This is a genomic window from Hymenobacter sp. GOD-10R (genome assembly GCF_035609205.1).
In the GTDB taxonomy this organism is placed as follows: Bacteria; Bacteroidota; Bacteroidia; order Cytophagales; family Hymenobacteraceae; genus Hymenobacter.
Window position 1 is genome coordinate 1,439,225 of the sequence record NZ_CP141184.1, and the last position, 115,343, is coordinate 1,554,567.

The window sequence follows — 115,343 nt, forward strand, 5'->3', positions numbered from 1 at the left end:
GTTTATCCGGGCGGCCGTGTACTTCGAGCTAGTGCGGCTTTTCGGCAAAGACTGGAACGACGGTACGCCCGCTACGAACCTAGCCGTACCGTTAATCTTGGTGCCGACGGATGTAGTTGGTAGCTCGTCGCTCGTCGCACGCAATACGGTAGCGGAGGTATACGCCCAGGTCATTCAGGACCTAACAGATGCCGAAGCCAAAACGCCCGCTTCCAATGGGGTGTATGCTAACAAGGTGGCGGCACAAGGCATGCTCTCCCGCGTGTACTTGCAGCAAAACCGCTACACTGACGCCGCCGCAGCCGCTAACCGTGCCATTAGCGCCAACCTTTATGCCTTGGTTCCCAACTTCGCGGGTGAGTTTGACAATCCCGCTAACACAACCGAGGATATTTTCGCTATTCAAATAAGTGCCCAGGATGGTACGAACAGCCTGAACACGTACTACGCCAATAACCGTCGTGCCGACGTGGAGATTCAGGTCAAGCACCGTAACCTCTACGAAGCAGCTGACGACCGCGGCAAGTACTTCACAGGTATTTACACCAAGAAGTATGGCTACACGGGCGTAGCGGGCGCACAGTATCGCAATGTGAAGGTGATGCGCCTAGCGGAGCTGTACCTTACGCGGGCAGAAGCCAACTTCCGGGCAGGCACGAGCGTAGGTGCTGCGCCCCTGGCTGATGTTAACCGGGTACGGGCACGGGCGCTGCTTGCGCCCCTAACCACGCTCACGCTTGATGCGATTCTGAAAGAGCGGCACTTGGAGCTAGCTTTCGAGGGCTTCCAGCTGAATGACTTAAAGCGTAATAAGCTTCCGGTTGGGGCGCTACCTTACAACTCACCAAAGCTCGTTTTTCCAATTCCGCAGCGCGAACTGGATGTGAACCCGAACTTGGTGCAGAACGAAGGATACTTGTAATCAGTAACCGCTACTAAGTAAAAAGGCCGCTACAGCATTGTAGCGGCCTTTTTTATGGTCGGCAACCTAGGTTTGCTTATTCTTCGTCGTCCTCATCTGAAGCGTCAAAGTCTAGCTCGGAGGCTAGATCTAGGGCTTCGGCAATCACCTCGTCCATCAGCGGTTGGTTATCAGCATCTAGGGTGCGCTCGAAGAGGTTGAGCAGCTGCTCGCCTTCTTCGTTCACGTAGAGGTTGGTGTAAAGGCGCTCAAACAGCTTGGCGTCGCGGGTGATAGTGGCGTCGATGTCGGCAACGGAGCGGGCGCGCAAGGCTTTGTGCAATACTTCCATCACGCGGCGGCTTTCCTCGTGGTCACCTAGGTCGGCCAGCAGCTTTAGCAGCGACATCGCTACGCCCAAGCGCACGCGCTCGAAGCGAAAGGCTAGATCCGCTTTCGAGGCTTGCTCGAAGGCAGCGTAAGCCGTGCGCGTAGGTTCGGTGATATACGTAGTCACGTCAGCTTCAGCCCGGAAAGCAGTGCGCAGGAGCTGTTCGTAAGGATAGATTTGCATAGTAAAACAATGAAGCAGAAAGAGAGGGTAGAGGCTGTAGCGCCTGAAAGCACACAATTACATACCCAAGTGCTGTAACCCAAGGCCACAAAGGTACGATTGAATAAGTAGGCAGTAAGTGCTTAAAACGAAGTACTGCTTAAGGCTGCACATTACTCATCAAAACCTTTGACCGATGACGCACAAAGAGAAATGGCTGATTTTTGCCCCTAGTGGGCTGCTAACGATAGGGTTCGGTACTTGCTTGGTACAATGGGCAAGCTCCCTGATGCAGAAGAAAGCACCTACCCGCGACTGGGTATTGGCGGGCACTGGCGCCTTGGTGGTGCTCAACGCCGGGGTTAGCTTGTTTGGCCGTGGTGTAGCAGAAAGCGTGTTGTACCAGATTCGGGAGCAAGGTCCTTCCGCCGTGTCGGTCGACAGCATTCCTACCGAAAGCGCTGCTGTCTCTTCGGAAGAAGCTTCAGCGCTCGATTAACTACAAACTACTTTACAGGATCAAAAAGCCCGCTGGATCGTACTGGCGGGCTTTTTCGTGTAAGTCAAAAAGGGAGACCTAGGTACTACTCGTCTAGCTCAGCGGCCGCGGGCACTGTGGGCTGGCCTGCTGCCCGACGACGGCGCTCTTGGTCGTCTTCTATTGCATTAAGCTCAATGTTCAACGCATCCACTGAAATCTGAATCTCCCAGAGCGCTAGGCCTAGCGATGCTAGCAGCGCGAGCAAGCTCGCGCCAAACACAATTTCTCCGGCTAGCGTGTAGCCTGCAAAAAGCAAAAACATGCAAAGTACGCAGCCAAACATGCTGGCTGTTCCCACCGCTTGCATGTTGCGAATCAATACCAACCGCTGCCGCAGGTTCTGAATCTGCCCGAGCAGATGTGTGCTGTTTGTCGTGACATACTGAGTATTGAGCGCCCGCACCCGATTCGCTAGCGCCAGAAAGCGGTTGGTATGCGCTAGCAAGAGCAGCGATAAAGCCGGAAAAAGCAGGGCTGGCGTCGTAAGCGTGATGGTCATAAGCTGGAATGTCGGGCGCTGTAGGAGCAAGCTAGCTGCAAATTTTCTGCTAAGAGAGCCTTTTACCGTTGGCCTAGCTTATTGGAAAATGAAATAAAAAGGCATAAAAGGCAAAAGAATATCACCAAAGTAATAGAGATTCGCTGTTGTGGACCAACGTGCTTGGTTGCGTCCCGCGCAGCGTCGGTGCAGCGCCGACGCCTTGTTGCGGTCTTTTACTCCGTCTTCCTCTATTTCTCACTTCTTTTTCCGGTTTTGGTGATTAAAACTCGTACCCTCGCGACCTTTTTATTACTCTTGTTATCGTGGCAAACACGGTATAGCGTCGCCCAAAATACGCCCGCTGCGGATGCAGGTCCCTTGCTGACGCCAGCTCAGTTCTTAGGTTACCAGCTAGGTAGCCAGTTCACCCCCCACGCGCAGCTCTTGCGCTACGTCGATCATATTGTGCAGCACTCGCCCACTACCATGAAGCTGGTGCGCTACGGCGAAACGTACGAGCACAGGCCCCTGGAAGTGGTGCAGATTGCTGCCGCTAACAACTTCACGCGGCTTGAAGATATTCGGCACAACAATCTGCGCTTGGCAGGCGTGGAAAGCGGTACTCCGAGCCGTCAGATGCCGGGTGTAGTGTGGCTTAGTTACAACGTGCACGGCAACGAATCTGTATCGTCGGAAGCCGTGATGGAGGTGCTTTATGATCTAGCTAACCCGAAAGACCAGGAAGTGCAGCAATGGCTTCAAAACACGGTAGTGCTAGTCGACCCATGCGTGAACCCCGATGGCCGCGACCGGTATTCTTCCTGGTATAATCGGGTGCGCAATCAGTCGCCAAATGCCTCGCCGTATTCCTGGGAGCACCACGAGCCTTGGCCCGGCGGACGCTATAACCACTACTATTTCGACCTGAACCGCGACTGGGCTTGGCAAACGCAGCAAGAAAGCCGCCAGCGCATTGTGCTCTATAACCAATGGCTCCCGGAAGTACACGCCGACTTCCACGAAATGGGCCCTAACAACTCCTACTACTTCTCGCCGGCCGCTAAGCCCTTCCACGCTGATATTACGCCCTTCCAGCGGCAGTTTCAGAATATCATTGGCGAGTACAACGAAAAGGTCTTCGACAAGAACGGCTGGCTGTATTTCACCCGCGAAACGTATGACCTGTTTGCGCCCACCTATGGCGACACGTGGCCTACCTTCAACGGTGCTATTGGTATGACCTACGAGCAAGGTGGCGGCGGCCCCGCTGGTGTCGCTTTCGCCCGCAACGACGGCGACACGCTGACCCTAGCCCAACGGATTGCGCACCACGTGGCGGCGAGTCGTGCCACCATTCAGGCCACTGCCGAGCGCCACGACGACCTGCTGCGTGAGTTTCAGAAGTACTACGACGATGCGCGCACGAAGCCGAAGGGTGATTACAAGTCTTACGTGCTAGCGGGTACCAGCGACCCAGGTCAGCTCCGCGCTTTCACGCAGTACCTCGACCGCCAGCAGATCAAGTATGGCTATGCCCCAAAGAAAATGAAGACGCGCGGCTTCAACTACACTTCTGGTAAGGTAGAAAGTGTTGAGATTGAGCAACGTGATTTGGTAGTGAGTATGTACCAGCCCAAATCGACGCTGGTCAAGGTGCTGTTTGATCCGCAGCCGCAACTCGAAGATTCGCTTACCTATGACATTACCGCCTGGGCCTTGCCGTATTCGTTTGGGTTGAAAGCTTATGCCTTGCGCGAGAAGCTGGAGGGCACAGGAGCAGCACCATCTCAAGCAACGGTGAAAGGCAGTGGTGCTACTGCTGAGCGGCCCTATGCCTACCTAGCTCGTTGGAACAGCTTGCAGGACGTTCGCTTTCTGAGCCGCTTGTTGCAGCAAAACGTGAAAGTGCGCGTGGCAGAAGAACCATTTGAAGCCGAAGGGCAGAAATACCAGCAAGGTACGCTCGTGATTACGCGCACCGGCAACGAAAACCTAGGTTCCAAATTTGACCAGCTCGTGCGTGCTCAGGCTGATTCGTCAGGGGTGGTGGTACAAGCCGTGAAGTCAGGCTTTTCCACAACAGGTGGCGACCTAGGTTCAGGCTCCGTGCATTTTGTGAAGAAACCGAACATTGCGATAGTAGCCGGACCGGGCGTCGATCCAACCGCCTTCGGGGAAGTATGGCACTTCTTCGAGCAACAGATTGGTTACCCAGTCACAGTTCTTGGCACTGATTATCTAAGCACCGTTCCGCTTGCTAAGTTCGACGTGCTCATTTTACCCGATGGCAACTACACCGACATTTACCCCGAGCGCAACCTGGAAAACTTGAAGCAGTGGGTGCGTGGTGGCGGTAAGCTCATTGCTCTGGAAGGTGCGTCTCGCTTTCTAGCTAACAAGCGTGACTTCCTCCTAAAAACTAAACCTGCCTCTGACTCGACGGCGCAAAAGAAAACCAACCCTTATCGGCTGCTGAAACCCTACGGTAATGCCCGCCGGGAGGGCATCGAAGACCGCGTGCAGGGTAGCATCTACCGTGTACAGCTCGATAACACGCACCCGTTAGCGTTCGGCTACGGCGATACCTACTTCGCGCTTATCCGCGAACCGCTGGGCTACCGCTTTCTGGGCGAAGGCGGCTGGAACGTGGGTGTAATTAAGAAGGGTAGCTATGCCGCTGGCTTCACGGGCTCGCGGGCACGGCAGCAGCTTACTGATACGTTCGTGCTAGGTGAGCAGGAGCTAGGCCGCGGCCAAATCGTGTACCTAGGTGACAACCCACTTTTCCGGGCGTTCTGGCAAAGTGGCAAGTTACTCTTCGGCAACGCCCTCTTCTTCGTCGGACAATAAGAGCAGCTAGCTTCCGACAAACAAAAAGCCCCGCCAACTTATTGGCGGGGCTTTTATTTAAGCAACGGCGCAGATTAATTTACTACGTCTTCTGCTTTGTTTTTCACGGCTTTAGCGCCTTTTTTTACCGCGTGGCCAGTTTTCTGAGCGCCCGATTTTACGGCGTGTCCAGCTTTGTGGCCTGCTACTTTGGCGTCTTCTTTCGTGTTATGGATCTTCTGACCAGCTTCGGTGCGGCCCGTACGGCTTTCTACTTTCATAGTGCCGTTGTCACGGACAGTCGTCGTGGTTTTGGCACCGGTAGCTTCGTTTTGAACAGTAGTGCTCTGCGCGAAGGCAGCGGTCGAAAAGGCTACTGCAGCGAGTAGCAAAAGTGACTTTTTCATAAGAAATTTTAGGCTAAGGGAGAGAACCTTTAGGGCTTTATACGCACGCCACAGAAATGGTTGTGTTTGTCTAGGCCCGAGATGCAAGCGGCCATTACATCGATGATTTTACCTCTTTTTTCATTTTCTCGTGGGTGCCCTTGCCGCCTTTGTGCTCTGCCTTCATCTTAGCAGTGCCATCAGCTTTTACTTCGGTTTTCTTCTCCATTTTAGCGCCATGCGCTCCTTTCGCTTCCATTTTGGTTTCGCTCTGGGCGAACACACTGACGGAGCATACGGCCATTGCGAGGAACAAGCTTGCTTTTTTCATGGGGGCTTAACGTTTTAGTGGAACATTCAACTTACTGAGTTGAATGTTCCACTTTGCTCATGAAGAAGCTGTGAGTAATAGTATTTACTCAAGTATTTATTTGGCTCTTCGCGGATAAAGCTGAGCTAGGGCAGTAACAACGAACTATCACCGTAGCTCAGAAAGCGGTAGTTGTGCAGAAGAGCATGGTCGTATACGCGGCGCCACTCCGGACCTAGCAACGCCGACACGAGTAGTAGCAGGGTGCTTTCTGGCTGATGAAAGTTGGTAATGAGGCCTTGCACTACCCGGAATGTGTAGCCGGGCGCAATGAGTAGCTGAGTAGTGGCTTGCACGCTGTCTAGCTCCTGCGCCTCTAGGTAGCTAAGAATCGCTTGTAGCGCCTCGGCAGTAGTCGGGTGCGGCATATCTTCGTACGGCTGCCACTGTCCTACGTGCAGATTAGCCAGAACAGTAGCTGAATTTTGCGCCAAGAATGCGCCTAACCAGTATAGACTTTCTAACGTCCGTAGACTAGTAGTGCCTACGGCAATGATGGGCCCTGTGGTATGGGATAGTAACTGCCTCAGTAAGCTAGCTTCCACGGTAATAGGTTCGCCGTGCATCGCGTGGCCTACCATTTGATCAGCTTTCACCGGCTGAAATGTGCCAGCACCCACGTGCAACGTTACGCGGCCAGTCGCAATGCCGAGAGAAGCTAGGTCGGCAAACACTGCGTCTGAGAAGTGCAAGCCAGCTGTAGGCGCAGCTACCGCGCCCTCATGCGCAGCATACACCGTCTGATAACGTATGGCATCCACATCGGTGTCAGCGCGGTGCAGGTAAGGTGGAAGCGGCAAATGCCCTGCGGCCCGCAGCACCTCCGCAAAGGGTAGCGTTTCCGGTGTCCAAGAAAACTGAATTAACGCGTAGCCATCACCGGTTTCCAATCGTTCGGCCGTAAGAACAGCGTCTTGCCCATCTGCACTGAAAGCTAGGGTAACTGGGCCGCTTTTCCAGCGTTTGCCGTTGCCCACCAAGCACTTCCAAACGCAACTTCCTGTCTGTTGCATCGCAGGCTCAATGGCACGATGCGGCGCGACGGGTTCCAAGCAGAACAGCTCGACCAAACCGCCCGTCGGCTTCTGGCAAAATAGCCGGGCGCGCACCACTTTGGTATCATTAAAGATAAGCAACGAACCAGCCGGTAGCTCGGTCGGAAGGTCGTAAAAGTGCCGGTCCGTAATCTGACCATTGCGCCATACCAACAAACGCGAATGGTCGCGGTCGGGGAGAGGCTCGGCGGCAATGCGCTCGGGCGGCAGTTGATAGGTAAAATCGTGGATAGAAAGCTGGCGCGGATCGATAGAAGCAGACATACCACAAAGGTACGAGCAAGGCTGCACGTCGGCACAATTAGCAAGAACTGCTAGGATAGCCTAGGAACTCTTACAGCTTCGTCTGATCTGCTTTCCGGAAAAACAGCAAATGCTGTTGAGGCAGTACCTCCACATTCTTGTCGAATTCCAAACCAATCGAATCCATTTCTTTGCGGGCCTGTTCGATGCTCATCTTATGGATGCGCTTGATAGGGACATCGGGGTCTTCGGCCCGGTATTCGGCCAGTACCACCCGTCCAGTTGGCGTAAGGGAGTTCTTGATAGCGCGCATCATCTCACGTGGATGATCAAACTCGTGGTACGCATCCACAATAAGCACTACATCGACGGTACCCGCCGGCAAGTTGGGGTCTTTCGTGGTGCCTAGCACTGGCTCCACATTTTTGGCCTTATTGCGCGCTTTATTTTCCTGCAAAGCACTGATCATCTCAGGCTGAATATCTACGGCCAATACTTTACCCTTCGGCACTAGCGGGCTGATCCGGAAGGAAAAATAGCCAGTACCCGCGCCGATGTCAGCTACCACGTCCGTTGGCTTGAGGTCAAGCTCGTGTAATAGCGCCGCAGTTCCTTCTTCCTCACCACGATCAGAGCGCTCAAGCCAGCCAGCTCCTTCGTGGCCCATCACATGCGCAATCTGACGACCATGGTAGTACTTGCTGATGCCATTTGGGTCAGTAGCCGGTCGCAGTTCATAGCCGGTAGAATCGGCCAGCACTTCAATGCGTGGCGAATCATTCGCAAAAGCAGCGCTGCTCTCAGTAGGCGGCGGTGTGCAGGCAACCTGCAACAACAACATACTGGGAACTAACAGAAGCCTCAAAAACGGGGAAGAGCAATGCATAGGGAGGTATTCACTACAAGCCTTCAAACCAAACATCACTTGTCTGAGAAGGGTTCGGCTGTGGCCTTGCCTTCCTCATTACAACGCACCGAAGCTAGCTTTACTTGTACTTGCAAGCTAAAAAAGCAAAATGATAGCGCAAGCTTCTATTGATGAGCCAGAGGGTAATGTAAGAGAAGCTAGCTCAACAAGTAAGTATTCTGAGTAACAGCTAGGTAATATAAATTCTTGCATTTTTAATACCGTCAACTGCGGCCAACCTGTACTTTTACGCGTATAGGCCACTGTTCAATCTCTTTTTTCACCTCCAAACTCTTCCTTATGATGACAAAAGTCCACACCAAATGCCTTGGTTACGTGACGTCGGCAGTTCTATTTGCCGCATCGCTCACTAGCTGTAATCGTGCTGAGTACGCCATGCTGCCCAAGACGTCGTCGTACCACGGCACTGCTAGCACGCGCGCTGTAGCAACGGCACCTGTAGCCCCTGAAGCAGTCGCTCCCGCTACGGTAGAAGCAACTCCTGTGGCAGCACCTGCTACAGAGGTTAGCGCTCCGCAAACTGCAGCCGTAGTGGCTGCACAGCCAGTAGCAACTCAGGCCGCAGTTGTAGCTTCTACTGCTCCCGCTGCAAAAGCCGAAGTTGCTAAGCCTGCAAAAGCTCCCAAGTTAAACTTCATGCAGAAAGCTGTGGTGCAGAAGGTGATGAAGAAGGCGGATAAACTCGCTAACAAAGCGCAGTTCAAGAAACATACTGAAACAGCTGATACCAAGCGCATATCCGGAAAACTTCGCACAGGTCTTCTTCTGATACTGGCAGGTTTGATTCTGGAATTGCTAGGTGGCATTTCTGGTCTGTTCTACGTGCTAGGTAGCATCTTGGTAATCGTTGGTATCGTTGTTCTGATCCTCTGGTTACTTGATGAGTTGTAAGCCATTATAGACAACACACAAAAAAGCCCGACTACCAAGTGGATAGTTGGGCTTTTTTGTGTGTTGTACCTAGCTATTTACATCGGATCTACGTCGGCGACCAAGCGGGCTTGTTTGAATTCCTTCTGATCTTTCACCACGTTCATGGCTTCGCAAATCTGAATCTTAGCCTGCTTGAGCACCGTGTGTTCGCGGTCAAGCTTGATGGTGATTTCCTGCAGGTAGAAGTTGCGGATTCGGAAAATATAGGGTGCCTCCGGACCTAGCACTGCCTCCCGACCTAGCCTCTCGACTAGCTCCTGCGTGAGCAGAATAGCAGCCTGTTCACCCACGCCTTGGTCCATGTGCTTCACCGTAAGTCGGATGACGCGCATGAAAGGCGGAAAGCCGTACTCACGCCGCTGCGTGATTTCGTACTCGTAGAATTCCAGGTAGTCATTGCGGATTACCTTGTCAAAAATTACCTGCTGCGGATCACCGGTCTGGATGATGACTTTGCCCTTCTTGCCCTTACGGCCAGCGCGGCCGCTTACCTGCACAAACATCTGAAAGGCGCGCTCGTGCGCTCGGAAGTCAGGGTAATGAATGATGCTGTCGGCATTGATGATGCCTACTAAGCTCACATTGGCAAAGTCCAGCCCCTTCGTGACCATCTGAGTACCGACTAGCACGTTCGTGGTCTGGTTCTCAAAATCGCTGATGATCTGCTGATACGAGTTTTTGGCGCGGGTCGTATCTAGGTCCATGCGCTGCACATTGGCGGCAGGTAGCATGATCTTAAGGTCATCCTCGATTTTTTCGGTGCCAAAGCCTACCGTCTTCAAGTTGCGCGAGCCGCACGCCGGGCACTCCACCGGCATTCGATCGGAGTAGCCGCAGTAATGGCAGCGCAGTTCATGGCTATGCTTGTGGTAGCTTAGGCTAACGGCGCAATTCTTACACTTCGGAATCCATCCGCAATCAAGGCAGTTGATAAAAGGAGAATAGCCACGACGATTCTGGAACAAGATAACTTGCTCTTTTAAGCTGAGCTTCGTTTCAATCTCCGTCAGCAACTCGGGCGTGAAGTGATTGTACATCTTCTTCGCTTCCCGCGTTTTGCGCGTATCTACCAGCTCAATTTCAGGTAAGCCGGCTTCCCCAAAGCGCTTGGTGAGCGACACAAGACCGTAGCGCCCGGCGCGGGTTTGATAATACGTTTCCACCGAAGGTGTTGCCGACCCTAGCAGGGTTTTAGCGCCTTGGTAGTTAGCCATCATCAAGGCTACTTCGCGGGCATTGTAGCGCGGAGCCGGGTCGTACTGCTTATAGCTCGATTCGTGCTCTTCATCCACAATGATCAGAGCTAGGTTGTCGAACGGAAGGAACACGGCCGAGCGCACGCCCACCACTACCTGAAAGCGGCCCGACAGCACACCGTTCCACACCTCTACCCGTTCGTTGTCGGAGAACTTGGAGTGGTACACACCCAGCCGCGAACCAAACACGCGCATCAGGCGCGTGACAATCTGCGCAGTAAGGGCAATTTCAGGCAGCAAATACAGCACCTGGCCGCCGCCATCCAGTGCTTTACGGATGAGGTCGATGTAGATTTCGGTTTTGCCAGCACCCGTTACCCCGTGTAACAGCACAATATCTTTCTCCCCAAAGAAGGTAAGCACTTGGTCGCGGGCGGCCGTTTGGGCTTCGCTGAGGGTGAAGTGCAGCTTGGCCTCCGGCTCATCATCCAGTGGAAAACGGGACACAATCACATCGAACTGCTCTAGCACGCCATTCTTGATAAGCGTATTGACGGCGGAAGGGGAAAGGTGAGGGCTGCTCGTGAGGTATGCCTTCTCTAACCCACGATGGTTGGCATGCAGGTTTTGGTAAACCGGCACGCGTTGCAGATAGCGCATCAGTACGTCGAGCTGCTTAGGCTTAGAGGCTAGCTTCTGAAACAGCTCTTCCAGCGCATTTTCCTCAATGAAGTGATGTGCCAGCCGTATCTTCTTCACAACTTTCGGCGTGTACTTATCAGCTAGGTGCTCAAACAAGAAGATGGCATCCTTCTGCATCAAGCTCTTAATGACCTTGTGAAAGCTGCTAATGCCGAGTAATTCGCCTACCTCCGTAAAGGTTAGGGACTTACCTTCCTCTGAGGACAAAATGCTGATAATACGCTCTTCTTGCTCCGACAACGGATACGGGTTTTCTTCCGCCACAAACGCCGGGTGCAGTTGAATGCGCGATTCCGAGCTAAGCTTCAGCGCCGATGGTAACGCAGCGTTGATTACTTCACCTAGCGTACACATGTAGTAATCCGCCATCCAGCGGAATAGCTTTAGCTGCGGCTGCGTAACAACAGGTGCATCATCGATGAACTCCAGAATGTACTTGGCCTGGTACTGCGCCGGCGGGGCTTCGTGCACAGCCGCCACAATACAACTGAGCGTTCTTTTGGCTCCAAACTGCACAATTACGCGTCCTCCAATCACGACTTCGTCGTTCATTTCGTAGGGCACGCGGTAGGTGTAAAGCTTGGGAAGCGGCAACGGCAGGATTACATCAACGAAAAGCGTGATGCGATCTGTCGCCGTGGTTTCCGGCAAAGCAAAGTCAAAAGAGAGGCTCAAGGGAGAAAAAACTGTCGGGCGAACCGTAAAGATAACACGAAGGAGCGGGTAACTAGAACAGCATTGCTCCAGTTCAGTTCTGCCTTATAGCTGCGCTAGGGCTTCAGCAACTGTGTGCACCGGCTGTTGGCAAGCACGGTTGAAGCAAACATAAATCGTGGTCTGATCGTTCTGGCTCGTCCGTTGTTGCAGTAGGGGCAAGGTGCTACTAGTCGTAGTGCCCGCTACCACAGCGTTAGGCAGAAAGTACTGTTGTAGCTCACTGCGCATGACTTCTGCACCGGGTCCGACAATAGCAATTTCGGCAGTAGGCTTCAGCATTGCGGCATACAACGAAGCCCAATTAGTAAGGTGCTGAAGCTCTTTTACCACTAGCTCCTGTACTTGATGAAGCATTGTAGTAGCTAGCTCGCTGTACCGGGTATTTTCCAAGTGCAAGCCTAGCCGATGTAGGTTGTGCGCCATCACCGAGTTGGAGCTAGGTATTACATTGTCAAATAATTCCTTCTTGCGCGCAATCAGTGCCTCACCTGTTGCATCTGTATAGAAAAATTGGTTTTCCTGCGGATCGAAAAAATTAGCCAGTACGTATTCCGTCAAGGCTTCTGCTTCACGCAACCATGGCTCCTCAAATGTAACTTCGTAAAGCTGCGTGAAAGCCTGAATCACCAAGGCATAATCTTCCAGAAAGCCCGCAATCGTTGCTCGGCCGTTCTTGTAGTTGCGCCATAAGCCAGCGCCGTTGCGCAGCTTCTGCTGAATAAACTCCGCATTGCGCCGAGCTAGCTTCAGAAAAGCAGCATCTTCAAAAGCTCGGTAAGCGTCTAGTAGCCCTGTAAGCATCAGCGCATTCCAGCCGGTCAGGATCTTGTCATCAAGACCTGGGCGTATGCGTGCAGCACGTGCTGTCATAAGCTTTTGCTTCCAGTCACGCACAAGTTGAGCTACTACTTCAGGAGCTAGCTCGTGCTCTTCAGCAAATTCTGCATCAGTCTGCCGACGATGAAGAATGTTGCGGCCATGCTCCCAGTTACCTAGGCTAGTGCAGTTATAATAAGCAGAAAATAGCGCCTCTTCGTCGCCGAGTAGCGTGTGCAGTTCCTCTTTTGTAAACACGTAGAACTTGCCTTCTTCCCCTTCACTATCCGCGTCAAGGGACGAATAAAACCCACCTTCTGGGCTAGTCAGCTCTCGCTCTACAAAACCGATCGTATCATATACTATTTCTCTAAGTAGCTCAAGCTTCGTTGCTTGGTAAGCTTCGGCGTATAGGCTCACCAACTGCCCATTGTCATAGAGCATCTTCTCAAAGTGCGGCACTAACCACCCTCCATCAACGGAATAGCGAGCGAAGCCTCCGCCTGCTTGGTCATATAAACCGCCCCAGGCCATTGCTCGAAGTGTCAGCTCCACTTGGCTGAACACCGCTTGACTGCTGGTAAGCGCGTGGCAGCGAAGCAAAAAGCGCCAAATACTTGGCATAGGAAACTTTGGCGCCCGGTTCATGCCACCTAGGTCCCGGTCGAACTTCGCTTCTAGGTTGCTGACTAAAAGTTGGAACTGGTATTCCGATAATTGCGCATTCGCGTTATTGGTGCGATACTTCTCCAAATCGCTCGCCCGCAAAACCTTTGTAAACTGTTCCGCTGACTCATCTAGCTCGGCACGGTGCTCACCTTGGTAAGCCTCACCAATACTTGTTAGTAGCTGCACCCAGCTGCGCGGCGGAAAATAAGTGCCTCCGTAAAAAGGCTTCGCGTCGGGCGTCAAGAACACATTCAAAGGCCAGCCACCTTGCACACCCATAGCTTGCACCGCATCCATATATACTTGGTCGACATCTGGTCTTTCCTCCCGGTCAACTTTGATGCAGACAAAATGCTGGTTCATCACCGCTGCAATTCGCGCGTTTTCGAATGATTCGCGTTCCATCACATGGCACCAATGACAAGCCGCGTAGCCAATGCTTACCAGAATAGGCTTTTGTTCTGCTTTCGCACGATCTAAAGCTTCTTCGCCCCACGGATACCACATCACGGGGTTATGCGCGTGCTGGAGCAAGTAAGGGCTGGTTTGATCGACTAAACGGTTTGAGAAAGCAGGCTCGGACGTAGACATGGCGAAGGGTTGGCTAGAAAAACAAAACCCGGCAAAGGCTGCCGGGTTTCGATTTATGTATTCGGAGTTGTTTTGTCAGTCTTAGTAGGTTGCTTACGAGGCGGCCTGCCACGCCGCTTGGTGGCGGCTACTGGCGCATTAGTCACTTCTACTGGCTGGGGTTCAGGCGCCGACTCAGGTGAGAGAGCAGGAGCAGGGGTCTCAACTGCAGGCGCTGCTTCAACAGAGGGCTTACGGCGAGAGGTGCGTGTTGAGCTAGGTCTCGCTACTTTAGCTGTCGTATTAGCAGCAGCCTTTGCTGATTTGCGGCCACTTTTCGCTTTCAAAATCTGACCGGCCGTACGCCCTTTTCGAGCTTTTGGTGGTGCTGGCGTACTTTCAATAGGTTCCGGTACCGTTGGCTCTTCTAGGTTATTATCCCCCGACGCTAGTGGTAGCTCACTCTCTTCTGAGGAGGTAACAGACTCATTGTCCAACTCAGCGGAATCTGGCTCGGGGGGAGAAATTGGTAGATCTTCTGTTGAATGTTGCTGATCTGGTGCGGAAATCTCAACTGGTTCTGGAGTAAGATCTAGTGCGTTTGCTTCAGCCGTAAGGTCTTCCGTTGATGGAAGTTCTAGCTCGGTGGCAGCTAATGCAGCCAACTGCGCAGCCTTTTTGCGAGCAGTACGTTTGGCGCCGCCCCGCGAACGACGCTTCTTTTTCGCGGGTAACGATGCAACTTCTTCTTCCGAATCCTGCACTTCTTCTGGTGCTTCTTTGTCGATGGTTGTCGTTTCTACATCGTCAAGGGCGGTAATTATATCAACCTCTTCCGAGATTGTTACATGAGCTAGCGATTCTGATTGTGGTTGCCCAATGTCGATGCGCTCTTCATTGTCGTCTTCCGGCTCAGGAACTACTGTAGGCTTCGGGACAGGGAGGGCTCTTAACCGCTGCTCTATTTCGCGTATCTCTGCTCGTAGATCAGCCTGCGTTGACAAGCGCTGCAAGCGAGTAAGCGTATTCTCCAAGAACTGCCGGTGCTCTGGTGCTGCTGGGTGCAACGGTCGGTGGGCAAGCGCTTGCTGAACCGATGACCATTCCTTTTGGAAGCGACCGAAATCAACGTCGAAGTAAGTGCGAGTAAACCGCTCCCAAATATAATTCTCCGCTACTTCCGACGGATGAAGCATATCAGCTGCGTAAAAGCGATAATCACGCAGGTCATCTAATAGTAACTCGTAAGCTGGGAAATAAGCTACATCCATCAGTAGCTCACTTAAGTAGTGGCAAGCTACACGCAACACAGATTTGCTCACTGCATTGAGCGGCAGTGTGTCTTTCAAATGGCGAACTGGGCTCACGGTCAAGATAAACCGCAGCTTAGGATTCTGTAGTCGCAAAAAAGCGTGCGTCTCGGCTACTGCATTGATGATCTCATCTGGCGTTAGTAGCTCTTTTTCGAAGCGCTCAGCTGGGATTTTATGGCAGTTGCTTACCAGTTCTTGCGTTTCTAAAAGCCGGTAAACAAAAGCTGATCCTAGGGTGAGCACAACTACATCTGCCGTGCGCAAGAAATCGCCCGTCTGCTGCACTAATGTTTGAATATGCTGCAACAAATCTACCGGTGAGTCGGCACCAATAGAAGCATGTAGATCGTAGCTCTGCCAACGGCCGCGTGCTTCTACTACGTGTTGTTGCCAATCTACTTCTTCACCAGCCGCCGCCCGAAGCAGTTTACAAGCTGACAAAGGATTGAATACTGTCCCAAAAGGGTTAACCAAGGTTTGCACTTTCGCATCTGCGAGGCGTCCTCCAATAGTATCAGAGAAGCAGGACCCCACAGTGAGGATGCGTGCCGAGGCAGGTAGTGGATGCGGGTGTGCAGTAAAAGGAATCTCGGTGCGAAACATTCTAATGAAATACGGCCGCGGCTAAATAAGAACAAGCAACCTACTGAACTCCGCGCGTTTGACCAAAAGTCAACATGAGGCCTTTTCTATTCAATTGCTTTGCTGATGATAGAGTAATTATCTAGGTCAACAGCGAGTTGACTAAAAGAAGTTACAATTTCAATAAAAAAGCCCAACCACTCGTGTGGTCGGGCTTTTTTATTGATACATACTAAGTTACTCAGCTACAACATCGAAACGCACCTGGTGTTTCACTTCCTTGTGCAAGTTGATGGTTGCTGTGTATTCACCAGCTGTAGAAGGCTCTTGATCAAAAGAGATACGCTTACGATCAACTTCCACTCCTTTAGCCTTTAGCGCTTCAGCAAGCTGTAGGGTAGTTACGCGGCCGAAAATCTTGCCGGTTTCACCAACCTTAGCTGGAATTTCTAGTACTGCGTCACCAATTTGGTTAGCAATAGCTTGCGCGTCGCTCTTTACCTTTTCGGCTTTGTGAGCAGCTTGGCGCACATTTTCAGCTACAATCTTCTTGTTGGCTTTGTCAGCCAGAACGGCTAGACCTTGCGGCAACAAGTAATTACGGCCATAACCCGGCTTTACCGTCACGATGTCGTTCTTGTAGCCTAGGTTCTTTACGTCGTCTTTCAGAATTACTTCCATGTCTTTATATAGTATTGAGTAGAGAGTAGCAAGTATCGAGTAAAACAGAAGAGAGGATTGATGTCATCTCGCTGTATAATACCGACTGCCCAATACCAATCTTTCTATTTCAGCGAATCAGTTACATAAGGCATCAACGCCAAGTGGCGAGCTTTCGCTACCGCTTGGGCTACTTTGCGCTGAAACTTCAGGCTAGTGCCAGTAATGCGACGGGGTAATACGCGACCTTGTTCGTTCACAAACTTCAGCAGGAAGTTTGGGTCCTTGTAATCAACGTACTTAATGCCGTTCTTCTTGAAGCGGCAGTATTTCTTGCGAGTATCCTGCTTGTGGATCTTTTCGTTGGCTAGGCTCATCTTCTTACTGGGCTACGGCTTCCGATTGTTTCTGGGCTTTTTGCTGGTTCATTTCCCCATTGCGACGACGCTGGTTGTAAGACACCGCATGCTTATCAAGCACAGTAGTCAAGAACCGGATAATACGTTCGTCACGGCGGAAAGCCACTTCAAGCTGGTCAACGATGTTGCCAGAACCGGTGAACTCGATTAGGTGATAGTACCCAGTCGATTTTTTCTGAATGGGGTAAGCCAATTTCTTGAGGCCCCAATTTTCAGTGTTGATGATTTCGGCGCCATTTTCCTTAAGCACCTGCGAGAACTTCTCGATCGTCTCTTGCACCTGAGCCTCGTTCAGCACGGGAGTCAGAATGAAGACCGTCTCGTAATTTCTTACTTCCATTAGACGGGATGAAATAAATAAAAGTGAAAACTAAATGAGGCGGCAAAGATACCACTTTCGTTGTTCATGACAAACAACGTGGCTTAAATAGTTCACAATCAACTCTGATCAATATTGAGGCAACATGCAAAACGATCTACTCATTATTGAGGTTATAAGCTTAGTGAGCCGTGCAGGTGGGTCTAGCTTTTTACCGTCCATTCCACTAGATACTAATATAATAAGCACACCTTGCTCTATTCACTTACCTGAATAAACAACTATTTGGGATGCATTTTAGAATGTTTCTAAGCAAGATTCAATGCATGAAAATTACCTGAACTAGGTTTGTGGTCTGCGATTCGCGACCTACATTTGTGGCCTTGGAGCACCTGTGCGTTTCTTTTCTTCAGTCTTTTTGTGCTATGGATAGCATCCGACTACGTTCTCTTTCTCATCTCTTTCTCGCGTTGTTTCTAACGTTTGCTGGCCTAGGTAATGCCGTGGCTCAACAGCAAAGTTCTGGTACAGCACCAGTAGGTTCTGCTCCTGGTGTTAGCAAGGATGGAGTCACACCCGGCGCTACCGCCGGAGCAAACCCAGCCACTGGTGGTGGTGACGCTGCTGCTATTTCTGCTGGCGACGCTTTGTTCAAAAATAACTGCGCCCAGTGCCACGCTGTAAACGACGTGGTTGTTGGCCCTGCTTTGAAGGACATCTCTAAGCGCCGCCCAATCTCCTGGATCATCCCGTGGGTGAAGAACTCAAGCAAAGTAGTGGCAAGCGGCGATGAATATGCTGTGAAGCTATTCAACCAGTATCAGAAGCAGCAGATGCCTAGCTTCCAGCTGTCAGATACTGAAATCACCTCAATTGTCGCCTATATCGATTCTGAGAGTGGTAAAGGAGCAATGGCTGCAACGGGTGGTGTAACACAAGGCAACGCTGCTCAGGCTGATGGCCAAGAAGGTGCTGCTGCAAGCGATGCTTCAGGTGCTGGTCAGTATGTCAACGTACTACTTATCGTATTGGTAGTCGTGCTAATTGTGTTGGTGGTGACACTTGTCATCATTGCCAACATCATGAAAGATGTACTCCGAGGTCGCAAAGACCTAGATGGCCGTGATGTAGAGCTTCTTGACCAGCGCTACGATTACTCAAAAATTTACAAGTCGAATGCTGTGCGTGGCTTAGCCTTAACGGTATTCGTGCTGGCTATCTTGTACGAATCAGTGCAAGCTGCCATGGGAGTAGGTCTTACTCAAGGGTATCAGCCAACGCAACCTATTGCCTTCTCGCACAAATTGCACGCTGGCACCAACCAAATTAACTGTGCATACTGCCACACCAGTGTGTACAAGAGCAAGAGTGCTAACATTCCTTCGGCTAACATCTGTATGAACTGCCACTCACAGATCAAGACAGAGTCGCCAGAGATTCGCAAGATCTATCGTGCTATCGAGAAGAAGCAGCCTATTCAATGGGTTCGTATTCACAACCTACCTGATCTAGCTTACTTCAACCACTCACAGCATACTCAAGTTGGTGGTATCGAATGCCAGACCTGCCACGGTCCTATCCAAAATATGGAGGTTGTGTACCAGTATTCTGCATTGACGATGGGCTGGTGCATTAACTGCCACCGCGAGACGCCATTGAACACGAAAGGCAATGGTTATTACAACAACTTGGTAAAGTTGCACGACAAAGCAAATAGTGCAGCCCCCTTCACCGTGTCGTCTAACGGTGGTACTGAGTGCTCGAAATGCCACTACTAGGCTAATATGAAAGCGAAGGGGCTAATCAGCTCCTTCGCTTTATGATCCTAGCCTCTTAAACAGTTTTAGATCCTACAATAAGCCTTAACTTGGCGATACCCCTAAGTTCCGATTACAGAACATAGTCGCCAAGCTCCTAAGTCCAAAAACAAATGCAAGAGTCGCCTAAGTACTGGAAGGGAATTGAGGAACTGGAAAACTCGCCGGAGTTTGTAAAAAACGCACTCACTGAGTTTGCGGATTTTTTACCGGTGAAGGAAACCTATGGCTCTTCCGACGCATCGGTAGCACCACGTCGCGACTTCCTCAAACTAATGGGCTTCGGCATTGCCGCTGCCACACTGGCTAGTTGCCAGACGCCTATCAAAAAGGCTATTCCTTACCTGAACAAACCAGAAGAGGTTGATCCAGGTATTGCTAACTTCTATGCTTCGTCGTACTTCAACGGTACAGATTACAATAGCATCCTAGTAAAAACGCGTGAGGGGCGCCCTATCAAACTAGAAGGTAATCCTGGCTCGCCCGTCACTAGAGGTGGACTTTCGGCGCGCGCGCAGGCCTCTGTGCTAAGCTTGTACGATGGTGGACGTTTACAGCATTTCACCATTAAAGGCCAAAAGGCTGAGACAGCTCGAGTAGACCAAGAAATCCGTTCCAAATTAGCTAGTGCTACCGGTCGGATTGCTATTGTGTCTCCTACCATTATTAGCCCTACTACGAAAAAGGTTATTGCTGAATTCGCTGCTCGGTATCCCAACACAGAGCACGTGATGTACGATGCTAACTCTAGCTCTGCTTTGCTGCGAGCTAATGGTGGCGTTTTACCAGCTTACGACTTCAGCAAGGCAGATGTAATTGTTAGTTTAGGAGCTGATTTCTTAGGTACGTGGCTGTCACCTGTAGAGTATGCTCGCCAGTACATCACTAACCGTAAGGTTTCCAGTGATAAGCGTACAATGTCGCGGCACTTCCAGTTCGAGCCGACTATGTCGCTTACGGGAGCAAACGCTGACGTACGTGTTGCTGTGAAGCCGTCAGAGATGGGTGCAGTAGCTGCAGCACTGTACAACGGCATTGTTGGCGGAGGCAGCTCTTCGTTCAAGAACGAACAGCTAAACAAAGCTGTAGCTGAACTTCAGGCTCATCGTGGTCGCAGCTTAGTAGTGTCTAGCTCTAACGATGTTGCTGTTCAAACCTTAGTTGTTGCTATCAACCAAACGCTTGGCAACGTTGGAACAACAGTGGACACTGCTAATCCTTCCTATGTTCGCCAAGGTGACGATGCCCGTCTCTTGCGTTTAGTGAATGATATGAATGCAGGCACAGTTGGCGCTGTCATTTTTTATCACGCTAACCCTGCTTACAATCATCCTTTAGCAGATAAGGTCCGGTCAGGTATTGCCAAAGTTCCTGTAAGCATTTCCCTTAATGACCGTTTAGACGAAACAGGCTCTCTTTGCTATTACGCTTGTCCTGATCATAACTTCTTAGAATCGTGGAATGATTATGAGCCTAAGCGTGGCTTTTTGAGCTTGGCGCAACCTGCTATTTCGCCATTGTTCGCTACACGTCAGGCTCAGGATAGCTTGTTAACTTGGGCTGGAAACCGTCAGAGTTATTACAACTACCTACGTGCTAACTGGAGAGGGGTATTAGGCGCTAATTTCCAAAGCAATTGGGATAAAGCGGTGCACGATGGTATTGCAGTTGGTTCGCTTACACCGGCCATCCAGCCTCAGCTAGGGGGCTCTATGACTGCTGATCAAGCACTGAGCACAATTGCTGGAGCACAGAAGCCGTCTGGTATCGAACTCGCCCTCTATGAGAAAGTAGGGGTAGGACCTGGTTATGGCGCAGACGCTAACAACCCTTGGTTACAAGAATTGCCTGATCCTGTTTCAAAAGCTACTTGGGGTAACTACTTAGCGGTACCACGTACCATGGCAATTGCCGACGAGAATAAGTGGGAACAAGGCGACATAGTGCGTATTACCACTGCTAACGGTCAGTCGGTTGAGTTGCCCATTCTCATCCAACCTGGTCAAGCCCAAGGCACTGTAAGTGTCGCAATTGGTTATGGTCGTGAGAAGGCTGGTCGAGTAGGGGATAAGTTGGGAGCTAATGTTTACCCATTGGTTGCAGTTGTAAACAACTCTCTTGGCTATGCTACTACAGTTACAAAAATAGAGAAGACAGGAGCCAAATCGCAGATTGCACAAACGCAGACGCACCATACAATTATGGATCGCAAGCCTGTAGTGCAAGAAGCTACCTTAGCTGAGTATATCAAGAATCCTAAGGAAGTAACAGAGTACGACAAAGTAGCAACTCCTGAAGGTTTAGAGGCACCTCGTAAGGTTTCTCTATGGCAAGATTACGAATACAAGAACCACCACTGGGGTATGGTCATTGACCTGAACTCTTGTATCGGTTGTGGCTCTTGCGTACTAGGATGCCAGATTGAGAACAACGTGGCTGTTGTTGGTAAGCAGGAAGTAATCAACCGTCGCGAAATGCATTGGTTGCGTATTGATCGTTACTACAGCTCTGATCACCACAAAGATGAGTTTGAGTCAAAAGGTAAGCTAGCTACTTACCGTGCGATGGAGGATCCTTCGGATAACCCATCTGTGATCTTCCAACCAATGCTCTGCCAGCATTGTAACCACGCACCTTGTGAGACAGTATGCCCAGTATTGGCAACTACTCACAGCTCGGAAGGTCTAAACCAAATGACTTACAACCGTTGCGTAGGTACTCGCTACTGTGCAAACAACTGCCCTTATAAAGTGCGTCGTTTCAACTGGTTCTCTTATTACTCTAACGAGAAGTTTGAGACAGTCAACGGACACATGTTTACCGACCTAGGTCGGATGGTGTTGAATCCTGACGTCACTGTTCGGGCTCGTGGTGTGATGGAAAAGTGCAGCTTCTGCGTACAGCGTATTCAGCTTGCTAAACTAGAAGCTAAGAAACAAAAGCGTCGTCCAAAAGACGGTGAAGTAGTAACTGCTTGTGCCCAATCATGCCCAACACAAGCAATCGTCTTCGGTGACCTACTCGATCCAGAGTCACAAGTTCACAAAATCACACGTCGTGAACATGGAGAGCGTGGGTTCTATGTACTTGACTCGATCAACACGCAGTCAAATATCACGTACCTCACTAAAATCCGTAACACGGAAGAGAGTCGGAACGCTTAACTTTTGTGTACTATAGGAGAGTTACTTGAGAAAGCAGTTCTTCCTTCCACTCCTTTAAGTTTAAGATTATGCAGCACGTATCAGCCGTAAGGGAGCCTCTCGTAACAGGAGGAAAGACCTATCACGACGTTACGCAGGACGTGTGCCGCCAAGTTGAAGCTAAGCCGAATGTACGGTGGATGGCAGCTTTGAGCGTAGCTCTGTTTCTGTTCGGCGTCTTCCTCTATTCCGTATACCGTACACTATGGTACGGCATTGGTGAATGGGGATTGAATAAAACAGTAGGATGGGCTTGGGACATCACCAACTTCGTATGGTGGGTGGGTATTGGCCACGCTGGTACACTAATCTCCGCTGTATTGTTGCTATTCCGTCAAAAGTGGCGGACTTCAATTAACCGAGCAGCAGAAGCCATGACCATATTTGCGGTAATATGTGCCGCTATGTTCCCCGTGCTTCACATGGGTCGTCCTTGGCTCGCTTTCTGGGTACTTCCATTTCAAAATACGTTTGGTTCTCTGTGGGTGAACTTCAACTCACCACTGCTGTGGGACGTATTCGCCATTTCTACTTACTTCTCGGTATCTCTAGTATTCTGGTATACAGGACTAATACCTGACTTCGCTACCATCCGCGATAGAGCAAAAGGGCCGATTGCACGCCGAGCTTATGCTCTATTAAGCTTCGGTTGGACGGGTTCAGCTAAACATTGGTCACGTTACGAAACTGTGTCCTTGATTTTAGCTGGTGTATCTACACCACTAGTACTTTCGGTGCACACAATTGTGTCAATGGACTTTGCTACATCTGTAGTACCAGGTTGGCACACTACGATTTTCCCGCCTTACTTTGTGGCTGGTGCTATCTTCTCCGGTTTCGCAATGGTACTCACGCTAATGCTTATCACGCGTGTAGTATTCAAACTTGAAGATTATATCACATTAGAGCACATCGCCTTGATGAACAAGATTATGATGATCACCGGTTCGATTGTGGGCGTAGCCTACATCACCGAATTCTTCATCGCTTGGTACTCACAGGTAGAGTTTGAACAATACGCCTTTATCAACCGGGCAACCGGACCATATTGGTGGGCATATTGGTCAATGATGACTTGTAACGTAATTACCCCACAGCTGGTGTGGATTCGTAAAGTACGCTACAGTATCCCTCTGACCTTCTTGCTCTCTATTATCGTGAACATCGGTATGTGGTTTGAGCGCTTCGTAATCATTGTTACTTCATTACACCGAGATTACCTGCCCTCAAGCTGGGCTATGTTCTCGCCTACACGTATTGACGTTGGCATTTATCTAGGTACAATAGGGCTGTTCTTCACTCTATTCTTACTGTTTGCCAAGTTCTTCCCTGTTATCAACATGGCCGAAGTAAAATCCGTCCTCAAGTACGGCGTAGATAACGGTCCAACTTATGTCGCTGGCCATGATCACCATGCTCCTGCTCAGCATTCCGTTACGCCTGGTGTTCCAGCTTCAGCTCCCGTAAACTATAATAAGCATGACTAAGCGCTTCGCCCTCGGCATCTTCGATGACGAAGACGTGCTGCTGCACGCCATTGATAACATCCGCGCTGCTGGTGTTAAGATTCATGATGTATTCACACCGTTCCCAGTCCACGGCATCGATGACGCTCTAGGCATTGAGCGTTCTAGACTGCCAATCGCTGCTTTCTTCTTTGGTTTGTGCGGTACTTCGTTTGCTCTCTGGATGCAAATCTATATGTTGGGCTTTGACTGGCCGATGATCATCGGTGGTAAGCCACATATTGCTCTACCTGCATTCATTCCTGTAACCTTCGAGCTCACAGTACTATTCTGCGCATGGGGAATGATGATTACTTTCTTTACCGTTTGTGGTCTATACCCACGGTGGAAAGTCCCAGTGTTGGATGTTCGCTCAACGGATGACAAGTTTGTGATGGCTATTGACTTGAATAATGGAGCCGTTGACATGAATCACCTACGACAACTATTGCGTGATAATGGTGCTTCGGAGGTGAACGAAAAAGAAATGACTCAGAAATAATGACGCATACGCTGAAATTAGGTCTGCAAGCGTCGGCTATATTGTTTGGAGCAGTTTGCACTGTTGCCTGCAACGAAGCCGGTAGCCCCGGCGTGGAATATGCTCCGCAGATGTACGAATCTATTCCCTACGAGCCCCTTAAGCAGGAGAATGTTAACATCGTTAACCCGATGGGGCTTAACATGCGTACTCCGGTAGTAGGAACTGTGCCATCTGGTAAGCTGAACTACTACGATCATATCCCGAAGGATAGTGTTCGTATAGCAGAGCGTACTTTACGTAATCCATACACTTATACAAAGGCTAACCTAGAAGAAGGTAAGATTTTGTATACCCGTATTTGCTCACATTGCCATGGCGAGCAAGGTGATGGCCAAGGTCCTGTAGGACAAAAGTTCAAAGGGGTACCTAATTACTCTACTGGTAACTACAAGACGATGAATGATGGTCACATCTATCACGTCATCCAATGGGGGCGTAATCGCATGATGCCACATGGTTCTATCGTAAATCCTGAGGAACGATGGAAAATCGCCATGTATGTGCGTGTACTGCAACAAGGAAAAGGTCCAGATGGCTTGGCTGATCTAGTACAAGCAAAAGGTGATGATTCACCTGAGATAATCGATCAGTCACAAACGACAGATCGTTCCGAACAAGGACCAGTAGAAGAAGCGCAAGCCGGTAAAGGCTCAGCAACACCTGGACAAGGTGGTACACCAGCACGTAACGGCAAGACGAACTAAGCAACTATGTCTACTTTGACGCATCATGAAAGCGCCACGGCTGAGCACCTGGAGCTTTCTGCGAAGACCCGCAGAACATTTGTTACGATTATTGTCGCTGGAGTAATTCTGCTAGTAATCGGATTGATCTTAGCTGCTACAGGTTTTGGGGCTGAGCATCATATTGCTGAACACGGTACTGGTATGGGTGCTTCAGCTCATCATGAAGAGGGAAGCCCAATTTGGCTTAAGCGAGTGTTCACTAGTCTCTGGTTGAACAACGTCTACTTTATTGGTATCTCAGTTATTGGTACCTTTTTCGTTGCTCTACAGTATGTCGCCTACGCTGGGTGGTCAGTACTTATTAAAAGAGTAAATGAAGCGCTAAGTGCTTGGTTATTGCCTGGAGGTGTTATAATGCTGTTAGTCTTCCTAATAGGTAAGCATGACATTTTTCATTGGACGCACGAAGGGCTTATGGATCCTAAATCGCCCAACTATGACGCTATCATAGCTGGTAAAAGTGGTTTTCTAAACCAGCCTTTTTATCTCATTAGGATGGTGGTTTATGTCGCTATCTGGTGGTTCTTCTCGGAAAAGCTACGTAAGCTTTCTCTAGAAGAGGATCTGAATGGTGGTACTGCTTACTTCCATAAGAGCATCAATGTAGCTGCTGTATTCTTGGTGCTATTTGCTGTGTCTTCATCAATGTCCGCCTGGGATTGGGTGATGTCAATTGATACACACTGGTTCAGCACCATGTTCGGCTGGTATGTATTTGCTAGCTGGTGGGTTTCTGGAATTGCAGCCACTACACTCATCGTGATTTTCCTAAAACAAGCTGGCTACATGCGCTTTGTAAATGCTAGCCACTTGCATGACTTAGGTAAATTTATGTTCGGCTTCAGCATCTTTTGGACCTACGTGTGGTTTGCTCAATTCATGCTGATATGGTATGCTAACTTGCCAGAGGAAGCAGTTTACTACAATCAACGGTTAGGCGGTTTTAACGACCGTTACACGTGGATCTTCTTCTTCAACCTGTTGATCAACTTCGCATTTCCGTTTTTAGTACTAATGACACGCGACGCTAAGCGTCAAATGATCATGCTGAAGATTGTGTGTATTGCAATTCTGATCGGTCACTGGTTTGATTTTTATTTGATGATCATGCCGGCAACTTTAAAGGCCGACAATGGGTTTGTAATAGAGATTGGTGTGGCTATGGTATTCCTCGGTAGTTTCTTACTATTGGTAACAAAGCGTCTTTCTCAAGCTTCATTGGTGCCAGTACATCACCCGTTCTTGGACGAGAGTGTACACCATACCACATAATTTAAACTTGAGTATCGCTAAGTGAGAAGGTAATTCGGTGATGTCCTCTCACTCCAAGCATCCCAGTTTCTCACTTCTGTAGTTCAACATATTCTCATGATTGCTCTCAGTATTCTTCTGGTTTTGGTGTTGCTGCTAGTCGTATTCGGCTTGCTGTTTCGCCTCCAGATATTAACCTCAATTTTCTCAGGCAGCTTTACCCGTGATATTGGGTTTAGCAACCGTGCTAACGCTATCCTCATGATTGTCTTCATGGTGGTAGGAGGAGGAGCATTTGCGTGGTCTTTCGCAGATAACTTCGATAAGATGAACCCGCCAATTGCCTCAATTCATGGGCATGCTTTAGAGCGGATGTTCTGGACCACAATGATTATTCTGGGTATTGCTTTTGCTATTACCCAAGTCATGTTGTTTGTGTTCTCTTACAAATACCAGCATAAGGATAATCGTCGTGCTTTCTTCTTTTCGCACAACAACAAGATTGAGGTTATCTGGACACTTATTCCTGCCATTGTTATGGCAAGCTTAGTGTTCGCTGGTTGGAAACAGTGGACTAAGATTACTGGTCCAGCCCCAAAAGACTCTGTGGTGCTTGAGGTGATGGGTAAGCAATTTAACTGGCTTGTTCGTTACCCTGGACGTGACCAAAAGCTAGGAGTTGTTAATTACCGTTTGATCGATGCTACTAATGAGTTTGGTTTCGATTTAAACGATAAAAATGGTCTAGATGACTTTGTCGCTGGTGAAATCCACGTTCCTAAAGGTCATCCTGTTCTGTTACGTATCCGCTCTAGGGATGTATTACACGCTGTGTACATGCCTCACTTCCGAGTGCAGATGTATGCAGTACCTGGCATGCCGACAAAGTTTTGGTTTACCCCTACTAAAACGACTGATGAGATGCGCGCTCAACTTGGAAATCCCAAGTTCAACTATGAGCTAGCTTGCAACCAGATATGTGGTCGTGGTCACTTCGCAATGAAACTAAACATCGTTGTTGATGAGCCTGATGATTATGTAGCTTGGTACGCACAACAGAAGTCGTTTGCTGAGCAAAATCCTGATGTATTAGCTAGCTTCAAAGAGAAGTCTGATAAGCTAGTAACTCAAGAAGCTGCTGCCGTTCTAACGTCTGCTCCAAAAGCTTCTCTTTAATTTAAGTAAACTAATCGCACGCTATGGCTGCTAATCTTCCTGTTCACTCACAAGTGCAAGGTGATATCGGTGCCACTGAGCCCCGCACCGAGCACGATGAGCATTTGCACCATGATGAGCATCATGAGCAAAGTTTTCTTTCCAAATACATCTTTAGCACTGACCACAAAGTTATTGCCAAGCAATTCCTGATTACCGGGATATTTTGGGCAATAATGGGAGGTGCATTATCTAGCTTGTTTCGTATCCAACTTGGTTGGCCTGAAGCAACTATGGATTGGCTTCAGCCAATTCTAGGTAAGTGGGTAGAAGGTGGCAAACTCAATCCCGAGTTTTATCTAGCATTAGTAACGATGCACGGCACTATCATGGTGTTCTTCGTACTAACGGCTGGACTGAGCGGCACCTTCTCGAATTTCTTGATACCATTACAAGTAGGAGCTCGTGACATGGCCTCAGGCTTCATGAACATGCTTTCTTACTGGTTCTTCTTTGTGTCAGGATTGATCATGTTCCTCTCGCTGTTCCTTGAGACAGGGCCTGCTGCTGCAGGATGGACTATCTACCCACCTCTGAGTGCTTTGCCACAAGCAATCCCAGGTTCAGGTGCAGGTATGACGATGTGGTTGGTAAGCATGGCTTTGTTTATTATCTCGCAACTGTTGGGTGGTGTAAACTACATTACGACTGTTATCAACCTGCGTACCCGTGGCATGAGCATGAGCAAACTGCCATTGACTATCTGGGCATTTTTCCTCACTGCAGTACTTGGTTTGCTATCGTTCCCCGTACTGTTTTCAGCTGCTCTGCTTCTAATCTTCGACCGTAGTTTCGGTACAAGCTTCTTCTTGTCTGACATCTACATAGCAGGACAAGCGCTCAACAACACGGGTGGTTCGCCAATCCTGTTTCAACACTTGTTCTGGTTCTTAGGTCACCCAGAAGTATATATTGTAATCATGCCAGCTATGGGCATGGTGTCTGAGATCCTGGCTACTAATGCACGCAAGCCTATCTTCGGTTACCGTGCCATGATTGGTTCATTGTTAGGCATATCGGTTCTTGCATTCGTAGTGTGGGCACACCATATGTTTGTGACGGGAATGAACCCTTTCTTGGGTTCTGTATTCATGTTCTTGACCCTAATTATCGCTGTACCATCAGGTGTAAAAGTGTTTAACTGGCTGGCTACTTTGTGGCGCGGTAATATTCGCTTTACATCGGCTATGTTGTTCTCGATAGGCTTTGTATCGCTATTCATCGCAGGTGGCTTAACTGGTATTGTACTAGGTAACGCCGCTCTAGATATCCAGATGCACAATACTTATTTCGTGGTAGCTCACTTCCACTTAGTAATGGGTAGCTCAGCCTTCTTTGGTCTGTTTGCCGGCGTGTATCACTGGTTTCCAAAGATGTTTGGCCGTATGATGGATGAGAAGCTAGGCTACATTCACTTCTGGTTGACATTTATTGGGGTATACCTAGTATTTATGCCAATGCACTATGTTGGTATAGCCGGTTTTCCTCGTCGTTACTATGCTTGGACTGGTTTTGATTCATTCTCACAGTTCGCAGATCTGAACAAGTTTATATCAGCTGCTGCCATCTTCGCATTTGTCGGCCAGTTTGTCTTTATCTTCAACTTCTTTTATAGCATTTTCCGAGGCCGTCGCGCCACTGAGAACCCTTGGCGCTCGAGCACACTAGAGTGGACAACGCCAGTCGTTCCCGGTCATGGTAACTGGCCTGGTGCTATCCCTGCTGTTTATCGCTGGCCCTATGATTATAGCAAGCCAGGTGCAACAGACGACTTTATTCCGCAGAACGTTCCGTTCTCGGAAACCAGATCTTCTAACATGCCTAATGAGCGTGAGCAGGATTAAAATTACTTCAATGAAATATTAGAAACGGGCTCCTGTAAAAACGGGAGCCCGTTTCTTTTGTCTAGTCAGCTTCAAAAGTCTATAACTTGATATAACTGTTAGAAATTTTGAGCAAAACCTCGACTGATTATGTTGCTAAATAAACAAGTGATCAAAGCATGAATGTCGTAGTTCCAGCTTTTGTAAGACGGTTCCGGTTGATGGGACTACTTACCGTTGTCGCAGTTTACTTACTAATTTTAGTGGGTGGAGTAGTACGTAGCACTGGCTCTGGAATGGGTTGTCCTGATTGGCCAAAATGCTTCGGAATGTGGGTTCCACCAACTGACGTACACCAACTACCAAGTGATTACAAGGAGATATATACTTCACAGCGTGTTGCGAAGAACAAGAAGCTAGCTTTGTTGCTAGAGCGCTTGGGTTTCAAGCAAGTTGCCGGAAATATCTTCGCTCATCCTACTCAGTATATTGAGACGGATTTTAACGCTACCAAAACATGGATTGAATACGTCAACCGGTTGCTAGGGGCGTTGATAGGGATTTTTGTATTTCTTACGGTTGTTTTCTCAGCGTCCTACTGGAAGAAAGATCGTACTGTCTTTTGGCTAGCTTTCTGGTCTTGGATTTTGACTGGTGTCCAAGGATGGTTAGGATCGTTAGTTGTGTCAACGAACCTGCTCCCTATCATGGTAACTATCCATATGGGCTTAGCTTTGGTGATAGTGGCAATGCTCATCTACGCTGTAGATCGTTCACAAAAGGGGTTTAGGGAAGTAGTTGCAGTAGCTGCATCACCGAGTTTGATTTTCTGGTTATGGCTAGCTATTTTCCTTACGTTCGTTCAAATAATAATTGGAACACAAGTGAGAGAGCAGGTGGATTCAGTTGCATTCACCGTAGGATATAGCAACCGGGAGAGATGGATTGAACAGTTGGGTTCTATATTCTACTTCCATCGGACTTTCTCTATTCTGCTATTGGTGGTGAACGTGTATGTCGTATATCGGCTACTACAGCTTCGGTCAAAGCAATTACAGCGTTTAGCTGTTGGTATATTAGCTTTGGTGGGCACAGAGATAATGGCTGGTGTAACTTTAGCTTCGTTCGCAGTGCCTGCTACAGTGCAGCCTATCCACCTGACAATTGCTACAGTGTTGTTTGGTATTCAGTTTCTAACCGCTGTATTACAGCGACGCGCGACGAAAGTGATACCACAAGCCACTTATCCGAGGGTTGTTGCGTAAATTTGCACCCCTATTTACCCTCTAACTCGAGGGTTTTGCAACTTAATTGATGACAAAAGCCAAGGCTTATTTTCAGCTACTGAAGTTTCGGCTAGCTCTAACGGTAGCATTTTCTAGTGCTATTGGCTATTTACTAGGGGCGAAGGAGTTGAATTGGGGGTTAGCATTGCTAGTACTGCTCGGCGGTTTGGCCGTAACAGGTTCGGCTAATACTATTAACCAGATACATGAGGTAGACCTGGATAAGTTGATGAAGCGCACGGCTAAACGCCCTTTGCCCAAAGGTGTGCTAAGCTTGACTGAAGCCTGGGTATTTGCCATTGTAGTAGGCTGCTTCGGCCTTTTCATCTTAGGCTACTTCTTCAATCCACTTACTGCTGCTCTCTCGTTATTGTCTTTAATTCTATATGGCTTCATTTATACGCCATTAAAGACAATCTCTCCGGTATGTGTTGCTGTGGGAGCTATACCCGGCGGCATGCCTCCTTTGCTAGGTTGGGTAGCCGCCACGGGTGTTCTCGGAGTAGAGGCTTGGGTACTTTTTGGGATTCAATTTATGTGGCAATTTCCGCACTTTTGGGCTATTGCTTGGGTTTTAGATGAAGACTATAAGAAAGCAGGCTTTAAAATGCTGCCAACACCAGGCGGCAAAGATTTACGGACAGCGTTTCAGATAATGACCTACACGCTGCTTTTGATTCCTTTGAGTCTGCTACCCTTAGAGCTAGGTATGACAGGAAAAACTTCGGCGCTTATTGCGGTTGTATGCGGCGTTCTTTTTCTGACACAGACCTTTTACTTGATGCGGACCTGCTCTAAAAAGGCAGCAATGAACATCATGTTTGGTTCATTCCTTTACCTTCCAATTGTTCAGATTGCGCTGGTATTCGATAAATTGTAACAACACGTTGCTTTATGTATCCTTCTGAAACACTTACCGACAAAGAACCAGGTACAGGCGTGCATCCTCTGCGCATGCTGTTAATCCTGATCATTGTAAGCATCATCATGATGTTTGCTGCATTTACCAGTGGTTATATTGTGCGTCGCGAAGAGGGCAACTGGCTTGAATTTGATTTGCCTAGCGGCCTCTTGGTTAATACCTTGGTAATAGCTCTAAGCTCTGTTACCATGCAATGGGCTTGGTTTTCTGCACGAAAAGATAATGTGCGTCAAGTACAAATTGGCATGCTAAGCACGTTTGCCTTGGGCGTGTTTTTTCTGCTAGGGCAGTGGAATGTGTGGGGAGACTTAGTAGCCCACAAAGTGTATTTTGGAGGTACGGATTCAAATCCTTCAGGATCCTTCACATATGTGCTAATGGGTGTCCATGCCTTCCATTTGGTTACTGGGCTTGTCTTTCTCTTGATAACCCTTGGACGTAGCTTACAGTACAAAGTACATTCGCGGCAGATGCTGACGATATCCAACTGCACAATCTACTGGCACTTCTTAGGTGGGCTTTGGTTGTACTTGTATTTGTTCCTACTTTTGAACCACTGATTTCGTATTTACCCGCACGCTATGTCTACCACTTCCTCGACGCAGACTCTATCTCCGTCCGCCACTCTTGAAAAGCCGCGTACCGGTACTTGGGATGGGGGCAACGAACCATTCAAAGCAAGCTATGGCAAGCTGATGATGTGGTTCTTTCTGCTGTCCGATGCTTTCACGTTCGCAGCTTTCCTGACCGCTTATGGTTTGATACGCCACCGGCACCTAGCTTATGTCGGTAACGCGAAAGAATTCGTTTTCTCTACAGCTTATTGGCCCATTCCGGAAAAAGTATTTAACGCTTTTCCAGGCTTTCATGGTGTAGATCTGCCGTTGGCCTTCGTGGCTTTGATGACGATGATTCTCATCTTCAGCTCAGTAACCATGGTATTAGCTGTGGAAGCTGGCCAGCGAATGGATAAGGCTGATGTTCAGAAGTGGCTGTTATGGACTATTTTGTTTGGCGCTACCTTCGTAAGCTGCCAAGCACTGGAATGGTCTCACTTTATTGAAGGTACTGAGGCTGGGACTAAAATGGCTGATGGTTCCATTTTCCATGGTGCGAACCTAGCTATGAACCAATATGGTCCGCCCTTGTTCGGTGACCTGTTTTTCTTCATTACTGGTTTCCACGGTACACACGTGTTCAGCGGTTTGTGCTTGCTAACGTGGTCTTTCATTGCGACCACTAACGGTACATTTGAAAAGCGTGGGCACTACGAAATGGTTGAAAAGATTGGCTTGTACTGGCACTTTGTAGACCTCGTTTGGGTATTCGTATTTACCTTCTTCTACTTGGTTTAAAGGGTTCTTCAAGCAGAACAACTCAGTTGAGCTAACGCTCAAGATTGAACATTGTAAACTTAGAATTTCATGGCTCACCACGCAGCAAATAGTCCGGTTCAAGTTGGCGAGATTCCTAAGCCTAATACTGGCTGGATCTGGAAAACCTTCTTTATCCTAGTAGGTATTACCGCTGTTGAGTTCCTTTTGGCTTTCACAATGCCAGCTGGAACATTCCGTAACAGCATCTTCATCGTGATGACCATTCTAAAAGCCTTCTTCATCGTGGCAGAGTTCATGCACTTGAAGCATGAGACCAAAGCACTAATCTGGACTATCCTGGTTCCAATGGCATTGTTGGTGTGGCTACTGGTCGCTTTGGTATCAGAAGGATCTTCTATTGGGGAATCTGTCTTCAACGCTTTTAAATAAAGAATGAGGCCCAAGCAAACTCTATTTTTGGGCCTCCTCTTATTAGTGCCAGTACTAGGTTTTTTATTCCTAGCTACGTTTGGGACAAACCGTTACGCGCTGCCAACTTATCTTCCTAACCATGTTGACTCAATACTGGTAAAGGGAAAGTGGCAGCGCGATACTGTTTATCACCAATTAGGTGATTTTCATCTTGTCTCACAATCTGGCAGGGTCGTTAGCCAGAAGGACTTAACGGGTAATGTATATGTGGCTAGTTTCTTCTATACCACTTGTGTAGGAGCATGCCCACAAATAAGCAGTCAGTTAACGCGAGTGCAAGAGCAGTTCCGGCGCGAACCAAGAGTAAAGCTCGTTTCCTACAGTGTCGATGCTGAACATGATTCGGTAGCAGCATTAGCCAATTATGCTGAGCGTTACGGAGCAATTGCCGGGAAATGGTTTTTTCTCACGGGCGACAAACCACAAGTATATAAGCTAATTACGCAGGATTACCGTCTGCCCGAACCAACTGGTGTAGCTCCTGGTTTAGAACATAGCCAGCAGTTGTTTCTAGTGGATCGTGATAAGCGGATACGAGGAATCTACGATGGCACGAAACAGAAGGAAGTAGATCGTCTTATCACTGAAATAGGCGTCTTATTGTATACCTATGACCACGACGACACAGCCCGCCATTGAACCAGGCAGCTACACGAAATACAAGATCATCTTAGGTGCATTAGCGGCTATTGTGCCACTTCTGGTAGCTGTTCTCTACTATTTCCCCGAAACTTTTCGCATACCAGGTGCGCAGGTAAAGTTCTTACCAGCATTGAATGCTCTACTCAATTCACTGACGGCTATTTGTCTCATAGTTGGATATTACTTCATCCGGAATAAGCAGGTAGTGCAGCATCGATTGATGATGAGCAGTGCTTTCTTATTAGGCGCGCTATTTTTGGTCTCTTATGTTATCTACCACTCGCAAGTAGCTTCCACGCATTTTGGAGGGGTAGGAGCAGTGCGGTACATCTACTTTTTTCTGCTGCTCACGCATATTTCATTGGCTGTCGTGACAGTGGGCTTGGTGTTGTTTACTCTATATTTTGCGTTGACGCAACAATTCGGCAAGCATCGCAAAATTGCTCGTTGGACCTTTCCTGTATGGTTATATGTATCCGTTACAGGGGTCATCGTTTATTTCATGATTTCTCCGTACTACACCTAGGTGAAGCACGTAATCAAAAGACACTACTTAGAAGCTGAAAACCACATGAAAAAGTCATTCTTTGCTGGATTAGTAGTAATGCTGCTAGGTTCTTTGTTGAGCCTAATGCCAATCACAACTTACGCGCAATGTTCTTTGTGTAGCAGCCAAGTAGAGTCGGCGCGCACGGAAAAAGATGCTCAGGATTTCTCTGGTCTTAATACAGGGATTTTGTACCTGATGACTATTCCATATTTATTAGTTGGGGCTGTTGGTTTCTTCTGGTACAGGTATTCGCATCAGCGTAAGTAATTGGTATACTTAAGCTTTTCTATATACTTGTCTCGGTTATCAGTCTAACAACTGCTTCCAACATGAGCACTAGGAAATGCCGCCAAATGGCGGCATTTTTGTTGTTGCTCGTTTTGTAACAAGCAACGTTGCCTCTATCATTAACTTATTTTAGCTCGGTTGATATACTCACGCTCTTCTCCCTTAGTGTTGTTATTAGTTGCGGCGTTCTGTTTCCTAGGAGCGTATTTAAGCAATCATTACGGGCAAGGAACGGGTGTGTTACTTCGCACAGATGCTGCCCGGCTTCAGACATTAGTCACAGAAGCTGAACTTACTGCTGACCGTGATGCTAATGAGGTAGCTGACCACTTGCAAAAAGGGAAGCTGGATTTTAGCTGGTTTGTCGGTCGTACAACGTACCACTGTTTTGTATTCCGTGGCGAGCGGTTGTTGTATTGGTCAGACCATACTACTAAGCCTGAGCCCGAAATTGCTAATCAGAACTTTCGTGAGAAGCTAATCGATACTAGGTTTGGCCATTTTCTAGCCTTGCGTCGGGTCGTAGGTGCGTACACTATCCTGACCTACGTGCCTTTGGAGCGGCACTACGGTATCAGTAACCGGTACTTACGTGAAGGTGCCGAGCGGGCGCTGTTTCGTGGGCTAAACGTTCAACTAGTCTCTAACACCAGCAAGAGGAATTTGCCACGCTTGTATTCTTCCACAGGCGCTTACTTATTCTCCTTAGAAAGCTTACAGCCTAATCCAGTTACAGGCAAGTACCTACCATTAGCTTTGCTTCTGCTTGGGTTCGGCTTGTACTTGAATGGTTGGGTGCGGCTCTCCCAACAGCAGTTCATTCAGGGACGAACATTGTTGGGTGCTGTAACGGTAGTGTTACCATTGGCTGCATTTAGAGCTGCTTTGCTTTATTTTGGGCTGCCCTTCTCCTTCATTGAAGTCCGCATCTTCGACCCGAAGGTATATGCAGCTTCTTGGTTGTCCCCCTCACTAGGAGACTTGTTAATCAACGCGCTGCTTTTTTTGCTGGTAGCTTACTACGCATTTTTCCTTTTTCGACATTACGGCTTAGCCTCTCGGATTCAGCGCATCAACAAAACTGCATCACGAATTACGGTAGCGTCTTGCGCCGTCCTGTTATTCTTCGGCTTGCTAGAGTTGTTGTTTGATTTTTACGCTAATAGCTTCAACAACTCACAACTGGTATTGGATGTCACGCAAAACATTCAGGTGTCTGGCTTCAAGCTGTTGCTGTGTTTAGCTATTGTACTGCATACTACTGGTTATCTCATAGGCTTTTATCTATTATCCCAAGTATTCTTGGCGGCAGTCCGGCCAATCACTCGAATGCTGGGTCTGTTTCTATTGGCGGTTTGTGCGCTATGCTTTTTGCCACTCGGGTTAGTGCTATCCAAAGTTCATTTTATTCTGATAGGGCTTACGTTGGTGTTCTTCTGGGTAGTACGGTTCACCGGCTTAAAGCGAGTAGGAACGATAGTGCCATACCAGATCTATCTTTTTACTTTTTTGATGCTCAGTGTTAGCTCTATTGTGGGCTCATTGGCCCTATACGAGCGTTTCGACCACCAACTCGTATCAAGTAAGAAGAAAATAGCAGGTAACTTGCTTGTCGACAATGACTTACTAGGGGAGTATCTGCTAGGGCAACGTACACGCGAAATTGCTACAGATCCGCTGATCAGTTCTATGATGGCCAGCATCTTCACGAATCCGGAGTTGGTGCGTCAACGAATTGTCAAGTACTACCTGCGTGACTACTTCGACAAGTACGAGATTATAGTTACGCTGTTTGATGCCGCTGGTCGACCAATTAGAGGAGAGGAAAATACAGTTACCCTTGCGCAGCTTCGGAAACGGTTACTACGCGCTGCTGATAGTACTGACCAAGAAAACTTGTATTTGATACGTGGGGCTAATTCATTCAGCACCAGAAGGTATGTGGCGTTCGTACCTGTACGAACACCAGCTGGAGCTACCAGTACTATCCTGTTAGAACTGTCTTTGAAAAAGCTAACAGCTTATAGTGTAGTACCCGAGTTACTAGTAGATCAAAAGTTCTTTCAGCCAGGCCTAGGTCCTGACTTGAGCTATGCCGGTTATGAAAACGGCCATTTGGTGTACAACGAGGGAGATTTCGACTATACCAACCATCTTGACCTTCAGCAACTACGGAATCCTCGCTTGTATGACCCCGGACTCTCTATACGTGGTTTTCACCATCTAGCAGTACGTGGCCCGCAGGATCGAACGGTAGTAGTTACGACAGCCACTTACTCCTTTGGTGATTGGTTGGCGAATTTTTCCTTTCTGTTTCTCCTGCATTCATTCTTTTTCCTGTTCTGCACCGGCTTTTACATGGTTGTAGAAGGGCGCTACATCGATGTGTTTCGCGCCAATTTCAGCACCAAAATTCAGCTGTTCCTGAACCTAGGTATTGTCGTACCCTTGCTGATTGTAAGTATTGCCACGGCCAGCCAAGTCACCAATTCTTACAAGCGAGATTTACGCCGCACGTATGAACGGCGCGGCAAGACGGTGCAAGAGAACCTCTTGAAGAATCGAGCATTACTCGCTGATTCTGCTAGTCGTACCGCGTTGATCGAGCTAGCGGATAACGTTTCGAACCTCACAGAAACTGACCTCAACCTATACGATGCCCACGGGCAGTTACAAGTCAGCAGCCAGCCGTTAATTTTTGAATCTGGCGTACTGAGTCAGCTGATGAACCCACAGGCAATAGCGGCCCTAGCAGAACAAGGCCAGCCGCGGGTATTGCTAACAGAACGAGCAGGTTCCTTGTCGTTCAACTCCTTATATCTGCCTCTACGCGCTACTGCCCAAGCAGGTCACCCTGGTACCGTAATTGGCTATGTCGGTATTCCTTTCTTTGATTCGGAAAAAGATCTGGATAACAAGCTCATAGAGCTGATTAGCACCATTCTAAACATCTTCACTGTGATGTTTATCTTGTTCCTAGTGCTCACCTTCTTAGCCTCTCGTTTACTGACTGAGCCGCTCAAACTACTCACGGAGAAGCTGAAGCAAACGACTCTGACAGGGCAGAATGAAATGCTCGCCTACGAAGCATCAGATGAGATTGGCCTGCTAGTTCGCGAATACAACCAGATGCTGTTGAAGTTGGAAGACAGCAAACAAGAGCTAGCAACGCAAGAGAAAGAAGCTGCTTGGCGTGAGATGGCCCGCCAGGTCGCGCATGAAATCAAGAATCCGCTTACGCCAATGAAGCTTTCTTTGCAGTTCCTGCAAAAAGCCATAGCGGAGCGGAGACCGAATACGGAGGAGCTGATTAGTAAGATTTCACAGACGCTCATTACGCAAGTGGATGTGCTCAGCGACATTGCAACTTCATTTTCAACGTTCACTAACCTGCCAGCCATGCGGCCCGAGCGGTTGGATGTAGCGCCTATTTTGCGACGTTGCGTAGGCTTGCACCAAGGCGGTGCAGGTACAGGTGGCATCCAGCTACGGTTGCCAGCCGATGCTGATGAAGGACGCTACGTGGTTTTCGCTGATGAGAACCTGTTAGTACGTACCTTCAACAACCTGCTTATCAACGCCCTGCAAGCAGTACCTGCGGGCCGCAAGCCAGTTATTGAGGCGAGCTTGGAGCGGGTAGAAGCTAGCCGTGTGAAGATCTGTATCAAAGACAACGGTATGGGCATCCCAGAGGCGGTACGGGATAAAGTATTTGTGCCGAATTTTACAACGAAAGTTTCAGGCTCAGGTATTGGCTTGGCGGTAGCTCGGCGAGGTATTGAAAGTGCGGGAGGAAGCATCTGGTTTGAGACGCAGGAGGGAGTTGGTACGCTGTTTTATATTGAGCTGCCCCTAGCCCCGGAATAATAATTGTGAGAAGACAATTAGGTGGTATATAGTGGGTTAGCGATAAAATATGTCTTGTGGTGAGAACAAGCTGTTAAACCTAGCTTTGTACTACACCAGCCTCTAGAAACGTGTTACGCTGAGGAAATAAGCCGAGCGTGGCAACGTTTACTAGCAACTTCGTCAACATCTATTTCTGCAGCATTTGATGACAGCTTCTACGCGGCGCATTTTTCCGATAGGGTGCTGTTTGTTGCTGCTATTGTTGCTAGCTAGCGGAACTATGGCACAGCAGCTACCAGGGCTTTCGTCACGGCGAAGTCGTTGGATAGAGGTGCCTGAGGGGCGAGATACTGTCACGTTTTCGTTAACCGATACTCTGACCATAGTGCCGTCTTCTGTCTCTGTAGCTGGTCGTACGCTGCGCTATGATGCGCGGACAGAGAAGTACCTCCTTACGCGAGAAGCTAGCTCTATGGCGACGCCAATTGACAGTTTGGCTCCTAAACTCAGGGCTGATTCGGTATTGGTTAGTTACCGGGTGTTGCCCATGCGTCTTACTGCCTCGCATTACCGCCGGCCACGCAGCCTGATTGATACCTTAGGTTTCCCGAGGCGGTTTGTCAGCTACGAAGATTTTGCGGTGAAAGAGCAGATTCTGAGTACGCCTGGTATCAATAAATCTGGCAATCTGTCGCGGGGCATTTCGTTTGGAAATGCCCAAAACGTGTTTGTGAATTCTTCTCTGAATCTGCAGCTGGAGGGGAAGCTTACGGATCAGATCAGCTTAACGGCGGCTATTTCTGACCAGAATGTCCCATTTCAGCCGGAAGGCAATACGCAACAGCTCCAGGAGTTTGACCGCATCTACGTTACCTTGACGCACCCACGCTGGAATCTGACAGCTGGCGATGTTGTGCTGCGCAACAAGCCCGACTACTTTCTGCGCTTCTACAAGAACGTACAAGGTGCAGCCATCGAAACGAATTTCACGCAAGGCCCAGGGCGACGTAGCACTACCACTGTGGCTGGAGGCGTGGCCAAAGGCAAGTTTGCGTCGATTGACCTAACCCCTATCGAAAACGTGCAAGGACCCTACCGTTTGCGCGGCCCTAATGGGGAGCAATTTATTGTGGTGCTGGCCAACTCTGAGCGGGTATACCTCGACGGGCAACTAATGACGCGTGGGTTCGACTTTGATTACACAATTGACTACAATCAGGCAGAAATAACGTTTACGCCAAAGCACCTGATTACGCGCAACTCACGCCTCAAAGTAGATTTTGAGTACTCTGATTTCAACTACTCTCGCTCACTCGTTCATTTGAACCATTATCAGCAGCTAGGTCGGTTGAGTGTGCACGCAAACTATTACCGCGAGGCTGACAACCCCGACAACTCGCCTAACCTGACTTTAACTCCTGACGAGAAACAGTTGCTGCGCAATGCTGGCGACCAGGTTAGCCAAGCGGCCGATACTAGTGTGACCGCCGTCATCTTCAATCGGCAGCAGGTGCAGTATCATCGTGAATCTCGATTGGTAGCCGGAAAACGTGTGCCTGTGTACGTCTTCGCGAAAGACTCTTTACAGGCAGTTTATAATGTTCGCTTCACGGAAGTAGGACAAGGGCAGGGGGACTACCGCCTCAGTACGCAAAACGCGGGAGCTAACGGCCGCGTGTTCGAGTATGTGGAGCCTGTTGGTAGCGTAGCACAGGGTAACTACCAAGCCGTACGACTAATTCCTACTCCGCTGCTGAAGCAGATGGTGAGCGTGGGCACCACCTATCAGCTTGATTCGACAGCCAGCGTATTTGTTGACCTAGCTTCTTCGGAAATAGACCGGAACCGGTTTTCGGCTGCTTCAACGCCTGGACGCGCTTTTCGGGTTGGATATGCCGTGCAAGACCGAAAGCTGCATCTGCCCATCCTGAAGCAATATAAGTTTCGTAGCACCCTAGACTACGAGTACACCAGCCGGCAGTTTGCTCCCATCGACCGGTATCGGGATATTGAGTTTGACCGCAATTGGAGCACAACCAGCACCGTACAAGGCAATGGCTCTAATCGACCGCCGCGCGAGGACAACATCTTTAACTTCTCGGCCGGAATCGTAAAAGACCCTACTAATACGTTTTCGTACCGCCTCAGTCGGCGTTATCGTGCAGGGGAGGTAAGCGGTATTCAGCATTGGCTCGATGCTGCCCAACAGTTCGGTAATGCACAGCTGCGCGGAACATTATTCGTGCTTAATTCGCAGGCAGGGAACCGGCGTTCGACCTGGGCGCGGGGAGAAGCCTCCGGACGTTACGTAGGCGGGCCTATAGTGCCGGGCTATGCATATCGTTTCGATAAAAATCGGGTAGCGCTGCCAGGCGGTGATTCGCTTACTTCTGCTAATTATTTTGATGAACATGCCCTGTTCATTCAAAGCCGTGACAGCGCCAAGACCCGGTTTCGGCTTGACTATACATACCGGCGCGACCAAGCCCCCAATACGGAGCAAACGTCCTTATACCTGCGGGGCCGAGCCCAAACCTGGCAAGGAACGTTCGCAAGTCGCCTGGGGCGCAACCAAGATGTGAACTTGCTCTTTACCTACCGCGACCTAGCTGCCCGTGACAGTGCCCGCCAGCGGACGGTGCTCAGCAAGCTGGACTGGAACGCGAATTTCTTTAATAATGTACTGCGCTCCGAACTTAGCTACAGTGTCGCTACTGGCCGCGAGTTGAAGCGTGATTATTCTTTTTTGCCGGTGCCAGCTGGCCAAGGCACGCATTATTGGCAGGATACGAACGGTGATAAGCAGCAGCAGAAAGACGAGTTCTTTGAGGCGCAAACAACAGACGCGCAGTACCGCACTTATATTAAAGTATACTTGCCGACTGACAATTATATCGTGGCCTTCACAAATCGTTTCAGCTATCGGCTCACGAGTAGTGCCCCCCGGGGTTGGCGCGATCAACCAGGCTTACGTGGTTTCGGGGCACGCTTTTCGACCATCACCAGCGTGACGCTCGACCGCCGTACTATCGACCAAGACCTAGCTTCGCGGCTGAACCCTTTTGCTCTACAAACAGATGACACGTTGCTGCTTTCGCTGAATAAGCTCATCCGTAATACCCTGTACTTCAACCGCTCTAATCCAATTTTTGGAGCTGAATTTACGCTGCAGCAGAACCAGCAAAAGACTTTGCTAACGAATGGCAATGAGGTGCGCAACCTAGCTAGTCAGAGTATGTTGGTACGCCGCACGCTAGCGCAATCGTTCACGGGGCGTCTTACAACTACCCGCAGTGTGCGTGGGAATAGAGCTGATTACTCATCAACCAGCTTCCAGTCAGCTCGTAATTTTCGGCTGTTGATCTACGAAGTACAGCCCGAAATCAGCTATCAGCCCACGTCTACGCTACGCTTCACAGGAACGTACTTGCGCACTTCCAAGCAGAATACATTTGAAAGCGACCAAGAGACCCAAGGCACTTTCGATGAGCTAGGTATTGAAACGAGGGTGAGCCAAGTGAGCAAACGGACGATTTCGGCGACCACACGCTACGTGCGCGTGGGCTTTCGCGGTGACCAAGCCTCTCTAGTAGGCTTAGAAATTCTGAATGCCCTCCGCCCCGGCAACAACATGACGTGGAATCTAAACTTGGAGCAGCGGCTAAGCAATGGGCTAAATGTCTCGGTAGCGTATGATGGTCGTAAAGCTAACGGAGCAGCCGTTGTGCATACCGGACGGATGCAGGTTTCAGTTTTATTTTAAATAAAGTAAAGTAGACGTATCCAAAATGCTTTGCTTGCGTATTAGGCCTGAACTGTCAAAAGTATATTATTATATATATTCTTGCTTTTAACGGCTTTATACCTTAACCTTGTAATCTTAATACTTGATCTGAGTAAAGTTTAAATGGTATATGTCAAACAAACGATTTACATTTGCTCATGTGCGTGTGCTCGGAGATAGTCTGTAGGGCCTGCTTACTAAACACTTTCTACTATGAATCTTGAAGCTCCAGTATACATCGCTGGCCATCGCGGTATGGTTGGCTCGGCCATCTTGCGGCGGATGCAAAAGGCTGGTCACAAGAATTTTATCCTGCGCAGCTCCTCGGAGCTCGACTTGCGTGATCAAGCCGCAGTAGCAGCTTTCTTTGCGGAAGAGAAGCCCGTTTATGTTGTGTTAGCTGCCGCTAAAGTAGGGGGTATCCTAGCAAACAATACATACCGGGCGGACTTCATCTACGACAATTTGATGATCGAAAGCAACGTGATTCATCAGAGCCATGTGCACGGTGTAGAGAAACTTTTGTTCTTAGGTTCCTCTTGCATTTACCCGAAGCTAGCTCCTCAGCCGCTACAAGAAGATTCGCTGCTGACGGGCTTGTTGGAGGAAACCAATGAGCCATATGCTGTTGCCAAAATTGCCGGCATCAAGATGTGCGACGCTTATCGTAGTCAGTACGGTGCTAACTTCATCTCGGCCATGCCTACCAATTTGTATGGCCCCAATGATAACTATGACCTAAAAGGCTCCCACGTGCTGCCTGCTTTGCTCCGGAAGTTTCACGAAGCCAAGATCAATGGCACTCCTGCCGTTGAAGTTTGGGGCACGGGCACGCCACGCCGCGAATTTCTGTACGCCGATGACCTAGCAGATGCTTGCTACTTCTTACTGCAAAACTTCAACGAGTCTGGCTTTGTCAACGTGGGTACGGGCGAAGACGTGACCATTGCGGAGCTAGCTCAACTTGTTAAGTCTATTGTGGGCTACGAAGGAGAGCTACGTTTCAACGCAGAGTACCCAGACGGCACGCCTCGCAAGCTCATGGATGTAAGCAAACTGACCAGCCTAGGTTGGTCATATAGCACCAAGCTCGAAGAAGGCGTACGCAAAGCCTACGCTGAGTTTTTAGCCACAGCGCCTGAAGTTGCTCAGTAATAGCTGGTTATTTCCTACATTGTTTGTGGTTTCCAACCACCATACTCCGACGAATTGCTAACTAAGTAGGCGCCGCTTGCTTAGTAACAGCACTAAAATATAATCATCCAAGTCAAACAACTTTCCTCATGAAGGTCGCTCTAATCACAGGTATCACAGGACAAGATGGGTCCTATCTAGCAGAGCTGCTGCTCAGCAAAGGCTATGAAGTGCACGGGGTAAAACGTCGCACCTCCCTATTCAACACCGACCGCGTTGACCACCTTTACGAAGGCAACTCAGCCGGCGCTAAGTTCAAGCTGCATTTCGGTGACTTGTCGGATACCACCAACATGATTCGCCTGATTCAGGAGATTCAGCCCGACGAAATCTACAACCTAGGTGCCATGTCGCACGTGAAGGTGTCGTTCGACGAGCCTGAGTACGTAGCCAACGTTGACGGCATCGGTACGCTGCGCATTCTAGAGGCCATTCGTATCCTGGACCTAACCAAGAAAACGCGTGTTTACCAGGCTTCTACGTCGGAGCTCTACGGCTTGGTACAAGAAGTGCCACAGTCAGAAAGAACGCCTTTCTATCCTCGCTCGCCCTATGCAGTTGCCAAACTCTACGGCTACTGGATTACGGTAAACTACCGCGAGGCTTACGGCATGTACGCCGTAAACGGTATCCTGTTCAACCACGAGTCGCCGATGCGCGGTGAGACGTTCGTAACGCGTAAGATCACCCGCGGTGTAGCTCAGATCGTAACCGAGCTGGAAGAGTGCATCGAGCTAGGTAACCTGGATGCTCGCCGTGACTGGGGCCACGCCAAAGACTACGTAGAAGCCATGTGGCGCATTCTGCAGCAAGACGAGCCGGAGGACTTCGTTATTGCTACTGGCGTAACCACAACGGTTCGTGAGTTTGTGCGTCTGGCATTTGCTGAAGTAGGCGTAGAAGTAACGTTCACCGGCGAAGGTGTTAACGAAATTGGTACCGTTACCGCTTGCAACGACCCAGAGTATCAGCTGCCGATCGGCCAGGTAGTAGTGAAAGTAAACCCCGCTTATTTCCGTCCTACGGAAGTAGAACTGCTCATCGGTGATCCTACCAAGTGCAAAGAGAAGCTAGGCTGGGAGCCTAAGTATGACCTCGCTGCCTTGGTAAGCGAAATGGTAAGCGCCGACGTAAGCCTGTTCAAGCGCGACAAGTACCTGCTGAAGGGCGGTCACAAAGTGTATAGCTACAAAGAGTAGTTGCACCTTATTGGTAAACAAAAAGGCCGAGCTCATAAAGCTCGGCCTTTTTGTTTATACTGATTTGGGTTTGGCAAGTGAGTCAGCGGTAAACTTAGTTAGAGTGTTGCTAGCTTCCGCATGCTCTCGACTATAGCTAGCTCCGCTTGCCCGGCAGGGGCCTTGGCTGCTTCAAGCTGCCGCACGGCAGCAGCTTGCCAAGCGGGAGTAGGTTTCTCGCCCTTCTCCAGCAAGCGTAAGCGCTCTAGGCCGAGGCCCGCTAGCGTGGCAAGTTGCACCGACAGGGGTGCATATTCCCGCAGCGAGGGTTCAGTGGTCAGTAGCGGTTGTAAGAGCGCGTCATTTTTCTGCCAAGTTGAGAGCGTAGTGCGTAGCGCATTGAACGTCGTGAGCGTCTGGGCATCCTTTGGAAGCTTGCTGTTTGTGGCGGTTGCCATTGACTGAAGCAAAGCACTGATATCAACTCCAAACTGGCGGGCAGCTTCCGCTTCGGGTAGAGCAGCATCTACGAGCCGGTTCAGGGGAGTTTGGGTGGTGTAGGTAAAGCCCTGACGGTGGCGCTTATACTCCTTCACCGGCTCTATAACACCAGCCAAAACGCCTAGCGGTGCTACGTATTGCTTACCTGCGAGGCGGAGTAGAAGCTGCTCCGGCACCCGTCGATGCTGCAAACCTAAGCCGTCAAGCTGGCGCGATGCAATAGCAAGCCGGCGGTACATATCAGGTACGTCGCGTACGGTGCTAAGAGACCAGAAGCGCTCAGCAATGGCAGCCGCGCGGGGCCAGATGCGGCTATCGAGGATAGTAGAGTCTGCAAATTCGGCCCACATGGCGGTTTCGCCGCCCAATACACGCTGTTGTTGCTCCGGCGTCAAGCCGTTGTCGGCCAGGAGTGGATCGTTCAAGTAATGAGACCCAGCGCTATAATTTAGATCGATGTAGTAGCCATTGGAGAGAAGGGCGGGGTGGCCAGCTTTTACGGCTTCATACAGGGCTTTGCGGCCGCGCCAACTTTGAATGACAATTTCGGCTGGTAGATCAGGCGCCAAAATTTCGTCCCAGCCAACCATGATCTTGCCGCCTTTGGTAACGATAGGCAGCATACGGCGCATAAAGGCTGTTTGCAATGCGTGAGTATCAAACTTGCCATTCTCCTTCATCATGTTGTTGGCGCGCATGTACTCCGCAATGCGCGGGTTGCGTCGCCACTGCTGCCCGTTGTTTTCATCCCCTCCAATGTGAAAGTAAGCGTCGGGGAAAAGGCTCATCATCTCTGTGAGCAATGTGTCGAGCAGTTGATAGGTGCTTTCCTTGGTTGGGTCGATGGCAATGTTGAGCACCCCCCAACGCTGAGCCGGGGCATAAACGGAGTCATTGCTGGCTAGCACTGGGTAGGCTGAAATAAGTGCTGTCGTGTGACCCGGTAGGTCAAATTCTGGCACCACTCGAATACCACGAGCTGCCGCATAGCGAACCACGTCGTGCACTTGTGCTTGGGTGTAGTATTGTCCGGAGGCAGCGACTTGTTGAAGCTTAGGTAATAGCTTGCTTTCAACCCGGAAGCCTTGGTCGTCGGACAGGTGCCAATGCAGCACGTTGAGCTTCACCGCTGCCATCGCATCGAGGTTGCGCTTCATCACCGCAACCGGCATGAAATGGCGCGCAGCATCTATTAAAAGACCACGCCAAGCAAAGCGAGGTTGGTCGGTAATATCAACTTCAGGAAAATAGTAGCTCTTCTTTTCCTGGGTTAACAGTTGCTCCAGCGTAGCGAGCCCCCGTAGCGCACCTAGGCTGGTAGCAGAAGTAAGCGCAATACCTACTGGCGTAACGCGTAAGCTATACGACTCGTCTTCCCCGAGTTTTACCCCGCCAACGCGACCATAGCGGATAGTCAAGGCAGGTTTAGGCTGCGCGAAACCAGTTTTCTTGTTGAGCCGGGTAGCGAACCGGTTAGCTGCCGCTCGCACCGCCGGATCGGTGTCAGTCTCAAAACGGATACCTAGCTTTCCTTTGAGCGCAAAGCGACCAGCACCCCACGTAAGCTGCGCTGGCACCGGCATGAGCTGGCGAGTATCAGTAGGTTGTGCCCGCGCAATGAATGAACAAAGGAGAAAGCAGCTACAGAGCAGTAGGCGCGCTGCGCGAAGAGAAACAAGCATGTAGAAACCTCAGGTTGGAAAGCCGAAGGTATCAAAACCATTTAATAGCCTAAATCAATCCCCGCGACTTGAACTCTAGGTATTTGTTGATCGTGTTGATCGTGAGGTTTTCTGGTGCGGTGAGTAGAGCATGGATGCCGTAGCGCTTTAGCTCCCGCACAATCTGCCGTTTTTCCTGAGAGAATTTCTCGGCAATAGTTTGGTTGTAAACGTCCTCGGTCGTGTCGGCGGGAGAGTTCAGATAAGCATCTAGCTCTGTATTCTCAAAAAACACAACCAGCAGTAAGTGGTCCTTGGCCAACCGCCGTAGGTAGGGCAGTTGCCGTTGCAAGCCACTCAGTGTTTCGAAATTGGTAAATAGGATCAGCAAGCTGCGCTGGCGGATTTTAGCTTTGATATTTGTGTAAAGCAGCTCAAAATCGGTTTCCAGATATTTGGTACGCTGCCGATAAAGCACTTCCAGCAGCTTGAGCATGTGCCCACTGCGACGGTCGGCGGGCACGATGGCGCTGAGCTGGTTTGAAAATGTAACAAGACCTGCTTTATCGTGCTTGATGAGTGCGATGTTGCTGACGACTAGCGTAGCGTTAATGGCATAATCTAGCAGACTGAGGCCAGCAAAGGGCATGCGCATCACCCGACCCTTGTCGATGAGGCAATATACCTGCTGGGCACGCTCATCCTGAAAGTGGTTGACAACTAAGGTATCAGAGCTGGCACTGGCGCGGCGGGCAGAAGCTTTCCAGTTGATGGTGCGCGGGTCGTCGCCGGCTACGTAAGGCCGAATTTGCTCAAACTCCATGCTGTGACCCACGCGGCGGATTCGTTTCACCCCCACTTCCGTCAGGCGGTTGCTGATGGCCAGCAACTCGTATTGGCGCATCTGCAAAAACGACGGATACACGGGCACCACCTGATCTTGGTCGTAGCGAAAACGACGGCGCACCAACCCGATGGGAGAGGCTACAAATACATTGACGGCACCGAATTGGTACTCGCCGCGCTTCGTGGGCCGTAGCTGGTAGCGGATAATGGCCGTGTCGCCTGCTGGCAAAGCAGCCCGAAACAACACGTCGCGGCGCTGGAACTGCACGGGTATCTCGTCGATAGTTTGCGTGCTGACGGGAAAACGGTAGTGGTTCTCCAGGTAAATAGCAATGTCGTTTTCGCTCCCATTAGCGAGCTTATCGCCTAACACGCGGCGCCCAAAGACGTGCCCTGCTCCGTTTTGGCCTGGCGTGTAGAGTAGCAGCACATCTAGCAGCGTAAGTACTGCTAGCAGCGTTAACGCTATTTGGAAGGGCGCAAGCAGCACCGGCAAGAAAAAAGCCACTACCAGCCCAATTACTACAACCGCTAAAGCTAGAAAGAAGCGTGGGGTGAGAAACATGTCAAGTAGCAGTTACCATTTGCCCTGTTCAATCAGATAAGAATTGAGCAGGCGCTTAGTAGGAGATGATAGATTTTAGCTGATAAATGGTAACTGATTAAGCGAAATTACCTAGGTACTTCTAGCTGCTGAATAATCTGCTTTACCACATCGTCGGGCGAGACGCCTTCCATTTCGCGCTCTGGCGTAAGCAGAATACGGTGGCGTAGTACGGCCGGCGCCAGGAACTGCACATCCTCGGGTGTCACGAAGTCGCGGCCGCGTAGCGCTGATAGGGCTTTGGCGCCATTGAGCAGAGCTAGGGATGCCCGAGGCGAGGCACCTAGGTAGAGAGCCTTGTGCGCCCGTGTGCTGCCAACAAGCTGGGCAATGTATTCCAGCAGTTTCGGCTCGACGTGCTGCTGGCGAACTTGCTGACGCAGCTCCTGTATATCAGCGGCGCTTAGAACTGCATTTACCGCTTCGAGCGGCGTACCACCAAAACCTGCATGGTGTCCTTGCAGGATAGCTACCTCTTCGGCTGTCGTTGGGTAGCCGACGTTGATCTTGAACAAGAAGCGGTCGAGCTGGGCCTCCGGCAGGCGGTACGTTCCTTCTTGCTCAATGGGGTTTTGCGTTGCCAGTACCAGGAAGGGCTCCTGCATGGGGTACGTAGTGCCATCCTGCGTGATGTGGCGCTCTTCCATTACCTCAAACAAGGCGGACTGAGTCTTGGCCGGGGCCCGGTTGATTTCGTCGATCAGGACGACGCTCGCGAAAATGGGACCGGGCCGGAATTCAAATTCTGCTTTGTTGGGCCGAAAAACTGAGGTGCCAAGCACATCCGACGGCATTAGGTCGGGAGTGAACTGCACACGACTAAACGGAATAGCTAGGGTGCGTGCCAGGAGTTTAGCCGTCAGGGTTTTTGCTACGCCGGGTACACCTTCCAACAACACGTGACCATCAGCCAAAATAGCTGTGAGCAACAAATCCAGCAGCGTCTGTTGGCCCACAATAACCTTCCCTAGCTCCCGACGGATGGCGTCGGCGCTAGCTTGTAGCTTGCCAAGATCGGCTCGCGGCGCAAACCCCGCGGGTACGCTGGGCAATGATTCACCCAGGGGCATCTGCGGAGAATCGAGCGAAAGAGAAGGAGATTCGTTTTCCATTAGATGGATAGCTTTTGCAGGATAGATAAAGGGAAATTATTAGCAGAAACGAGGTCAACGCGCATCGCGCCGAAAATCACTGATGCGTCTACTTAGTACAAGTAGCTCCTGATCGGAGACGCGGGGCGCTGTGCGGGCAAAATTGATCAGGCGCACTAGCTCATCGATGCGCGTTCGGGGAAGGCCCGTTTTGTGCGCGAGTCGTTCGCGGAATTGCTCATCAGCTAGGTTCTGCGTGTCCTCCTGAAACTGCGTACGGATATATTCCAGGAACAAGCTGATCTTCTTCTCGGCAATGAGCTGGTGATTGTTGCCCTGCTGATACAGCGACGCAATGGTGCGCGTGAAAAGCATCGTAGTGTTCGGCAGGGGCTTCACCACCGGAATAATGCGCTGCCGCCGCTTCGCTTCAAACGCCATGAACAGTACCACGCCAAGCAAGCTAGCATAGAAAGCGGTGCGCAGCGCTGGGTAGCGAAGCACCACACGCAGCAACGATTGTTGCCCGACGCGGCCCTGCTTCTGGTACTCATCCCACCAGATGGTACGTGGGGCTGGCAAGTAGGAGAGACCTGCAAAGGCAAAGTCGCTGGTTTGCGGCCGGAGCACATACAAGTTGGTGAAGGCAATCGGAACGGAACATAGGTAGAAATTGCCGCGGCCGTGCGGAATGTGTAAAAGCACCGGATGGTTTCGAGTGTCCGCCGCCAGCACCCTAGGTTGGGTGGTGGCGCTATCAAGTAGGAAGTGAGCCGCTGCTACTTGCCTAGGGTAGCGAAAACGGCGCTGCGAAGTTGGTCCTCCTGGCGTGAAGCGCAGCGTTACTGAGTCAGTGCGCAGCACGCCCATGCCGTTGCGCAGCGTGCGCACGCGGGCATACGTATCGGTGTCGAAATGCAGCGTATCGCTTAGTTTGGCGTCAAACTCCTCAGCGGCGATGAATACATTATTGCCACTGGCGACGAAGCGGAGCAGGACGTTGCAATCGAGTGAATCCAGCTTGAAAATACTGTTGACGAAGCAGTAGTTCACATTGGGAGTGAACGTCTGGCTACTGTCAATGCTAGGATTATCGGGGCTGGCACCAGGGTACAGCTGATTGAAGATCGGCTCGCGCACCGTTTGCACGGGGCGCTTGAACAGGTCGGGTAGCAGATCGAACAGCGCGTAGGTGCCGTACGGAATCTTGTCGTGGTTGATGAACGTAGGCGTACGATCAACCGGCTTCGGCTGGTTGTACTCCGCCACCACATAGGCTCCGAACAAAACCAGTAGTCCTAGCAGATACAGTTGAAACCGACGGTTTTTCATCAGGCGGCGCGGGTCGTAAGAAGCTGCAACAAAGCCTCTCGAGCTTCGCGGGCGAGCGTGTAGTGCGACGCCGTAAGGGGCAACTCGCCGTACCAGGCGTATTCAAATTGCCGGGCTACTTCGCGGAATGCCACCGGCAAAGGTCCGGCGGGCAACTCGGCTAGGTAGTCGGCATTCGTTTTCTCCGGTCGCCAAGTAAGCAGGCTGCGGTCGGTGAGTTGCTTCAGAACACTCAAAAAACCGAGTCGCACAGCCAAGCGGTAATCGCCTGCTGCTTCCGCCTCTGCGATACGGACGGGGAAATCAACGGCGTGAATGTCTTCCCCTTCGGTGGTGTAGGCAAGCGGCATGCGCTGCGGATTGCGGCCAAAGGCGCTTGTGAGATCAACTTTAAGCAAGCGCAACACAATGAAGATGAAGGCAACGAGGAAGGCGCCGTACACGACGTAGCGGCCGCCATGCTGGTACACAGGGCCGTTGAGCGTGCGACCCAGCCAGCGTCGCAAACGGTGCAAAAACAAATCCCAGGCGCTAGCTTGGGGCGCTACCTCCGTTTCGTATTGCAACTCGCGCTGGCTGCGCAGGTTTTCCAGATGAGCCGCCTTAGGACGGCGCAACGATACGGGTGGCGCAGCGTTGGTCGGCACAGAAGACGTTACCTGCGCAGCTAGGGGAGCCGCCGAGAGCAGCGCGCCTAGCTGTATAAGCAGCAGTAAGGCGAAGCCAATGCGCCGCGTATGGGCAGAAGCTAGCTTAAAAGCAGGTAAGAAGAGGCGAAAAGGCAAAATGCTCGAGGGGAAGCGGGTGGCGACTAGGTGATTTTAGGAAAGTTACACGAAACGCCAAGCTTAATAGTCTCCTTCTTCCTCGGGCCGGTAATGGTCGGTGGGGTGAAGTGGCACAGGCTGGGCCGGTTGACCAATACGGTCGACCAAGGAATGCAGGCCTTCGCCGTCTTTCCGCTCAACCAGGTTGAAGTATTGAAAAGCTAGCCCAATAAAGATTAGTGGGTAGATGAAAAGCATGACAAACGTGCTGAGCGCATTAGCCGCCACGGTGAGGATTGGGCTAAGCGGCGTTTCGTGCGTCGAAAAGATGGACCAGGCATTCAGTAGACTCACCGGAACTACTATCACGGAAGCTAGAATACCTAGTATGATGCTCAGCACGAAAATCAGCCCGAACGTAGACCACCACTTCCCCCAAATCAAGTAGAAGCAACGGCGTAGCGTAGCAAGAAAACCGCGCTCTTCCCGTACCCAGATGATAAAGAACAAGCTGAGCGCCACCACAACGTATAGAATAGCAATGTTGAGGAAGGGCGTCAGTAAGCCCAGAAAGCCCAGCGCGGTGAACTGCTGCTGCGCGGCCAGCACTACAAACAAAAAGAATGGAGAAGCGAGCAGCCCAATGAATAGCGCTAAGCCCACCATGGCGCCGATAGTCCCGAGCAGCCGACTACGCACCAGCGCCCACACCTCCGGTACCGTCACTTCCGTCGTGGGGTCTTCGTTGCGCAGCCGCAGCACCATGTAGCCGTACACGGTCAGGATCATGAAGCTGATCGTGACGAAGCCCGTTAGCGCCAGCACTATATAGAGCGGAGAAGACAGCATCGTGCTAACTAAGGACCAAGATGACTTATAGCCGTCGCCGTTGGCCGTAGAATAGCGTTGCAGGAAAGAGCTACCTAGGTAATATTGGAACAAGCCGTTGGCGAGGCCGCTCAGCAGTGCCATCGGCAGCACAATATAGAGCAAGCACTTACCCAAAGGCCTAAAATGCGCCCGCACGAAGTCGAACGTAGCTTCGAGCTTCTGGCCGAAATCGCGCTCTTTTAGAAAGTCGGCAGGTTGGGTAAAGGCAAGACGCGGCATAAGGATCTAGGATCGTGAGTTGGCGGCAAGGCGCTGTACTCGAATGGGATAAAGAATAAAATACCAGACAATAAAGCAGAAGGAACTGCCAATAATAAGCAAGCTTACGCCCAGCGGCATCTCGGTGTGGCGCGTCACGAAGCCCTCCAGAAACCCGGCCACCACGAAAATGGGCACTAGGCCGATAGCTAGCTTCAGGCCGTCGCGCGCCCCGCGCCGAAATGACTCGGTACGGGAGAAGGTACCCGGAAACAAGATGCTGTTGCCCATCACAAAGCCCGCGCCACCGGCCAGCACAATGGCCGAAATTTCGAGTGTGCCGTGGATCCAGATAGTAAGGGCGGACTGAATACCTAGCCCTTTGGCAACGAAGAAATACTGGAAGGCACCGAGCATCAGGCCGTTGGTGAATAAAGCGTAAGCCGTACCGAACGAAAGAAGCGCCCCCATGGCGAACGTGCGGAGCGCCACAAAAATGTTGTTGGCGGTGATGTACAGAAACATCGACGTTTTACCAGCGCTTTTGTACACGGCCATTGGGTCGCCGCGCTCAATGTTGTGCAGCGTTTGGTTTACGTACTGATCCCCGAGGATCACGCGCACAAAGGTGTCGTCGTAGGCGGCTGAGAGCGTGCCGATACCAGTAGCAATAAGAAAGAAGACCAGAGCCCAAGCCAACTGCCGGTGCGAACGGGCAACTAACAGTGGCAGCTCGCGGCGCCAAAACTGGCCAAAGCGACCCGTCCGCTCCTTTTTGTTTTTGTAAATGGCTTGGTGTAGCTTGCCTGTAAGCTCGTTGAGGTATTGCGTCGTGGGCGACTCAGGATAAAAGGTGCGAGCAAACGACAGATCATCGGTAAGTTCGATAAATCGCGCAGCCAGTTCATCCGGATCTTTGGCGGGTTCTGCTTCGTAGAGGCGCCACTTGTCGGCATTTTGCCGCAGAAATACAGCTTCGCGCATAAATATTGAACACAAGAATAAAGAGGCAACTCTTGGCGAAAGCCGGAAAAAGCTACTTAGACAAATATATTCATAATCTCCTACGCCTCACAAGGCTCAGGCATTTACTTCGCTATGGCTACTATTCGCATTCAGACAACTCAGAATGTTACAATTGAATACGAAGTGGCCAGTATCGGCGACCGAATCATTTCTACTATTCTCGACTACTTAGTGCTATTCGTGTGGGCGGTGGTGGTGATTGGGCTAGGCTCTTGGCTCAGCCGGACTACACTGCCGTGGGTGGCTATTGCGCTGGTAGGCGTTCCTTACGTGTTTTACCACCTTATCTGTGAAGTGTTCTTCAACGGGCAAAGCCTAGGTAAGCGCGCCCGCGACCTAAAAGTAGTACGCCTCGACGGCGGCCGACCTAGCCTTGGCGACTACCTGCTGCGGTGGCTGCTACGCCTAATCGACCTAGGTATTTTCTCCGGGGCAGTGGCAGTCGTTACTATTCTTCTCAACGGCCGGGGCCAACGTTTGGGCGACCTGGCAGCGGGTACTACCGTCGTGCGGTTGCGGCCCGCCGCTGGAAATAAACTAGGTACTAATCTCGGCCCGCCCGACCCCAACTACCAAGTGGTCTTTCCACAAGCCGCCAACTTAGCTGACCACGATGTGGCACTCATTCGGCAGCTGCTTGCGCAAGGGCTAGAGCGCCAAAATTATCTGCTGCTTAATGAAGTAGCTAATAAGGTGAAAGGACTCACCGGCATCTATACTACGCTGTCGGATGAGGCCTTTCTACGTACGCTCCTCCGCGACCACGCCCACCTAGCTAGCGAAGGCTACTACGGCTAAGCACCAGGTGCTATCCAAACAAAAAAGCCGCCCGAGTATGCTCGGGCGGCTTTTTACTTGCTAGCTAGGTAGCTAGGTTAGTTCAAGATCAGGCTACGTTGCACACCGGCCGGCTGACCGTCCAGCGTTAGGCGTACGAAATACAAGCCTTTGGTACGGGCCGCAGGGCTCCACCGAACCGTTTGATTGCCGGCCGATAATACGCCGGAGTGCAGGATATCTACCTGACGACCTAGGGCATCGAACACCGCTATTTCTACCTGGGTAGGTTGAGTCAGCTTGAAGGAAACCGTCGCGTCGCTGCCGGCTGTGGGGTTAGGGTAGAGGCTTAGGCCCGCTGCTAGCGCCCGCGCCGATGTATTGGCAGTTACGCCGCCTTGCCCGGCAATGGCAATGTCGCGGGCGGCAACACCGTTGCCGATAGCACCAACAGCTGTCGCAGCGCCGGTGGCTACGTTCAGGGTGTAGAGCGTCGTGTTGGCGCCAGTACCCGTGTTAGCTACCAAGTAGGCTAGGTTTGTGGAAGTAGCCGCGTTGTAGAAGATGTCCATATCCACGCTGGGGGCAGTGGCATTTACCGTGAGGCCTGTCGTGCCAACTGTGTTGAGCGTACCGGCATTTGGCGGATCTTGACGCGCAATAACGTTCAGGTTTAGATCATAATCATAGAGGACCGTAGCCGTCGCGCCCACCATGCTATTGGTGTAGGCTACTGCCCCGATGTTCGGCGTAGCACCTGCGTTTGCGTCGCCAGTGGCATAGGTTAAGGGAGTATCCGTGCCGGCTAGGGCTCCATCTGCGGGGTTGAGACGGAAGCTATTCCCGTTGCGACCAACCACCCGGATCCGGTCGGCCATGGGGTTGAAGTCGAAGCTTACTTTGCCGGTGCCCAGCGCTAGGGCAAGCGGTGTGGCATTCACGGCCCGCGCTACGCCAGTCACGTCGTTGATGGTGTAAAGCTGGGCCGTTTGAGCCGCGGCATCGTACCCTAGGGCGTAGAGCGACATGTTGGTAGGACGGATGTCAAGTCCCACCAGCGTTTGTGTAGTGCCAATGCCGGTGATGCCGACGGAAGTGCGGATCAGGCCAGGTGCCGATGTATCGAACGTGATAAGGTTGGTACCTGCCAACGCATACGCTAGCTGGCCCGTGAGGGCAGGCAGTGAAGCTGGGCGGCTGATAGCAAAGCTGATGTCGGTAACGGCTGCGGTGGTGGTAGAGCCAATGTTGCCAACCGCGGTGGCCGTTCCCGCTGTAAGGTCAACGGTATAGAGAATAGAGGAAAGAGAAGTAGGGCTTGAGGCAACAGCAGTGGTCATGTAGGCCACGTTGGTTCTCGTCGTTGGGTTGAAGTAGATATCCAGATCCGATGCTTGCAACGGGCCATTGGTCGGCACACCTAGCCCACTCGTACCTACTGTATTAAGCTTGCCATCGTTTGGTGGAATTTGCGTAACGAGCCGACTATTCGCCTCATCTAGGTTGTAAAGCGTTGTGCTCGTGGAGCCGATGTAGCTATTGGTGTAAGCTGATGAGCCGACACCTGGCGTTTGGCTAGCATTAGCGTCACCGGCCGTGTAGGCCAGCGTACCATCCGTTGTGACGGTTGTACTGTTATTGGGGTTGAGACGGAAGTTAGCTCCATTACCGGCCGTTACCCGAATGCGGTCAACCGTAGGGTTGAAGTCGAAGCCGATACGGTTGATGTCCGTACCTAGGTTCATGGTCAGAACAGAGCCTACTGCCGTTGTTGCGCCCGTCGTTGGGTTCAGAATGTATAGCTGCGCCTGCTGCGTCGTGCTGTTGTAACCGAGGGCAAACAGCTCACCCGTGTTAGGCCGCACATCAATGCCTACAATCGCCCCAACCGTAGTACCCGTAATCGGTACGTTTGAGCTAAACACGGCTGGCGTTGCAGCATCGAAGGTCACTACGCTCTGGGTCGGGGAAGGAAGCGGCGTTGCTAGCAAACCATACACCGTTTGGGCCTGCGCTTGCATAGCGCCCACCGAAAGCCCTAGGGTAGCTAGCCCTAGCAATGTGCGGCGGAGGAAAGGCGTACGAGTAGAAGTTGTCATACTTAACTAGGAATAAGAATGAATAAGGTTGGAATACAAAGCCCAACGGTAGGCTAGAGCAGTGCATACGGAGTGTAGTTAATTATAGATTCTTTTTAATATATTTTTAATGTGCTGTAAATGAGATTTTTATGTACTTTGTGAAGGCGCTTATGTGTAATAATGTGCTGCTGAGCTTATTACTAAAAAAGGTGACCTTCTACAGAAAGTCACCTTTGATAAAGAGCGGAAAAGACCACCTAGCTTACCACGGCACGGGCTGTCCTTGCCACGTCAGAAAGCTGCCATTTTCCTCGATGTGTAACTGATCAGCAATGCGGATAATACCGCGGGCTGAGTCGGAGGGAGGAAGCGTAGCGCCACTACCACCCATGCCCGTGCGTACCCAACCCGGATCGACCAGCACGGAGATAATACCATAGTGACCTACCTCGGCCGCCAAAGAGCGCATGTACATGTTCAGCGCCGCTTTGCTGGCGCTGTAGTGATACGGGTCGCCGGAACTCTTCCACGTGAGAGAGCCTAGGCCCGATGACAAGCTCAGGATGCGCGCTTTCACACCGTTCTGAAGCAAGTCGAGGAATTGCTGCGCTACCAAAATAGGTCCGAGCGCATTGGTCTGCATCACGTGCATGGCACCTTGAACGGTGAGCTGCCCGAGGCGCTGATTGGTTGGCTCATCAGCGCTGGCGCCTGGATAGATGCCCGCATTGTTGATGAGAATTTCGAGCCCATCAGTTTTAGCCCGAACGGCCGCGTGAGCAGCGGTAAGAGAAGCGTCGTCCGTTACGTCGAGCGTGATGGGGAACAGATGATCCGGATACTGCGCTTGCAGCTGTTGCAGTTCAGTCGCGGCATCGGGCTGGCGGCTAGCGGCGAAAACTTGGTCGCCGCGCTCAAGGTATTGACGGGTAAGCTCAAGGCCTAGCCCCCGGTTAGCGCCCGTGATGAGAATACGTTTCATGGGTGAGAAATGGTAAATGGTAACAAGGACTCGAATATAGGACCATTAGCCTGTTCTCCACGTCATCATGCGGAATGGAAACCTATGGAAACGCAAAAGACCGGTGAATAATGGATTCACCGGTCTTTCTTCTATCGCTAGCATCACGGGCATCGGACACCCGCGGGTAACTCGTGCTACTCAGCTAGGTTCGTAGCAACATGGTGCACCGTCTTGCGCTTGGTTGTGCGCGGCGCCCGCTCCTCGCCCTGCGCTAGCAACTCATCGTCGCGTTCGGTCTTCTTCACCCAACCTACCGAATACAAGTCCTTCCGACGGTCGCGCAGGTTGCGCACGGCGCCACTGGTATTCAGATCCTTAAGCAAATCAAGGTCGAGGTCGGCAATAAGCGTCATCTCCGTGTTTGGGGTCGCCTCGGCCACGATGGCGTCGTGGGGGAAGGCAAAGTCCGAGGGGCTGAATACGGCGCTCTGCGAGTACTGGATGTCCATGTTTTCTACCCGCGGCAAGTTGCCCACCGAACCGGTAATGGCCACGTAGCACTCGTTCTCGATGGCACGGGCCTGGGCGCAGATTCGCACGCGCTGATACGCATTCTTAGTATCGGTCCAGAAAGGCACAAACAAAATTTTCATGCCCTCGTCGGATAGCATACGAGCTAGCTCCGGAAACTCTGCATCGTAGCAAATCAGGATGCCGATTTTGCCAAAGTCCGTATCGAAGCACTTCAGTTTGTCGCCACCGCGCATGCCCCAGTAACTCGCCTCATCGGGCGTTACGTGCAGCTTGTACTGCTCGTCCACGGTGCCGTCGCGGCGGCACAAGTAGCTTACGTTGTAGAGCTTGCCATCCTCGTAGACTGGCATCGAGCCCGCAATAACGTTGATGTTGTGGCTCACCGCCAACTCCATCATTCGGGTTTTGATGGGTTCGGTGAAAGCTGCCATGCCCCGAATAGCGGCCGACGCCGACTCCTCATTGGTGAGGGCCATCATAGGAGCATTAAAGAACTCCGGGAACAGCACGCAGTCGGCCTTGTAGCCGCTTACGGTGTCCACGAAAAACTCAATCTGCTGATAAAAGTCCTCCAAACTGTTGGTAGCGCGCATTTGCCACTGCACAATACCAATGCGCACGTTCGACTTCTGGTTACCAATCAGCTTGTCAAAATCCTCATCGTAGTACACGTTAATCCACTCTAGCAGCGTGGCGTAAGCCTTTGACTCGGAATCGTAGGGCAAGTAGCCGCGGATGATCTTGCGAACGTAGAACTCGTTGGAAAGCTGGAAGGTCAGGATGGGGTCGACCAGTTCCTTGTTGCGTACCATCTCCACGTACTTCGCTGGCGTCATCTCGTTGGCGTAAGCCGCGTAGCCCGGAATGCGGCCGCCCGCTACCATTGCCCGCAGGTTGAGGTTTTCGCACAGCTCCTTACGGGCATCGTACAAGCGACGACCTAGGCGCAGCGAGCGATACTCGGGGTCCACGAACACATCTACGCCGTAGAGCGTGTCCCCATCGGGGTTGTGGGTGTTGAACTTGCCGTTGCCGGTGATTTTGGCGTAGGTGTGCTTGTCGCCGAAGTCGCTGTACTGCACGATGATAGCTAGTGCCGCGGCCACTATCACGCCATTGTCCTCAATACAAATCTGACCTTCGGGAAATTTGCGCAACAAGGCAGCATACTCGTCAGCGGCCCAAGCGCCCTCCATATTGGAGTATACCTTGTCCATGATGGCCTTCACGGCCTTAAAGTCACCTTTGGTGAGGGTCCGGAGTACCAGTTTGTGGGCTGGGACGGCCGTAGGAGTGAGTAGCTCGCCCGTATTGGGCATGCCTGGCAATGTCTGCTTTTTGGCGTGGCTGCCGCCTGTTTTACTGCTGGAATTAGTTGCCATATAGGAAAGGAGAATTTTCGAAACAAAATCAAAGATACCTGCCTAGTGTTGAGCAGCTAGGTTCATCTTACGGCTAGGCAACAACTTTAGTGGCAAAAAGGCTCACTGCGCTGTTGTGGTAATAAAAACAGCCGACTCCATAGGAGTCGGCTGGCAAACGTTCTTAGTGCATTGCTGAGCAATTACTCGCGCACCACACGCCGCACGGCTACTCCTGCTGCTGTCTGCACGCGTAGTAGCGCCACGCCGCTAAAGCTCCCGAAAGCAGCGGCTGGTACCACCGTTTCTTTTGTCGCCGATGCTAGTGTTTGGCGGAACAGCAGACGGCCAGCTAGGTCAGTAGCCGTAAGCGTAGCCGGGCCAGCTTCGGGGAGTAGCAAGCGTAAGTCGGCGGTGGCAGGCAAGGGGTTAGGATAGGCAGCCACAGTTTTTTCCGCCAAGGCGTTGTTCGCAGCGAGTACACCACCCGTGCGGCGGTAAATGTCACGGTACACGACGCTGGTCACAACCTCGTTGCCAGCCACGAGTTGCGTAGTTACTTGCAACAGTGGAATGCCCTGGTTTTTCCCTAGCCATTTGTACTCCCGGCTCACGGGGCGCGTCACTATTACGCCGGGAGCACCAGATACCGACACACTATCGCGCGTGTAGAGGGTACTTACTACCCGCAACGTCGCAAAAGTGCCGAAAGGTGTGATAAGAGTTCCCCAAGCATCTGCTCGGTTTACGCGCTTCTGTTGGTCGCGCAGGTACGCTGTGCCGGGTAAGTCGATGGCAAACTCTGACTCACTGGAGTCAGTTTTCTCGTAGGTAACCGGGAAACGGTACACCACGTCCTGCGACTGCTGGTTGCGGTACGTAACGGGGGCATCGATGGTGGTTGTTCCCGTGGGCACCGGCACGCCAAAGCCGACCTGCCGATAGTCGTTGGCTGATTCATTGAAAAACCCATACACGTTGCCCACCGGCAGACCTAGGTCTTGTAGCGTCGTTAGGTCGTAGCGGTTCGCGATGGTAGCACGATTCGAGCCGCTCAGCAGGCTGCCGAAAGTTAATTGCAGCAGAGTCGGGGTGCTGGCCACGCTCTGATAGTTGGCCATGCGCTGGGTAAGTGGCCGCAGGCTGGCATAGTTCCAGGTTTGGTTGGCGCCCCGTGTGTTCAGCGACGGCCCTGAAAGCTGGACAGTCTGACTCACGCGCAACGTGTCGCCAACATTAGGCATGTCGTCGCGGGTGATACTAATGGGCGTTTGGGCTTGCGCCGCAAGCGACGAAGCCGTTAGAAAAGCCGAAAAAAGGAAAGAGTAGGAGTGGCGCATGCAGTCAGGATTAGGAGTAGATAGAGGGGCGCAAGGAGCAGACCTCACCCCAGCAGTAAGCCGCTGAACGTAGGTGAGCTTCGCAAGTTGCAGAGGAAAAGGGAGGTAATTAGTAGCGGGTTAAGCTCCTAAATATAACAGCCCTCGTTAATATAATCCTACCTATTTTAAGTGGTATTCTCCCAACCGCAGGTACTGTAGCGCTTATAAGCGAACAACTAATGCACCGCCGCAACTAGCTCCATTAGCCTTGTATCTCAGGAATATCGCCCGGCGGTACCACCAACCGACCTGCCGTCGCCGCAACGATTTGCTCGACAGACACGCCTGGAGCCCGCTCTCGTAGCACGAAGCCATCGGGTGTGATATCCAGCACTGCTAGGTCGGTCACTACCTTTTTCACGCAGTGCAGCCCCGTAATAGGCAACGTGCAGGCCGACAAGAGCTTAGAAGAACCATCGCGAGCGGTGTGCTGCATGGCCACAATAATGTTGCGCGCCGAGGCGACCAGGTCCATCGCGCCGCCCATGCCTTTCACCATTTTGCCCGGAATTTTCCAGTTGGCAATGTCGCCCTGATCTGAAACTTCCATGGCACCTAGGATGGTCAGGTCAATGTGCTCGCCGCGAATCATCGCAAAGCTATCGGCCGAGCTGAAGAGGCTGGAGCCCGGAAGCGTAGTTACGGTTTGTTTGCCGGCGTTGATGAGGTCGGGGTCCACTTCGGCTTCGGTAGGAAACGGGCCCATGCCGAGTAGCCCATTTTCCGACTGGAGTTCGACGCTGATACCCGGCGGGATGTAGTTGGCCACCAGCGTCGGAATACCGATACCTAGGTTTACGTAGTAGCCGTCTTTCACTTCTTGCGCAATGCGCTTGGCAATGCCGTGTTTATCAAGCATGGCGAATGGGGTTTGGTCATCCTGCGCAACGCAGATACGCTTATCGCGTCAAGATAATAGCTTAGGAGTGTCTGACCGTGCGCTGCTCAATGCGCTTTTCGTAGTTTTTGCCTTCGAAGATGCGCTGCACGAAAACACCTGGCGTATGGATCTGGTTGGGATCCAGCTCGCCGGCGGGCACCAGCTCTTCCACTTCGGCCACCGTGATTTTGCCTGCCGTCGCCATCATGGGGTTGAAGTTGCGGGCGGTGCCTTTGTAGATGAGGTTGCCCGCCGTGTCGCCTTTCCACGCTTTTACAAAGGCAAAGTCGGCGTGCAATGCGGTTTCCAGCAGGTACATTTTGCCATTAAACTCCCGGCTTTCCTTGCCTTCGCCTACTTCGGTGCCGTAGCCGGCGGGCGTGTAGAACGCCGGGATGCCGGCGCCGCCAGCCCGGCAGCGCTCCGCCAACGTGCCCTGCGGAATCAGTTCTACTTCTAGCTCGCCGGAGAGCAGCTGCCGCTCAAACTCCGCGTTTTCGCCGACATAGCTCGAAATCATCTTCTTTACCTGCCGTTGTTGCAACAGCAGCCCAATGCCGAAGTCGTCGACGCCGGCATTGTTGGAAATGCAGGTAAGACGCTTCACGCCAAGGCGTAGGAGCTCCTGAATGCTATTCTCGGGAATACCACAGAGGCCGAAGCCTCCTAACATCAGCGTCATGCCGTCGCGGATGCCTTGCAGTGCCGCCTGGGCGTCGGCTACTACTTTGTTAATCATAGCTGTGCGGGTGGGTGGAGACAGCAAGATAACAGTTGTTAGTTATCAGTTGCTAGCACCCACCCGCACAGCTATAGTTGTCAATTGCTCAGCTAGGCATTAATTACTGCCACCCGTGCTGCCGCCGCCTTTCGAGTCGTCGTTGCGAATGGAGCGACGCTGGCGCATGCTGTTGTTATCGAGCTTGCCAAAACGATAGTTGAACGACAAGTTGAACGACCGTTGGTACTGATAGCTAATGCTGGAGCTGACAAACTGGTCGGTAGTAGTAGACGACCGAAACCGACGGCCAGGTTGCAGAAAGTTGTTCGCGTTCAGCGTCAGATCGGCCTTCTCCTTCAGCAGCGTCCGCTTCAGCCCCATCGAGTAGTACATATAGCCAGAGTAGCGCGACTGTAGCATGACGCCGCCCGTGCCGCCCCCGCCGAACGCTTGGATCGTGTAGAGCTTCCCTAGCTTCAAGGACGAATTTAGGCTCATGTTCAGGTTGAAGCGGCTGTTCGTACGGTTTAGGGCGGCGCTGTACAGGCGCATGTAGCTGGGGTTCAGGTTGCTGCTGATGTTCCAGGCCGGTATGGGCTTCAGGGAGCCATATAAGCTAAGGCCGTAGGAAGAGTTGGTGGCTAGGTTGCCATAGGTAGATTCCGTGCGTGCCAGGGCCTCGTTATAGATATTATAGCGCTCAATGGAGTTGCCGGTTCGCCGCACATAGACCGAGGCGTTGAGCGAAGCCTTGTCGTTGAAGGTACTGTAGCTCAGTTCGTACGAGTTGGTAAACTCAGGCGACAAATTCGGGTTGCCGTAGTAAACGTTGTTGGGGGTCGTCTGATTTACGTAGGGGTTCAGATAGTAAATATTTGGCCGCTGGATGCGGCGCGAGAAGCTCATACGCAAGGTATGGCCCGGCTTCTTTAGGTTGCGCGTCACGTTCAGGTTCGGCAGCAGGTTGAGGTATTGGTTGGTAAACCGGCTCTCGTTTCCTAAAAAGTCGCCTTCAATGGATGTGCCTTCCAGACGAGCACCTAGGGTAAACGCATACTTTTTGCCCATAGAGAAACTATAGGTGCTATAGGCTGAAGCTACGTTTTGTTGGTAGTTGAATGCATTGGAGCGGCGTGGACTACGCACAAAATCAGGCTGCTTGGCCAGCAATAACGTATCGAGGCTATAATCGCTGCTTACCTGGCGCAGAATAACTTTTGCCCCCGCTTCCAAGGTGTTTTTCTCCGAGGTTGGATGCGTGTAGTCGGTTTGGAGCGTCGTTTCTAGGTTGCGAGCTAAGTTGGTGCTGCGTTCCCGGTATTCTAATGGGCCATTCTCGATAGCTGCGTCGTGGTACTGATCTAGGGAATAACGGCCAGTATTCGTGCTACGGGTGTGCTGGGCCAACATACTCCACTCGCGGCGAGGATGCGCTTCGCCATACGTGCGGGTGTAGCCAGCATTGAAATCATAGTTGTGCCCTTCGTAGCGTTGCTCAATATCGCGCGAATACAACGTGTCGCGTTGAGCAAACGGACTGCCGCCTGGGGGAATAGGCGGCGCGATGTACTGGTTGAACAGATTCTGCGGCGAGCGGCTCAAATAAAGGTTCCCGTTGCCGCTGAGCGTGAAGCTGTGCAAAGGCGAAGGTTCATAAACCAACTCCACTTGCCCGTAGCCGCCCCGGCCCGTGCTGCGGCTTTCGGTACGTTGCTCTAGTTGTCCCTCGCCGGTTGGGGTAAAGTCGGTGCGGTTTAGGCTGGAGCGGTAGGGGTAGCTATTACGATAAACACTGAGCCTAGAATTGACCCCTAGCTTGCCGCGCCGCACATTCAAAGAGCCGTTGGTGCTCTGGTTGCGGTTGCCTCCGCTGGCTCCCACGCTGCCATTCACGCCCTGCAAGCTGCTCTTTTTCAGCACAATGTTGATGACCCCACCCGAGCCTTCGGCGTCATATTTAGCCGAGGGCGAGGTGACCACCTCAATGGCCTTGATCTGGTCAGCTGGAATCTGCTTGAGGGCGTCGGCTAGGTTGCCCGCCAGCATAGCCGAGGGCTTGTTGTTGATGAGAATGCGCAGGTTGGAAGTGCCACGCAACTGCACATTGCCGTCGACGTCCACATTCAGCATCGGGGTTTTACGGAGCACGTCGGTGGCCGTGCCGCCAGCATTGGTGGCGTCTTGCTCCGCATTGTAGACGAGGCGGTCGGGCTTGGTTTCCACCAAGGGGCGCTGCCCCGTGACGGTTACCTCTCCTAGCTTCTGCGTCGAGGCAGTGAGCGTAAGCGTACCTAGGTCGGCAGCTTGGTCCGTGATAGTCACCGGCTCAATGCGCGGCGTGTACCCCACAAAAGTTACTTGCAGCCGGAAAGCGCCTTTGGGCAGCTGCTTCAGCTCGAAGTGACCCTTGTCGTCGCAGGTGGTGCTTGCCAGGGGTGTCGTGCCAGTCAGAGGGAGCAGCGTCACGGTGGCGTATTCGATGGGCTTTTGGGAAGCCCCGTCGCGTACGTTCCCTCGCAGCACACCCGGCCCCTTAGAGCTGGCAGAAGCGGTTAAAGAGGTGGTGGTTTGGGCCCGGACACCGGGCGCTAGCGTAGCTAGCAGCAGGCACAATGTAGCAGTCTGCTTCATGAGAATAACAGGAACTAGAGATAAGTAACGAGTAATTAATTGCGTGTGTAACGCACTCAGTACTAGAAGTTATATAACGGGTCAAATATAAAGATGTACTTGAGTACTACACTAAAGAAACCCGCGACTGCTCGGATTAAAGTTTGAGCTAGGTTATGGTGCCGGCTTGGGTGGCGAATAATCGAACGGCAACATTTCGCCTATCTTCTCAAATCCCCAATAGCCTTCGTTCAGAATAGCCAACGGGTTAACCAGTTGACCATTCTGCTGAATCTCTACCCGGCTTTGGAGCAGATAAACTAAAGACGTTTCTAATTGCCTTGCAGTACTAGCGCCAGATGCCTCTTGGGCGCTTTTTGCTTTGATAGCTAGGTAAGCAGGATCGGGTTGTTCGCGCTGGTAGGTCACCTGGATAAGGTCGTGGAACCGTAGCCATACCCGTCCGGAGTCAGGCTGCACTTTGCGCAAGCTGTCCGTTAGCACAGGACGGGTATAGAGCAAGGAGAACATAGGGGGTACTTTCCGCCAATGCTCCAGCGAGTCGTCGGAAAAAGGAAGGGTCGTGGAGTGTTGGCGCATGGCGGCGTCATATACTCGAAGCAGACTATCGGCGCGCGGCCATTTAGGATTACGAACGTGCCGTACCTTTTGCACTAGGTAGCCTTCTTCCGTCACTCGGTCGTCGTGCACGCTTCGCAAAAAGTGCGTGACAGAACCTAGATAAGCCTGTCGCCGATTTGCTTCCCAATACTTTCGCCTACGAGCGCTGCGGGTTGCTAGCTCTTCAAAAACCGGGTGGCCATAAAAGGAGACAATCTGATATTGATGATCGAGCCGAAACCGCAAACCATAGTAGCGGATACGATACCCCAAGGCTTGGTTTTCGACCTCGACGTACGTTGTTCCACTTGCCGTGAGAACTTTGGTAGCAGCATCATAGTCCACCAACACCGCTTCTGGGTTGCGGATGCGGCATTGACGTGAGAAGCTCGTGCTACCCAGAAACATCCTGACGAATTGCCAATAATCCCCGGGTCGGTTGGGGCGAGGCCGCACGACTACTTCGCCGAGCTGATGGGAGGCTTTGGTCAGAAAAGCATCCATCACCAGCGCCGAACTAGTGACAACGACTGGCCGCTGGTAGAGCTTATAGCCTAGGTAAGAGATAATAAAATCGTAGTGGCCCGCTGGTACGTCGGGTAGCAGAAAGCGGCCATTAGCATCGGTGCTAGCACCGCGGGTTGTGTTAGCCAGGAACACACTGGCGTAAGCCAACGACTCGTGTGTAAGCGAATCACGAACTTGCCCGCTGATACTGCCTTGCGCCAACGCATTGCCGCAGATGGATAGCCATCCGAGCAGCGCCAGCGCTAGTCGCAAAACCTGAATCTGCATGCGTACTTAGGAAAGTAGGCTTGTTGTTAGCTAGCGTTTGTTGATACGGATGCTCGAGCGTTTACCCGATCCGTTGATACCAACTAGCATGTATATACCTGGCGGGACATTCTGCAAAGAGAGTTGGGCGTCGCCGCTACCGGTTCGAGGCCAAGCATGTACCAGTTTGCCCTGCAGATTATAAAGCTCCAAGGCATCACCCAAAGCAACCATGCTGCTAACATTCAGTAAATCAGTGTCTGATACAGGGTTCGGCCATGCTTGCATGATGGTTGTAGTTGCCACTTTCAGCTGCCCAAAGCTGCCGCTCGACAAGAAAATATCCTCGTCGCCCTGTCCCTGCCGATAACCGGCTACCACGTAGGTATCGGTGCCGGGCACGGCATACAGTCCCGCTAAGCCGCCCGATAGCCCGGAAGCTAGCATTTTGGCGCTGGTAACTTGGCCCGCCGGGAGCCCATCCAGCAAGTTGCCATTGGCATCGGTCTGCACTAAGTGTAAGCGTATCACATGGCTGCTGACGGTGCTATATCCATAAAACAGAAAACCGCCGTTGGGCGTTGGAACGGCACCTTGCGGGTGGACCCACTGCTGGCTGTACGACAATACTTTAGTCCATTGCGGCGTAGGGCTGCCGATCGTGATTCGGTTGACCTGGTCACCCATCACCAAATAGTCATTACCACCTAGGGAAAGCACGCTTTGGACCCTTTCCTGGTAACCGTACTTTGGCAGCTCCGACTCCGCGCCACGTTCCCCTTGATCAGAGAAAAAGATAAGCTTGGTCGGAAATTCCCCCACGCCGCCACCTAGGCGCTGGATAGAAACTGCCGCCAAAAAACCACCCGGTACGGCTAGCAAATTGTGAACAAGCCCACCTCTGTCAGCTGAAATGACTAAAGGTTCCTCCCGTTGTTTGCGGCCGTTTGCATCTAGGTAAAAGAGGATGCTCTGACCGCCGGAAACACTATAATCTACCGCCGCTGCCACAAAACCACCGTCAGGGCGCCTGGTTAATCCTCCCAGACTACGTTTGCTCGACCCTAGGTTGATCTGCCAGGTATCCGCAACGTTTCCTAACTGGTCAACTTTGGTGACGTAATAATTACCTCGCTGTGTTAATCCGCCATCGGAGCAAGCAATCAGCGCATTACCATCAGCGTCCTGAAAGGTGTACAAAGGAGCGAAGCTTGGAAGCCCGGCAGGTAAAATATGCTTATTCCATAGCTGGCGGCCACGGGCATCAGTGCGGATCAGGTACAACTTTTGGCCTTTCTGCCGATCTGTGCCAATCAGCAAGTAACCACCGTCCGCTTGTGGCAGCAGGCTGGTGCAGGTTTCATCGGTCTTCCCCCCATATAGCTGCTGCCATTCTACTTGCCCAAACGCCGTGTGAAGGGTCAGACTGAAAGCTATGCTAAGCAGCCCGGTTGCTATTTTGTGTAGATATGGATGCATAAAATAAGATAGGTTAAACTGTACCGTAATTAAGAGAGACAAATATGACAGAAGGTTGCTACAAGCAAATAAATAAATTGGGGTAACAAAAAAACAGCTAAGCCGCAAGGACTTAGCTGAGAAAGAGGTAATACTATTTTGAAGGCAGGCTTAACCGCTGATCAAATGGCGGCGGGCATCCTCAGCGTCTTTGGCTAGTTGCGCTTTCAGCGCATCGAGGCCGCTAAACTTTTGCTCGTCGCGCAGTCGTGCGATGAATTGCACAGTCAGCGGTTGGTCGTATAGGTCACCGTCGAAATCGAGTAGGTGGGCTTCTACGGTTTCGGCTAGGTCGCCGCTGACGGTAGGGCGCACCCCAATGTTCAGCATGGCTTGGTACGTATCACCGTCCGCAGTTGTGGCCATCACCGCGTATACGCCGCGGCTAGGTATCAACTTCAGCGGTTCCTCGCTCACAATGTTTGCCGTTGGGTAGCCAATGGTGCGGCCAAGCTGTTGGCCGCGCACGACCAAGCCCGTCAGCGTATACGGATACCCTAGGTAGCGGCTGGCGGTTTGCACATCGCCACTCTCCAAAGCACGGCGGATGCGGGAGCTACTTACACCCACCTCATCCACATCAGCGCGCGGAATCTCTTCCACTTCCATCCCGTAGCGGTCAGCATGCTGGCTTAGGTACTCGAAGCTACCCTCCCGATTCTTGCCGAAGCGGTGGTCGTAGCCAATGACGAGCTTACGCGTACCAACCGTACTAACGAGCAGCTGCTGAATGTATTCTTCTGAGGAAAGCTGCGCAAACTCCTTCGTAAACGGCACTACTAGCAAATAATCGACTTCTGCTTTCTCTAGAAGTGCAATGCGCTCCTCTAGCGAAGACAGCAGGTGCAAATCGAGGGGCTGGGGGTGGGAGAGGGGTGGCGCCAACACCAAGCGCGGATGCGGCCAGTACGAAATAACCACGGAGGGCGCGTCGTCTTGCCGAGCTACTTCCAACAGACGGCGCAAAATTTTCTGGTGCCCTATGTGCACGCCATCAAAGGTGCCGCTCGTAACAACGGCATTGCCGAGGTGCGGAAACTGCGCCAGATCCTGAACGACTTGCATGAAGGAGAGAGTTAAAAGGTGAAGTAGCTGATGCTGACTTAGAGAGCCGCATCTCCCGAAGTCTCACCTAGCTGTTCCGACGGGTTCGACGGAGCTGCCAAAGAGTCAGGAGGAGCTACATATGCCTGAATACGGCGACGGGGTGGTCGTTGGTTCGGGTTTGTTGCGCGGTCGGGTATTTCCGGTCTAGGTTCGCGCGGCGGTGCTAGGGCCTGAATGGCCTCAATAGTCAGTGCGTCCGCCAGTCGATACTCCCCAATGCGAGTGCGCACAAGCTTAGTGAGGTGCGCCCCACAACCGAGTGCTACCCCTAGGTCGCGGGCTAGACTACGGATGTAAGTTCCCTTGGAGCACACCACCCGGAAGTCTATCTCCGGCAGCGCGATGCGCGTCAGCTCAAAGACCTTGATGTCAATCTGCTTCGACTTGATTTCGGCGGAGTCGCCGCGCCGGGCTAGCTCATAAGCACGCTCTCCATTCACCTTCACGGCCGAAAAAAGGGGAGGTGTCTGGTTGATGAGTCCCACGAAAGACTGCACTGCGGCTTGAATTTCGGCTTCGGTGAGATGCTCGTAAGATGCTTCGGCATCCACGGGCGTCTCTAGGTCGAAGCTAGGGGTTGTCTGCCCCAGGCGAAACGTGCCGGTGTATTCCTTTTCCTGCGCCTGAATCTGGTCGATCTGCTTCGTCTTCTTGCCCGTGCACAGGATAAGTAACCCCGTCGCCAGTGGATCGAGCGTGCCCGCGTGCCCTATTTTACGGATCCGCAACGTGTTCTTTACCTTGCGCACGACGTCGAAAGAAGTCCAAGTGAGCGGCTTATCCAGCAGCAGTACCTCACCGGCTTCGAAATTGAAAGAAGATTGGCTCATACTAGGTTCAAGTTGATACCTAGGGCAATCATGATCAGCAGAATGCCGCCCACAATGATGCGGTAGATACCGAAAACACGGAAGCCGTATTTGGTTACAAAGCCCACGAATACGCGAATAGCAATCAGGGCTACCACGAAGGCAATGGTGTTGCCGAATAATAGCTGCTTAATCTGCTCTGACGACAGGGCCGGATTCTCCTGGTAGTAGTCCAGCATGTCCTTGGCCGCCGCGGCTGTCATTGTTGGCATCGCCAGGAAAAAGGCGAACTCAGCCGCCGCCCGACGCGTCAGCTTCTGCGTGAGGCCCCCAATAATGGTAGCCGCCGACCGGCTAACGCCGGGCACCACCGCCAAACACTGGAACAGACCAATCGTAAAGGCTTGCTTGTAGCTAGGCGTCGTGACGGGGTGGCCGCCTGCTGTCGGCTCCTCCTGCGGAAACCACTTGTCAACAAACATGAGCACAATACCGCCCACTAGCAGCATGAAGGCTACAACGGTTACCGATTCTAGTAGCGCGTCGATGTGCTTTTTCAGCAATAAGCCTACTACCACAATCGGTAGGAAAGCAACGAACAGTTTCAGGTAGAAATCGATGCTCTGAAAAAAGCGCCGCCAGTACACGGCAAATACCGACAGAATAGCCCCGAGCTGAATCACAACTAAATACAGCTTGGTAAAGGCCGTGGCCGGAATGCCTAGCAGGGCTAGGGTAATAACCATGTGCCCAGTACTGGAAACGGGCAAAAACTCAGTAAGACCTTCTACAATGGCAATTAGAAAGGCGTGCCAATAACTCATTACTATCGCTTATAAGTGGGACGAGCCGGCGCCGCCGGGGTCGAAAGAGGAGCTAGGGGTTGGTTGACGGTAGTAGGCGTGGTCAGCTCGTTTGCTACCGGGGCCGAGTTATCGGGGCGTACCATGATGGCAAAGAACTCGATAATGAAGCCAATGACCAGCAAAATCGGTCCGAGCGTGATACCCAAAAAGCCCTCTCCATACTCGGCCGAGTCGAGAGTCATGGTGATAAAGCCGATGGCAAGTACGGCCAAGCCGGCGAACATCAGCCGGTAGTTGCGCCGCCCAAAAGCAAAGCGCGGAGTTTGATCTTGGATCATGTAGGTTCTGGTTTAGAAGTCAGACTGATTCAGTTGAAATTCAATGAGTTCAGCTCCTGTTGAATTCAATAATTTAAGCTAGTACAAATCATCTAGCGACATGCGCAGGTATTTGCGCACGGCGCGGTAAGAACTGAAAAAGCCGATGACGCAACCTAGCACCAGCAGCGCACCGAACAAAATACCAATCAGCCGCTCGTCGCGCAGTACCCGGAGCTCATCCATTTGTAGGTAGGCATATTGCACCACCGCTAGCAAGGTGAGACTAGCGAGGATGCCGCTCACGAAGCCCTGCCAAGTAGCTCGGCGCAAAAAAGGCCGCTGAATGAAAAAGGAAGTGGCGCCTACCAGCTGCATGCTGCGAATCAGGAAGCGCTGCGAGTATAAAGCTAGGCGGATCGTGTTGTTGATCAGCACGACGACCACAATCGTCAACAGGGCCGCAAAGCCTAGTAGCACCAAGCTAACGCGCCGTAGGTTTTTGTTGACCGAGTCAATCAGGCTTTGAACGTAAGCTACATCATCAACCCCCGGTTCGGCGCGCAGCTCGTCGGTGATGCGGCGCATGTTAAGCGAGTCGGAATACTCTGCGTTGATGTTCAGAATGAACGCATCGTGCAGAGGGTTGTCGCCAAGCAGTTGGCGAAACTGGCTGTCGTCGGAGGGGCCAAGCAGCTCACGGGCCGCTTCTTCCTTGGAAAGAAAGCGCACTTGCGGTTGGTCGCCCTTATAAGCAATGTACTTTTTGCGGGCAAAATCTTGGTGCAAGCGTAGGAGCTGAGTTTCGGGAAGGTCGCGCTCCAGAAAAATTTGAACCTCAATGCTTTCCTTAACGACCGTCGAGAGCTTGTGCGCGTGGATTAGCAACAGCCCAAACAACCCGATGACCAGCAAGGCCAGCGTAATGCTGAACACTACCATCGTGTGCGGGTAGCTACCGAGCGTCTTCTTACGAATGGGTGAGCGTTGCAATTGGGCCATGGAAGGCAAAGGTCAGGTAACATTTACCATTTATCAATCAACCTGCGCATTTATTAAGTTACGAACTACGAAATAAATCGTAACTGCTTGATTGTGAAGATTGATAAATGTTAGCTGTTAAGTGATAACTAATTACATGATTGTCCGAGGGTCGTCGTCGATGTTCAGGACTTCACGGGCCCGGCGACGGGCAGCCTCGCGGCGGCGTAAGCGTTTGCGGGCAAAAAGCTCCTGAAACGAATCGAATTGCTGCGTATTCAGCAAGCTCAAGCCAGCGCGAGGTTGGTTGATCGTTTCGAGGTCACGGGGCGTAGTTTCGTAGCGCAGCTTTGCCCGAAACTTGCCATCAGCCTGCAAGTAGTATTCTAGGCTCAAATCGCCGAGCAAGCTAGCTTGTGTCGAAGTATTCGTTGTTGGGCCTAGGGTGCCGGAAGTATTAGAGCTGGAGCTGAAGCCACCTTCCCGTGTTACGCGCAGACGCCCATTCATGAAGCTGTAGCTCAACCGTACTTGCAACGCTTGCAGCTGTTCCGCTGTCAGGCCATTGATGTTAAAGTCGATTTCCAGGTTTTCGTCAATCTGCGACGTCAGCAAGCCTAGCTGCGACGAGACGATCTGGCCGAGGCTATTTTGAAGCTTGTTGTCTTGGCCTTGGAGGGAAAGCTGCGTAAACTGTCCCTGTGGCGAGAGCTGCTTAAATACGAGTAAGCTGAATACTTGACGGTTAAGCTCCTGCTCATCGTTGCGGAGAGCCGAAGTAAAAGCTACTAGGTCGCCCTCCAATGTAGAGGGCGCATCGTTGAATTCCAGACCTAGTTTGATGGTGGGGAGCAGGAGCGGCCCAGTCAGGTTCATTACGGCCGTTACGGGCACTACGGCGCCGTTGCTGGTACCCGTACCATTGGTGGAACCCTGAAACAACGGCGCCAGCGACGTACGCTGGGTATAAGTTGCCGTCACGTTCATCTCGCCGGCCAGCGGGTCGCCGTTCCAGGTAATCAAGCCGCCAGGGCGCACCACAAATTCCTTGTTCACAAGGCCTTGTAGCGTAAAGTTGTAGGCGCCCCGCACAATTTCCACTTGGCCAAACATGTTGAAGTCGCCGCGCGTGTCAATATTCAGCCTGAGCTGCCCTACGGCAGTTCCGCGGATGATGTCACCGGTACTTTCATCCAGCAGAATCTCCATGTAGGCGTCGGGCGTGACATCTAGGTTCATGTTCAGGCGAATACCCGACAGATCCACTTTCTGGGCGGCCGCAACGGGCACCTTCACCGTGGTTGTGGTGTCGTGAATATTATGGTTAACGAAACGAATGTAGCTAGCCTGCTGGGCCTTAGCGGCATTATCGAGTGGCAACGACAGACGCGTACCCGCTTCGCTTTTGGCATTCACCCGGATAAACAGGTTGTCAGCTGGCCCGCGCACCGTAGCGTCGCCCGTGGCAAATGCCTGCCCGAAGTATAGGTCATTATCGCGGCGGGTCGTGTTGAGCACCTGAAGCTTGCGGAAGCTGCCGCGCAAATCCAACCGCATGTCTTGGAAGCCTTTGTAATAGATGTTGCCATCCACGGAACCGAGGTTGCCGAACACGTCGCGCACTTTAATATCGCGCAAAGCAATGCCATCTTCCGCGAAGCGGATGCGGTCGGCGAAGGTGTAAGTGGTACCTAGGTAATTGAACGTGAGCCGGCCCGCTGTGACGTCTACATTCCCAACCAAATTCGGGGCTGAGAGCGGTCCGTACAGGTGGAGCATGCCCACGGCGGTGCCGCTCATGTCGCGGAACAGCGTGCGAAGCAACGGCTCTGCTAGCTTGATAGGAGCGTTGTCGAGCATGGCCGTCAGGTCGAGCGGGGCAGCTAGGCCGGGCGCGTAGAAACCCGTGACGCGCACCACGCGCTGCGCATCCCGCAGCACGTCAAGGTCTACCAGCAGGCGGTTGTTAGGTGTATCCCAGTCGCCCTTTCCCGTCACATTACCAATGAGAACATCATCAAACTTCAGCGAATCAACGCTCAGCGTATTATTAATCTCGAGCGTGTTGTAAATGCCGCTAACGGTGCCGTTCGCGTTTACCCGACCCTTGATGTTTTGGGTTGTAAGGGCGCTGAGCGTGGCTAGCTGAAAATCCTTCACGGTTAGCTGCAACTGCTTGGCAGGATCGGTCGAAATGAAGCCCTGGGCGCTCACACTTTGCGGTCCGTTGCTGATCGTCAGGTTTTTGATGTCGAGTTCTTTGCCCTTGCCCGAGATAACCACCGAGTTGTTGGGGGCGATAGTCCAGTGCTTATTTAGCAAGTCTAAACCTGACTCACGAAACACTACCTGAACGGCATTAGGCAAAAACGACAACGCCCCGTTGATGCTCGCTTTGTTGGCAGTACCGGTTTGAGCGAGGGAAGTAGAGAAGTTAATTCGCTCCTGGTCCCACACGCCTTCCACGTAAAAGCGCTCCGTGTTGCCTAGGCCCGGAATCACTTGCCGCTCAGAAGTAATGTTGGCTTGTGCCAGCACTTCGGGCTGGTTGGGCAGCTTCGAGGTGGTGAATTCGAACTCGTTGTTAACGGCCCGAATGCTGTCGTATTGAATGTTCTCAATGTGCCCACCCAGTGAGAAGATGGAAGTGGGAGCGTTGCGGAAAGAGCCGTCGATGTGGGTGAAATCGGAAATGCTGAGCTGCGGCATAAACAGATGCAGTACCGGATTGAAGCGCTTCAGATCAAGGTCGAGGTCAATCTGATATTCCGAAATAGCTTGCTGGCGCTTCCGCCGGTAATACTTAGCTATAGCCGCGTCATCGCTCTCGAAGTTAAGTTGGTACTCCGTTATCAGCGTTTGTACGTCTCGGATGACATTGGTGAGCCGGTAGTTGCCCGCCGCGTTTAGATTCAGAGCTTCTGAGCGTACCGTAAGCTGGCGCTGGTCGCCGGTGCGCTGGCTAACTACGTCGAACGTGTCGATAGGCACGGTACGGCCCTGGAAGCCTAACTCAGAATTGCGCAGCTGAACACGGCCCAGCAGCTCGTCGAGTTGTAATCCTGTGAAGTGCAAATCGGCGGTAGTAGCCACCGTGACGTGCTGATCCACCAGCCCCAAGGCGTGCAAATCGGCGCGGCGCACCTGGGCGCGCACGTCAAACGCTTGGTGCTTCTTGTTCAGGTCAACGCTGCCATCAGCGGTTACCTGCAAGCTAGGGTCATTGACGGAAAGCTTGCCCGCAAACGCCTGCTGCCGAAACTTGCCGTTGGTGCTCACGTTGTGGTAGCGGTAGCCGTTCAGCCAAATACTCTGCACCGTGGCGTTGGCCGTAAGGCGCGCGCCTTCGGGCGTGAAGCCCACGCCTTCTACCCGGCCGTTCATGGTGATGTCGCGAATCACATCTTCCTGACCTAGGAGCCGGCCTAGCTGAAACGCTTTGGTGGTTACCTGTCCTTCGTAGGTGGAGAAGCGCGGATCCGTTTTGAACTTGATGTTCACGTCCGACTTTACGTCGCCCAGCGCCGTGTTGAACTTGCCATTAGCAACGAAGTCGTTGTAGAAACCGAGGAATTGCCCTTGGAAACGCACCGTCCCCAAGCGTTGCACGTAAGGCCACCCCGACGCCGGAATGTAGCGGCGAATATCGCGCCCGTCGATTACCGAGGGTTGTAGCTGCATCTGCACGAAGCTAGCTTGCAAGTTGGGCAAGCCTTCTACGTTGATGTTGCCCACCACGTGCGTGTTCTTGCCATACCGCACGTCCAGGTTTTTCGTCGTGAAATTCTTCACAATGCCCTTGGCTTCGCCCGAAATCAGTACCGTCTCGTTCCAGTCTTCTACCTGTGGCGCAAACTTGGCAATGTCGTCGGAGTAGATCCGCGATGGACCTAGGTTGGCCACCACGCGCACCGAGTCGTTGAAGTCCGTGAAATTGAGAAAGTGCTTGTACTCGAAGCGGAGATAGTTGAGCAGCTGGCTGTTCTGTACTCGTAGGTTCAGGCCCTTGAACTCCCAAAATTTGCCCGCGTACGTCATGTCAGCCGTTAGCTCACGCAAGCGCGTTTGCGAGGGAATATCAATGGCGCGCAAGCCATTGACTAGGGCATGAATAGTATCACCCTTCAACCACAGCTGCGAAGCATCAGCGTACACACTATCGATGTACATGTGCGCGTAGTCCATGGCTTTGCCGTAGGTAGGCGCTTTGGGTTCGTCCTGCCGATCGAGCACAAAGCGGGCGTTGCGCAGGCCGATGCCTTCGATCTGAAAGTCGAACGGCTTGCTAGCTTTCTTCGTGGCGTCGGCGGGCCCAAGCAAGCGCTTCACGGCGCCAATAAACTCATCTAAGTTGGTTGAGTCGGGCTGACTGGCGTACGTCACCAAGTCGAAGCGGGGCTCCACCAGCGTCAGCTTGCCCACGTGCAAGTGGCTAGGATCGAAGATGGAGAAGAGCTTGATATCGGCGTCGGCGCGGCCGATGTTAAACAGTTCGTTGCCGCGTCGGTCGAGCACGCGCACACCTTCCAGCAGCACGCGCGTAAACGGCCGAATGTCAACCCGTGTCACAATGACTTGGTGCTTCAGCTTGTCGGTCAGGATAGCCGCTGCTTCGTGGGCTATTTTCGTCTGTACGCTAGGTATCCGTAATGCCAACAACGCCCCACCTATTGCAAGCAACACGAGCACCAACATGGTGAAGAGTACTCGGAGCGTGATGGAGATAAAACGAGGCACGGGCGGCAGAAAGTCAGGAATATAGTTACAAAGATGCGGACTTGTACGCAACCACAACGGTTTAGGCCGCGCCAAACCTGCGTGTATCCTAAACCTTAATTAGCGGCCGCATTGTTCAGATAGCAAAAGCAGGGGTTAGTTTACGACCTTTGCAAAAAAATAAGGTTGTAAATCAGTGGTTCGCGTTAGGCTTTGCAGGCTTTGTCAGCGTATTCACCGACAAAGGAACGCAAGGAGTACCTGGCAGACAGCTAACAACCAGTAATTAATAGCTTTTACCAAACGAATGTCTTCTCCAATTATTCTGGCAATCGAGTCGTCGTGCGATGATACCTCGGCCGCGGTGATGGTCGGGGGCGAAATCCGCGCTAACGTGGTGGCTACCCAACAGGTGCACGAGCAGTACGGGGGCGTAGTGCCCGAGTTAGCTTCGCGTGCTCATCAACAGCACCTGATTCCGGTGGTGCAGGAAGCCATGCGCCGCGCGAAGGTGTCGAAAGAAGAAATTGATGCCGTTGCTTTTACCCAGGGCCCTGGGTTGCTTGGTTCCTTGCTAGTGGGAGGCATGTTTGCCAAAACGTTTGCCTTGGCGCTGGGTAAGCCGCTGGTCGCCGTGAATCATATGCGGGCGCACATTTTGGCCCACTTTATCAAAGATCCTAAACCTAGCTTTCCGTTTCTGTGCCTCACGGTAAGTGGCGGCCATACCCAACTGGTGGTGGTGCGCAGCCCCATGCAAATGGAAATCATTGGGCAAACCATTGATGATGCCGCCGGTGAGGCCTTCGACAAAACGGCGAAGTTGCTCGGCCTGCCGTACCCCGGCGGTCCGCACCTCGATAAGCTAGCCCGCACAGGTAATCCGCTGCGCTTTCCTTTCCCGGTAGGGGCCATGGCGGGCTACGATTTCTCGTTCAGCGGCCTCAAAACAGCGGTGCTTTACTTTCTGCGCCAACAGACAGCCCAAGACGCAGCGTTCATCCAGAACAACCTAGCCGACCTCTGCGCCAGCATTCAGCACACCATCATCCAAACGCTACTGCGCCAGCTGACCCGGGCCGCCACCGATCAGGGGCTCACGCAGGTAGCGCTAGCAGGTGGCGTCGCCGCCAACTCGGGGCTGCGGGCTGCCTTACAGGACCTAGCAGTGGAAAAAGGATGGCAGGTGTTTATCCCTGACTTCGAATTTTGCACCGATAATGCGGCTATGGTGGCCATAACGGGCCATTTTCAATACGAAGCCGGCGATTTTGCCAGCCAACTCGTAAGCCCTGATCCACGCTTGAAATTAACCTAGCTTTCTGAAGCATTGAGTAGTAAAGATTGAGCGTTGAGATTACTGACGAAGGATTCTGACAGGAACTAGTCAACACTCAACCTTTACCACTCAACATTCAACACTTCAATCTGAAGAATGGCAAAAGATACTGCTCCCAAAAAAGTAAATATTCTCAACCGTCGGGCTAGCCACGAGTATGCTTTCTTGGCTAAATACGATGCAGGCATCATGCTGCAAGGCACTGAAATTAAAAGCATTCGGGACGGCAACGTCAACATGCAAGATGGTTTCTGCCTCTTTCATACTGATGGTAGTTTGTGGGTGCACAATCTTACCATTGCCAAGTACACCGAAGGAACCTACAACAACCACGAGCCCATGCGTGAGCGAAAACTGCTGCTCACCAAGCGCGAGCTGAAGCAGTTAGCTGGCAAGAACCAGGAGCAAGGTCTCACGATTGTGCCGCTGCGTATGTTCGTCAACGACCGCGGTTTTGCGAAATTGGAAATTGCCCTGGCCAAAGGCAAAAAGCTCTACGACAAGCGCGAAGACCTCAAAGCTAAAGATCAGAAGCGCGAAATGGACCGCGCCCGCGACTACTAAGCGTGCCTGAGTAGCTGAGTAATTGAGTACTATTGTTCAACTGACCTAGGCTCTACTCAGCCACTCGATGGTTTCCTTGAAATTACGCCGTTACTTATTTACCTATTTACTCTTTTGGAACACGGAATCTGCGCGTTGAGCGCTGTGCCAGTACGTGCTGAGCCGACCGACCGGGCCGAGCAAGTAACGGAGCTAGCTTTCGGTGAATGCTACAGTATTTTGCTCACTCAAGGCAATTGGTACCAAATTCGGGTGGCAGCCGATCAGTACGTAGGCTGGATATTCTACAATCAGCACCAGCCCGTCACGCCTAGCTATTTCGCCGCTTGGCAGGCCCAAGATCATCCGCGCAGCCTCGACTTGGTACAGATGGTGAGCGACGCTGCCGTGCGCATTCCCGTGACCCTAGGAGCGCGCTTGCCTTTTTTCGACGGTATGACGCTACGGGTAGGGGAGCAGCCGCTTTTCTACAACGGTGCGGCTACTAACCCCCAAAATGGCCACGGCCCACATGGTAACCCTGAGAAGCGGCTGGCTTTGTTGCTGAAGATGGGGCAACTCTTCCTGAAAGCTCCTTACCGCTGGGGTGGGAAGTCACTGCTCGGAATCGACTGCTCCGGGCTGATGCAGCAGCTTTATGGCTTAATTGGCTACCAGCTCCCCCGCGACGCTCGTCAGCAGATCGACCATGGCCGTGTCGTGCACTTCGTTTCGCAAACGCAGCCTGGCGACCTAGCTTTCTTCGACAATGCCGATGGCGCCATTGTGCACGTGGGCATGTTACTCGAGGATCAGCAAATTCTGCACGCCAGCGGCGAGGTGCGCATTGACCCACTCGACCACAACGGTATTTACAATCGGCAGCGTCAGAAGTACACACACAAGCTGCGCCTCATCAAACGCGTATTACCGGAATAGTACCGAAACTAAGACGAATTGCCTATTGTTAATACGCTTAGAATCACCTAGCTTTCCGCTAGACCAGATTCTACCTGACCGAGCGTATGGACCAAAAAGTTCTTGTTTTGAATGGCGACTACACTGCCATTACGCTGTGCAGTGTGCAGAAAGCTTTTGTGCTGCTTTTTCTCGACAAAGCCGAGATGATTGCGAAGTCAGAGCACGGGGCGTTGCGCACCATCAGCCAAGCGTATCCTAAGCCTAGCATCATCCGGTTGCAACGCTACGTGCGGGTGCCTTACAAAGGCATTGCCCTGAGCCGCCACAACATTATGAAGCGCGACCATTTTGAGTGCCAATATTGCGGCTCCACCAAAAATCTGACGTTGGACCACGTGCTGCCCCGTTCCCGCGGGGGCGAATCGTCGTGGACGAACTTGCTTACGGCTTGCGCCCGTTGCAACCACGCCAAGGGACATCGAACCCCGCACGAAGCTGGCCTCACCATTCGCCAGCAGCCTAAAAAACCTACGTTGTCCGGTTTTCTTAAACTTAGTGCTGGCACCATCGACCAAAATTGGCATGACTATCTAAACTAAAAAAGCCACCCCGCAGGGTGGCTTTTTCTATAACCGGTAGTCTGGCTACTGATTAGTAAGCGGAGCTAGCCGTCGTAACGTTCACAGGTTGCCCAATGAAAGCGAGCAGATCCTGATTCAGGCGGTCCTTCTCTGTCACGTTCAGACCGTGCGGCGCACCGTCGTATTCGAGGTACTGGGCTTGGGGCAGGAGTTGCGCCGTTTGCTCGCCCCCCGTTTCGATGGGCACAATCTTGTCGCTCGTGCCATGAATGATGAGAGCTGGCACCTTCACGGAAGCTAGGTCTTGGCGGAAATCCGTGGAAGCAAAAGCGTAGATGCAATCTACGGTTGCTTTGGGTGTGGCTTGCAGGGCAATGCTCTGCGTCCAGTCGAGGGTAGCTTGGCTTACCGAATGATCGAGCAAGCCTACGCCAAAGAACTTTTTGCCAAAGTCAGCAAGGAACTCAGCGCGGTCTTTCTTTACGCCTTCGATCATTTCATCGAAGGTCGATTTATCGACGCCGCTGGGGTTGTCGTCAGTCTTCAGCATGAAAGGCGTTACGGCGCTCACGAAGGCTACCTTTGCTACCCGTGCGCCGTTGTGGCGGCTCATGTAGCGTGCAATTTCGCCACCACCCATCGAGAAGCCTACTAAGGTCACGTTCTGAAGGTCTAGCTCATCGAGCACGGCTTTCAGGTCGTCGGCGAATGTATCGTAATCGTACCCATCCCACGGCTTCGAGGATTTGCCAAACCCACGACGGTCGTAAGCAATAACGCGCAGTCCCTGCTGGGGAAGTTCTAATAGTTGATGCTCCCACGATTGACTATCGAGCGGCCAACCATGGATAAGTACTACTGGATTGCCTTGACCTAGGTCTTGGTAGAATAGCTCGATGGAGTGGCCCTGGGAGTCGGTGCCAGCTTTGATAAAGTTCATGGTAGGTGTATGAGGGATGAGAGAGCAGCGTATGCTGTGTCTTTGCTGCATACTACTTTTCAACTGTTGAGTTGTCTCACCTAGTAGCGTTGGAGCGTATCCTAGGAGTCGTCGTTCTGCTAAACCTTATACTTAAATCGGTGAACTCGGAAAAATACCGGATGAGCTTTTGATTGCTGCCAAAATTATACACACCATTAATCGACTAGCAGCAACTGAGCAAGTTAAGTGGCCTAAGAAGCTTCTGGTGCTAGTTTATGAAGCACGTCTTGAGTAGGAATTTTTCTTAACTGAATCAAAGCTGAGCCACAAGGGTTGAGTTGAGGCCTACCTTTGCTGGTAGTTCACGTAACACACCCTGATGTCAATTCCTAAATTTGCGGCTTCGCGCTCCTTCCACACGGAGCTGAAAGCCAGAATCAACAATTACTTCGCCGAGGCGGGTAAGTCCACAACAGGAGATACTAGCTTGTTTATTAAAGCCATTCTCCTCACTACTGCTTTCGCGGCCCTTTATGTACATCTGGTTTTTCTGACGCCTCCTACATGGTTGGCAATTGCTGAGTGTGCGTTGCTAGGTTTTATCGGCGCGGCTATCGGCTTCAATGTGATGCACGATGGCGCGCACGGCAGCTTCAGCAAATCAAGGTGGATCAATCAGTTTGCGGCCTTTACTTTGAACGTAATGGGCGGCAACAGCTTCATGTGGAACATGAAGCACAACCTCATTCACCACATGTACACCAACGTGGATGGGGTCGACGATGATATTGATGCGCAGCCTTGGTTGCGCCTGAGCAGCACGCAGCCTCGTTATAAGCTGCACCGCTTTCAGCACCTCTATTTCTGGTTTTTCTACGCCCTGCTCTTCATCGCCTGGATCTTCTTCATGGATTATCAGAAGTACTTCAAGGGCAAGATTGGCGCCATGCCGATTAAGAAGATGACCGCCGCTGATGAGTCAGTTTTCTGGGGTTTTAAAGCGCTGCACCTAGGTCTCTTTGTAGCACTTCCCATATACATGGTTGGCTTTGTGAGCTGGTTAGTGGGGTTCCTGGTGTTTATGGCCGTGGCAGGCTTCACGCTCAGCATTGTGTTTCAGCTGGCCCATACTGTTGAGCACACCGCTTTCCCAATGCCTGACGAAATTACGCACAAGCTCGAAGACGAGTGGGCCATTCACCAGATCCGGACCACCGCCAACTTCGCTACTGACAACAAGGTAATTAGTTGGCTGGTAGGTGGTCTGAATTTCCAGGTTGAGCACCACCTGTTCCCAACGATTTCGCATGTGCACTATCCGGCGCTGAATAAAATCATCAAACAGGCTTGCGCTGAGTTTGGCGTTGAATATAACGAGTATCCCAAGATGCGCTATGCTGTAGCCTCGCATGTAGCTTATTTGCGTGAGATGGGACGGAAATAGCGTTGCTAATAACACATTAAAAAGGCTTCCTCACGAATGAGGAAGCCTTTTTTAGTTCATACAAAATACAATCGCTAGTTCTGCACTATCAGCCTGTTAGTAGCTATTTCAGTAGATGGAATTGGCCATACATATTTAGGGCTACCTGGAGGCACAGCACTAACTGTTCCTTTACCCGGAATGGTAGCATTGAGACGCATGATGTCAAAGTTGCGGATGCCTTCACCTAGAAACTCTATGCGTCTCTCCAGCAAAATATTGTCTACTGTTGCTTGTGTGTAAGCAGTCCCATTAGAACGCGTACGCACGGCGTTCAGCAGAGCTACGGCCTGCGGGTCGCTCACACCAATTACACGGGAGCGAGCTTCGGCTAGATTCAACAATACCTCTGCATAGCGGATAACAGGTGCTGGATCCAAGAATGGAGTAGGGCTGGAGTATTTCTTGAGATAAGAAGCTCCATTGTACACAGTAACCCAATTGACCCGTCGAGAGTCGTTAGCTGCCCAACCTGGATTAGCCAGTATGCCGCTAGCATTTAGATAGAACTCTCCAGTGCCACCTGCTGATTGTGGTAAGTTAGGTAGGAAGTAGTTGCCTAGCTGGTTCTGCGTACCAGGTGTATTTTGCGCCGTGAAAGGAAAGCTCAAGATGCTTTCAGTAGTTGTCTGCGCAGGAAACACGTTGGTTACAGAAGCACTCAGCGCGTGAGGAACGCCCGTCGTAGCCGTGAAAGGTGCTGTTTTTGACACAATCTTGTCAGCTTCCGTGATAACATCCTGATAACGGCCCATTGATAGATACACTCGCGTTTTTAGCGCAATAGCTGTATTGCGGTGTGCTCTGGTACTTGGGGCTATGCTAGTCGGGTAAGTAAGGGGAAGGTTATCCTCGGCATATTTTAGATCTTCCAGAATCTGTGTATACACTTCGGCTACTGTGCTCCGTGCTAAGTCGTTACCAGGTAATGAAGCTTCCGCTTTCAAGCGTAGGGGTAGTCCAGGATTGTTCCCGTTATTATCCGCGTAAGGCTTGGCGTACAACTGGAGCAATGCGTAGTAGCTCAACGCTCGTAGAAACCTAGCTTCTGCCTTGTATTGATTGGCCGTCGTGGTAGCGTAATCTGCTGGGAAGGTAGGAGCTACGAATTTAGCCGAATTAGCGTCCATTCCATCCAAAAACACGTTGATCTGGTTGATGGCGTTGTAGGCATACTCCCACGTGTTGATAACGTCATTTTGCGACGTTTCAGTTAGCGTGTGGTTCCAAACCTGAAGAGCCGTGATGGCATTAGAGGTGCGGTTGATAAAGTCATCTGCCCGAACGTCCCCATATACTTGGTAACGACCACCATAAAAGTTACCATTCTTAATGGCGGCATATAGGCCATTGACTTGTAGACTAATCCGGGTAGGTGTGTCAAATACAACCAGATTAGAAAAAATAGTGGTTGGTTGTGGATCCAGTAAATCGGTCTGACAGGAAACGGCTCCTATGGTCAAGAGCGCTGAACACACTGCTACTGTAACCTTGTTTTTTATCGCTATTTTCATTAGAAAGCTGCTTTTAGAAACCAATATTGAACCCAGCTGTGAACGTTCTGGCTTGTCCAACCGAGTTGCGGTCTACGCCTGCTCCGGTGTTACTGCTAGCACCGCTCGCATTCGACGAAATCTCCGGGTCGATGCCTTTGTATTTGGTCAACAAAGCGGCGTTCTGAACCTGCACGTACAGTCGAGCGCTGGCAATACCTAGCCGTTTTGTGACTGGCGAGGCCAGCGTATAGCCGAGGGCCACGTTGCGCAAACGAACAAAATCACCCTTTTCTACATTCGACGACATAACCAAGGCCGAACCATTAGAAACGTTGTCGCCATATACCACACGAGGCCATTTAGCATTAGTGTGTTCTGGAGTCCAACGGTCTAGAATGTCCACATCGTTGTTCCAGTAGCGTTGGTCGTGCAAACCAGCTTTGGTGCCGTTGTAGATGTAGTTGCCACCCGAGTACTGGATGAAGATACCTAGGTCGAAATTCTTGTAAGTAAAGGTGTTATCGAAGCCACCATACCATTTAGGCAGTACATTGTAGTACTCGCCATCTGCTAGTTGCGTAGGAGCGGTAGTGCTCTTTCCATCTAAGGTTGTCCACCCCGTGCCTAAGTGGCTGTACTGTACGGGGACAATCGTAGTGCTGCCATCAGCACCCACTACTTTTTTAGCAATCATCCGTTGTCCATTCTCCGGATTTACTCCCAGAGAAGTTACAGCTAAGATGGAGCCTATTGGTCTGCCTGCCACTGTGTAGTTAACGGTTTCGGAGCCTGAAGTAGCAGTACCAAGACGTTGGCCTTCTGTAGCTAATACTAGTACCTTATTCTTCAGCGTAGTTACGTTGCCGCTTACTGTCCAAGTGAAGCTTTTTTTCTGAATTGCATTGTAGCGAAGGTTGAACTCAACACCCGAATTGCGCATCGAACCTACGTTAGCCTGAATGTAGTTAGCATTGGTTACACCTGGGAAAGGGACCCCCCGCGAAGGTGCCAACGGCACGTTCAGGATGAGGTCGTCAATGGTAGTGCGGTAGTAGGAGAAATCACCCTGAATTCGGTCCTGCAGCAAACCAAAGGACAAACCAACATCAGTTTTTTTGCTGCTCTCCCAGGTTAGGTCTGGGTTGCCAGCGCCGTTAAATGTTAGCGTAGCAGCACTAGCATAGAGGCCTGATGAATAAGAGCGTAAAAAACCATAGTCTTCAACGCCTTGAATGTTACCTACTTCGCCATAGCTGCCAGTGAACTTCAGGAAGCTAATAGGAGTCAACACAGAAGAGTTTTTCCAAAAATTCTCTTCCGAAATGATGTAGCCAGCTCCAACTCCGTAGAAATTACCCCATTTCTTGGCAAAAGCAGAGTAGCCATCACGCCGAGCGTTGAAGGAAACCAGATACTTTTTAGCAAAGTCGTAGGTTAAACGCCCGAAATAGGATACTAGATAGTTATCACTTTGCAAATTGCCTGCTACTGCAATATTGGTAAAGTTACCTTGGTAGGAGTCGAACAGGTTATCAGCTGCTTGAGTACGGTTAGCACCCCAACGCTGGATTTCGGTACGTTGCTGCTCACCGCCAACCAAGAGTGAAATGTTGTGATTCTCAGCAATAGTGCGGTCGTATTGCGCCGTGTTTTGCCAGTTCCAACGTTTGTTGGTGCGGTAATAGTTGGTTGCTGAGCCACCTGTACCAAAGCCGTCACCACCAAGAGCCGTTTGAAAGGATTTATCCTCAAAACCAACATTATTGATACCGAAGCTCGTACGGATATTCAACCCCCTTAGGATTTCCCAGTTGGCGTAAACACTACCTTGAATCTCGTTGCTTTCCGATGTGTACGTGTTGTACATCAGATCAACTACTGGGTTATAGTAAGTAGGTCCTAAAGCTGTTGTTGGAGGGGTAGGATTGATGTTAGCACCCGAGCCGACATAGGCACCACTGATGTTAGGAGTACCATCAGCGTTGTAGGCCGCAATGTTAGGCGGCAACACTAGTGGCGCGCGACCTAATCCGGCAATGCCGAAAGCTGAACCGCTTAGCGAGCCAGAGTTTGGAGCGGAGTTGTAGTTGTTAGAGTAAGCTACACGGGTACCTATTGTGAAGTTCTTATAAACCTTATGATCAACATTCAGGCGTGCTGATGCCCGCTTAAATTGGTTGTTCTCCAGCATACCCTTCTGGTTGGTATAGCCTACAGACGCATAGAAGTTAGTTTTCTCAGTGCCACCAGAGAAGCTTACGTTGTTGGATGTAGAGAAGCCTGTCCGATAGATATAGTCATACCAACGGGTATCTACTAAGCTGCCGTCAGGATTGTAAGAGGGTAGAAAGCCTTCTATGTTAGGAACGAAGGTGGTGCCAGTAGGAGTAACAGCCCGACGATTTTCGTTTAGGTTACGAACAGCTTCGTTCTTGATGTTCATGTAATCCTGTGCGCCCAAAAGATTATAAAGGCGCACGGGTTTTGTCCAACCTGCCCAAGAATCCAATGTAACGCGACTCTGGCCTTTTTTACCTTTCTTAGTAGTAACCAGAATAACCCCGTTAGATGCACGAGAGCCGTAGATAGCAGCTGAAGCAGCATCCTTCAGTACTTCAATACTTTCAATGTCATTGGGGTTGACGTTGCTAAGTGGATTGTTTGGGGCATTAGTAGCAGAGTTGTCGCCGCTGTAAGCTGGAATACCATCAATGACGTACAAAGGCGAGGAGCTTAGGCTAACAGAGTTCACCCCGCGAATGCGAACGACTGGAGGATTGTTTAGCACGCCATTTGGAGTCGTGATGTTGACGCCTGGCGCCCGACCTTGTAAAGCTTGCTCAAAGCTCTGCACAGGCTTTTGAGCAATATCTGCTCCACTGACTGTAGAAATCGTGCCTGTTAGTTCACGTCGTGATACAGTAGCGCCATAACCAACTACCACAACTTCATCCAATCCTGTTGTGCTGGCGGCCAGTGCAACATTGATCGTAGACTCATTGCCAATAGTAACTGTCTTAGACTCGTATCCGATGGATGAGTAAACCAAGCTTGTAGCCGAAGCAGGTACCTCTAGAGAGTAGACTCCTTCCGCATTAGTGGAAGCGCCAACAGAAGTGCCTTTTACTACCACCGTAACACCGGGTAAGCCTCCTCCGTCAGGGCCTGTTACCTTCCCAGAAACAGCGCGTCCCTGAGCTCTTAATTCATGGCCCGCCAGTGCAAGGATTGTAAACAGGCAGAGCAGTAGAATTTTCCTCATCTGTTAGAATTTGGTTGATTGAAAAATATTCAAAGAATATAACGAATAAAGTACATCTGTTCAAGTATAACAAACATGTATAAACATTTTTTCAATGGAATGTCTCCTTCAATGATGATAATCATCAGTTAGCAATTGACATTCGTAGTATTATAAATTAAGGGTGGAAACTGGTAAATAGGTGTTAATACTCGATAAAGACACTATTTTACAAGGTGTATAGTCGTATAAGAGCCTAAAAACAGAAACAATTGCTGCGAAAAATAAAGCTTATTAGAATAGGCCAAATAATGGTGAGCTTAGTTCAATTAGCGGTGTCTTCAGTTGCTAGTTTGAGACTCATATAAACGTACTTAGTTACACTGAAATTGAACTATATCAATAACTAGGTTGCTGAGATGCTTGTGCTTCGTTCACTAGTAGGCTAGATATTAGGTTAATAACTGAGTAGTAGCCACCAATTCCCGTTTCAGCTCAATTCCGCATTAGTATAGCTGGCAATCTTTCGTACTGAAAGCGTCATTGAAGATGCTTAAAGTAAGTTCTACCTACTAGGCTGTGTATGGCGCACTATTGAGAGCTATATAAACAAAGAGTAACTCGCCAGAGCAAATAGAGTCATCGTTTTGGTAAGTGCAGCACAGATGACCTGAAATCAAGCCTTTAATGGTGCTGAACTATATGAGGGTATTACTACCTAAAATGATCAGCTAGTTGCTAACAATCCTGAGCGTGCTTGCTGTTTTTCTTCGACCAATTTTAGTATCTTTGCGCCCCCGCCAAGGTGGCAGGGTCTGAGGCTGAGCTTCAGGTAGTTACCAAAAACGCGCACCAAATAGTAGCCCTAGGTTGGAGCGTGTATAGCCAGGGCTAAATACAACATGGCAGAAGTAGTAGATAACTTTGACTGGGACAACGTCGGAGCGAGTGGTTTCGGTGGCAACTACAGCCCCGAGGAGCGCGCCCGCATGGAGCAGATGTACGGCGACACGCTGACAACCGTCCAGGAAGAAGAAGTTGTGAAGGGTACTGTAGTGGGCATCACTGACCGCGACGTTATCCTAAACATCGGCTTCAAGTCCGACGGCCTCGTGCCCCTGTCTGAATTCCGTGACCTACCCGATCTGAAGGTTGGTGACCAGGTAGAGGTATTCATTGAAGATCAGGAAGACCTGAACGGCCAATTGATCCTGTCGCGCAAGAAGGCGAAGATCAAGCAGGCTTGGAAGGCTATTTACGATGCTTTGGAAAACGACACCGTATTAGAAGGTGTAGTAAAGCGTCGCACAAAAGGTGGCCTCATCATGGAGCTAGATGGCGTAGAAGCCTTCTTGCCCGGCTCGCAAATTGACGTGAAGCCAATCCGTGACTTCGACATCTATGTAGGTCGTCGGATGGAAGTGAAAGTGGTGAAAATCAATGCTGCTTTCGACAACGTGGTTGTTTCGCACAAAGTCCTGATCGAGAAAGACCTCGAGAAGCAGCGCGAAGCTATCCTCAACAACCTGGAGAAAGGCCAGATCCTCGAAGGCGTTATCAAGAACATGACGAACTTCGGCGTGTTCATCGACCTAGGTGGCGTCGACGGTCTGTTGCACATCACTGACATCTCGTGGGGCCGCATTGCGCACCCGAGTGAAGTGTTGCAGCTCGACCAGAAGTTGAACGTAGTAGTTCTAGACTTCGACGAAGCAAAGAAGCGTATCAGCCTAGGTCTGAAGCAGCTGACCCCGCACCCATGGGATTCGTTGCCCGCCGACATGGGCGTAGGCTCGAAGGTGAAAGGCCGCATCGTGAACGTAGCCGATTATGGCGCATTCATGGAAATCATTCCTGGCGTGGAAGGCCTCATCCACGTTTCGGAAATGAGCTGGAGCCAGCACCTGCGTAACCCACAAGACTTCATCAAGCAAGGTGACACGGTAGAAGCGCAGATCCTGACGCTCGACCGTGAAGACCGCAAGATGAGCCTAGGTATCAAGCAACTGACCGAAGATCCTTGGACCCGCGGCGACTTCGCTACGAAGTACGCAGTAGGCACCAAGCACAACGGTCTGGTGCGTAACCTGACCAACTTCGGCCTATTTGTAGAATTGGAAGAAGGTGTAGACGGCCTTGTGCACGTTTCGGACTTGTCATGGACCAAGAAGATCAAGCACCCCTCCGAAATGGTGAAGGTGGGTGATCGTCTAGACGTGCTAGTGTTGGAACTGGACGTTGCTAACCGTCGCTTGGCCCTAGGCCACAAGCAGCTGGAAGAAAACCCATGGGATACGTTCCAGACGGTGTTCACGCCTGGTTCGGTACACCGCGCTACCATCACCGAGAAAAACGACCGTGGTGCTGTGCTAGAGTTGCCTTACGGCATCGAAGGCTTTGCTTATCCGAAGTCGTTGGTGAAGGAGGATGGCTCGAACGCTGAGAACGGCGAAACGCTGGACTTCCGCGTAGTAGAATTCTCGAAAGATGATCGTCGCATCGTGTTGTCGCACTCGGCCTCCTTTGGTCAGCAGGCACAACAGGAAGACGACCGTTCTTCGAAGTTCGCGAAGAAGAAGCCTGCTGCTGGTCAGCCTGCTGGTGCCGCCCAAAACGACAACAAGCAGAATGATCCAAAGAAGCCTGCTCCAGCCGAGAAATCGACCCTTGGTGACCTCGACGCTCTGAGCGCCCTGCGTGACCGGATGATGGGTGACGAGCGCCAAGCTGGTGAGCAGAAGCTGCAAGCTCAAGTTGAAAAGAAAGCTACGCCAGCTCCCGCAGCTGAAGGTGGTATTCTGGCCAGCGTAGCGAGCGCTGCAACGGCTGCTTTCGAGAAAGCGAAGGAAGTAGCTACCGACGCGGTAGATGCTGCCACGCACACTGCTGCTTTCGAGAAGGCTAAAGAAGTAGCTGGCGACGTAGTAGACCGTGCTAAGCACCTGCTCGACACGGACGAGACTAAAAAAGAAGACGAGCAAGCCTAGGCAGTTCGGAATCTGATTTAGAGTAAAAGAGAGGCCCCGGTTCTTCCGGGGCCTTTTTTATTCAAGAGGAATTAGTTTTTATAATCTACTTCCTTCAGAGCAACAGCAGCTTAGGAGTGTGGCTAATGAAAAAACAGGCCTAGGTTTGGCGAAAGCCAACTAAACCTGTAAGTTTGCGTCCTCATTCTGGTGACGTGACCGAGTGGCTAGGTAGAGGTCTGCAAAACCTCCTACAGCGGTTCGAATCCGCTCGTCACCTCTTTTTAATTCCTGTTTTCAGTAGCTCAGTGCCCCGGTTGATTAGCCCCAACCGGGGTTTTTGCTTTTTAGGCCCCTGTACTTTGTACGCAAGTGCTGTTGCAGTAAGGGATAAATGTATTTGCGGCTGGCAAAACATAATCCTTACATTTAAGAAAATCGTACAAGCAGGCTGAATTACGCTTTCTTCCTTTCCCAAGCACTTTTATGAAGATTATTGACCTGCGTACTATGCGCGGCCCAAGTTACTGGTCGGTGAAGCATTACAAGCTGATTGTAATGAAGGTAGACTTGGAGGATTTTGCCAATAGGTGGTCGGATGCCGTGCCGGGCCTCGATGCTAGGATCATGCAGCTCTTTCCGGCTATAGGCCAACTCCAAGCGGGAGCTGAAGCAAAAAAGTACTTCGCCAAATATCCACCGCTTACGCGCGAGCATATTGCTGACGGGGAGCCGCTAGGTCACCTCATTCAGCATGTTGCCTTAGAGCTTCAGCGCATGGCGGGTATGCCGGTATATTGGGGTAAATCGTATTCGGCCCGAGAAGAAGGAGTGGAGTTTGTGGTCTTCGCGTATCAAGAGGAGCGTGCAGGGCGTGCCGCAGCTGAAGCCGCTGTGCAGATTGTAGAAGCACTATGCCGAGAGCAGGAAGTAGATCTGCAACCGATTATTGATGAACTGCACGAAATTCGGGAGGATGAGTTCTTTGGGCCCAGCACCTGGAGCATTGTAGCAGAGGCTGCTTCTCGTAATATACCGTACATCCAACTCAAAAATACCTCCATCATTCAGTTGGGGTACGGGTGCAATCAGAAGCGTATACAAGCTACTACGTCTTCTAAGACAAGTTACTTCGCCGTCGAAATTGCTGGTAACAAGAACAGAACGAAGGCCATGTTGCACGATGCGGGCGTGCCCGTACCGCGTGGCACCACTGTGTATTCGCCAGCGGGCTTGCAGGATGCCGTTGAGGAGCTAGGATACCCTATCGTGACAAAGCCGCTGGACGGCAATCATGGCAAGGGCGCGACAATAAAAATCAAAACTTGGGACGACGCCTTGGTTGGTTTGGAGGCGGCGCAGAAATACTCGCGTGCCGTTATCGTGGAGAAGTACGTGGAGGGCGATGATTACCGCTTGTTGGTAGTGAATGGAAAACTCATTGCGGCTGCAAAACGGACACCGGCCGCCGTTACGGGGGATGGTACAAGCACGATTCAGCAGCTGATTGACCAAGTAAATACTGATCCCCGGCGAGGTATCGGGCACGAAAAGGTGCTTACCCAAATCAAAGCGGACCAGCATACGATAGGCCTGCTGCAGGGGCAAGACCTGACTTTAGAATCAGTACTGCCAGCCGGCCGAACGGTGTATCTGAAGAGCACCGCCAATATTAGCACCGGGGGTACTGCTACAGATGTAACCGATTTAGTCGACCCGTACAATGTGTTGCTGGCCGAACGCGTAGCGGGCATCATTGGACTAGACATATGTGGCATCGATTTGCTGACGAGCGACATTGCCATTCCCTTGAACGAAACAAATGGTGCTGTCATCGAAGTAAATGCCGCGCCTGGCTTCCGGATGCACATCTCCCCAACGGATGGTCTGCCACGCAACGTAGCTGCGCCGGTAGTAGATATGTTGTTTCCGCCTGGTTCTACGGCGCGCATCCCTATTGTTGCTATTTCAGGTACCAATGGCAAGACCACGACGACTCGCCTCATTGCGCACATAGTGGCGGCGAAAGGATACAAGGTCGGCTTCACCACCACAGATGGCATCTACATCCAAAACAAGCAACTACAAAAAGGCGACTGTACGGGCGGGCAAAGTGCGGAGTTCGTGCTGAAAGACCCTACCGTTAACTATGCGGTGCTGGAAACGGCGCGTGGCGGTATGTTGCGTTCGGGGCTAGGTTTCCATACTTGCGATATTGCCGTCGTAACTAACGTAGCAGCCGACCACCTAGGTCTGCGGGACATTCACACGCTGGAAGAAATGGCAGAGGTGAAAGCCGTCGTACCACGCACGGTGCAGAAGAACGGTTGGGCCGTACTGAACGCTGATGATGACCTCGTGTACGGCATGGCTAAAGGGCTAGAGTGCCGGGTTGCTTTCTTCAGCATGGACGAGAACAACCCTCGTATCCGCGAGCATGTGGAGCAAGGTGGGGTGGCTGCGGTCTACGAGGAAGGCTATGTCACCATCTACAAGAACAGCTACAAGCTGCGCATCGATAGAGCAGCGGAGTTTCCGGTGACCTTCGGCGGTAGAGCGGGCTTCAACATTGAAAATTCGTTGGCGGCAGCGCTAGCTACCTACCTAGCTGGGTTCGATAAAGATGAAATCAAGACGGCCTTACGCACGTTTGTTCCCTCGGCTACCAAAACGCCGGGGCGCATGAACCTGTATCGGTTCCCGAAATTCGAAGTTATCGTCGACTACGCTCACAATACAGCCGGTATTGAGAAGTTTGCGGAATTCTTAAACAACACTCCCGCCACTCGCAAAATTGGGGTGGTATCGGGGTTGGGCGACCGGCGCGATGAGGATACCCTAAGTTTTGCCCGGGTGGCAGGTGGCACGTTCGATGAAATAATCTTGCGTCAGGATCGAGATCTGCGCGGTAAAACCAAGGAAGAATTACGCGAACTGATGACTCAAGGCTTGCGCCTCGACAAGGCAGACTTGCCCATCACCTACATCGAAGATGAGATGGAGGCCATTGACCACGTGTTAGCAACGGCTCCGGAAGGTGCAGTTATCGTTTTGCTCACGGAGAATATCAGTGGCACTACGAAAAAGCTAGAGGCATACGAAGCCTCTTTAGCCGTTTAACCAGTAGAACTGCTACAAAAGAAAACCCCTAGCTACAAGAGCTAGGGGTTTTCTTTTGTAGCAGTTCTACGATGAAGGTAGGTGCTCGTATTAGCTTACTTCAGCGTGAATGTTGTCTTACCAATCATGATGCCGCCTGAGTACAGCTCTACTGTGTGCAGACCGGTTTTGTAAGGAGCACCCTTAGCATACACGAATTGTACGGGCTGACGCGTATTGTCATACACGATATCCTGCTTCGCTGTGTAGAAGGCCTCGGCTCCATCGATCATGAACGTGCCGCCACCCGTGCTCAAGTTGTAGAGGGCTGAGCCGTCGGGTTCGATCAAGCGCATCATGATCTGTTTGGTTTCCTTGGGCGATACGTCGTTGCGAGCGATGTTGAAGGTAACTTTCACCTTCTCCACACGCTTAGCCTTGAACTCGTTGTCTTCGTCATCCTTCTCTTTGTTGCGGCTGTTGATGACTCCAACCTTGATGTTCTCCGCTTGCAGCCGTGACGCAATGGTTACTTTCTCCGTCAACTCCTGGTTGGAGCGTACCACCGTGGAAATTGTGTCGGTGAGCTTGTTCTGGCGCTCCTTCAGGGTAGTTGTCTCCGTGTAAAGGGCCTCATTGTCTTGCTTCAGCTGAGCAATTTCGGCGTCTTTTGCTTTCAGTTGGCTTTCCAGGTTGGCGGCCCGCTGCTTGAAGCGCTGCTGGTCGGCAATAGAGAAGCTGCCTTTCTTGAAGGAGCGAAGCTTCAGCAAATCAGCATTGATAGAGGCAATCTTGGCTTCCAGCGAGTCGTTCGACTGGCCCATCGATTGTACCTCTTGGCTTTGCCGTTCAAAATCAGCTTTTAGCGTTTCAAACTGCTTGATTTGTTCTTCTAGCTTCGTGTCTTTCTCCTGCACCGTGGCAGTCAGTTGTTCATTCTGCTTGCCTTTCTGCTGATTCATGTAAATCAGCACAGCATTGATGCCCAACAAAACCAGAATCAAGGCTATCCAAAGTAAGGCCCGGTTGTTTTTCTGTGGTTCGGGGCTGGTGTTTTGTTCCATATAAAAGGTGGGTGTTTAAATGAGTAAAGCCCGGAGTGTCCGGCTGGCGCATTACCTTTATTCGCAAAAATAAACGGATTAGCCGCCTACGCAAATTCATTACATAGTTACTAAATCCGGATGAATTTGGATTTAACCCTTGATCCTGCCTACTGGAGCGGGCGTTATGCTGCGGGTCGTACCGAATGGGACGTGGGTGCTATAACGCCGCCACTGCGTGAATATTTTATGCAGCTAGGGGCTCCAGACCTCCGCCGGATTCTAATTCCGGGTGCTGGGAATAGCTATGAAGCTGAGTATCTGCATAGTTTAGGCTTCACGCAAATTTTCGTGGTGGATGTGGCACCAGAGCCACTTGAGGCATTTCAGGCCCGAATACCTAGCTTTCCGAAAGAGCATTTGCTGCTGCAAAACTTCTTTGCTTTGTCGGCGGAGCACCCCTACGATTTAATTGTAGAACAGACATTTTTTTGTGCATTGCCTCCTTCACAGCGTGTGGCTTATGCTGAAAAATGTTCTCAGCTGCTGCGCGAAGGTGGGACATTGATGGGGTTGCTCTTCGACGTAGATTTTGGACCTAGGCAAGAACCACCATTTGGCGGGAGCCGTGCTGAGTACGAAAGCTATTTTGCGCCTTACTTTGATTTCATTCACTTCGAGCAGGCGTACAACTCCATCAAGCCACGCCAAGGGCGCGAATTGTTTATCTGTTTGAAAAAGAAATAAGCCTAGGTCTCTGTTGTAATGCATCGTTGCGTGAGCACCTAGCCCTAGCTTTTGCATCCGTATTGTTCAACGCAGCTCAGAAGCTCCTGCTTCGGGCTATAATCTTTCCTTCATGTTTACTTCTCTCGCCGACGCCCTCCCGCATTTTCGCAATACCAATTCTGGTCAGTTCTTCCTAATGGCTGGCCCTTGCGTGATAGAGGGCGAAGATATGGCGCTGCGGATAGCCGAACGGGTGAAACACATCACCGATAAGCTGCAAATTCCCTACATCTTCAAAGGCTCTTACCGCAAGGCGAACCGCTCGCGCCTTGACTCATTTACCGGCATCGGTGACGAAACAGCCTTGCGCATCTTGCAGAAGGTCAGCAAAGAAATCGGAGTGCCCACCGTTACGGATATTCACGAAACCGGCGAAGCGGCCTTCGCGGCTGAGTATGTTGATGTGCTCCAGATTCCAGCTTTCCTGTGCCGACAAACCGATTTGTTGATTGCCGCAGCTAAAACGGGAAAAGTAGTCAACATCAAAAAAGGTCAATTTCTATCGGGGGAAGCAATGAAGTTTGCTGTCGATAAAGTGAAGCAGTCTGGCAACGAGCACGTCATCCTGACGGACCGAGGTAACTCCTTCGGGTATTCGGATTTGGTGGTCGATTTTCGCAACCTGCCGGAGATGCAAAGCTTTGGTGTGCCTGTGGTAATGGACGTGACTCATTCGTTGCAGCGCCCCAACCAAGCTAGCGGGGTAACTGGGGGGCAACCCGCTCTGATTGAGACAATTGCTAAAGCTGCTATTGCGGTGGGTGCCGATGGATTGTTTATCGAAACTCACCCTACGCCGGCCACTGCTAAGTCCGATGGTGCTAATATGTTGCCCCTAGATCAGCTAGAGCGCTTACTGGTAAAACTGACAAATATCCGACAAGCCTTACAAGAAGAAGGAGGCGTAACCGACCTAGGAGTTTCGGGTCTGTAAATGCCGATTATTCAATTTTGTTGTCCGTTTTTTGCCAAAACATACCGTATATTTGTTTCGTTGAAAACGAAAGTAGCAGGAAGCTAATGCCCCCTGCTACCGTTCTGCTAGGGACCAAATAGGAGATATAAACCTCCTACTCCTCCCAAAGCGGCCAGTACCTTCACCAAGAAGGTAGTGGTAACCTGGATGGAGAATCGGAAACGAAGCCCATCCAAGTCTGTACGACCCTTACCCATATACCAGTGGATTTGAGGGTGGCTCACACACCCACTTATCCCGAAGCCCGTGCTCACAACACGGGCTTCACTGTTTTAAAAGCTTAAAACAGTCGTGTTGGCGGGGTGACAACCGTACGCTTGCCAAATATACTGGCATTTACGGCATTTGTTTGCTATTTATAATAGCAAAATTTATTTGAAGGGTTTCCGCGCTGTTCTTCGTACCTAGGCTGACAAGCTGCGCGTACGATTCATGATTTTATCCAGCACATTATCGAACCGCAAACGGAAGTGCTGCTTTGGCTGATTCTTGCGAAAGAACACCAATCCCACAAAGAATAAATCGATGGTAAGCATAACCGTGGGGTGCGCTTTGATGGTTTCCCAAGCACGCGTCATGTCTTCCGACCAATGAATGTCATCTAGCACAAAGACGCTATGGTCAGTGCGATAGAGGAGAAGTTGCTCGAAGTAGCGCACAGTGGGCTCGTAGCGATGATTGCCATCGAAGAAGGCAAAGTCAATAGGCCCTGTCAGATTCTTGATGGTAGGAGCTAGGGTCGCATCGAGGTTACCCTCTACAAGCTTGATATTCTTCAGGCCTATCTCCTGGAAAGTTTGTTGGGCAATGGCGGCGGTTTGAGGGCAGCCTTCAAACGTAATAACCTGCGCCCGTGAATTGGCCGCTGCTAGGTAAGCGGTCGTCAAGCCGAGGGAAGTACCTAGCTCTAGCACGATACGTGGCTGGAAGTGGTTAACCAGCCGAAATAACAGCTGTCCAAACTGACGTGGCTTAGCGGCTGTGCGGGCAATATCTCCCACGCGGCGCTGTTGCCCGGCACCTGTGTGCGAACCAGCGCCAAAGTCCCGGACCGATATCGTATCGGTGCGCTTACGCAACGCTCTGCGTCTGGCCTCAATGGACGCGTAGGACGCGTAGAAGCCATCATGCTGGATGACATCATTGTAGAGCGCAAAAACGAACGGGGAATGCAGCCCATGTGCATTCCCCGAGCGGAACAAAAACTGTACGTACTGAAGTGCTTGGTAGAGCAAGAAATTAAATAGCTAAATGGCTGGGTCGTTCAAAACTACTGGTTAAAACGATCCATCATCATGTACCTAGCTAGTTACCCTAAAACTTAGTTTAGACGGTACGGAACAACCAGGGTGAATTCAGGGATTTCCACCATGAATGTACGGCCATCCACGAGGCGTTCCATCTGATACGTGCCACGCATCTTACCTAGGCCGCTCTTGAGGTTGCAGCCCGATACGTACTGGTGAGAATCGCCGGGCTCTAAGCTAGGCTGTTGACCCACCACGCCTTCTCCTTCTACTTCGCGTACAACACCATTGGCATCGTAGATGTACCAATGACGGCGGAGTAGCTTTACTGTGTATTCGCTGTTATTCTGAATATCAATTTTGTAGGCGAATACGTAATGTTCCTGGCTAGGGCTGGAATAGTCGGGCAGATAATTCGTTGTGACGCTAACCGTGACGCCTTGTGTGGTCGTGGTATTCATGGCTCTCATTCAATTCTGTGAGGGACAAACAGCCGTGGCCGAAATTTGGTTTATCTACGCAGCTCAGCACCAAAAAGGCCAGCTGTCATCGTAAAAAATTAAATTCCCTATGTCTGTAAAGATAGAAGAAAGCTGGCAGCGTGTACTACAGGACGAGTTTGAAAAGCCCTATTTTCAACATTTGACTGCCTTTGTGCGCGGCGAGTACGCCACAGCAACTGTTTATCCGCCTGGCCCTCAGATCTTTCATGCGTTTGAGGCCTGTCCCTTCGACCAGACGAAAGTGGTCATCCTGGGTCAGGACCCCTATCATGGCAAGGGGCAAGCACATGGTTTGTCTTTCTCCGTCGCCCATGGCGTGCGCACGCCGCCTTCGCTCCAAAATATCTTTAAAGAGCTACACGAAGACCTACCCGGCACACCACCTGCCCCAGATGGCAACCTGGATCGTTGGGCCAAGCAGGGTGTTCTGTTGCTTAATGCTACCCTCACCGTCCGGGCGGGCGAGCCAGGTTCCCACCAGAAAAAAGGCTGGGAGCAGTTCACCGATGCTGTTATTCAAAAAATCTCTGACCAGAAAGAGCACGTCGTGTTCATCCTATGGGGAGCTTACGCGCAAAAGAAGGGTGAAATGATTGATGGCCGTAAGCACTTAGTGCTCAAAGCAGCCCATCCCTCGCCCTACGCCGCCGATCGTGGATTTTTTGGCTCGCGTCCGTTTAGCAAAACCAATGCTTACTTAGAGCAGCACAACGAAGCTCCCATCCAGTGGTAAGAATATCCTAGGTCCACAAAAAAGGCGCTCTATACAGAGCGCCTTTTTTGTGGACCTAGATTGGTTGGAGTTAGTCGATCAGGTTAAACAAACGGCTCCAGCGAATCTTGTGGAAGAAGTCGGCATAGGGATCTACTGAAAGCCAGATAAGTACGGCTTTGCCCACAATATGATCCTCGGGTACAAAACCCCAATAGCGTGAGTCAAGCGAATCATGGCGGTTATCGCCCATCATGAAGTAGTAGTTCTGCTTGAAGGTATAGCTCTTGAGCGGCTGACCATTCTGCGTGATTACACCGTTGATTACCGATACACCCTCATTGTGCTCATAGCGCAGAATGATCTTCTCGTAAATCGGCGAGTTCTCCGGAGTGATTTGTACCGTTTGTCCTTTTTTGGGAAGCTGCAGTGGGCCGTAGTTATCACGGTTCCAGTTGAACTTGGCTGGGGAGCTAGGCTGGCTGTGTGGGTAGTCAGGGTTGTTCGGGAATACATCGGGCTCTGCCTGACCTGCCGGGCTCTTATCCTGCACCACCCCCTTGATAAAGGACTGTTGCTTGAAGTAAGCGGCCGTCGTCGGTGTAGCATCGATCATGTAGGCCGGGCCAAACTGCGTGTACTGCGGTTGCGGAACACCCGTAGCAGTATTATTGAAGTCCGTGACACCTTGGTCTTTGAAGATCTTATCTCGGATGGGCTCGTTTACTTGTAAGAAGTAACGGTTCTGGCTCTGGGGTGGGTTGTTCATGGGCTTGCCATTCACAAACACCTGTGTATCCTTTATTTCCAATACATCACCGGCCACGGCTACACAACGCTTGATATAGTTGGTGCGCAAGTCGGCTGGGTGTTGGCTCTCAAAAGGAACGTTGAAGACTACTACGTCGCCTTTCTTGATTTCCGAGAAGCCAGGCAGACGATAGGAAGGCAACTGAATAGCATCGGAGTAGCTCTTCATATCGGTTCCCCAGAGTGTCTGGTGCGTGAGCGGTACCTGTAAGGGTGTTTGGGGCGTGCGCGGGCCATAGTGCAGCTTGCTCACAAACAAGTAATCGCCGACCAACAGCGAGTGCTCCATAGAAGGCGTCGGGATGGTGTACGCTTCAAAGGTGGCCCAACGAATGAGAGTAGCCGCCACGACGGCAAAGAGAATGGCATCGCCCCATTCCCGAAAGAAACCCTTTGGCTTTTTGATGGGAGGAGGGGGCGTAGCAGTGCGTTGTTCCCAGGATTGTACAGCCATATCGTTGTGCGTGGAAAGCAAATAAAATAAGGCCCGGGCGCACCGGACCGTAGATGGTAAATATCAACTTATTTACGCGAATGTCGCGTAACCTCTAGTTAGCCCTGATGGATAACTACACTCGTTCCAACCAGTGATACAAAAACGCACGTCGCGCTAACGTTACAGCCCGAGCAGTTCCTTCATCCCAAATACTCCTTGCCGGCCTGGTAGCCACTCTGCCGCCAGCAGCGCGCCTTGCACAAATCCATCTCGGGAGAAAGCTTCATGCTTAAGCTCGATAGAATCTACGGCAGAGGTGTAGGTGACGATGTGGGTACCAACTACTTGGCCTATACGCTCCGAAAGTACCGCTAGTTCTTGCGGCGCTTGCGTGGGTTCGTTGCGCCATGTTGTTTTCGCCGGAAAGTGCTTGATGATGCCTTCCGCCGCAGTGAGTGCCGTGCCGCTAGGCTGGTCTACTTTCTGGGTGTGATGGATCTCCTTCACTTGCACATCGTAGCCCCCAAATTGGTGCATTTTGGCGGCAATGTATTCGTTGAAGTGAAAGAACAGGTTCACGCCGACACTGTAGTTGGACGCGTAAAATAAGGCGCCACCCGTTTGTTGTACTAGGGCCGTGGCCTCCGAAAAGTGGTGTAGCCACCCCGTCGACCCGCAGACGACGGGAATGCCTTGCCGCAAACACGTCATGACATTGCCAAAAGCCGAATCAGGGTGCGTAAACTCAATAGCCGCGTCAACGGTAGTCGAATCGAAATCAGTTATGCTTACACCTGGGTGGGTAGGGTCTACGATACCGGCAATCTGGTGGCCGCGAGCCACGGCTTGGGCTTCAATTGCCTTGCCCATTTTGCCGTAGCCAATCAGCAGCAGCTTCATTTAGTTGAGCGTTTAGAATTCAAATTAAGCGTAAGAGCCACGCCGGGCATCGGCAACGCCGAGGGCATGGGAATAAGCGTAGGATACCACTGCAGACTAAGATCGTCGCTGACATCAAAGTCGCTCAAGTGAGCATCGACAATAGCGTCTAGAGCTGTAATGCCATACACGACAAGCGTATAAGCAATAAATCGGTCGCGCCAGCCTCGGTAGAAGGCTAAACCCGTAAACACGTTGGCCTGCGAAGTTTCTAACTTTGATCGAGGACCCGTGTCAGTTGCGTTCGTGCCCGTTGCCAGCCAAATTTTATAGCTATTAGAATACTCCTTGAAACGGGCCTGATAGAAAAACTCTGCTGCCGTTACCGCCCCAACACCGCCATACACGAGTGGCAGCTTCCAGTAGCTGTGGTTATAGATTTGACCGCCACCGGGCAGGATGAGCGACAGTAGGCCAGCCTTCGCCGGTTTCGTTAGCCGGAAGAATAGCAGCCGCTCTGTACGACGTGCCGAATCAGCGGCCGTATCTTTCTTGCGCTTCGCGATGGGGCGGCCCTGAGCCGTGTCCGGGACACCACTCAGGTTGTTGTTGCCTAAGTTATTCCCAAGAGAGTTTCCTAGGGTGCCCCCAGGGAAGTTGGTAGTTTGGGCAGAACAAGGGCGAGCCAATAAGGCTAAGCACAACCCCAATGAAATACCAATACCACGAAGCACAGCTTTCATACGTAAGCTAGGCAGGCTGTAGAATGTGCAGAATGCGTTGCATGTCTTCGACTGAGTCGAAGGCAATCTTGATTTCGCCACGGCCTTGTGGGCCCGGCTTTACCTGCACACGACTACCGAAGCGGTCGGAGAGGTGGCGCTCGGTGCGTCGTAGCTCGGCAACGGGCACTTGGGGTGCAGCTAGCTCGGAATCGGTTTTTTCGGCAGTAGCTGCTTTGGGGGCTAGGCCGCTGCGCACGAGCTGTTCTACCCGGCGCACGGAAAGGTCTTCGGCTACGATCCGGTGAAACAGCGAAAGCTGCTGCTCCATGTCGTCGACGGTGATCAGTGCCCGGGCGTGACCCATGCTGATGACTGTATCGCGCAAGCCAATCTGAATGTCGGGTGGCAGCTTGAGCAGTCGCAGGTAGTTCGTCACGGTCGAACGGTTCTTGCCAACCCGGTCACCTAGCTCTTCCTGCTTCAGGTTGCACTCGCTTACCAGCCGCTGGTAGCTCAAGGCAATTTCGATAGCATTGAGGTTTTCGCGCTGAATATTCTCGATCAATGCCATTTCCAGCATTTGCTGGTCGTCGGCCTTGCGGATATAGGCGGGAATAGTATCGAGACCGGCGAGCTTAGACGCTTGCAAGCGTCGCTCACCACTGATGAGCTGGTAGGCGTTTGTGCCCGTCTGCCGCACCGTCACCGGCTGGATAATACCTTGGAGCTTGATCGAGTCAGCCAGTTCGCGCAGGGATTCTTGGTCGAAGTGCGTGCGCGGCTGATAAGGATTCGCCTGGATATGCTCCACGGGAATCATCCCAACCGAATTGACGGGATGCGGTACGAGGCCTACCCGTTCGCTTTTTTTCTCATAGCTGCCTTCAATCAGGGCGTTCAGTCCCCGACCTAGGCCGCCAACCTTGCGTTTGACTCCGCCAGGAGCTGCTGCGGGAGCGTTTTTATCTTCGTTCTTCTCTGACATACCTGCAATCAGGCTTTTACCCAACACCGAGCAAAAGCAGGATTCAAAAATACACAAACGCCGGGGAAGCAACGGAAATTTTGTTCCACGCTCGTAAAAAATCGTGGAACATCCTGTGTGCTCTTATCCGATAGGACTTACACTATCGGGTTTGTGGCCAATCCTATAAGCTCAACTACTTCACAGACAGCAACTCGCCGTCCGCCTTCCACAAAATAGCCGCGGGTACCTAGCTTGATGTACTGTCGATGAAAAGCTCTGTTAGCAGGAAAAAGAATAAACATATCGGCTAAGCCGTGAGGCGGTACGAACCCATCAAGTAACGTTTCTCCGTTCGGTAGGAGAACTTCTGGCCAAATCATGAATGTGCCGGTTGATATTAGCTTGTCGTCGTACCTGAAATCCCAACGGATATGCTGGAGAGCCGGTGTTTTTCGACCGCCTTCCGCCTCACTATAGAGGCTATAACTCACTCTAAAATCAGGTGGCAACCCGGTTAGCTTAGTGTAAGATTCCACAGATAGATAACTCATTAAATGACAGAGGCCAGCAATTCTTGCTGGCCTCTGCATCTTGTCTAAGGAAGTAATAACTTATGCCGCTTCGTCGCCTGCTTCTTCATGCTCACCGGCAACCACGTTCTTCTCTACAATCTCGCGAGCTAGGTTCAGGTAGCTGATAGAGCCCTTGCTTTCCGCGTCGTGCAGAATGACAGGAATACCGAAGCTAGGTGACTCGCTCAGCTTCACGTTGCGCGGGATGATCGTTTCGAAGACCAGCTGTTGAAAGTGGAGCTTCACCTCTTCTACTACTTGGTTGGAGAGGCGCAAACGCACATCGTACATCGTCAGCAGAATGCCCTCAATCTCCAGTTCCGTATTAAGGCGGCTCTGAATGATCTTGATGGTATTGAGCAGCTTCCCTAGTCCCTCTAGTGCAAAGTACTCGCACTGCACTGGAATGATAACGGAATGCGCCGCCGTTAAGGCATTCACCGTTATCAGACCTAGGCTTGGTGAGCAGTCGATAATGATAAAATCGTACTGATCGGCCAGGGGGCGCAGGGCTTCCTTCATCTTCTCCTCCCGGTTGGGTAGGTTGATCATCTCAACCTCAGCACCAACCAAGTCGATGTGAGAAGGCATGAGGTCGAGGTGGGGGAGGATGTTCGTGTTCAAGATGATATCCTGGGCGTTGATGCCATCCACCATGCACTCGTACACGCTATTCTCAATGTCCTTTGGATCGAAGCCTACGCCGGAGGTAGCATTGGCCTGCGGGTCGGCGTCTACCAAAAGCGTACGGTACTCCAAGGCCGCCAGGCTAGCAGCCAGGTTGATGGCCGAGGTGGTTTTACCCACTCCTCCTTTTTGATTGGCTACCGCAATAATTTTTCCCATATGATTGATGAGCTGCTAGCTACAGGCTGTTCGCTCCTAGCTTTTCGCGTTGAAATTAGAAAAAGCGAACAGCCAATGGCTATCAGCTAGTCGCTTTTTCTATAAAGAAATTGTTTCCCCAATGGTGAGTAGCACTAGCTCTTTACCGGCCAGCTGCGCTTTCTCCTTGGTCGCTTCTTGGTCAATCGCAATAGCCGGGAAGGTGTCGTAGTGCATGCCGATGATCTTGGAGGCGCCTACCCAATCTGCCGCGATGAGTGCGTCGTCGATGCCCATCGTGTAGTTGTCGCCAATGGGCAGCAAGGCGAAGTCGAGCTTGTATTGCTCCCCGATCAGCTTCATGTCGTAGGTGAGCGCCGTGTCGCCGGCGAAGTAGAAGGTTTTGCCTTCCGCCTCCACTACGAAGCCTGCGGCGATGCCACCGTACGAACCATCGGGCAGCGAGCTAGAGTGCGCGGCTGCTACCATCTTCACAGTGCCAAAAGGGAGTTTTACTTTGCCCCCGATGTTCATGGGGTAAGCAGCTTTAAGACCTTTGTTGCCAAACCAACCGGCAATTTCGGCAATGGCAACTACTTCGGCACCGGTACGTTGACCGATGGCTTCTGCGTCGGCAACATGGTCACCGTGCCCGTGGCTGAGCAGTAAGTAGTCCGCTTCGATTTTCGCTACGTCGATAGCGGAGGCGAGCGGGTTGGGGCTGATGAATGGATCGAAGAGAACTTTGCTGCCTTCAATCTCGAAGAGGAAGGACGAGTGGCCGTAGTAGGTTACGTTCATAGGGCGCTAGTAGCTGCTGGCTTGTCAACGGTAGCTTACGAAAAGCTAAAAAAAGACGCTAAAAAGTCGGCAGGAAAGGAAAGTCTATTGCGGAAAGCTAACTGCTAACAGCTTAGTTTAGCACAAATATACACTGTTTCGTCTTTCCCATGTTGTTGTTTCTGGGTCGTTTTGCTGGCTTTTCCTCCGCTTTGCTCATAGCATTAGCTAGCTGTGGCAGTCCCGGTGAGCCAACTAACGACCGTCGTGTTTTTCGCTACAATCAGCCCGAGGCGCTTACCTCATTAGACCCCGCTTTTGCCAATAAACAAGCGAATATCTGGGCCGTTACGCAGCTCTACAATGGCCTCGTCGAGCTCGACGATCAGATGAAGCCGGGGCCAGCTATAGCGCGGTGGTATGAGATTTCGCCGGACGGCTTGCGTTACACGTTTGTGCTTCGCCCAGACGTATTCTTCCACGCCTCAGAAGTATTTCCGGGTGGGAAGGGCCGACGCGTGACGGCTCAAGACTTCGTCTACAGCTTCAAGCGTATTCTGGACCCGGCAACGGCTAGCCCGGGCGGCTGGATCTTTCGCGGTAAGGTGCTGGAAAATGCTAAAGGAGAAATCAGCGACACGGCATTTGTGGCCGTCAATGACTCAACTCTACGCATTTACCTCAAAGAGCCATTTATTCCGTTCCTGGGTATCCTGACCATGCCGTACGCCTACGTGGTACCGCGTGAAGCGGTGCAGCGCTACGGGAAGGACTTTCGGGAGCACCCGGTGGGTACAGGGCCGTTTCAATTCAAGCTTTGGGACGAAGGCAATGCCATCATCTACCATCGGAACCCTCGCTACTGGCGCCATGATGCCCAAGGGAATCCGTTGCCTTACTTAGAAGCGGTGCAGATTAGCTTTATTCAGGACCGCAAGACGGAGTTCTTGACCTTTCAGCAGGGTAAGCTCGACTTTCTCTCAGGTATCCGAGAGGGTTCCCGCGACTTGATTCTGTACCCCGATGGGACGGTGCGGGAGGACTTCAAGGGAAAGTTTCGGTATGAGAAAGTACCGTATCTGAACACCGAATACCTAGGTTTTCAACTCGATCCGGCCAACTTACGTGGCAACGACACCGGCGCGGCCCTGCGCGACAAACGAGTGCGGCAAGCTCTGAGCTACGCCCTCAATAAGCCCGAGATGATAGCGTACTTCCTGAATAACGTGGGCGTGCCGGGCCTTTCGGGGTTCGTGCCTTCTTCTTTGCCCTCCTATAGCGCTAAGTTGGTACCGGGCTACACCTACCAACCCGACAAAGCGCGTCAGCTGTTGCAAGCTGCTGGCTACGGGCCCGGCAAACCGCTGCGCCTGCGGCTGTCCACTGTGCAGGAGCGCAAGGAAATCTGCGAGTACTTGCAGAAGAAATGGGCCGAGGTGGGCGTGCAAGTGACCATTGATGTCAACCAAGCTGCCGCGCACCAAGAAATTGTTGATAATGGTCGGGCTGCGTTCTTCACTAAGTCCTGGCTGGGCGACTACCCCGACGCGGAAAACTACCTAGCGTTATTCTACAGCCCTAATTTCTCGCCCGCTGGCCCAAACAAAACGCACTTCAAAAGCGCCGCCTACGACAAGCTTTATGAGCAAGCCAAGCTGGAGCAAGACCCGCAGAAGCGCTACGCCCTCTACCAGCAGATGGATCGCATCGTTGTAGAAGAGTCGCCTGTCATTCCGCTCTATTATGACCAAGTGGTGCGCCTGACTCAGAACAACGTGCAGGGCCTCACGCCTAATCCTATGAACCAGCTGGTGCTGGAGCAGGTGCGGAAGGAGTAACAGCTCTGCTCTATTATAAGCTTAAGAACAAGAAAGCCCTTCTGCTCCAAGCAGAAGGGCTTTCTTTATTGTAAGACCTAGGTCTTACTTATTGCCTTTGGGTCTTGATTGACCGGGCTTTTTGGCTTCGGCCTCTCGCTCTTGTGCTGCCTTCATGGCTTCGGCGAGGCGGGCTTGGAAGCCGCTAGGTTTCTTGTCTTTGTTCTTGATCTTGTTGGCTTCCAGTTGGGCGCGCAGCTTGGTATCATCCACGAAACGGCGGGTGATGAACTGCTGGCCAAAGGTGATGACGTTCGACACGAAGTAGTACCACGTCAGACCAGCAGCGTAGCTGTTCAGCACGAACAGGAAGATGATGGGCATTAGGTAGCTGTAGAACTTCATCGGGCCCTGCATAGCCGTGTTCAGCTGATTGCTCTGCCAAGTCATGAGCAGGGTAGAGGCCGTCATCATGAGTGTGAACATGCTCACGTGGTCGCCGTACCACTTCAGGTTAAAGGGCAGCTTGATAAAGACGTCGTAGCTACTCAGGTCTTTTGCCCACAAGAAGTGCTCTTGCCGTAGCTCAATGGAGTTCGGGAAGAAGCTGAACATGGCGAATAAGATCGGCAGCGTGAGCAGCGTCGGTACGCAACCGCTTAACGGACTCACGCCCATCGAGGAGTAGAGCTTCATGGTCTCGCTCTGTACCTTGGCCTGGTCGTCGCCGAACTTCTCTTTGATCTGATCTAGCTCGGGCTTCAGCACTTTCATGCGAGCCTGCGATACATAGGTTTTGTACGTGAGCGGCCACGTTACCAGCTTAATCAGCAGTACCAGCAGAGCAATGATGATACCGTAGGAGCTGATAAACTGCTCCAGGAAGTGGAACACCGGAATAACGATGAAGCGGTTGATCCAGCGGAAGAAGCCCCAACCTAGGTACACGTTGCGGTCAAACTCAGGCGCTACATCTTTGAGGATGTTGAACGAGTTTGGGCCGAAGTAAAAGCGGAAGTTTGCTTTGCCCTGCTCCACATCAGCCGCTGGAATGGTCAGCGTGCTGGTCAACGTTTTGATGAACGTAGGATCTTCGTCGGTGATAACCGAGTTGAACTGACCGTTTCCGAACTGATTTTCAGCGATAATGCCTGCTACAAAGAAGTCGTGCTTGTGCGCAGCCCACTTCAGCGGTTCAGCTATTTTCACCTCTTCTGGCTTCTCCGAAGCTTCCACAAGTTCGCCCCGGTCGCCGCTAGCTAGGTAGTGGTTGATGGTGCTGTGGTTACGGTTCTGCTTGCGGTCTTGCTCCGTCTGACGCACGCGGTCGGTGAACGTGAAGGTCAGGGGCTCTTGCGCCAGCACGTTGTTGAGGCCCGTGAAATGTAGATTGTAGGCGAGCTGGAAGGAGTTATCTAATAGCGTATATACCTGCTCGATGCGGCCACCAGCTACATCGGCAGCGAAGGTGAGGCGTTGGCCTTTCTGTTCGCCTTCCGTCACCGGCTGAGCGCCACCCGTAGGCTGAAAGTACAGGTCGGAAAGCTTTACGGTGCGCCCATCGGTCGTACGGAAGCGCGTGTCAAGCTGGGCGCTCTGGCTGTCGATCAGGTCGAAGGGCTGACCAAAGAACGTTTTGTACTTATTGAGGCGTACTGCTTCAACACGGCCTCCTTTGGTGGAGAAGGTGACGGTAAGGTTCTCGTTTTGCAACTGCACCTGCTGGGCTGTGCCCTGCGCAGCCACGGCAAACGTGCCGAGGGTACGCGCTGCCGTGGCAGAGTCGAGTGGGGCAACAGGAGCCGAAGTAGCGCTTTTCGCAGCAGCAGTAGTGGTGGGTTTGGCGGCCGGTTTGTCTTTCGGCGCTTTTGGCGCGAAGAAAAACAAATAGGCGAGCAGCAGGGCCGAAATTAGAAACAGGCCGGTTGCTTGGTTCTTGTCCATTGACGGGAACTGACAGGGAAGAAAATGAGAAAGGCTTAACAGCCTCAGAAAGTGAGTATAAGAAAAGAAGCTCCTCAAAAAGTGGGCGAGCCAACGACAAAGGTAGCGTGTGGCAGTCTTTTTCTACTCAGTTTCAACGAATTCAGACGAAGTGACAGGAGAAGGAACGAGGAGCTAACCTAGCTCCTCGCTCCTTAAACCTAAATCTCGTTTTTGTGATGCTGGATGGCCGCCCGAACGAAGCGTACAAAAAGCGGGTGCGGATTCTGCACGGTGCTCTTCAGCTCGGGGTGAAACTGCCCGGCCACGAACCACGGATGGTCGCGGAGCTCAATAACTTCCACTAGGCCCGTGTCAGGGTTGAGGCCCGAGGCTATTAGACCGGCTTCCTCAAACTGACCTAAGTAGTCGTTGTTGAGTTCATAACGGTGGCGGTGCCGTTCGCTAACGTGGTTGCGTCCGTAAGCTTTGGCCGCCTTCGAGCCTTTGCGTAGCTCGCAATTGTACGAGCCCAGACGCATGGTGCCGCCTTTCTGCGTAATGGCTTTCTGCTCTTCCATCATGTTGATGACGGGGTGCGGCGTTTGGGCGTCCATTTCGGTGGAGCTGGCGCCTTCGAGCTTGAGCACGTTGCGGGCAAATTCCACCACTGCGCATTGCATACCTAGGCAGATACCAAAGAACGGAATACCCTTTTCGCGCACATACTTGATAGCGGCTACCTTGCCCTCGAAGCCTCGTTCGCCAAAACCCGGTGCTACCAGTACGCCATCGACGCCGTGTAGCAGCTGCGCCACGTTATCTACATTGATGTGCTCCGACTGGATGCTGCGCACCGTCACCTTGCATTCATTCTGGGCGCCAGCATGAATGAACGACTCGTTAATGGATTTGTAGGCATCCGGCAGCTCCACGTACTTCCCGACCAAGGCAATCGTCACTTCCTCCGTTGGGTTCTTCAGGCGACCTAGGAAATCTTTCCACGCTTCTAGGTCGGGGGAGGGGCTGCCGCCGGTGAGCTTGAGCTTCTTGATAACCCGGTCGTCGAGCTGTTCTTTCAACATGAGCAGCGGCACCGAGTAGATGCTGTCGGCGTCGAGCGACTCGATAACGGAGTTGATTTTTACGTTGCAGAACAGCGCAATTTTCTTGCGCATCTCCATCGGAATAGGGTGCTCGGAGCGGCACACCAGAATGTCGGGTTGCAGGCCAGCCTCGCGCAAGTCGCGCACCGAGTGCTGGGTGGGCTTGGTTTTCAGCTCGCCAGCTGCAGCTAGGTAAGGCAGCAGGGTAAGGTGAATAACGAGTGAATCGTTCGGTGGAAGTTCCCAGCGCAGCTGGCGCACCGCCTCCACGAAAGGCAAGCTTTCAATGTCACCAATACAGCCACCGATTTCGGTAATCACCACGTCGAACTCGCCGCCTTGGCCGAGCAGCAGCATGCGCCGCTTAATTTCGTCGGTGATGTGGGGTACCACTTGCACCGTCTTGCCGAGGTAGGCACCCTCGCGCTCCTTACGGATCACGTGGTTGTAGATGCGGCCGGTGGTAACGTTGTTGGCCTGCGAAGTGGCGGTGTTCAGAAAACGCTCGTAGTGACCTAGGTCGAGGTCGGTTTCGGCGCCATCGTCGGTTACGAAGCATTCCCCATGTTCATAGGGGTTCAGCGTGCCAGGATCGATGTTGATATAGGGGTCAAACTTCTGAATAGTGACCCGGAAGCCGCGGGCTTGCAGCAACTTAGCAAGGGAAGCGGAAATAATTCCTTTTCCGAGAGAGGAGGTCACCCCGCCGGTGACAAAAATGTACTTGGCCGTTGCAGCCGCGGAAGTTGGAGTTCGGTCTGGCATAACGGGAAACAAAGGTACGAAAAGAAGTCGGGCCTTTCCCGCTTTACTCATCAAGCTTTTAGGTAGATTACTGCAACCTAGCTATCGGTCAGCAGTTTCGCCAGCCGAGTTACCCTGGTTTAGGTCTCCGCAATGGAGCAGTGTTCTACGAGTAGACTTCCGCAGTAAAAGCTTTGTAGCCACGGGGGCGGTAACAATATCTTTCAGCGCGTTTTAACGATAAAGCACAAAGTCTTTACCGTAAACAAAAAACAACCAAGCACTATGAAATTTACCCTGATTGCACTTCTGGTTCTCTTGTCATGCTCTAGTGTTTCTGCTCAAAAAACTAATATGATGATTCGCATGTCGGAAATAGAGATTGATCCAAATTATCTTGAAGAGTACAAAAAGATTCTCAAGGAAGAATCCCGGGCATCTGTCAAATTAGAGCCCGGCGTTATTTCTATTTATCCAATGTATCAGAAGGAAAACCCAACGCAGGTTCGAATTCTAGAAATATATGCTAGTCGGGAAGCCTATGAGTCGCATCTGAAGACGCCTCATTTCTTGGAGTATAAAACGACAACTATTAAAATGGTAAAAGCATTGAAGCTTATCGATATGGACGCTATAGATGCCGAAGCCATGCCCGCGATATTTCGGAAGGTAAACGCTAAATAAAAGTGGTTAGGAATTACAAGCCAAGAGCAGCAAAGCTGTAAGAATATAGAAGCTTAGTTAAAGCTTGTAAATAAATTATTCAGCATTTCGCTCTCCTGGATGATAAGCTACAGCACACATATTAGCCTATCATAAGTTTTATAGGTGTTAAAAGGCTTGCGTTTTCTAAGCTTCTGGTTGAAATTGAAGCTGCTGCTATCGAGTATTAATTGATGCGGAATACCTAGGTTGTGTCTGAAAAGCAATAGTAGCTGGTTGTCTAGCTCAGCGGGACACGCTGAGATTTCAGACCTAGCATAGCCAGGGTATCACGGCGAAAGAAAGCTAGGTACTAAACTTTTCGGGGCCGCTTCTTTCTTTCTACCCTTCAGCTGCTGCATCTTGCAGTGTATGCTGCTTTCGTTTTTTCGCCGCCTTTCTTTGCTCGGGTTGCTCCTAGCCACCACGTTTGCCTTCGCTGCCAGCGGAGGTGATGATGAGTCTGAAACTTCTTTGAACCGTGGCCACGGCCCACGCTGGTTGAATAAGCTTATTACCGAGTCGCCTGTGCTGCGGCAGCATTTCGTTGGTGTTTGCATCACCGACGTAGCTACTGGCGAGAAGCTGTACGAACTCAATGCCGACCGCTACTTCACCCCGGCCAGCAACATGAAGCTCTTCAGCTTTTACGCTGGGCTGCATATACTTGGCGATTCGGTACCTAGCTTGCGCTACGTGGTGCGCCATGACTCGCTGCTCTTCTGGGGTACCGGCGACCCCACGCTCCTACACGGCGATGTACCGAGCCGGCGTGCGTTCGACTTCCTGCAAAATCGTCCCGAGAAGCTGTTTTACCTGCCTATTCCGTGCGTCGATGCGTTTGGACCGGGTTGGGGTTGGGAAGACTACAACTACTATTATTCGCCGGAGCGCGGCCCCTTCCCGATCTACGGGCACACGGTGCGGTTTTATGGTGGGCCAGGGAAGAGGCCCCGCGTAGGGCCACGCTTTTTCAACCCCATGGTGAAAGCCGCCCTGCCCGGCGTCACCGACGCCGAGCATGTGCGGCGGGTCGTCACGGAGAATCAGTTCACGTATTTCCCCGCAACGAAGAACTGGATAGACGAGACGCCCTTCCGGACCAGTCCTGTGCTCTTGCAGCAACTGCTTCAGGATACGCTGCGGCGTGCAGTTGTCGTGCTTCCGTGGCGGATGCCGCGCCCCCAAGATTCGGTGCGTACTCTCATGGGGCTGCCCGTCGACTCGCTTTACCGCCGGATGCTGCAAGTGAGCGACAATTTTTTGGCCGAGCAACTCCTGCTGCTGTGCTCCAGTAAGCTAGGTCCGGATTCGCTTGACACAGGGCGCGTGATCCGACTCGCGCGCCGGCAATACCTAGCCGACCTGCCCGACGCGCCGCACTGGGTTGACGGCTCTGGGCTTTCGCGCTTCAACCTCGTGACGCCTCGCACGTTTGTGGCGCTGCTGCTGAAGCTGCATCAGGAAGTGCCTGAGCCACGCCTGCTCAGTGTGCTAGCGGCGGGTGGCGGCCACGGCACCCTGCGCCGCGTGTACCACGACAAAATGGGTACGTGGTTTTGGGGGAAAACCGGCACGCTTAGCAACAATCACAACGTGTGCGGCTACTTGCGCACCCGCAAAGGGAGGTTGCTAGCTGTGAGCTTCATGAACAACAACCACGTCGTGACGACCACTGAGGTTCGCAACGAGATGGAGCGAGTGCTAGGGCAAGTGCGGGAGCGGCTGTAAATTGCCAAAAAAGCCCTAGCTTATTGCTAGGGCTTTTTTGCGTTTGTGCCGTACCGTGGGGTATGGCTACTTGATAAACTGCGCTAAGGTATTCCTCAGTTCGTCGCCGTGCAGGTTGTGGGCTACAATCTTACCGCTCGGGTCTATCAGGAAATTTTGCGGGATGGATTGAATGCGGTACAGGCGAGCTACTTCGTTTTCCCAGCCTTTCAAGTCGGACACCTGTGTCCAGGCAAGTTGGTCGTCTTGAATGGCCTTCAACCACTTGTCGCGGGCTTTTTCGTTATCCAGCGAGATTCCTAGAATTTCGAAGTTGCGCGATTTGAATTCACTATAGACCTTTCTAACATTCGGGTTATCCTCCCGGCAGGGTCCGCACCAGCTTGCCCAAAAGTCCACCAACACGTATTTGCCGCGGTAGTCTGCCAAGGATACGCTTTTGCCTTCTGGTGTTTTCTGGGTGAAGCTAGGTGCCATTGAGCCAAGCGAAACTGCTTTGAGAGTCTGTACTAGTTCGCCATAACGCTGGCCTTGCGGACTGCGTTTGAGAGCGGGGCTAAAGGCATTATAGAGCGGAGCTACTACCGTATACTCGGGCGCTTCCATCATACCTAGCGAGGACAGGATGTCTAAGCTTACCCAAGAGTTGGGGTTGGCTTTGATGAAGGCTCGATACAACTGCGCATATTCCTTATTGATGGCCTCGAATTGAGTTCTCATCCGTTCCTGAAACAGCGGAGACTCTCGTTCCTCCTTTGATGCTTTCTTCGCTTCCGCTCCAAATGCTTGTATCTTGACAAGAATGGGCTTTAGTGAAGCTTGGAGCTGTTGATCGTCAGCTGTTACCGGGCCACCTTTGATGGTGGCCTTGCGTAGTGAATCGGGGCTTGTAAGCACCACTGGGCTAGCTTCTAGGTACACTCTAGTAGCATCCTGTATGCCGAACATGCCTTCTCCTAGCTTACCATCGCGCTTAATTACCAGATCGGCGCTTTGGGGCACATCCGTTTTCCCTCTCAACTCAAAAGCTCCGTTTTTAAAGGTCGCTGAGTCCAATACATTACCTCCGCGTACTAAATAGATTTTGGCGGGGGCGTTCAACTTGCCAACAGTGCCTTTCACGTTGAACGAAATAGGCGTTTGCGCCTGAGCCGTTACGGCGGTAAGTAGTAAGAAACCAAGCAGATAGTTCTTCATATACGTTTGGGTTAACTATGGAATCACTACGCAACTAGAGGTACTCTAAACCAGGTCAATACGCCGCTGATAGCTACTTGATGAATTGGGCTAGTGTCGTTTTTAGCGCCTCCCCACGCAGGTTAGTCGCCACGATTTTGCCGCTCGGGTCTACCAAGAAGTTCTGCGGAATAGCTTGAATGCTGTAGCTCTTGGCGGCTTGATTCTCCCAACCCTTCAGGTCAGATACTTGCGTCCAGGCGAGCTGGTCGTCTTGGATGGCTTTGAGCCATTTGTCGCGGGCTTTCTCCGTGTCGAGGGATACACCTAGGATATCGAAGTTCCTGGTTTTGTATTCGTTGTACACTTTGGTCACGTTGGGGTTTTCTTGCCGGCAAGGGCCGCACCACGAGGCCCAAAAGTCGACTAGCACGTACTTGCCGCGGAACTGGCTCAGACTTACTGGCTTCCCTTCAGGCGTGCTGAGCGTGAAATCAGGGGCATTGGCACCAATTGATACACTTTTGAGCGCTTCCAGCCTCTCGCCGTACTTTTTACCTTCGGGGCTAGCTTGTAGTTCAGGCGAAAGCAACGCAAACAGGGGCGCTACGTCGTCGTATTTCGGTACGGCGCCACCTACTTCTCTGACGGCTTCTAAGCTGATCAAGGAGTTAGGGTTCTGGCGAATGTGAGCCGAATACACTTTGTTGGCTTCTGCCGTAATCACTTTGTCTTGCTCATCCATGCGCTTCTCGAACTCCGGCGACTTGCGCTGCTCCGGCGACGCGGCTCGGTACTCCGTCATGAGCGCCTGCATCTTGTCGCTGCTCGGCTTCAACGCCACTTGCAGTTTCTCAAACTCATTGGTCAGCGCCGGCCCCTTGATGCTGGCATGAACAAGAGAATCGGGGCTGGTGAACGTTGTTTTGCCTTTATCGAGGAAGAAGGCAGTGTGGTCAGCTTGACCCGTGCGCATCCGCATGCGGTTGCCCTTCTGTACCAAGTACAAACGGCTTTGGCTCGGCTTGGTCAGGGTGCCTACCAGCTTGAACTTGCCATTCTTCACCGTTGCAGAGTCGCCGAAACCTTTGCCGCTGCGCCACAGATAAACTTTGGCGGCGTTGTTTAGTTTACCTAGCTTGCCTTCTAGCGTGAATGGTACGGGAGCTTGTGCGTGTGCCGTCCAGGCGGTAGCCAGCAGGCAACCAAGTAGATAGTTCTTCATACAAGTGTTGGTTGAGGATGCGATTGTGGAGGAAATATATCCACTTTGCTACTCAGCACAATAGTGCGTCGCGCACCAGCCGCTACTTAATGAGCTTCGACAGCGTAGTCTGCAAGGCCTCACCGCGTAGGTTGGTGGCCACGATCTTACCACTGGGGTCGATCAGAAAATTTTGTGGAATGGCCCGCACCCAATAAAGCATTGCGACTTGGTTTTGCCAGCCTTTCAGGTCCGAGACCTGGGTCCAAGCTAGCTTGTCATCTTGGATGGCTTTCAACCATTTTTCACGCGCCTGATCTTTATCAAGCGACACGCCTAGAATGTCAAAATTCTTGTCTTTGAACTGGTTATAAATTTTGATGACGTTCGGATTTTCGGCCCGGCACGGGCCGCACCACGA

General features: G+C 51.6%; 89 protein-coding genes and 1 tRNA gene (2 of these 90 running past the window's edge). 39 read left to right on the top strand and 51 right to left on the bottom strand.

The window, feature by feature from the left end; all coding sequences use genetic code 11:
* A protein-coding gene (locus SD425_RS05950; RefSeq protein ID WP_324676424.1) for a RagB/SusD family nutrient uptake outer membrane protein crosses the window boundary here: on the top strand, nt 1-922 show its 3' portion. 428 nt of this gene lie to the left of the window's left edge; 922 of the gene's 1,350 nt are visible here — the last part of the coding sequence; the start codon falls outside the window, past its left edge; it ends in the stop codon at nt 920-922.
* A 76-nt stretch (nt 923-998) separates the two neighbouring features.
* On the opposite strand, the gene SD425_RS05955 is transcribed toward SD425_RS05950, so the two are convergent.
* On the bottom strand, nt 999-1,475 hold the full coding sequence (locus SD425_RS05955) for a hypothetical protein (RefSeq protein WP_324676427.1): 477 nt from the start codon (nt 1,473-1,475) through the stop codon (nt 999-1,001).
* 175 nt (nt 1,476-1,650) lie between these two features.
* Between SD425_RS05955 and SD425_RS05960 the strand changes: the two genes are divergently transcribed.
* Nucleotides 1,651-1,953, top strand: coding sequence for a hypothetical protein (locus SD425_RS05960; RefSeq protein ID WP_324676429.1), 303 nt, complete (start codon nt 1,651-1,653; stop codon nt 1,951-1,953).
* An 85-nt stretch (nt 1,954-2,038) separates the two neighbouring features.
* Here the strand turns inward: SD425_RS05960 and SD425_RS05965 are convergent, their stop codons facing one another.
* On the bottom strand, nt 2,039-2,494 hold the full coding sequence (locus SD425_RS05965; RefSeq protein WP_324676431.1) for a DUF2721 domain-containing protein: 456 nt from the start codon (nt 2,492-2,494) through the stop codon (nt 2,039-2,041).
* A 297-nt stretch (nt 2,495-2,791) separates the two neighbouring features.
* On the opposite strand from SD425_RS05965, the gene SD425_RS05970 reads away from it, so the two are divergent.
* On the top strand, nt 2,792-5,326 hold the full coding sequence (locus SD425_RS05970; RefSeq protein WP_324676433.1) for a M14 family metallopeptidase: 2,535 nt from the start codon (nt 2,792-2,794) through the stop codon (nt 5,324-5,326).
* Nucleotides 5,327-5,400: 74 nt separating this feature from the next.
* Here SD425_RS05970 and SD425_RS05975 read toward each other — a convergent pair whose 3' ends face one another.
* The 4 genes from SD425_RS05975 to SD425_RS05990 form a co-directional block, all read right to left on the bottom strand.
* Complete coding sequence (locus SD425_RS05975) at nt 5,401-5,712, bottom strand: hypothetical protein (protein WP_324676435.1); 312 nt, start codon at nt 5,710-5,712, stop codon at nt 5,401-5,403.
* A 94-nt stretch (nt 5,713-5,806) separates the two neighbouring features.
* Nucleotides 5,807-6,022 (bottom strand): hypothetical protein, encoded by a 216-nt coding sequence (locus SD425_RS05980; protein WP_324676437.1) that lies wholly within the window; start codon nt 6,020-6,022, stop codon nt 5,807-5,809.
* Between the two features lie 125 nt (nt 6,023-6,147).
* Nucleotides 6,148-7,380 (bottom strand): S-adenosylmethionine:tRNA ribosyltransferase-isomerase, encoded by a 1,233-nt coding sequence (locus tag SD425_RS05985; RefSeq protein WP_324676439.1) that lies wholly within the window; start codon nt 7,378-7,380, stop codon nt 6,148-6,150.
* A gap of 70 nt (nt 7,381-7,450) precedes the next feature.
* Complete coding sequence (locus SD425_RS05990) at nt 7,451-8,200, bottom strand: class I SAM-dependent methyltransferase (RefSeq protein WP_324676442.1); 750 nt, start codon at nt 8,198-8,200, stop codon at nt 7,451-7,453.
* Nucleotides 8,201-8,566: 366 nt separating this feature from the next.
* Between SD425_RS05990 and SD425_RS05995 the strand changes: the two genes are divergently transcribed.
* Nucleotides 8,567-9,178: a hypothetical protein gene (locus tag SD425_RS05995; RefSeq protein WP_324676444.1), complete on the top strand. Its 612-nt coding sequence runs from the start codon at nt 8,567-8,569 to the stop codon at nt 9,176-9,178.
* Between the two features lie 77 nt (nt 9,179-9,255).
* Here SD425_RS05995 and priA read toward each other — a convergent pair whose 3' ends face one another.
* The 6 genes from priA to rpsF all read right to left on the bottom strand — a co-directional run bounded on the left by priA (nt 9,256) and on the right by rpsF (nt 17,204).
* Nucleotides 9,256-11,793 carry a replication restart helicase PriA gene (gene priA, locus SD425_RS06000; RefSeq protein ID WP_324676446.1) on the bottom strand — a complete coding sequence of 846 codons (2,538 nt, stop codon included), beginning with the start codon at nt 11,791-11,793 and terminating at the stop codon, nt 9,256-9,258.
* 84 nt (nt 11,794-11,877) lie between these two features.
* Nucleotides 11,878-13,911, bottom strand: coding sequence for a thioredoxin domain-containing protein (locus SD425_RS06005; RefSeq protein WP_324676448.1), 2,034 nt, complete (start codon nt 13,909-13,911; stop codon nt 11,878-11,880).
* A 53-nt stretch (nt 13,912-13,964) separates the two neighbouring features.
* Entirely contained in the window at nt 13,965-15,806 is a 1,842-nt protein-coding gene (locus SD425_RS06010) for a GSCFA domain-containing protein (RefSeq protein WP_324676450.1), read from the bottom strand.
* A 216-nt stretch (nt 15,807-16,022) separates the two neighbouring features.
* Nucleotides 16,023-16,466 (bottom strand): 50S ribosomal protein L9, encoded by a 444-nt coding sequence (rplI, locus tag SD425_RS06015; protein ID WP_324676452.1) that lies wholly within the window; start codon nt 16,464-16,466, stop codon nt 16,023-16,025.
* A gap of 104 nt (nt 16,467-16,570) precedes the next feature.
* Entirely contained in the window at nt 16,571-16,822 is a 252-nt protein-coding gene (gene rpsR / locus SD425_RS06020) for a 30S ribosomal protein S18 (RefSeq protein WP_086593116.1), read from the bottom strand.
* Between the two features lie 4 nt (nt 16,823-16,826).
* The gene (gene rpsF / locus SD425_RS06025; protein ID WP_324676455.1) at nt 16,827-17,204 is read right to left on the bottom strand and encodes a 30S ribosomal protein S6; all 378 of its coding nucleotides are present in this window, start codon (nt 17,202-17,204) and stop codon (nt 16,827-16,829) included.
* Nucleotides 17,205-17,653: 449 nt separating this feature from the next.
* Here rpsF and SD425_RS06030 point away from each other — a divergent pair, with 449 nt between their 5' ends.
* The 20 genes from SD425_RS06030 to gmd all read left to right on the top strand — a co-directional run bounded on the left by SD425_RS06030 (nt 17,654) and on the right by gmd (nt 44,809).
* Entirely contained in the window at nt 17,654-18,961 is a 1,308-nt protein-coding gene (locus SD425_RS06030; protein WP_324676457.1) for a cytochrome c3 family protein, read from the top strand.
* 152 nt (nt 18,962-19,113) lie between these two features.
* The gene (locus SD425_RS06035) at nt 19,114-22,164 is read left to right on the top strand and encodes a TAT-variant-translocated molybdopterin oxidoreductase (RefSeq protein ID WP_324676459.1); all 3,051 of its coding nucleotides are present in this window, start codon (nt 19,114-19,116) and stop codon (nt 22,162-22,164) included.
* Between the two features lie 68 nt (nt 22,165-22,232).
* Nucleotides 22,233-23,690, top strand: coding sequence for an NrfD/PsrC family molybdoenzyme membrane anchor subunit (nrfD, locus tag SD425_RS06040; RefSeq protein WP_324676461.1), 1,458 nt, complete (start codon nt 22,233-22,235; stop codon nt 23,688-23,690).
* On the top strand, nt 23,683-24,210 hold the full coding sequence (locus SD425_RS06045) for a DUF3341 domain-containing protein (RefSeq protein ID WP_324676463.1): 528 nt from the start codon (nt 23,683-23,685) through the stop codon (nt 24,208-24,210). Before nrfD ends, SD425_RS06045 begins: the two co-directional genes overlap by 8 nt.
* A complete protein-coding gene (locus SD425_RS06050) occupies nt 24,210-24,956 on the top strand; it encodes a cytochrome c (RefSeq protein ID WP_324676465.1) in 747 nt (248 codons plus the stop codon). Before SD425_RS06045 ends, SD425_RS06050 begins: the two co-directional genes overlap by 1 nt.
* Before the next feature lie 6 nt (nt 24,957-24,962).
* Entirely contained in the window at nt 24,963-26,270 is a 1,308-nt protein-coding gene (locus SD425_RS06055) for a quinol:cytochrome C oxidoreductase (protein ID WP_324676467.1), read from the top strand.
* A gap of 96 nt (nt 26,271-26,366) precedes the next feature.
* A complete protein-coding gene (locus SD425_RS06060; protein ID WP_324676469.1) occupies nt 26,367-27,425 on the top strand; it encodes a cytochrome c oxidase subunit II in 1,059 nt (352 codons plus the stop codon).
* Nucleotides 27,426-27,448: 23 nt separating this feature from the next.
* Complete coding sequence (locus SD425_RS06065) at nt 27,449-29,308, top strand: cytochrome c oxidase subunit I (protein WP_324676472.1); 1,860 nt, start codon at nt 27,449-27,451, stop codon at nt 29,306-29,308.
* 158 nt (nt 29,309-29,466) lie between these two features.
* Complete coding sequence (locus SD425_RS06070) at nt 29,467-30,552, top strand: COX15/CtaA family protein (RefSeq protein ID WP_324676474.1); 1,086 nt, start codon at nt 29,467-29,469, stop codon at nt 30,550-30,552.
* 49 nt (nt 30,553-30,601) lie between these two features.
* Nucleotides 30,602-31,453, top strand: coding sequence for a heme o synthase (gene cyoE / locus SD425_RS06075; RefSeq protein WP_324676476.1), 852 nt, complete (start codon nt 30,602-30,604; stop codon nt 31,451-31,453).
* Between the two features lie 14 nt (nt 31,454-31,467).
* On the top strand, nt 31,468-32,055 hold the full coding sequence (locus SD425_RS06080) for a cytochrome c oxidase subunit 3 (RefSeq protein ID WP_324676478.1): 588 nt from the start codon (nt 31,468-31,470) through the stop codon (nt 32,053-32,055).
* Nucleotides 32,056-32,076: 21 nt separating this feature from the next.
* Nucleotides 32,077-32,850: a cytochrome c oxidase subunit 3 gene (locus tag SD425_RS06085; RefSeq protein WP_086593127.1), complete on the top strand. Its 774-nt coding sequence runs from the start codon at nt 32,077-32,079 to the stop codon at nt 32,848-32,850.
* A gap of 69 nt (nt 32,851-32,919) precedes the next feature.
* Nucleotides 32,920-33,261: a cytochrome C oxidase subunit IV family protein gene (locus tag SD425_RS06090; protein ID WP_324676482.1), complete on the top strand. Its 342-nt coding sequence runs from the start codon at nt 32,920-32,922 to the stop codon at nt 33,259-33,261.
* A gap of 27 nt (nt 33,262-33,288) precedes the next feature.
* Nucleotides 33,289-33,942: an SCO family protein gene (locus tag SD425_RS06095; protein WP_324676484.1), complete on the top strand. Its 654-nt coding sequence runs from the start codon at nt 33,289-33,291 to the stop codon at nt 33,940-33,942.
* Complete coding sequence (locus tag SD425_RS06100; RefSeq protein ID WP_324676486.1) at nt 33,914-34,471, top strand: DUF420 domain-containing protein; 558 nt, start codon at nt 33,914-33,916, stop codon at nt 34,469-34,471. The genes SD425_RS06095 and SD425_RS06100 overlap by 29 nt, the downstream gene beginning before the upstream one ends.
* Nucleotides 34,472-34,516: 45 nt before the next feature.
* The gene (locus SD425_RS06105; protein ID WP_324676488.1) at nt 34,517-34,762 is read left to right on the top strand and encodes a hypothetical protein; all 246 of its coding nucleotides are present in this window, start codon (nt 34,517-34,519) and stop codon (nt 34,760-34,762) included.
* 1,533 nt (nt 34,763-36,295) lie between these two features.
* Nucleotides 36,296-38,650 (top strand): HAMP domain-containing sensor histidine kinase, encoded by a 2,355-nt coding sequence (locus SD425_RS06110; RefSeq protein ID WP_324679496.1) that lies wholly within the window; start codon nt 36,296-36,298, stop codon nt 38,648-38,650.
* A gap of 454 nt (nt 38,651-39,104) precedes the next feature.
* Nucleotides 39,105-42,395, top strand: coding sequence for a hypothetical protein (locus SD425_RS06115; RefSeq protein WP_324676490.1), 3,291 nt, complete (start codon nt 39,105-39,107; stop codon nt 42,393-42,395).
* Between the two features lie 234 nt (nt 42,396-42,629).
* The gene (locus SD425_RS06120) at nt 42,630-43,571 is read left to right on the top strand and encodes a GDP-L-fucose synthase (protein WP_324676492.1); all 942 of its coding nucleotides are present in this window, start codon (nt 42,630-42,632) and stop codon (nt 43,569-43,571) included.
* 128 nt (nt 43,572-43,699) lie between these two features.
* Nucleotides 43,700-44,809, top strand: coding sequence for a GDP-mannose 4,6-dehydratase (gene gmd / locus SD425_RS06125; RefSeq protein WP_324676494.1), 1,110 nt, complete (start codon nt 43,700-43,702; stop codon nt 44,807-44,809).
* A gap of 98 nt (nt 44,810-44,907) precedes the next feature.
* Here gmd and SD425_RS06130 read toward each other — a convergent pair whose 3' ends face one another.
* From SD425_RS06130 to SD425_RS06160, 7 genes are all read right to left on the bottom strand, one after another.
* Nucleotides 44,908-46,971, bottom strand: coding sequence for a beta-N-acetylhexosaminidase (locus SD425_RS06130; RefSeq protein WP_324676497.1), 2,064 nt, complete (start codon nt 46,969-46,971; stop codon nt 44,908-44,910).
* 49 nt (nt 46,972-47,020) lie between these two features.
* Entirely contained in the window at nt 47,021-48,361 is a 1,341-nt protein-coding gene (locus SD425_RS06135; RefSeq protein ID WP_324676499.1) for a DUF58 domain-containing protein, read from the bottom strand.
* Nucleotides 48,362-48,468: 107 nt separating this feature from the next.
* Entirely contained in the window at nt 48,469-49,470 is a 1,002-nt protein-coding gene (locus SD425_RS06140; RefSeq protein ID WP_416381036.1) for an AAA family ATPase, read from the bottom strand.
* A gap of 96 nt (nt 49,471-49,566) precedes the next feature.
* The gene (locus SD425_RS06145) at nt 49,567-50,823 is read right to left on the bottom strand and encodes a DUF4350 domain-containing protein (RefSeq protein WP_324676503.1); all 1,257 of its coding nucleotides are present in this window, start codon (nt 50,821-50,823) and stop codon (nt 49,567-49,569) included.
* A complete protein-coding gene (locus SD425_RS06150) occupies nt 50,823-51,608 on the bottom strand; it encodes a DUF4129 domain-containing protein (protein ID WP_324676505.1) in 786 nt (261 codons plus the stop codon). Before SD425_RS06150 ends, SD425_RS06145 begins: the two co-directional genes overlap by 1 nt.
* Before the next feature lie 63 nt (nt 51,609-51,671).
* The gene (locus SD425_RS06155) at nt 51,672-52,700 is read right to left on the bottom strand and encodes a hypothetical protein (RefSeq protein WP_324676507.1); all 1,029 of its coding nucleotides are present in this window, start codon (nt 52,698-52,700) and stop codon (nt 51,672-51,674) included.
* Nucleotides 52,701-52,706: 6 nt separating this feature from the next.
* A complete protein-coding gene (locus SD425_RS06160; protein ID WP_324676509.1) occupies nt 52,707-53,663 on the bottom strand; it encodes a stage II sporulation protein M in 957 nt (318 codons plus the stop codon).
* Between the two features lie 114 nt (nt 53,664-53,777).
* Between SD425_RS06160 and SD425_RS06165 the strand changes: the two genes are divergently transcribed.
* A complete protein-coding gene (locus SD425_RS06165; RefSeq protein WP_324676512.1) occupies nt 53,778-54,503 on the top strand; it encodes an RDD family protein in 726 nt (241 codons plus the stop codon).
* Between the two features lie 77 nt (nt 54,504-54,580).
* On the opposite strand, the gene SD425_RS06170 is transcribed toward SD425_RS06165, so the two are convergent.
* The 15 genes from SD425_RS06170 to SD425_RS06240 all read right to left on the bottom strand — a co-directional run bounded on the left by SD425_RS06170 (nt 54,581) and on the right by SD425_RS06240 (nt 76,685).
* Complete coding sequence (locus SD425_RS06170) at nt 54,581-56,581, bottom strand: DUF4394 domain-containing protein (RefSeq protein ID WP_324676514.1); 2,001 nt, start codon at nt 56,579-56,581, stop codon at nt 54,581-54,583.
* Between the two features lie 244 nt (nt 56,582-56,825).
* Complete coding sequence (locus SD425_RS06175; RefSeq protein ID WP_324676515.1) at nt 56,826-57,545, bottom strand: SDR family oxidoreductase; 720 nt, start codon at nt 57,543-57,545, stop codon at nt 56,826-56,828.
* Nucleotides 57,546-57,721: 176 nt separating this feature from the next.
* Entirely contained in the window at nt 57,722-59,380 is a 1,659-nt protein-coding gene (locus tag SD425_RS06180) for a bifunctional GNAT family N-acetyltransferase/carbon-nitrogen hydrolase family protein (RefSeq protein WP_324679497.1), read from the bottom strand.
* A 245-nt stretch (nt 59,381-59,625) separates the two neighbouring features.
* Nucleotides 59,626-60,762 carry a T9SS type A sorting domain-containing protein gene (locus tag SD425_RS06185; protein ID WP_324676517.1) on the bottom strand — a complete coding sequence of 379 codons (1,137 nt, stop codon included), beginning with the start codon at nt 60,760-60,762 and terminating at the stop codon, nt 59,626-59,628.
* A gap of 244 nt (nt 60,763-61,006) precedes the next feature.
* Nucleotides 61,007-61,663 carry a 3-oxoacid CoA-transferase subunit B gene (locus tag SD425_RS06190; protein WP_324676519.1) on the bottom strand — a complete coding sequence of 219 codons (657 nt, stop codon included), beginning with the start codon at nt 61,661-61,663 and terminating at the stop codon, nt 61,007-61,009.
* A 61-nt stretch (nt 61,664-61,724) separates the two neighbouring features.
* On the bottom strand, nt 61,725-62,423 hold the full coding sequence (locus SD425_RS06195) for a CoA transferase subunit A (RefSeq protein ID WP_324676521.1): 699 nt from the start codon (nt 62,421-62,423) through the stop codon (nt 61,725-61,727).
* 99 nt (nt 62,424-62,522) lie between these two features.
* On the bottom strand, nt 62,523-65,036 hold the full coding sequence (locus SD425_RS06200) for a TonB-dependent receptor domain-containing protein (RefSeq protein WP_324676522.1): 2,514 nt from the start codon (nt 65,034-65,036) through the stop codon (nt 62,523-62,525).
* A gap of 153 nt (nt 65,037-65,189) precedes the next feature.
* Complete coding sequence (locus SD425_RS06205; RefSeq protein WP_324676524.1) at nt 65,190-66,431, bottom strand: carboxypeptidase-like regulatory domain-containing protein; 1,242 nt, start codon at nt 66,429-66,431, stop codon at nt 65,190-65,192.
* 30 nt (nt 66,432-66,461) lie between these two features.
* Nucleotides 66,462-67,889 (bottom strand): T9SS type A sorting domain-containing protein, encoded by a 1,428-nt coding sequence (locus tag SD425_RS06210; protein ID WP_324676526.1) that lies wholly within the window; start codon nt 67,887-67,889, stop codon nt 66,462-66,464.
* Nucleotides 67,890-68,039: 150 nt separating this feature from the next.
* Nucleotides 68,040-68,993: a bifunctional riboflavin kinase/FAD synthetase gene (locus SD425_RS06215; RefSeq protein WP_324676528.1), complete on the bottom strand. Its 954-nt coding sequence runs from the start codon at nt 68,991-68,993 to the stop codon at nt 68,040-68,042.
* Between the two features lie 38 nt (nt 68,994-69,031).
* The gene (gene truB / locus SD425_RS06220; RefSeq protein WP_324676529.1) at nt 69,032-69,865 is read right to left on the bottom strand and encodes a tRNA pseudouridine(55) synthase TruB; all 834 of its coding nucleotides are present in this window, start codon (nt 69,863-69,865) and stop codon (nt 69,032-69,034) included.
* On the bottom strand, nt 69,862-70,668 hold the full coding sequence (locus SD425_RS06225) for an undecaprenyl-diphosphate phosphatase (protein WP_324676530.1): 807 nt from the start codon (nt 70,666-70,668) through the stop codon (nt 69,862-69,864). The genes truB and SD425_RS06225 overlap by 4 nt, the downstream gene beginning before the upstream one ends.
* Nucleotides 70,669-70,670: 2 nt before the next feature.
* Entirely contained in the window at nt 70,671-70,988 is a 318-nt protein-coding gene (locus tag SD425_RS06230; protein ID WP_324676532.1) for a DUF3098 domain-containing protein, read from the bottom strand.
* Between the two features lie 78 nt (nt 70,989-71,066).
* Complete coding sequence (locus SD425_RS06235; protein ID WP_324676534.1) at nt 71,067-71,969, bottom strand: cell division protein FtsX; 903 nt, start codon at nt 71,967-71,969, stop codon at nt 71,067-71,069.
* 132 nt (nt 71,970-72,101) lie between these two features.
* The gene (locus tag SD425_RS06240) at nt 72,102-76,685 is read right to left on the bottom strand and encodes a translocation/assembly module TamB domain-containing protein (RefSeq protein WP_324676536.1); all 4,584 of its coding nucleotides are present in this window, start codon (nt 76,683-76,685) and stop codon (nt 72,102-72,104) included.
* Between the two features lie 286 nt (nt 76,686-76,971).
* On the opposite strand from SD425_RS06240, the gene tsaD reads away from it, so the two are divergent.
* From tsaD to SD425_RS06260, 4 genes are all read left to right on the top strand, one after another.
* A complete protein-coding gene (gene tsaD, locus SD425_RS06245) occupies nt 76,972-77,982 on the top strand; it encodes a tRNA (adenosine(37)-N6)-threonylcarbamoyltransferase complex transferase subunit TsaD (protein ID WP_324676538.1) in 1,011 nt (336 codons plus the stop codon).
* A gap of 117 nt (nt 77,983-78,099) precedes the next feature.
* Nucleotides 78,100-78,567, top strand: a complete 468-nt coding sequence (gene smpB / locus SD425_RS06250) for an SsrA-binding protein SmpB (RefSeq protein ID WP_324676540.1) — start codon at nt 78,100-78,102, stop codon at nt 78,565-78,567.
* A gap of 114 nt (nt 78,568-78,681) precedes the next feature.
* The gene (locus SD425_RS06255) at nt 78,682-79,485 is read left to right on the top strand and encodes a C40 family peptidase (RefSeq protein ID WP_324676542.1); all 804 of its coding nucleotides are present in this window, start codon (nt 78,682-78,684) and stop codon (nt 79,483-79,485) included.
* Nucleotides 79,486-79,571: 86 nt separating this feature from the next.
* Nucleotides 79,572-80,066, top strand: coding sequence for an HNH endonuclease (locus SD425_RS06260; RefSeq protein WP_324676544.1), 495 nt, complete (start codon nt 79,572-79,574; stop codon nt 80,064-80,066).
* A 52-nt stretch (nt 80,067-80,118) separates the two neighbouring features.
* Here the strand turns inward: SD425_RS06260 and SD425_RS06265 are convergent, their stop codons facing one another.
* Nucleotides 80,119-80,988, bottom strand: a complete 870-nt coding sequence (locus tag SD425_RS06265) for an alpha/beta hydrolase (protein ID WP_324676546.1) — start codon at nt 80,986-80,988, stop codon at nt 80,119-80,121.
* 361 nt (nt 80,989-81,349) lie between these two features.
* On the opposite strand from SD425_RS06265, the gene SD425_RS06270 reads away from it, so the two are divergent.
* Nucleotides 81,350-82,414: an acyl-CoA desaturase gene (locus tag SD425_RS06270; RefSeq protein WP_324676548.1), complete on the top strand. Its 1,065-nt coding sequence runs from the start codon at nt 81,350-81,352 to the stop codon at nt 82,412-82,414.
* A 74-nt stretch (nt 82,415-82,488) separates the two neighbouring features.
* On the opposite strand, the gene SD425_RS06275 is transcribed toward SD425_RS06270, so the two are convergent.
* Together SD425_RS06275 and SD425_RS06280 are read right to left on the bottom strand one after the other, a co-directional pair.
* Nucleotides 82,489-83,916, bottom strand: coding sequence for a RagB/SusD family nutrient uptake outer membrane protein (locus tag SD425_RS06275; RefSeq protein WP_324676550.1), 1,428 nt, complete (start codon nt 83,914-83,916; stop codon nt 82,489-82,491).
* 64 nt (nt 83,917-83,980) lie between these two features.
* Nucleotides 83,981-87,211: a TonB-dependent receptor gene (locus tag SD425_RS06280; RefSeq protein WP_324676552.1), complete on the bottom strand. Its 3,231-nt coding sequence runs from the start codon at nt 87,209-87,211 to the stop codon at nt 83,981-83,983.
* Nucleotides 87,212-88,092: 881 nt separating this feature from the next.
* Between SD425_RS06280 and rpsA the strand changes: the two genes are divergently transcribed.
* The 3 genes from rpsA to cphA all read left to right on the top strand — a co-directional run bounded on the left by rpsA (nt 88,093) and on the right by cphA (nt 93,276).
* Nucleotides 88,093-90,177, top strand: a complete 2,085-nt coding sequence (rpsA, locus tag SD425_RS06285; protein ID WP_324676554.1) for a 30S ribosomal protein S1 — start codon at nt 88,093-88,095, stop codon at nt 90,175-90,177.
* 188 nt (nt 90,178-90,365) lie between these two features.
* A tRNA-Cys gene (locus SD425_RS06290) sits at nt 90,366-90,436 on the top strand.
* 206 nt (nt 90,437-90,642) lie between these two features.
* Nucleotides 90,643-93,276 carry a cyanophycin synthetase gene (cphA, locus tag SD425_RS06295; protein WP_324676556.1) on the top strand — a complete coding sequence of 878 codons (2,634 nt, stop codon included), beginning with the start codon at nt 90,643-90,645 and terminating at the stop codon, nt 93,274-93,276.
* 95 nt (nt 93,277-93,371) lie between these two features.
* Here cphA and SD425_RS06300 read toward each other — a convergent pair whose 3' ends face one another.
* Nucleotides 93,372-94,319, bottom strand: coding sequence for a hypothetical protein (locus SD425_RS06300; protein WP_324676559.1), 948 nt, complete (start codon nt 94,317-94,319; stop codon nt 93,372-93,374).
* Between the two features lie 120 nt (nt 94,320-94,439).
* Between SD425_RS06300 and SD425_RS06305 the strand changes: the two genes are divergently transcribed.
* Together SD425_RS06305 and kdsA are read left to right on the top strand one after the other, a co-directional pair.
* Nucleotides 94,440-95,045: a methyltransferase domain-containing protein gene (locus SD425_RS06305; RefSeq protein ID WP_324676560.1), complete on the top strand. Its 606-nt coding sequence runs from the start codon at nt 94,440-94,442 to the stop codon at nt 95,043-95,045.
* 112 nt (nt 95,046-95,157) lie between these two features.
* Nucleotides 95,158-96,021 (top strand): 3-deoxy-8-phosphooctulonate synthase, encoded by an 864-nt coding sequence (kdsA, locus tag SD425_RS06310; protein ID WP_324676562.1) that lies wholly within the window; start codon nt 95,158-95,160, stop codon nt 96,019-96,021.
* A 446-nt stretch (nt 96,022-96,467) separates the two neighbouring features.
* Here kdsA and SD425_RS06315 read toward each other — a convergent pair whose 3' ends face one another.
* Nucleotides 96,468-97,298, bottom strand: a complete 831-nt coding sequence (locus SD425_RS06315) for a class I SAM-dependent methyltransferase (RefSeq protein WP_324676564.1) — start codon at nt 97,296-97,298, stop codon at nt 96,468-96,470.
* A gap of 86 nt (nt 97,299-97,384) precedes the next feature.
* Nucleotides 97,385-97,771, bottom strand: coding sequence for a Co2+/Mg2+ efflux protein ApaG (gene apaG / locus SD425_RS06320; RefSeq protein ID WP_324676566.1), 387 nt, complete (start codon nt 97,769-97,771; stop codon nt 97,385-97,387).
* A 109-nt stretch (nt 97,772-97,880) separates the two neighbouring features.
* Here apaG and SD425_RS06325 point away from each other — a divergent pair, with 109 nt between their 5' ends.
* Nucleotides 97,881-98,546, top strand: coding sequence for a uracil-DNA glycosylase (locus SD425_RS06325; RefSeq protein WP_324676568.1), 666 nt, complete (start codon nt 97,881-97,883; stop codon nt 98,544-98,546).
* 70 nt (nt 98,547-98,616) lie between these two features.
* Here SD425_RS06325 and lepB read toward each other — a convergent pair whose 3' ends face one another.
* The 6 genes from lepB to SD425_RS06355 all read right to left on the bottom strand — a co-directional run bounded on the left by lepB (nt 98,617) and on the right by SD425_RS06355 (nt 104,540).
* The gene (lepB, locus tag SD425_RS06330; RefSeq protein WP_324676570.1) at nt 98,617-99,789 is read right to left on the bottom strand and encodes a signal peptidase I; all 1,173 of its coding nucleotides are present in this window, start codon (nt 99,787-99,789) and stop codon (nt 98,617-98,619) included.
* 162 nt (nt 99,790-99,951) lie between these two features.
* Nucleotides 99,952-100,671, bottom strand: a complete 720-nt coding sequence (gene dapB, locus SD425_RS06335; protein ID WP_324676573.1) for a 4-hydroxy-tetrahydrodipicolinate reductase — start codon at nt 100,669-100,671, stop codon at nt 99,952-99,954.
* The gene (locus SD425_RS06340) at nt 100,668-101,393 is read right to left on the bottom strand and encodes a DUF5683 domain-containing protein (protein WP_324676575.1); all 726 of its coding nucleotides are present in this window, start codon (nt 101,391-101,393) and stop codon (nt 100,668-100,670) included. The genes dapB and SD425_RS06340 overlap by 4 nt, the downstream gene beginning before the upstream one ends.
* 7 nt (nt 101,394-101,400) lie before the next feature.
* The gene (locus SD425_RS06345) at nt 101,401-102,360 is read right to left on the bottom strand and encodes a ParB/RepB/Spo0J family partition protein (RefSeq protein ID WP_324676577.1); all 960 of its coding nucleotides are present in this window, start codon (nt 102,358-102,360) and stop codon (nt 101,401-101,403) included.
* Between the two features lie 593 nt (nt 102,361-102,953).
* Nucleotides 102,954-103,760, bottom strand: coding sequence for a ParA family protein (locus SD425_RS06350; protein ID WP_086597370.1), 807 nt, complete (start codon nt 103,758-103,760; stop codon nt 102,954-102,956).
* A gap of 99 nt (nt 103,761-103,859) precedes the next feature.
* A complete protein-coding gene (locus SD425_RS06355; protein WP_324676581.1) occupies nt 103,860-104,540 on the bottom strand; it encodes a metal-dependent hydrolase in 681 nt (226 codons plus the stop codon).
* 149 nt (nt 104,541-104,689) lie between these two features.
* On the opposite strand from SD425_RS06355, the gene SD425_RS06360 reads away from it, so the two are divergent.
* Nucleotides 104,690-106,357, top strand: a complete 1,668-nt coding sequence (locus tag SD425_RS06360; RefSeq protein ID WP_324676583.1) for an ABC transporter substrate-binding protein — start codon at nt 104,690-104,692, stop codon at nt 106,355-106,357.
* 84 nt (nt 106,358-106,441) lie between these two features.
* On the opposite strand, the gene yidC is transcribed toward SD425_RS06360, so the two are convergent.
* Together yidC and SD425_RS06370 are read right to left on the bottom strand one after the other, a co-directional pair.
* Nucleotides 106,442-108,280, bottom strand: coding sequence for a membrane protein insertase YidC (gene yidC, locus SD425_RS06365; RefSeq protein WP_324676585.1), 1,839 nt, complete (start codon nt 108,278-108,280; stop codon nt 106,442-106,444).
* A gap of 200 nt (nt 108,281-108,480) precedes the next feature.
* Nucleotides 108,481-110,130 (bottom strand): CTP synthase, encoded by a 1,650-nt coding sequence (locus SD425_RS06370; protein WP_324676587.1) that lies wholly within the window; start codon nt 110,128-110,130, stop codon nt 108,481-108,483.
* A 264-nt stretch (nt 110,131-110,394) separates the two neighbouring features.
* Between SD425_RS06370 and SD425_RS06375 the strand changes: the two genes are divergently transcribed.
* Together SD425_RS06375 and SD425_RS06380 are read left to right on the top strand one after the other, a co-directional pair.
* Nucleotides 110,395-110,793: a putative quinol monooxygenase gene (locus tag SD425_RS06375; RefSeq protein ID WP_324676589.1), complete on the top strand. Its 399-nt coding sequence runs from the start codon at nt 110,395-110,397 to the stop codon at nt 110,791-110,793.
* Between the two features lie 390 nt (nt 110,794-111,183).
* Nucleotides 111,184-112,542: a D-alanyl-D-alanine carboxypeptidase/D-alanyl-D-alanine-endopeptidase gene (locus SD425_RS06380; protein WP_324676591.1), complete on the top strand. Its 1,359-nt coding sequence runs from the start codon at nt 111,184-111,186 to the stop codon at nt 112,540-112,542.
* A gap of 66 nt (nt 112,543-112,608) precedes the next feature.
* Here SD425_RS06380 and SD425_RS06385 read toward each other — a convergent pair whose 3' ends face one another.
* From SD425_RS06385 to SD425_RS06395, 3 genes are all read right to left on the bottom strand, one after another.
* Complete coding sequence (locus tag SD425_RS06385) at nt 112,609-113,739, bottom strand: TlpA disulfide reductase family protein (RefSeq protein ID WP_324676593.1); 1,131 nt, start codon at nt 113,737-113,739, stop codon at nt 112,609-112,611.
* A 73-nt stretch (nt 113,740-113,812) separates the two neighbouring features.
* Nucleotides 113,813-114,943, bottom strand: a complete 1,131-nt coding sequence (locus SD425_RS06390) for a TlpA disulfide reductase family protein (protein WP_324676595.1) — start codon at nt 114,941-114,943, stop codon at nt 113,813-113,815.
* Nucleotides 114,944-115,025: 82 nt separating this feature from the next.
* Nucleotides 115,026-115,343, bottom strand: partial view of a TlpA disulfide reductase family protein gene (locus SD425_RS06395; RefSeq protein WP_324676597.1) — the final stretch only. It continues 1,161 nt past the right edge of the window; only the last 318 of its 1,479 coding nucleotides appear in the window; its start codon lies off the right edge, out of view; the stop codon is at nt 115,026-115,028.

Bases quoted from the DNA above. Each gene is read 5' to 3' on its own strand.
- SD425_RS06355 (WP_324676581.1), bottom strand. From the start codon at position 104,540: ATGAACGTAACCTACTACGGCCACTCGTCCTTCCTCTTCGAGATTGAA.
- gmd (WP_324676494.1), top strand. From the start codon at position 43,700: ATGAAGGTCGCTCTAATCACAGGTATCACAGGACAAGATGGGTCCTAT.
- SD425_RS06085 (WP_086593127.1), top strand. From the start codon at position 32,077: ATGTCTACCACTTCCTCGACGCAGACTCTATCTCCGTCCGCCACTCTT.
- truB (WP_324676529.1), bottom strand. From the start codon at position 69,865: ATGAGCCAATCTTCTTTCAATTTCGAAGCCGGTGAGGTACTGCTGCTG.
- SD425_RS06170 (WP_324676514.1), bottom strand. From the start codon at position 56,581: ATGACAACTTCTACTCGTACGCCTTTCCTCCGCCGCACATTGCTAGGG.
- SD425_RS06210 (WP_324676526.1), bottom strand. From the start codon at position 67,889: ATGCATCCATATCTACACAAAATAGCAACCGGGCTGCTTAGCATAGCT.
- SD425_RS06100 (WP_324676486.1), top strand. From the start codon at position 33,914: ATGACCACGACGACACAGCCCGCCATTGAACCAGGCAGCTACACGAAA.
- SD425_RS06155 (WP_324676507.1), bottom strand. From the start codon at position 52,700: ATGCCGCGTCTTGCCTTTACCCAACCTGCCGACTTTCTAAAAGAGCGC.
- SD425_RS05990 (WP_324676442.1), bottom strand. From the start codon at position 8,200: ATGTTGTTGTTGCAGGTTGCCTGCACACCGCCGCCTACTGAGAGCAGC.
- SD425_RS06045 (WP_324676463.1), top strand. From the start codon at position 23,683: ATGACTAAGCGCTTCGCCCTCGGCATCTTCGATGACGAAGACGTGCTG.
- SD425_RS06180 (WP_324679497.1), bottom strand. From the start codon at position 59,380: ATGCCCAATACGGGCGAGCTACTCACTCCTACGGCCGTCCCAGCCCAC.
- SD425_RS05955 (WP_324676427.1), bottom strand. From the start codon at position 1,475: ATGCAAATCTATCCTTACGAACAGCTCCTGCGCACTGCTTTCCGGGCT.
- SD425_RS06300 (WP_324676559.1), bottom strand. From the start codon at position 94,319: ATGGAACAAAACACCAGCCCCGAACCACAGAAAAACAACCGGGCCTTA.
- rplI (WP_324676452.1), bottom strand. From the start codon at position 16,466: ATGGAAGTAATTCTGAAAGACGACGTAAAGAACCTAGGCTACAAGAAC.
- SD425_RS06140 (WP_416381036.1), bottom strand. From the start codon at position 49,470: ATGCCCCTGGGTGAATCATTGCCCAGCGTACCCGCGGGGTTTGCGCCG.
- SD425_RS06360 (WP_324676583.1), top strand. From the start codon at position 104,690: ATGTTGTTGTTTCTGGGTCGTTTTGCTGGCTTTTCCTCCGCTTTGCTC.
- apaG (WP_324676566.1), bottom strand. From the start codon at position 97,771: ATGAATACCACGACCACACAAGGCGTCACGGTTAGCGTCACAACGAAT.
- SD425_RS05995 (WP_324676444.1), top strand. From the start codon at position 8,567: ATGATGACAAAAGTCCACACCAAATGCCTTGGTTACGTGACGTCGGCA.
- SD425_RS06050 (WP_324676465.1), top strand. From the start codon at position 24,210: ATGACGCATACGCTGAAATTAGGTCTGCAAGCGTCGGCTATATTGTTT.
- SD425_RS06270 (WP_324676548.1), top strand. From the start codon at position 81,350: ATGTCAATTCCTAAATTTGCGGCTTCGCGCTCCTTCCACACGGAGCTG.
- SD425_RS06370 (WP_324676587.1), bottom strand. From the start codon at position 110,130: ATGCCAGACCGAACTCCAACTTCCGCGGCTGCAACGGCCAAGTACATT.
- SD425_RS06110 (WP_324679496.1), top strand. From the start codon at position 36,296: ATGCTCAGTGTTAGCTCTATTGTGGGCTCATTGGCCCTATACGAGCGT.
- tsaD (WP_324676538.1), top strand. From the start codon at position 76,972: ATGTCTTCTCCAATTATTCTGGCAATCGAGTCGTCGTGCGATGATACC.
- SD425_RS06230 (WP_324676532.1), bottom strand. From the start codon at position 70,988: ATGATCCAAGATCAAACTCCGCGCTTTGCTTTTGGGCGGCGCAACTAC.
- kdsA (WP_324676562.1), top strand. From the start codon at position 95,158: ATGTTTACTTCTCTCGCCGACGCCCTCCCGCATTTTCGCAATACCAAT.
- SD425_RS06105 (WP_324676488.1), top strand. From the start codon at position 34,517: ATGAAAAAGTCATTCTTTGCTGGATTAGTAGTAATGCTGCTAGGTTCT.
- SD425_RS06185 (WP_324676517.1), bottom strand. From the start codon at position 60,762: ATGCGCCACTCCTACTCTTTCCTTTTTTCGGCTTTTCTAACGGCTTCG.
- SD425_RS06120 (WP_324676492.1), top strand. From the start codon at position 42,630: ATGAATCTTGAAGCTCCAGTATACATCGCTGGCCATCGCGGTATGGTT.
- SD425_RS06390 (WP_324676595.1), bottom strand. From the start codon at position 114,943: ATGAAGAACTATCTACTTGGTTGCCTGCTGGCTACCGCCTGGACGGCA.
- SD425_RS05975 (WP_324676435.1), bottom strand. From the start codon at position 5,712: ATGAAAAAGTCACTTTTGCTACTCGCTGCAGTAGCCTTTTCGACCGCT.
- yidC (WP_324676585.1), bottom strand. From the start codon at position 108,280: ATGGACAAGAACCAAGCAACCGGCCTGTTTCTAATTTCGGCCCTGCTG.
- smpB (WP_324676540.1), top strand. From the start codon at position 78,100: ATGGCAAAAGATACTGCTCCCAAAAAAGTAAATATTCTCAACCGTCGG.
- SD425_RS06280 (WP_324676552.1), bottom strand. From the start codon at position 87,211: ATGAGGAAAATTCTACTGCTCTGCCTGTTTACAATCCTTGCACTGGCG.
- SD425_RS06060 (WP_324676469.1), top strand. From the start codon at position 26,367: ATGATTGCTCTCAGTATTCTTCTGGTTTTGGTGTTGCTGCTAGTCGTA.
- rpsF (WP_324676455.1), bottom strand. From the start codon at position 17,204: ATGGAAGTAAGAAATTACGAGACGGTCTTCATTCTGACTCCCGTGCTG.
- SD425_RS06205 (WP_324676524.1), bottom strand. From the start codon at position 66,431: ATGCAGATTCAGGTTTTGCGACTAGCGCTGGCGCTGCTCGGATGGCTA.
- SD425_RS06350 (WP_086597370.1), bottom strand. From the start codon at position 103,760: ATGGGAAAAATTATTGCGGTAGCCAATCAAAAAGGAGGAGTGGGTAAA.
- nrfD (WP_324676461.1), top strand. From the start codon at position 22,233: ATGCAGCACGTATCAGCCGTAAGGGAGCCTCTCGTAACAGGAGGAAAG.
- SD425_RS05985 (WP_324676439.1), bottom strand. From the start codon at position 7,380: ATGTCTGCTTCTATCGATCCGCGCCAGCTTTCTATCCACGATTTTACC.
- SD425_RS06115 (WP_324676490.1), top strand. From the start codon at position 39,105: ATGGCGACGCCAATTGACAGTTTGGCTCCTAAACTCAGGGCTGATTCG.
- SD425_RS06055 (WP_324676467.1), top strand. From the start codon at position 24,963: ATGTCTACTTTGACGCATCATGAAAGCGCCACGGCTGAGCACCTGGAG.
- SD425_RS06375 (WP_324676589.1), top strand. From the start codon at position 110,395: ATGAAATTTACCCTGATTGCACTTCTGGTTCTCTTGTCATGCTCTAGT.
- rpsA (WP_324676554.1), top strand. From the start codon at position 88,093: ATGGCAGAAGTAGTAGATAACTTTGACTGGGACAACGTCGGAGCGAGT.
- SD425_RS06145 (WP_324676503.1), bottom strand. From the start codon at position 50,823: ATGAAAAACCGTCGGTTTCAACTGTATCTGCTAGGACTACTGGTTTTG.
- cphA (WP_324676556.1), top strand. From the start codon at position 90,643: ATGAAGATTATTGACCTGCGTACTATGCGCGGCCCAAGTTACTGGTCG.
- dapB (WP_324676573.1), bottom strand. From the start codon at position 100,671: ATGAAGCTGCTGCTGATTGGCTACGGCAAAATGGGCAAGGCAATTGAA.
- SD425_RS06165 (WP_324676512.1), top strand. From the start codon at position 53,778: ATGGCTACTATTCGCATTCAGACAACTCAGAATGTTACAATTGAATAC.
- SD425_RS06130 (WP_324676497.1), bottom strand. From the start codon at position 46,971: ATGCTTGTTTCTCTTCGCGCAGCGCGCCTACTGCTCTGTAGCTGCTTT.
- SD425_RS06005 (WP_324676448.1), bottom strand. From the start codon at position 13,911: ATGTCTACGTCCGAGCCTGCTTTCTCAAACCGTTTAGTCGATCAAACC.
- SD425_RS06345 (WP_324676577.1), bottom strand. From the start codon at position 102,360: ATGTCAGAGAAGAACGAAGATAAAAACGCTCCCGCAGCAGCTCCTGGC.
- SD425_RS06175 (WP_324676515.1), bottom strand. From the start codon at position 57,545: ATGAAACGTATTCTCATCACGGGCGCTAACCGGGGGCTAGGCCTTGAG.
- SD425_RS06035 (WP_324676459.1), top strand. From the start codon at position 19,114: ATGCAAGAGTCGCCTAAGTACTGGAAGGGAATTGAGGAACTGGAAAAC.
- SD425_RS06340 (WP_324676575.1), bottom strand. From the start codon at position 101,393: ATGAAAGCTGTGCTTCGTGGTATTGGTATTTCATTGGGGTTGTGCTTA.
- SD425_RS06325 (WP_324676568.1), top strand. From the start codon at position 97,881: ATGTCTGTAAAGATAGAAGAAAGCTGGCAGCGTGTACTACAGGACGAG.
- SD425_RS05965 (WP_324676431.1), bottom strand. From the start codon at position 2,494: ATGACCATCACGCTTACGACGCCAGCCCTGCTTTTTCCGGCTTTATCG.
- SD425_RS06265 (WP_324676546.1), bottom strand. From the start codon at position 80,988: ATGAACTTTATCAAAGCTGGCACCGACTCCCAGGGCCACTCCATCGAG.
- SD425_RS06065 (WP_324676472.1), top strand. From the start codon at position 27,449: ATGGCTGCTAATCTTCCTGTTCACTCACAAGTGCAAGGTGATATCGGT.
- SD425_RS06225 (WP_324676530.1), bottom strand. From the start codon at position 70,668: ATGAGTTATTGGCACGCCTTTCTAATTGCCATTGTAGAAGGTCTTACT.
- SD425_RS06010 (WP_324676450.1), bottom strand. From the start codon at position 15,806: ATGTTTCGCACCGAGATTCCTTTTACTGCACACCCGCATCCACTACCT.
- SD425_RS06260 (WP_324676544.1), top strand. From the start codon at position 79,572: ATGGACCAAAAAGTTCTTGTTTTGAATGGCGACTACACTGCCATTACG.
- SD425_RS05960 (WP_324676429.1), top strand. From the start codon at position 1,651: ATGACGCACAAAGAGAAATGGCTGATTTTTGCCCCTAGTGGGCTGCTA.
- SD425_RS06160 (WP_324676509.1), bottom strand. From the start codon at position 53,663: ATGCGCGAAGCTGTATTTCTGCGGCAAAATGCCGACAAGTGGCGCCTC.
- SD425_RS06135 (WP_324676499.1), bottom strand. From the start codon at position 48,361: ATGTTTCTCACCCCACGCTTCTTTCTAGCTTTAGCGGTTGTAGTAATT.
- SD425_RS05980 (WP_324676437.1), bottom strand. From the start codon at position 6,022: ATGAAAAAAGCAAGCTTGTTCCTCGCAATGGCCGTATGCTCCGTCAGT.
- SD425_RS06190 (WP_324676519.1), bottom strand. From the start codon at position 61,663: ATGCTTGATAAACACGGCATTGCCAAGCGCATTGCGCAAGAAGTGAAA.
- SD425_RS06195 (WP_324676521.1), bottom strand. From the start codon at position 62,423: ATGATTAACAAAGTAGTAGCCGACGCCCAGGCGGCACTGCAAGGCATC.
- SD425_RS06235 (WP_324676534.1), bottom strand. From the start codon at position 71,969: ATGGCCCAATTGCAACGCTCACCCATTCGTAAGAAGACGCTCGGTAGC.
- SD425_RS06215 (WP_324676528.1), bottom strand. From the start codon at position 68,993: ATGCAAGTCGTTCAGGATCTGGCGCAGTTTCCGCACCTCGGCAATGCC.
- SD425_RS06385 (WP_324676593.1), bottom strand. From the start codon at position 113,739: ATGAAGAACTATCTGCTTGGTTTCTTACTACTTACCGCCGTAACGGCT.
- SD425_RS06090 (WP_324676482.1), top strand. From the start codon at position 32,920: ATGGCTCACCACGCAGCAAATAGTCCGGTTCAAGTTGGCGAGATTCCT.
- SD425_RS06305 (WP_324676560.1), top strand. From the start codon at position 94,440: ATGAATTTGGATTTAACCCTTGATCCTGCCTACTGGAGCGGGCGTTAT.
- SD425_RS06200 (WP_324676522.1), bottom strand. From the start codon at position 65,036: ATGAAGCAGACTGCTACATTGTGCCTGCTGCTAGCTACGCTAGCGCCC.
- SD425_RS06080 (WP_324676478.1), top strand. From the start codon at position 31,468: ATGTATCCTTCTGAAACACTTACCGACAAAGAACCAGGTACAGGCGTG.
- lepB (WP_324676570.1), bottom strand. From the start codon at position 99,789: ATGGCTGTACAATCCTGGGAACAACGCACTGCTACGCCCCCTCCTCCC.
- SD425_RS06070 (WP_324676474.1), top strand. From the start codon at position 29,467: ATGAATGTCGTAGTTCCAGCTTTTGTAAGACGGTTCCGGTTGATGGGA.
- rpsR (WP_086593116.1), bottom strand. From the start codon at position 16,822: ATGAGCCTAGCCAACGAAAAGATCCACAAGCAGGATACTCGCAAGAAA.
- cyoE (WP_324676476.1), top strand. From the start codon at position 30,602: ATGACAAAAGCCAAGGCTTATTTTCAGCTACTGAAGTTTCGGCTAGCT.
- SD425_RS06380 (WP_324676591.1), top strand. From the start codon at position 111,184: ATGCTGCTTTCGTTTTTTCGCCGCCTTTCTTTGCTCGGGTTGCTCCTA.